Below are 113815 nucleotides of genomic sequence, written 5' to 3' on the forward strand. Positions count from 1 at the left end.
CACGCCGTACGCACGGCCCAGAGCCCCCACGGCCCCCACGCTCCCAACGGCCCCAACGGGGCGGGCGGCAAGCCGGGCGGCGGCACCCCGGGAGAGGAGGCGGGCACCACCTTGACCGCGCTGCTGTTCACCGGCGCGCGCCAGGCCCTCATCCACATCGGCGACACCCGTGCGCTCCTGCTGCGCGCCGGTGAGCTGTCCCAGCTCACCCACGACCACACGCTGGTCCAGTCCCTCGTCGACCAGGGCCGCCTCGACCCCGCCGAGGCGGCCACGCATCCTCAACGGGCCGTGCTGGAGCGGGCGTTGGGCGTAGGGGACGGAGTGCCCGACGTACGGCTGCACGACGCGGAGCCGGGCGACCGCTATCTGCTGTGCTCCGACGGGCTGTCCTCGGTCGTGCCCCAGGAGGAGATACGGCGCGTCCTGCTCACCGCCGCCGGCCCCGAGCGGACGGCCCTCGAACTGATCGCCCTCGCGAACCGGGCGGGCGGCCCCGACAATGTGAGCTGCGTGGTCGCCGACGTGCTTGCCGATTCGGACGACTGAACGAGTACGGCACCGCTACGGTGAGGCCCAAGGGGCCGGGGTGCACGCTGAAGTGCCCCCGGTCCGGGGGCACTTGGCCCCGGACGCCCCGTTCATGGCCGGGCCCGCGGAGCCGACAGGGCTGACGTGGCCGACGGGCAGCGAAGCAGAGGGAGAGGGCGTATGTCGCGCTATCGCGAGGCGAAGTTCCGGGCCATCACGGCCTTCCAGCGGCGGATCCTCAACCCCGTCACCGTACGGTCGCGGGGCCAGATCCTGCTGGAGACCACCGGCCGCGTCTCCGGGGAGCCCCGCCGCACCCCGGTCGGCGGGCTCCGCACCGGCGGGGAGTTCTGGCTGGTCTCCGAGCACGGCGACCAGTCGAACTACGTACGCAACATCAAGGCCGACCCCCGCGTGCGCGTCCGCCTCAAGGGCCAGTGGTACACGGGCACCGCGCACCCGCTCCCCGAGGACGACGCCCAGGCCCGGCTCAAGGCGCTCCCGCGCTCCAACAGCGCGGTGGTCCGCGCGGTGGGCACCAGCCTCCTGTCGATCCGCGTCGACCTCGACGACTGATCCGCCCGGACGGCCGATCCGCCGGAGGAGCCCTGGGGTCCGGGTCTCTTGGATCCCGGGGCCCAGGGATCCCAGGGGCCCCGGGCCCCGGAACCCGGGGCCTCCGGCCCCCTGGGAGGGTCACTCGCCCTGCCGAGCCATGTCCCTTTTGCTCCACATGGCGGACAATGTCGGTATGAGCCCTCACGTCGCGACCCCCGTGTCCCGCCGCGGCCCGGGCGGCGGGCGCCCGCTCGCGGTGCTGCTGACGCTGCTCGGCGCGATCGTCGCGCTGCTCTTCGCGGCCGTTCCCGCGCAGGCGGCCCCCGGCCCGCCCACTCCGGAGGAGATCGGGAAGGGGCTGCGCGCCCAGCCGGTCTATGTGGACAAGAGTGCCCGGGACAGGCTGAGCAGGTCCGATCAGAACGCGCTCGCGAAGCGGATCGACGCCGCGGGCGAGCCGGTCTTCGTCGTCGTCCTCCCCAAGGACCCCGCCTACAACAAGCGGACCATCCTCTCCGACATCCGGGAGGCGACGGGCCGCGCGGGCGTCTACGGCGTCCTGCTCGGCGACGATTTCGGCGCCGCCTCCGACCGTGCGCTGATGAACGCCGGCAAGGCGCGGGCGCTCGCCGCGCAGGCGCAAGGGGACGGCGCCGACGCCGCCGCGCTGAGCACCTTCGCGGGCGAGGCCGCCTCCGCCGTCGAGAACGGCTCGGGCCGGGCGCCCGCCGACGACAACGGCTCGCGCGGCGGCTCTGCCGGGGTGGGCGGGCTGGTCATCGGCGTGCTGCTGCTGGGCGGCCTGGCCACCGCGCTGTTCTTCGGCGTCCGCAGCGCCCGGCGCGTCCGCAAGGAGGCCGCCGCCGAACTGGCGCGGGTGAAGACCACCGTCGACGAGGACGTCACCTCCTACGGCGAGGAGCTCGACCGCCTCGAACTGGACCCGGCCGCACCGGGCGGCGCCTCGGAGGAGGAGAACGCGTCGATGGTCTCCGAGTACGGCGCCGCCCTGGACGCCTACGAGGAGGCCAAGTCCGCCATGGCCCGGGTGCGTGCCCCGCGCGATGTCCAGGCGGTGACGAGCGCGCTCGAACAGGGCCGGTTCGCCCTCGCCACGCTCCGTGCCCGCCGCGCCGGCGAGCCCCTGCCGGAACACCGCGCACCGTGCTTCTTCGACCCCCGGCACGGCCCCTCGGTCGAGGACCGCGAGTGGAGCCCGGAGGACGGAGCGCCCCGTTCCGTCCCCGTCTGCGCCGCCGACGCGGCCCGCCTCGACGACGGGGAGAGCCCCCTGGCCCGCGAGGTCGAGACCGCGACCGGCCGCCGCCCCTACTGGCAGGCCGGCCCCGCGTACGGCCCCTGGGCGGGCGGGTACTTCGGCGCCTACGGCACGACGATGATGTCCGGCATGCTCTTCGGCACCCTGCTCGGCTCGTCCATGGGCGCGGGCACGGCGTGGGGTGGAGACGGCAGCTTCGACGGCGGCTTCGACGGCGGCGGATTCGGCAGCAACGACTCGTTCGGCGGATCCGACGGCGGTTTCGGCGGCGGCGGTGGCTTCGACGGCGGAGGCGGGTTCTGACCCAGGGGTGCGAGGGCGACGGCCGCCGCAGGAATTCATCAGTAGCGCATGGCGGTGAAATCGATGGGCCTGGGCTGAAGCAGCTGGACGCGGGACGTCAGCTGCTTCATTCGTCCGGCCATCTCCCGGGCGGGGAGCCGCTTGCGGTCGCCGTGTCCGGGCAGCAGCCACTCGAAGTGCAGCCGGTCGGCGGTTCGCGCCAAGGAGGCAGCCAATTCCTCGATCGAGTACCAGGTGACGCTCTCGGCCACTTCCAGATCGGCCGTCGCGCGTGACCAGTACAGGCTGTCGCCGCTGAAGCAGTACCGCTCGTCGGCGGTGTAGAGCACGCTGCCCCGGGTGTGACCTGGGAGCGGGTGCGCAGTCACACCCTCACCGACCTCGACCGGATCCGTGCCGCGCATGACACGGTCGGCATCCGGCGCGGCGTCGAGATCACCCTCGTGAATCCACAGCCGGGCGCCGAAGCGGTCGGCGTAGCGGCGGCCGTGCGCGGCATGGTCCCGGTGGGTGAGCAGGACATCGGTGACAGGGCCCAGCTCCTCGTGCCGCGCGGCAAGCGTGCTGCTCCAGCGCGGCGTATCGATCATCATCATGGTGCCGGAAGGCCGGCGCAGCAGATAGGAGTTGGCCCCAGCCGTGCGAGGGGAGTTGTGTCCGCACAGGTGGACAGCGTCGTCCAGGGCCAGGGGGAAGGGATCCAGGGCGCCGTCGAGCCGCTGGTCGATGCGTCGGACCGACCGGGTGGGACAGGCGAACGCGGCAGCGTGCAGCTGCCGCGCCTCCGCCCTGTCGCGCGGCTGCCGGATCATCTCGGAGCGGCCGGTGGCCTCGCGTATCAGGTCAGGGGCAAGCTGACGCGCGACGTCGCAGTTGGTACACCGGGCGGCGATGTACCAACCGCCCTCCGCCTCGCCCGGCTTTTCCGCTCCGGTGGCTGCGTCCTGGTCTCCCGCCGGGGCGGGTGACAGCCCGTCGTTCATGGTGGCTCCGTCCTGGATCGCGCATGGTGCACGCCTTCCCAAGGGGTATCGCGCACCGATGGAAAAGAGGAAGGAGGTCCGGCGCTTGTGCTTCCCGGAGGCGTCCACTCTGTGAGCGGGCCCAAAAAGCCCAAAAAGCCACCATATGCTGCTGAAAATACCTTCTGGGGGCTTGATCGGGCTTCGTCGAGCTTCGTCGAGCCGCTGTGTGACGTCGGCATCGTGCGGAGACGGCCCGGTGGTATGCCGTATCCGGGACGGAAGACGCTGCCGAAGGCGAATTCCGTCGAGCAGCCGACCAGCGCCGTGAATTCTTCCGTGAACGCCGTCCGCGGCATTCGCGCGATCCGACCGGGCTGCTGAACGGTCCACGGCTTGTCCGCGCCGGTATGGATATCGCGCGGCCCGGCCGCGACAGGCTTCCGGGCCGCCTTGGCCAGTACCCGGCGAAGGCGGCTTGAGAAGTCCTCTGCTGGACCCTCGGGGACTACGGCCACCTCTCCATGGCCGTGACGATCTGCGCCAGTTGGGCCTCGAAGTCCGTCGTCTCGACCTCGCCCCGTCCGTACGCCTGCCACAGGCCGGCGAGTCGCTCTTCCCACTCGCCGAATTCAATGAGCCTGTCCGCCAGCGTGAACCCGTCCAGGGAAGGCTTTCCGGCCTCAAGCGCCCAACGACTCGCGGTCGCGTCCGCGGTGATGCCGCGGCCGGCCAACTCGACAACGGTGAACGACACCCGGGCATCCGCGGCGATCGCGATGAACACGCCCAGCGACACGGAGTTCCGCACGGCGAATCCCCGCCCGGAGGCATCAAGCTCGGTCACGTCGTCCTTCCCGCACGGGCCGCAGTGCTGGGCAGCCTACCGAGCACGCGGCTGAGCGGCCTACGACCCCGGTCATAGGACTCCCCTGTTCGTCCACTCGGAAGATTGGCGAGCCGTTGCGGAACAAGCGTGGGAGCGGAGCCGTTGCTGGAGCATGAACGCGAATATGAGGGCGGCTGCCCCGACCGAGGTCCTGCGCTACACCGCCTTCTCCGCCGATCCGGACGGCGGCAACCCCGCCGGGGTCGTGCTCGACGCGAGCGCGCTCGACGACGCGGCGCGGCTGGCTGTGGCCGCCGAAGTCGGCTATTCGGAGACGGCGTTCCTGACGCCCGCGCCGCAGGGGACCGAAGGGGCGCCCGAGGGGCGGGCGTTCACCACGCGGTACTTCAGCCCGCTGGCCGAGGTCGCCTTCTGCGGGCACGCCACGATCGCGACGGCCGTGGCGCTGGGCGAGCGCATAGGTCCCGGCGAGCTGCTGTTCCTCACCCCGGCCGGGCCGATCCCCGTCACCGTCGTGGGCGGTGACGGGGAGAGCGGGCCGCGGGCCACGCTCAGCAGCGTCGAGCCGCACAGCGAGCCCGTCGAGGACAAGGACCTCACCGAGGCGCTGGCCGCGCTGGGGTGGGCGCGGGGCGATCTGGACCCCGAGATTCCGCCCCGTATCGCTTTCGGCGGCAATGACCACCTGGTGCTCGCCGTCACCTCCCGCGAGCGGCTGGGCGCGCTGGACTACGACTTCGAGCGGCTGAAGGAGCTGATGCTGCGACTCGGCCTGACGACGCTTCAGCTGGTGTGGCGCGAGTCCGCCGGGGTCTTCCATGTGCGCGACCCCTTCCCCGTCGGAGGCGTCCGCGAGGACCCGGCCACCGGCGCTGCTGCTGCGGCTTTCGGGGGGTACGCGCGCGAGCTGGGCATCGTGCCGGAGGAGTCGCGGTTCACCCTGCACCAGGGCGAGGACATGGGGCGGCCCGGCGAGCTGACCGTCGACCTGCGCGCCGGGGACCCCCGCGTGCACGTCTCGGGCACGGCGGCCCGCATCGGCTGAGCCGCGACGGGACGGGCGCGCTGAGGCGGAGATCACCCCTGGCGCGCCGTCCCGGCTGTGGTCCGTGCGGCCGGTGCGGAGCAGACTGCGGGACGCGGCGCGGCGTACGTCCAGGCAGCCGCGCGACCGTATGCCGAAGGAGCCCACCGCCGTGACCGAGCCGCAGCAGCCGCCCGCCCCGCCCCCGGTGAACTTCGCGAATTACCAGAACGAGATCTATCTGCACGGGCTGGAAGGCCGCGTCCCGCCGTTCACCACGGAGGCGACCGCGCTCGGCGCCTCGGCCCGCGGTCACCTGGACGCCGGGGCCTTCGGCTACGTCGCGGGCTCGGCCGGATCCGGCGCCACCCACCGGGCCAACCGCGAGGCGTTCGACCGCTGCCGCCTCGTGCCGCGCATGCTCACCGACGCCACCCACCGCGACCTGCGTACGCGCGTCCTCGGCACCACCATGCCCGCGCCGGTGCTGCTCGCGCCCCTGGGCGTCCAGTCGATCGTGCACCCGGACGGCGAGCTGGCCACAGCCCGCGCCGCCGCCTCGCTGGGCTTGACGATGACGCTGTCGACCGCCTCCTCCTACACCGTCGAGCAGGTTGCCGAGGCGAGCGGCGCGGGACCGCGCTGGTTCCAGCTGTACTGGCCCAACGACGACGACGTGTGCGTCAGCATCCTGGAGAGGGCGCGGCGCGCGGGCTTCACCACTCTCGTCGTCACCCTCGACACCTGGACGCTGGCCTGGCGGCCCCACGACCTGGACCAGTCGTATCTGCCCTTCATCCGGGGCGTCGGCACCGCGATCCCGTTCTCCGACCCGGCCTTCCGCGCGGGCCTGGAGCGCTCCCCGGAGGAGGACCTGGAGGCGGCTGTGCTGCGCTGGGTGCCGATGTTCACCGGCACGGACAAGTCCTGGGACCGGCTGCCGTTCCTGCGCCGGCACTGGGACGGGCCCATCGTCCTCAAGGGCATCCAGCACTCCGACGACGCGCGCCGTGCGGCGGAGGCCGGGATGGAGGGGATCGTCGTCTCCAACCACGGCGGCCGGCAGCTCGACGGTGCGATGGCGTCCTTGGACGCGCTGCCCGGCATCGTGCGCGCCGTCGAGCGCACGGGCACGGACACCGAGGTCCTCTTCGACTCGGGCATCCGCACCGGCGCCGACGTCCTCAAGGCCCTGGCGCTGGGCGCACGCGCCGTGCTGGTCGGCCGCCCGTTCGCGTACGGGCTGGCCCACGGCGGCGAGGACGGCGTACGGCATGTGCTGCGCTCGTTGCTGGCCGACCTCGACCTCACCCTGGGACTGTCGGGCCACCGCACGCCGGCGGAGCTGACCCCGGACGATCTGTGGCACCGCCCCTGACGGCCCGGCGTGGTCGCCGGGCGGCCCTGCGGAGTCCACAGCCGTGCGCGGCGGGTGTTCCGCCGACGGTACGATGGAGGGCACGGCGGACGAGCCGGCCGGGCGGTCGCGTCGGGGGGTGCACTCGCACTCCTCGCCGAGGAAAGTCCGGGCTCCACAGGGCAGGATGGTGGGTAACGCCCACCCGGGGTGACCCGCGGGACAGTGCCACAGAAAACAGACCGCCGGGCCCGTCTTCGGACGGCGCCCGGTAAGGGTGAAACGGTGGTGTAAGAGACCACCAGCGCCCAGGGTGACCTGGGCGGCTTGGTAAACCCCATCCGGAGCAAGGTCAAGAGGGGCCGCGGCGACGTGGCCCTGCGCGGATGCTTGAGGGCGGCCCGTCCGAGTCCGCGGGTAGACCGCACGAGGCCGGTGGCAACACCGGTCCTAGATGGATGGCCGTCTCCCCGGCCACCGCGAGGTGCCCGGGAGACAGAACCCGGCTTAAAGGCCGACTCGTCCGCCCTTTCCGCCGTCCGGAGGCGCCTTCCCCGGCCGGGGGCCCCTTGCCCCCGGAGAGCCCCTGGCCCCCGGTGGCGTCTTTCCGCCGCCCGGAGGCCCAGGGGCCCGGGATCAGAAGGTGCCGTTGGAGAGGATCTCCCCGTCGGCGTCGTAGACCGTCACCAGGCCGTTGACCGAGGTCCTCCAGTCGGCGAACGCCGATGCCAGAAGCTTGCCGTCACCGGCGTGCGAACCCATCATCCCGCCGGTGTAGTCGGTGTGGACCTCGGCGTCGTCCATGATGTCGCTGTGGGTGTCGGCGCCCTGCACATTGATGATGTGCGCGGCGGCTGCCTTCTGCTGCGGCGTGCCCGACTTCGCGATGAATGCCTTGAACCGCGCCGCCTGGGATCCCGGCTGCGCGGCGGGCTTCGCCTTCTCCTTCTTCGCGTTCTCCTTCTTCGGCCTGTTGGCTTCCGGCTTGTCGGCCCTGGGCTTTTCCGCCTTCTCTTTGGGCTTGGCCGCGGGCTTCCCGGAGACCGCGCTGGACTCCTTGCCGGACTTCTTCGAGTCGTTCCCGTCGCCCTGGCTGACCGAGGCGATGACGCCGATGGCGACGAAGGCGCCCAGGACCCCGAGAGTGATCTTCAGGCCGAGACGGCGCTTCTTCGGCGGCGGTCCCGGCATTCCCGGCGGCCCCTCCGGTGGCGGTGCGAACGGCCCCTGCGGCTGCTGATACGTCATGGTCCCCCCCATGGCAGCTGAGGAAGCAGACGTTAGCGGGGAACAGGACGGATACGTCAGACCTGTGCATGAAGTGTCCGTATGTGGTGGTAATCGTCAGTTCATGGGGGTAGATCAGCCGTGGCAGGGTGGATTCAACCGCGGCCGATGTAGGGCATCTTCGTGGCCATCACGGTCGTGAACTGCACGTTGGCCTCCAGGGGGAGTAGACCGTCGCGGCCGGCACTTGGAGGACGGGCGAGGCGGCAGCGGGCCATTATTCGGGCGGGGGCGGCGGTGGAGTGGGCATCAGATAGCGGGTGAGGGTGTCGGTGTCATCGAGGGTGAGGGGGGCGGTGGTGTCGAGGCCGAGGCGGTCGGCAAGGTCGCGGGTGTGGAGGCGGGTGGAGGCTTCCAGGAGCAGGGCGTACGTGTCGGTGGACGTGCGGGTACGGGACTGCGCGGTGAGGGCGAGTGTCGTGGTGACGAGAACGGCGGGCCACCACCAGGCGGTGAGAGGAAGGTAGAGCAGGGACCAAGCAGCCAGGGTGGTGGCACGGGTGAGGGCTTGGCGGGCAGCAGTGATTTCGGCGCGGCTCTCTTCGGGGAGGATGAGCCACAGGTGAGGCCACGTGGTGGCCAGATCGATGCCGTGGTCGCGCTCGAGGCGGACGGCCGCCGCGTTGAGGCGGTCGCCACTCCAGGTGGGGCGGGTTGGCTCCTCGAGGGCGATGCGGGTCATGGCGCGTTCGGCGGCGAGTCGGGCAGCGGGATCGGCCCGGTGCCCGCGGGTCACGGCGCGGGCAGCTTCGTCGCGGTGCCGGTGCCAGATACGGGCGGCGGCGATCCAGATCCGGCGACGGCGGGCAGTGTTCCAGGCGGCGAGTTGACGGACGGGGGGCGGCCAGGCGGGCCAGTCGGCGGCCAGCCAGAGCCGTTCCAGCAGCGAACCGAGGGCCTGGGCGGCAAGTCCCGCCGCAGCGGCACCGACCAGCATCGCAACCAGCAATATGGCCTGCCCACCGCCTGTGCCTGTGGCGGGGTGGTTGGCCCAGGCCGTGAGCTGGTCGGCGAGGCGAGGCAGGTCGAAAGGGTGGGTGTGGCCGAGGGTGGGTGCAGTGGTGACGACGGCGAGGTAGAGGGCGCCGGGCAGGACCAGCAGGGACACCCACCTCTCGGCGAGTTTCCGGCCCAGCTCTGTCAGTAGCCCGCCCACCGGGTCAAAGCCGTTTCCGGCGCAGGACTGTACCGCTGATGTGGCAATGCGGCACCGGGGCGGTTGCCTGCTGCAGCCACCAATACCGCGTGCACCGGTCGGCCGGGCACACATACACGTGCTCACCCGGATTCGGCCGACTGATGCCGGCCGGCTGCAAGCCACGCGTGCCTGAGCCGTCGCCGGCGTAGCCGTTCAAGCCCCATGGGTCGCCGCCGACCTGCAGCACCGCGTGCAGCCCATCCAGTGAGTCGGCCGCATCAGCCCCGTTCCGCACGGCGGCCAGCACTTGTTCTACAGCGGTGTCGCCCCCGCCCGGCCCTGACCGCAGATCCCTGCGGATCTCGTCCAGGTACTCACACACCACAGCGAGTCGTTCCGCCGTGTCTCCGTGTTCGTCGGTCACGAATCACCCCCGTCTGATTTGTTCGCCCGTCAGCCCTCTGTCGGACGAACTACCCTGTCTGCATGCTGGGTTGCCGCACCGGCACCAAGAGCGTATGCCGGGCCCACCCCACGCAGCCAGGACGGGCATGGTGACGGAGCGCGGGGCGGGCAAGGGGGCGCGTGGGGTGCGTGAGGAGTTGTTGGCCGCGGTGTGGTCACGGCTGGAACGGGTCGATGACACCGGCGACTTCTCTTCGGTGAAGGAACCGCAGGCGCTCGTCGAAGCCCAGCGTCTCGCCGAACTCCTCCGCGCTGCGCCCGACGACGACGACCTCACGGCCTGGGGCATGCTCGGCTGGCTCCACTGGTTCCGGCACTCGGCGCTGCCCGAAGGCGATGACCGTGCGGACCTGGTCGCCGCGGTAGAAGCTTTCACTCCCTGCTTCCTCGCGGGTGACGATGGCCTGCCCGAGCCTCTACTGCCACTCCTCGCCGGGAACGCGGCACCACGCGCGGCGGCCTTGTTCCAGTACGCCTTGTCCTCGACCGACCCGGACGTGCTCACTGCTGTCGTGGACATGTGGAGGCGCATTGCGCCCGCCATTCCCGCCGACCACCCCGTGCGCCCCATGTATCTGTTCAACCTGGGGACCGCGCTGCAGGTCCGTTTCGGTCGGGCCGGGAACGAGGCGGATCTGGTAGAGGCCATCACTGTGGGGCGGGAGGCACTGAAGGCTCTGCCCGCCGACCATTCCGACCGGGCGAGATACCTGTCCACCCTGGGAAACGCGCTGCGGGTACGGTTCGAGCGTAGGGAGGACATGGCGGATCTGGATGAAGCTGTCGACCTCCTTCAGGCTGCGGTAGAGGCATCCCCCACGGACCACCCCGACCGGGCGACACTGGTGTCCAACCTCGGGATCGCGCTGCGGGCCCGATTCGACTGGACCGAGGACGAGACGGATTTGGTCGACGCCATCGGCCACCTCCGGGCCGCGGCGGCGGCTGCCCCCGCCGACCACCCCGAACGCCCCGTGTACCTGTCCAATTTGGGGGCCGTGCTGCGGGTCGGATCACAGCGGGACAGGAACGAGTCCGGCCTGGACGAGGCCATTGATGTGGGGCGGGAGGCGCTGAGGGCCCTTCCTGCCGACCACCCGGACAAGGCGAGGTATCTGTCCAACCTCGGGACCGCGTTGCTGTCGCGGTTCGAGGTGGCCGGGGGACGGAGGAATCTGGATGAGGCCATCGACCGTCTCCAGGCCGCAGTAGAGGTCGCCCCCGCCAACCATCCGGATCGCCCCCTCTACATGTCCAACCTGCGAGACGCACTGCAAACCAGATCCGAGTGGGCCAGTAACGAGACGAGCCCGGACGAGGCCGTCGGTACCGGTCGGGAGGCACTGCGGACTCTTCCCGCCAACCACCCCAACCAGGCGCGATACCGGTCGGGCCTCGGGATGGCGCTGCAGCACCGGTTTGGGCGGGCCGGGGACCGGGCCGATCTGGATGAGGCCATCGACCACCTCCGGACTGCGGTGGAGGCCACCCCCGTCGGCCACCCGGACCGGGCGGGGTACCTGTCCAACCTCGGCGCCGCGCTGGCGGACCGGTTCGGGCGGGCGGGGGATCGGGCGGATCTGGATGAGGCCATCGATCGCGGTCAGAGCGCGGTGGAGGCCACCTCCGCTGATCACGCAGACCGGGCGGTGTACCTGTCCAACCTCGGGGTCGCGCTACAAGCCCGCTTCGAGTGCGCCGGGGACGACACGGATCTGGACGAAGCCATCGCTGTAGGGAGGGAGGCGCTGGGGGCTCTTCCCCCTGGCAACCCCAACCGGTTGGTATGCCAGAACAACCTCGGGCACGCGCTACAAGCCCGCTTCGGGCGGGCCGGGGGACGGGCGGATCTGGATGAGGCCATCAACCACCTCCGCACCACGGTGGAGGCCACCCCCGCCGACCACCCGGACCGGGCGGTGTACCTGTCCAACCTCGGGGTCGCACTACGGGACAGATTCGAGCAGGCCGGGGATCGGACAGGTCTGGATGAATCCATCACCGTTGGGCGGAAGGCAGTAGAGGCCACTCCCGCCAATCACCCCGACCGGAAGACGCGCCTGTCCAACCTGGGAAACGCACTGCTGTCCCGGTTCGAGTGGGCCGGCGGCGATACCGACTTGGACGAGGCCATCGACCGGCTCCGGACCGCGGTGGAGGCCACCCCCGCCGACCACTCGGACCGGGCGAAAAGTTTGTCCAATCTCGGGGTCGCACTACGGGAGAGATCCGGGCGGGCCGGGGACGAGATGGATCTGGATGAAGCCATTGCTGTGGGGAGGGAGACGCTGAGGGCTCTTTCCCCTGGCAATCCCAACCGGGCGCGATACCTGTCCAACCTCGGGACCGCGCTGCGGGACAGATTCGGGCGGGCCGGGGATCGGGCGGATGTGGATGAGGCCATCAACCACCTCCGGACTGCGGTGGAGGCCACTCCCGCCGACCACCCCGAGCGGGCGAAGTATTTGTCCAACCTCGGGACGGCGCTGCGGGACAGATTCGGGCGGGCCGGGGATCAGGCAGATCTGGATGAGGCCATTACTGTTGCGCGGGACGCGGTACAGGCGACTCCCGTCGACCACGCGGCGCGGGCGAGACACTTGTCCAACCTCGGGACGGCGCTGGTAGACAGGTTCGGGCGGACCGGGGGCGAGACGGATCTGGTTGAGGCCATCGACCGGCTCCGGGCCGCGGTGGAGGCCACCCCCGCGGACCACTCGGACCGCGGCAGATACCTGTCCAATTTGGGCCGGGCATTGCTGTGGCGGTTCGAGGTGGCCGGGGATCGGGCGGATGTGGATGAGGCCGTCGACCGGCTCCGGGCCGCGGTGGAGGCCACCCCCGCCGACCACCCGGACCGGGCAACATACTTGACCAACCTCGGGTTCACGCTGGCGGCCAGGTTTGCGCGCACCCGGAGCGAGGCGGATCTGGATGGTGCTGTGTCCGCTTATACCGGAGTGTGCGAATCGGCTACGGCCCCTCCTTCGGTCCGCATCAATGCGGGAAGGGCTGTGGCTGGGCTGGTCGCGGGTTCGGACAAGGGGCGGGCAGCGGACGCGGCGGAGGCCGCGGTGCTGCTGCTGCCCGAAGTGGCCCCACGCCAGCTGGGACGAAGCGATCAGCAGCATGCACTCAGTCGGTTCGCCGGCCTGGTCGGAGACGCCGCCGCACTCGCCCTGGCCGATCCCCGCCAGGGCCGACTCGAACGGGCAACCCGAGCGCTACGGTTGCTCGAGGCAGGGCGGGCGGTCCTTTACAGCCAAGCGCTCGACACCCGTGACGACGTCGCCTCTCTCCACGACCGCCGCCCTGACCTGGCCTCGCGGTTCGTTCGTCTGCGCGACCAACTCGACCAGCCCGTCGGGGTCTCTCCCATCGGGACGATCACGAATACGGATACCCTCGCGTCACCGCAGGAGGGCACCGTCCACGACCGCCACCGGCTGGCCCGCGATTTCACCCAGACCCTGACCGAGATCCGCTCACTCAAGGGATTCGAGTCGTTCGCTCTGCCGCCCACCACCGAGGAACTCCTCACCGAGGCCGCCCAAGGGCCGGTCGTGGTATTCAACATCAGCGTCCACCGCAGCGACGCCCTGCTGCTCACCCGCGACGGCACCACGCACCTGGAACTTCCCCATCTCACCGCCGAAACCCTGGCCGAGCAGATCAACGCCTTCCACCAGGCGTTGGGTGCCGCCGCCACGGGCGAGAGCAAAGAGCAGCGGAGTCAATCGCAGGACGTCCTGACCGGAGTCCTGCAGTGGCTGTGGGACGCTGCGGCCGGACCGGTTCTCGACGCCTTGGGCCACCACCGCCAGCCATCGACGGAGAGCGACTGGCCGCGGGTGTGGTGGATACCTGGCGGCTTGCTGGGGCTGCTGCCCCTGCACGCCGCCGGCTACCACACCGACCCGGCCGGCGACTCCCGCCGTCGCACCGTCATGGACCGGGTGATCTCCTCCTACACGCCGACCATCCGCGCCCTGCGCCATGCCCGCCGCACCCTTGGAAGCCAGTCCCCGTCCTCGAACGCGCGCGGTCGAGGGCTGCTCGTCACCATGCCTACTACTCCCGGCCTGCCGGGCCACGGCCGCCTGCGCTACGTCGACGCCGAGGCGGAGGTGGTGCAGCGCCACCTGCCGCGGACCGTCCTGCTCCGTGAGTCCGACCGTGCCGACCGGGACGGGTCCGCTCCGGACACGCCCACCAAGGCCACCGTTCTGAACCACCTGCCAGATTGTTCGATCGCGCACTTCGCCTGCCACGGTGCCAGCCACCCCGCAGACCCCTCCCAAAGCCTGCTCCTGCTCCACGACTACGCAGCCGATCCGTTCACCGTCGCCAGCCTCGCCCCCGTCCGCCTCGACCACGCCCAGCTGGCCTACCTGTCCGCCTGCCACACCGCGGCCATCAACAGTGTCGAGCTGCTCGATGAGTCCATCCACCTGACGTCCGCCTTCCAGCTCGCCGGATTCCCCCACGTAGTGGGCACTCTGTGGGAGATCAGGGACCAGACCGCCGTCGCTGTCGCCGACGCCTTCTATACCCACCTGCGCACCCCCACGGGAGCCCTCGGCACCGGCCGGGCAGCCTGGGCCCTGCACCAGGCGGTGCGCGGCCTGCGGGACGGACACGACCTGCCGGGCACGCTCGACCGCACCAAGGTCCCTTTCCTATGGGCCTCCTACCTCCACGCAGGCGCCTGAACAGGCTGCGTAAAGCAGTGAACCGGGCATCTCGGTGTATAGCTGAGGTGTTGAGGGCCGAGCGGGTGTGTGGAGGCGTCCACCGGGCCGCGGGTGGAGCGGCCTGGCGGTCTTTTGGCGTCCGCGGGCGCCGTCCGGGGCCGCGGCGCCCGCCCGTCCTCCCGGCGGCCTGCCGGCGCCTCCTGCGCCCCGTCCGTATCCTGCCTCGTGCGCGCAGCGTACGCGGGCGGCGTGCGCGCACTGCCCTCGGACAACAAGCTCGTTCCGTAAGGGGGCGGGTGAGCGGGGCGGGGCGGAATCGGAGTCGCCGGAAGCACCTTGATCCGCAACGCTGTTGTTGTGACCGCTCCATCCACCACGAGTCCCACGGCGCCCGTTCCGCCGCCGAGTTCGGAGTTCCGGCAGTGCTTTTCGACGTCACCCGCAGCGAGCTCGTCGGCATCTTCGGCGAGGACCGGATCGCGACCGTGCCCGCCACCGCCTTCCCGCCCGCCGCCGCGGACACCGAGGGCGCCCGCCTCCTGCAGGCCGTCGGCGTCCCCACCGGGACGCTCCTGCTGCGTCAGCCCGACGAGGACGACGGCCTGCTGCCCCTCGTCCAGGACGTCGTCGACATCGAGGACTTCGAGGACGCCGCCGAGGGCGCGGGTGACTGGCCCGTCATCGGCTGGCTGCTCAACGCGCACCTCGCCCTCGACCCCGTATCCGGCAAGGTGTACGCCGTCGACTCCGAGGAGGAGACCGTGGTCGAACTCCACGCGGACGTCTCCTCCCTCGTCCAGGTCACCCTCCGGCTCCAGCGCCTGCTCGAGGAGTTCACCTTCAGCGGCCACGAGGACGACGAGGACGGCGAGAACGACGAGGAAGCCGGCTTCGAGCGCCTGGACGGCGAGGTCGATCGCATCCGTGAGGAGACGAGCAGCATCGACCCGCTCCCCTTCCATGGCGACGAGACCGTCTGGTCGGTAGTGGGCGATGAGATCGCCATGGGCCAGCGCTTCAAGGGCAACAGCCCGGGAGCCCGCTCGCTCTACGGGTGATCGCCGGCCGATAGCGTCGGCAGACCGTCGGCCGGCACCACCCGCCGGAACAGCACCCATGGTTTTTTGGACGGGCTGAGCGGGGGTGGGTCCGGTTGCCAGGAGCCGTGCTCGGCCGAGTGTTCCGAACGGTGTCCCGGAGCGGACGTCAGGACGGCGACCTCATTCGTCTCGCTCGCCGGTGAACCAGGGCTTCAGCCCGCCTGAACATCAGGCGAAGGGGAACAAATGTGTGGGCCGGGGCGGGAATCCCTGGGAGTATGTCCACGCCGCTGACAATCTCCTGGAGAGGTGCATGACCAACCCCGGCCCCCAGCAACCGGCCGCGACACCCGGCAAGAGCGCACACCCCGCAGCGGGGCCGCCCGCATCCCCGCACCCAGCGGTACCGGCATCCTCCCCGGGGAGGGAGCCCGGCCGGAGCACCGGGACCGGGACCGAGTCCGCCCACGTCACCCCGGCCGCCCCGCAGTTGACCGCGCGCGGCCGTACGGGGCTGCTGCTCACGCTCATACTCGGCGGGCTCACCGCGCTCCCGCCCCTCTCCATCGACATGTACCTCCCGGCCCTCCCGGCGGTCAGCGGCGCCCTGCACGTTCCCCCCGCAGGCGCGCAGCTCACGCTCACCGCCTGCCTGGTCGGGCTCGCCGTCGGCCAGCTCGTCGTCGGACCCATGAGCGACCGCTTCGGCCGCCGCAGGCCGCTGCTGATCGGTATGACCTGCTACGTGATCGCCTCGGTCACCTGCGCCCTGGCCCCCACCGCCGGTACGCTCACCGGCTTCCGGCTCGTCCAGGGCCTCTCCGGAGCCGCGGGCGTCGTGATCGCGCGGGCCGTCGTCCGCGACCTGTACGACGGCCTCGCCATGGCCCGCTTCTTCTCCACCCTGATGCTCATCTCCGGCGCGGCACCGATCCTCGCGCCCGTCCTCGGCGGCCAGGTGCTGCGCTTCACCGACTGGCGCGGCGTCTTCCTCATCCTCGCCGCCGTCGGACTGCTGCTCGTCCTGGTCGTCCTGCGCAAGCTGCCCGAGACCCTGCCGCCCGCCGCACGGCACAGCGGCGGGCTGGCCGACGCGCTGCGCACCATGCGCGGGCTCCTCGCCGACCGGGTCTTCGCCGGATATCTGGTCGCCTCCAGCTTCGCCGCCGCCGCGCTCTTCTCCTACGTCGCCGCCTCGCCCTTCGTCGTCCAGGAGATCTACGGGGCCTCGCCGCAGACCTTCAGCCTGCTGTTCATGGTCAACTCCATCGGCCTGGTCCTCTTCGGCCAGCTCAACGGCAAGGTCCTCGTCGGCAGGGTCTCCCTGGACCGGGTCCTGGGATCCGGGCTGTGCATGGTCGGGGCCGCCGCCGTCGCGCTGATGCTCATCACCACCGGGGCCTTCGGCACGGTGGGCCTCGCCCCGCTCGCCGTCGGACTGTGCACGCTGATGTCCGGCATGGGCCTGATCATGCCCAACGCCAACACCCAGGCCCTGATGCGCACTCCGCACGCGGCGGGCTCGGCCTCGGCGCTGCTGGGCACCTCCCAGTTCCTGGCCGGCGCCCTCGCCTCCCCGCTGGTCGGTGTCGCGGGCGAACGGACGGCCGTACCGATGGCACTTGTACAGCTCAGCGCGGTGCTGCTCGCGGCGCTGGCCTTCGTGGGACTCTGCCGCCCATGGCGCGCACGCGACTGAGGAGTGCGGCCTCCCTGGACGGCGCCGCCGCACGCCGCCGCTTCCAGGAGAAGGCCGGGCTCGATGGCGATCACCTGGCGGCACTCACCGACGAGACCGACGCGCTGCCCGGCAGCGGCTGGTGCGCGGGCGCCGTCGTGCTGGCCGGGCGCGGCCCCTTCGTCGCGGTGGAGCACGCCACCGGCTGGGCGCTGCGCTACGCCTCCTACGACCCCGACACCGGGCGCGGCGTCGAGCTGCCGGCGAGCGAGTGGCTGCCCATGCGCACCGACACCGTCTTCGACGTGGCCTCCCTCACCAAGCTGTTCACCGCCATCGCCGCGGTGCAGCAGGCCGAACGCGGCACTCTCGACCTGGACGCGCCAGCCGTCATCTACGCCGACCCGCGCGTCGGGCTGGTGACCGACCACGGCATCACCGTGCGCCACCTGCTCACCCACACCTCGGGGCTGCGCGCCGAGCTGCCCTTCTACGAGCACAACACCGCAGAGCACACCGCGCTGCTGTGGTCCGAGAAACCGCTGACCGAGCCGGGCAGCGCCTACCTGTACTCCGACCTCAACCCGCTGCTGCTGGAGCGGGTGCTGTGGCGCGTGACCGGGCAGCCGCTGAACACCCTCGTCCGCGAGGGCATCACCAAGCCGCTGGGCATGGACCGCACCCGCTTCAACCCGCCGCGCGGCTGGCGGGCGCGCATCGCCGCGACCGAGGACCAGCGCAGACCCTGGGCCAAGCTCAACCGGGGCCTGGTCCACGGGCGCGTCCACGACGAGAACGCCTACGCCATGGCCGGGGTCGCCGGGCACGCCGGGCTCTTCTCCACGGCCCGGGACCTGGCCGTACTGTGCCGCACCCTGCTCTCGGGCGGCGCCTACGGGCCCGCGCGCATCCTGGCGCCCTCGTCCGTGACGATGCTGCTCGCCCCGCCGGGACTGGGCTTCCAGACCGGCGCCGGGTGGTTCATGGGAGAGCTGGCGGGCCCGGCGGGGCGGGCCGCCGGGCACACCGGCTTCACCGGCACCAGCCTGGTGCTCGACCCGGTGACCGATACCTTCCTCATGCTGCTCGCCAACACCGTCCACCCCGTGCGGCACCCTGCCGGGAGCGTCCCCCGCGCGATGGCGGCGACCCGTTTGTCGCGCGCGGTGTTGTGAGCGGCCGTTGTGGTGAGCAGTCGTGCACGACGCGGTGGCCCGGCTCGGTGCTCCGAGAAGGGGACCGGGACCGGTCCCGTGCAGGGTGGGTAGGCTGCCGATCGTGGTAGCGCGGTCAATTCGCACCAAAAGGAGAGGCTATGCGCGGGCGAGCATTCTTGGTATTTCTGTCCCTGATATTGCTCACCGCCTGCTCCGGCGACCCGCAGCGCAATCCTCATGCCGCGACCTCTTCATCTGCAAAGCCGAAAGAGTCCAAAGGGCCAACCCGCAAGCAGCCAGTGATAACACCTCACGACAAAGCTTGCCGAGGCGGCGTGCCCTTTTATGCCGCGAGCCCCCCGTACGACGGCGCGGGCACGCACAAGATGATCGGTTTCGCGCTCTACGACACTGATGATCCGGAGGTCAGCGGGCCGGCGTACCCTCCGGGCCTCCCGTCGTCCTGGGCCTCCTCCACACACGACGAGTACGGCACCAAGCCTCGGGTGTTCGAGACCGCACCCATGGAGGCCGACTTCAAACAGGCACAACTGGCTGTCTGCATGTCCTGGCCGCGCCTGACAGGAAAGTCAGCCGTCGGAGAGTGCGGCCCCTATGAAGGCGTGACCAGGAAAGTGTTCCCGGCCGACTATACATTCCGAGTGTTCGAGGCCAGAACCGGCCGGCTCATAAAGTCCTTCACCCTCAGTGGGGCCGACGACGGCTGCCCGGCGCAAATCATCCTGGGCGACAGGAAGAAGATGCCCCAGGTCGTGGACGACGAAGCTCTCGCCGCTGAACTTCGCCCCCTTGTGAAAAGAGATTTCTGAACACCTACGGGCGGGCTGGGCGGAATCCGGGCGAGGTTCCTGCCCGGCTGGTCCTGGTGGGAAGAAGGCCGAGGCCGCCCTGCTGCGGACCCGTTCCGCCTGCGATGTCATGGCCTGGCGCGAGGCAGTCACCCGGAGCTTCCTGCGGTCCGCCCTGCGCGCTTCCCTCGCTGCCTCCGGCTCCAGCCTCATCCTCGCCCTCCCTCTCGTACGGGCCGATCCCTCTCGTGCGGGCCGATCGTCCGGCCGTCACTGCCCTGGCCGTCCTCAACGTCAGCTGTTCCCCCGTCGTCGCAGGTCATGGCCGTACGGCGGCGGGATGGCACGGACGGGGGACGAGGTGGGGAACGGGGCGGCGCGTGTGGGTGGGGAGGCTTTCTAAACTGTCATGGTGATCGAGCAAGAACTGCGCGGCGCCCTCGCCGCACTCGTCGAGGGCCTGCCCGCACGGCAGGCGGCAGCCGCCGTCGAGCGGCTGATCGCCAGCTACCGGGGCCGCACCCCCACCGAGGCCCCCGTGCTGCGGCACCGCGCCGACGTCGCGGCGTACGCCGCCTACCGCATGCCCGCCACCTTCGCCGCCGCGTCCGCCGCGCTGCGCGAGCTGGCCGACCGGATCCCCGACTGGACGCCGGGCAGTCACCTGGACGTCGGCGGCGGCACCGGCGCTGCCACCTGGGCGGCGGCCGAGGTGTGGCAGGCGCCGCGCACCACGCTCGTGCTCGACTGGGCCGAGCCCGCGCTCGACCTCGGGCGCGAGCTGGCAGCCCGCGCGCCGGCCGGACCGCTGCCCGAGGCGGAGTGGCGCCGCGGCTCGCTGCGCGGCGGCGCGGCCGAGCTGGCCCCCGCCGACCTGGTGACCGTCTCGTACGTGCTGGGCGAGCTGGCCGAGGACGACCGGCGCGCGGCTGTGGACGCCGCGGTGCGCGCGGCGCGGCACGCGGTCGTCCTCGTCGAGCCGGGGACGCCGGACGGATACGCGCGCGTCATCGAGGCCCGTAGCGCCCTGATCGCCGCCGGGCTGCGGGTCCTCGCGCCGTGCCCCCACGACGCGGCCTGCCCGATAGTTCCGGGCGAGGACTGGTGCCACTTCTCCGTCCGGGTCAGCCGCTCCTCGCTGCACCGCCGCGTCAAGGGCGGCGAACTGCCCTACGAGGACGAGAAGTTCAGCTACGTAGCGGCGGTTCGCGACCCCGAGGGCACCCCGGCGCCCGCCCGGATCATCCGCAAACCCCAGCTCCGCAAGGGCCAGGTCCTCCTGGAACTGTGCGAGGAGAAGGGCTCCCTCACCCGCCGCACCGTCACCAAACGCGAGGGCCCCCTCTACCGCGAGGCCCGCAAGACCGCCTGGGGCGACCCCTGGCCCATGGAATCCGGGGATGCCGAAGCAGAGTGAGAGTCCCGCAGGACCCGCCGCCCCACACGAGCGGGCCGCGGGTCCGGCGGACCGTCCGCGGCCCTCGGCCGACTGTCAGGCGCGCAGTTCAGCCGTCACGCACTTGACGCTGCCGCCGCCCTTGAGGAGTTCGGTCAGGTCGGTGGGGATCGGGTCGTAGCCGCGGGCGCGCAGGGGGGCGAGGAGCCCGGCGGCGGCCTGCGGGAGCAGGACGTGGTGGCCGTCGCTGACGGCGTTGAGGCCCAGCGCCGCCGCGTCCGGCTCTTCCGCCAGCAGCGCCCCGGGGAACAGCCGGGCGAGGACGGCCTGGCTGCCGGGGGAGAAGGCGGGCGGGTGGTACATGACGTCCTCCCGCTCGGGGTCGAGGACGCACAGCGCCGTATCCAGGTGGTAGTAGCGCGGGTCGACCAGGTCGAGGCCGATGACGGGACGGCCGAAGAACTCCTGGGCCTCCCCGTGCGAGAGCGGGCTGCTGCGGAAGCCGCGCCCCGCCAGCAGCCACTTCGCGGTGACGGCGAAGTCGCCCTCGCCTTCGTTGATGTGCGCGGGCTCGGTGACCTCGCCGAACCCGTGTGCGCGGTACCACGCGCGGTGCGCCGCCGCCTCGTCGGCGCGCTCGGGATGCGCGAACCGGGCGCCCAGGACCCGGCCCTGGACGACGGTGGCGCCGTTGGCGGCGTAGACCATGTCGGGCAGCCCCTGGACGGGGTCGAGGAGCTCGACGGTGTGCCCGAGTGCGCGGTAGCGGTCGCGCAGGTCCTCCCACTGCGCGAGCGCGAGCGGCAGATCCACCGGCTTGCCGGGATCCATCCACGGGTTGATGGAGTAGGTGACGCGGAAGTGAGCCGGGGGGCACATCAGATAGCGACGGGCTGCGTACAACGAAGGCTCCTCACGGGGTCGGTGCGCCTGGTGCGCCCATGGTCCTCCGTGAGGAGCCTTTTCGGGTGGATTGCGGTGACCTCCCCGATGGGAGGGCCGCTCACTCCCGGGACTCCCGCAGTTTGCGCAGGAGTTCGCGCTTCTGGGCGGCCGGATCGGCGGTGCCGCCGGGGCCGTAGCCGTTGTCCTGCTTGCCGCCGCGCAGTGCCTTGTGCGACTTCCGCGAGCGCGTGCCGCCCACGCCCAGCGTGTTTCCGTCGCGTCCCTTGCCCATGAGGGGCTCCTCTCCTCGTGCTCCCGGTCGCTGTGCGACGCGTATCGAGACGATTCGTCTCGCTCGTCGTACGGCCAGCATGCGCGAGGTCTCCCGTCCTGTCAAGACGATTCGTCTCGTCTCTCTCTCCTGTTAAGTTCGTGTCATGTCTTCCGCGTCCCAGGCCAAGCCCCCCAACGCCGCGCGCCGCAGCGCGCGCTCCCTCAAGGCGATCCTCGACGCCAGCATGGAGCTGGTCGGCGAGGTCGGGTACAACCGGCTGACCATCGAGGCCATCGCCGCCCGCGCCGGGGTGGGCAAGCAGACGATCTACCGCTGGTGGCCCTCCAAGGCCGCCGTGCTGCTCGACGCACTCACCGCGGTGGTCGACGACGACGCGTACGCCGCGGGCATCCCCGACACCGGAGACCTTGAGGCCGACCTGAAAGCGGTCCTGCGCGCCACCGTCGACGAGTTCACCGACGCCACCTTCGAGGCGCCCTACCGTGCGCTGGCCGTCGCCTCGGCCGCCGACGCCGAGCTGTCCGCGCAGTTCGTCGAGCGGCTCCAGGAGCCAGGGCTGGCGGTCTACGACGCACGGCTGCGGGCGGCCCGGCGGGCGGGCCAGGTCGACCCCGACCTCGATCTGGACCTGGCCGTCGAGATGCTGCTCGGCCCCTTCCAGCAGCGCTGGCTCACCCGTTCGGGCCCGCTGACCTACGAATTCACCGACCGGCTGGTCGAGATGTGCCTGCGCGCCTTCGTACCGCGAAGCACGCCCTGACCCCGGCGGCGCCTTTCGGCCTGCTCGCACCCCTCCCGGCCTGCTCGCACCGCTCACCCCCCCCGCCGCTCACCCGTGCCGGTGGCTCGCCAGCCTGCCGGGTACGTCCGTGACGATGCCGTCGAAGCCCAGTCGCAGCACCCGGTCGCGGGCCGCGCGGGTGTTGACCGTGTGTGACCACACGTACCGGATGCTCGACCGAACGGCCTTGCGGGCGTGCCGGGCCGGGGTGCGGTGATCGACGCTCAGCATGGTGACGTACCGCTTCCAGCGCTCCGGATGGTCGCCTTTCATCTGACGGGCCGAGCGCCACACCGCCGTCAGCAGCCCGAGCCGGTGCGCTCTGGCGGCCACGCGCAGCTTGTTGGTCTCCAAGAACACCGAACGGGTCAGCTTCCGCTTGCGCAGCATCCGGTGCAACCGCGTCAGCCCCGCCGGATCCTTCAGCTCCAGCAACAGCACGGTGCGCCCGCCGAAGCGCTTCAGGATCTTCTTGACGGTCGGCGGACGCTCGGCCCGCCAGTGGCCCGGCAGCCCGCGCGGGGGCCGCAGCCGCACCCGGTTCCAGCCCGCGCGATCCAGCGCCGCGACCCGTCCGCGCCGGTTGGTGGTGCGGTTGAGGGTCGCGTCGTGCATGGCCACGAGCGTGCCGTCCCGCAGCCTCCGAATGTCCACGTCCAATACCGACGTCCGGCGCCGGGCATAGGTGGCGGCCAGCCCCTCCATGCTGTTCTCGGGGACTTCGAGGGCGCCGCCGCGGTGTGCCGTGTAGATGATCCGGGGGAGCCGGTCGAGCAGCGAGCCGTTCGTGAAGACGGCGTGCGCGGGGGGCGCGGGGAGGGCGAGGGCCAGAGCGATCAGCGGGACGAGAATCGTCTTTGTGACCATGGCCACCAAGCTAGATGGCCATATGAGGATTTGCCGGGCAGAACGTCCGTACGAGTGGCACGGTGGAGTGACCCGAAGGACCCCGCGTACCGGATCACGCGGGAAGGAGCGCAGGATAGAGCAGAGACATCCGTGATCCGTGGATTCCGGCCTCAGCGCGCCTCATAGCTGCGTACCCTCGGTATTCACGGTTCCCTGTCGCGGAGTGAGGCGGTAGATGGAAAGCGAGAGCAGGATCGCCCAGTGGTTGCGCCGGAAGGCCGCGCGGCCTTCCACAGCCAAGGGCAAAGGGGCGCGCCGATGGGGCGCGCGCGGCGACCGGCCCGCCGCGCTCGCCGAGGCCGCGCGCGACCGCGAGTCCCTCCTGCTCACCGCGGCCGAGGCCGGGTTCCCGCTGGCCCCCGCGGCCCACCCGTCCGGATACGGCTGCTCCTGCGTCCGCATCGGCTGTCCCACCCCCGGCCGGCACCCCGTCTCCTTCGCCTGGCAGACCCAGGCCACCACCGACCGCGCCCAGATCGAGCGCTGGCTGCACACCGAGCCGCAGGCGAACTTCATCACCGCCACCGGCCGCTCCCACGACGTGCTCGACGTCCCCACCGAGGCCGGATACGCCGCGCTGGCCCGCCTCGAAGAGCTGGAGAAGACCGCCGAGCCCGGCGAGCCGGCCCTCGGCCCGGTCGCGCTCGTGGGGGACGACCGGATGCTGTTCTTCACCGCGACGCGCGGCACCCCGGACGACGAGGACGAGTGGTGGCCCTGCGAGCTGGACTGCCACCCCGAGACGATGGACGAGCACCCCGGGCTGCGCTGGCACTGCCGGGGCAGCTACGTGCTGCTGCCGCCCGCCCGGCTGCCCGACTACCCCGACGACGAAACCGGGGTGCGCTGGCTGCGTCCCCCCGAGCCCGGCGCGGTGCTGCCCGAGCCGCTGGTGCTCCTGGAGACGCTGACCGACGCCTGCGCGGAGTACGCCATCAGCGTCGAGGGCATGGAAGAGGTCGCGCCCTGGCCCGTGCGGTAGCGCTGCGCTGGCTTGGGCGCTCTATGTGCTGAGGCCCGCACTTGGCTGTCCCCCTTGCTGCGTTCCGGCATGCTGCCGGGCCCGCTTGAGCTGTGCCTGGTACCGCCGGTCCTCGTGCGGGGGTGCGCCTCCTCCCCCAGCCGTCGGCCGGGAGGTGCCCCCAGCGGCGGGAAAGAGATCCACTGTCGTGGCGGGAAGCCTGAACTGCGCTTGGCACCGCCGGGCTCCTTGTGGGGGTGCGCCTGTGTCGCGGCGGGGAAGACATCCGCCGTCGCGGCGGGAAAGAGGCGGGTGCCGACCTTAGCTGCCTCGGGCCGCCGTCAGGCCCTCGATGCGGCTCAGGAAGGTGATCTTGCCGTTGGACTTCTTCGGCGGGACCGTCACGGCCTGTTCGGAGACGCGCATGAAAGTCACCGACTGCTTCGGCGTGCCCGACATCAGCGCCTTGACCAGCGGGTCCTTGATCTTCGGGTGGTAGCCGCGCGGCAGCGTCTGCTTGTGGTGGTGGCGCGAGGTGAAGAAGGTCAGCGCCCCGCCGTCCTTCGTCCGCAGCCCGAACGGCGCGAACTGCGGGGCCTCGGCCGTCTGCTCGGCGAACTCGTTGCGCACGTCCGTGCGCTTGGTCAGCTTTACGCGGCGCTCCCGCAGCTGGTTGGTGTGCGTCCCGGAGGCGAAGTCGTCGCCCGCGCCCTCCTGGAGGTAGCGCGCGTAGGTCTTGCTCAGCTTGTCCGGTGACAGCGTCAGCCCGGAGGCGCCGCCGGTCGGTACGGCCTTCACATGGCCGTCCTTGTCCCGTGCGAACTCCGGCACCGCACCGGGGTCCACCACCGCGAGGTAGGACGCCTTCCACGGGCCGTTCGCGCGGTCGCGCTGGAAGACGAACAGCCAGCGGCCGTTCCCCTTGCGGTTGCTCCTGGAGTCGGTGACGAAGAACTTGGGCCAGCCCGCCTGCTTCGGGATCAGATAGCGGGTGTCGGTCAGCTCCAGCCGCTGGTAGTCCGGGTTGCCCTTGGGCCGCACTTCCTTGCGCGACTTGAGGCCCGCCTGGTCGATGGCGCCGAGGGCGCCGGTCTCGATCGAGGCGTTCAGCTTCGTGTCGTACGCCGTGTTGGCCCGGTTGTTCTTGACCGTGAAGGTCTTCAGGATCTTCGCCGCCTCGCTCTTGCTGACGGCCGGGACGACCGCGGCCTCGCCGTGCACGGTGACACAGCCGGTGAGCGAGGCGAGCAGCGCCCCGGTAGTCACCAGCGCGGCCAGCGGTATGCGCGGGGCCTTGCGGGCCCTCAACCCCTTCACCTGGAAACACCCTCCCCGTCAGTCGGCGAACGCACCCTACCCTGCGCGGTCTGGCGCGCCGCGCGGTGCCTGGCACAGTATGCGCGGCGGGTGGGACGAAGTCGGGCCCACGGGTACGAAGCGGCTGAGCGGCGATGGAGAAACCTCATGGGGCAGCGGAACGGATTCGGGACAGCACTGCGGGACTTACGTGCCGCGCAGAAGACGGCGAAGGGCGTCTCGCTCTACTCGCGCTACATCAACCGGCCCCTGGGCAGGGTGTTCGCGGCGGCGGCCCACCGCGCCGGGCTCGGCCCCAACCAGGTCACGCTCCTGAGTGCGGCGTTCAGCTTCGCGGGGGTCGCGGCCCTCGCGCTGGTGCGGCCCTCCTGGACGCTCGGGCTGTGCGTCTACGCCGCGCTCGTCGTCGGCTTCGCGCTCGACTCGGCCGACGGGCAGCTCGCGCGGCTGCGCGGCGGCGGCAGCCCGGCGGGGGAGTGGCTGGACCACGTCGTGGACTGCGCCAAGATCGTGGCCCTGCACTCCGCTGTGCTGATCTCCTTCCACCGCTTCGCCGCGCTCCCGGGCGAGGGCTGGCTGCTGCTGCCGCTCGGCTTCCAGCTCGTCGCGGTGCTGATCTTCTTCGGCGGGCTGCTCACCGACAAACTTCGCCCCCGGCCCGCCGTCCCGCCGCCCGGCACCGGCGCCGCGGGCCCCTCCGGGCTGCGGGCCCTCGCGCTGCTGCCCGTCGACTACGGCGTCTTCTGTGCCGTCTTCTTGCTGCTGGGCGGCCCGGAGCTGTTCCGGGCCGCCTATGCCGCGCTGTTCGTCTGCTACGCGCTCTTCGCCGTCGCGTTCGGCGTCAAATGGTTCCGGGAGCTGTCCCGCGGCTGACGGGCTCGGGCGCCGCGAGCGTGTCCAGCACGCGGCGCAGCTGAGTGCTGGAGGTATGCACGGTGTACGGGAAGTAGACGACTTCCACGCCCACCGTACGGAAGTCGGCCTCCAGCCGCTCGCCCTTGGGCGTACCCCGCCAGTCGTCGCCCTTGAAGAGGACGTCGAACCGGACCTGCTGCCATGTCTCCAGCTTGTCGGGCACCGTCTCCACGAACGCGCCGTCCACGAAGCGGATGCTGCGCACGATCTGTAGCCGCTCCACCAGCGGAATCACCGGCGGGCGGCCCTTGGCGCGCTCGGCCATCTCGTCCGAGACCACGCCCGCCACCAGGTAGTCGCAGCGCGCGCGGGCGTGCCGCAGCAGGTTCAGATGGCCGACGTGGAACAGGTCGTAGGCGCCGGGCGCGTAGCCGACGGTATGGGTCGTACGGGTCATACAGGTCCCCCCAGGGCATGAGCCGTGACTGTGCGAGGCGGCCCTCCCCAGGCCGCCGCGTCGCTGAATGCAATCACAACGAGGCGAAAACAGGGACATGTTGGGGAAATGATGTACGACAGGCGTTAGGCTGCCCGAGGGGAATCAAGGGGGACGTATGGGGGGATCCATGGGGAATCGCAGCGGCGTGCCCGCACGCCGTCTGGTGCTCGTGTCGACCAACTACGCTCCGGAGCGCGCCGGAATCGGCCCGTACGCCGCCCAGCTGGCCGAACACTGGGCGGCCAGGGACGACCTGGACGTCCATGTGCTGGCCGGTATGCCGCACTACCCCGCCTGGCGCACCGACCCGGCCTACCGGGGCAGCTGGCGGGTCACCGAGGACCGCGCCGGCGTGCGCGTACACCGCCGCCGGCACACCGTCCCCGCCCGGCAGAGCGCACTGCGCCGGGCGCTGTACGAGGCGTCCATCCTGGGCCACGGCCTGCTCGCGCCGCCGCGCACCGGCGGAGCGCCCGACATCGTCGTCGCCCAACTGCCCAGCCTCGCGGGCGGGGTGCTGGCCGCGCGCATGGCCCGCGCCGCGAGGGCGCCGTTCATCCCCGTCGTCCAGGACCTCATGGGCGCGGCGGCTGCGCAAAGCGGCATCCGGGGCGGCGACCGGGCAGCGGCCCTCGCCGCCTCGGTAGAGCGCCGGGTGCTCGCCTCCGCCACCCTGGTCGGCGTCATCCACGAGAGCTTCGTCGAGCGCGTCACCGCGCTGGGCGTGCCCCGCTCCCGCGTGCGCACCGTCCCCAACTGGTCCCACATAGCCGGGCCCACACGCCCGCGCGCCGAGACCCGCGCCCGCCTCGGCTGGGCCGAGGACGAGACCGTCGTGCTGCACTCCGGCAACATGGGCCTCAAGCAGGGCCTGGAGGTGCTGGTCGAGACGGCACGCCTCGAAACCACGCTGCGCGTCGTCCTCATGGGCGACGGCAACCAGCGCAGGCAGCTCGCGGCGCTGGCCGCCTCGCTGCCCAACGCCACACTGATGCCCCCCGCGCCCGAGGCCGAGTTCCCCGACGTGCTGGCAGCCGCCGACGTGCTGGCCGTCACCCAGCGCGCCTCCGTGCTCGACATGAGCGTCCCCTCCAAGCTCACCTCCTACTTCGCCGCGGGCCGCCCCGTGATCGCCTCGGTCGCCGAAGGCGGCGGCACGGCGGAGGAGTTACGCCGCGCCGGCGCCGCGCTGCTCGTCCCGCCCGAGGACCCGCGCGCGCTGGCCGACGGCGTCCGCGCCCTGGCCGCCGACCCCGCACACGCCACCGCGCTCGGCGAGACGGGACGCGCCTACGCCACCGAACGCCTCGGCAGCGCCGCCGGACTCGCCCGGCTCACCGCGCTGCTGGACGAGGCGCTGGACGAGGCGCCGACGCGGCCCACCGCCGCCCGCCGGAATGCCTCCGGCCCCCGGGGAGCCCGCGTATGAGCGTGAGCGCCGGAGCACCCCCGGACGCGGCCCGACCCGTCCACGCGCCCGTCCACGACGAACCCGACCTGCTGCGCGACCAGTTCCGCCAGCTGCTGCACTACCGCTGGCTGATCCTCATCGGTGTGCTCCTGGGCGTCCTGGGCGGCGGCTGGCTCGGCGTCGGCGGAGGCGACGCCTACACCGCGACCACCGAGACCACCGTGCGGCCCCTGTCGACCGACACCGCGGGCCCGGACGCGCCGCGCGGTGAGATCAGCATGGGATCCGAGCGGCGCACCGCGCTCAGCAGCGTCGTCGCCGAACGCGCGGCCGACGACCTGAAGACCAGCACGGGCACGTCCCCCAGCCTCCGGCCGGGAGGTGCCCCCACGCTCGCCGCCGGTCTCCAGGTGACCAACCCGCCCGAGACCCAGATGCTGCGCTTCGCCTACACCGCGGCGAACCCGAAGACGGCGGCACGCAACGCCAACGCCTTCGCCGAGGCGTACCTCGACAACCGCCAGGACGACGCAGCCGCCAGCATCGACCGCACGGTCCGCGCCTACGAGAAGCAGCGCAAACCCCTGGTCAAGGAGCGCGACCGGCTCGCCGACGAGATCGCCGGAGCCGGCGAACGAGGCGCTCTGGACGGCACCGTCTCCGCGCACGCCTCGGCCGTCACCAGCATCGCCGAGCTCAGCAGCAGCATCAGCACCCTGCGCGCCCAGGACACCACCCCCGGCCGGGTCGTCACCAAGGCCACCCCGCCCGCCGCGCCCGCCGGGCCCGGCCTCGCGCTGATGCTCGGTCTCGGCGCCGCCGTCGGTATCGGCCTCGGGCTGCTCGCCGCCTGGGTACGCCTCGTCTTCGACCCGGTGGTGCGCACCCCCGGCGACGTCGTACGCGCCCTCCACGCGCCCGTGCTGGGCACGCTGCCGCGCCCGCGCCGCTTCGAGCGATTCTCGCGCAAGGGGCGCGCTGGCGGGGGCCGTGACGGGGGCCGTGGCCGGGGACAGGGCCGGGGGCGCGGCGGCCGTGGCTCGCTGCTCGTGGACGGGCGGCTGGCCGAGGAGTACCGCTCGGTCGCCTTCCGGCTCGCCTACGACGAGACGTTCGCGCGCCGCCGCCGGATCCTCGTCGTCTCGCCGCGCGGCAGCATCGCCTCGGCGCTCGCCACCTCCGTCAACCTCTCCGCCTCCTTCGCCGAGATGGGCAAGGACGTGCTCCTCGTCGAGGCCGACCTGCGCACGCCCTCGCTCACCGAGCGGCTCCAGCAGGCCGACGGCGTCCAGCCGGGCTGGGCCCGCGCGCCCGGCCACGGCACCATCGGCTGGCCCGCCGGGCTGCGCGTGCCGATCGACGCCGGGGAGTCCGGCGTCTTCGACCTCGTGCCCGGACACCGCGTCAGCAAGGTGCCGCGCGCGCTCACCTCTTCCGCCGCCACCCAGCTCATCGCGCACGCCGACCAGGGCGACTCGGTCCTCGTCGTCCTGGCCCCCGCGGTGTTGTCGTACGCCGACGCCATCGCGCTGATCGACCGGGTCGACTGTGTGCTGATCGTGTGCGATCCGCGGGAGGTTCGGCGGGATGAGCTGGTGCGGGCACGGGAGTTGGTGGTCGGCGCCGGGGGTGTGGTGCTGGGCGCCCTTTTGCACTCCCACGGGGGCGGGAGCGAGCCCAAGGGTGGGCCCTCGCCGTTGGAGCCGCCGTCGTCGCCCTCGCGGGCTCGGCCCTCGCGGGGCGCGGAGCCCGTTCACGAGACGGTCGGTCTCCGTGTGATGGACCGGTGACCGATGGGCTTGCCCCTGCCCCTCCCCTTCCCGAAACTCCTCAATCGCCGAAGAGGCTCGTCCTCGAACTCCCCCAGCCTTCGGCCGGGAGGTGCCCCCAGACGGGCTGAATTCAGCCCGCGGGGGCAACAATGACGGCTACCGACACATGGCTGGCCAGGACAGCGCCGCGTGCGGTGTTGTCGCGGGCGCTGACCGTGCCGTTGGTCATCGGCCTGGTGGCCGTGCTGCCCGGGGCGGTCGCCACCGCGCCGGGCCCGGGGCCGCACGACACCGCCTACTGGCTCCAGCTGGCCACGTGCGCCTACGCCGGCACCCGCCTGGCGGCGATGGTGCTGACGGCGCGTCGCCGTCTGATCCAGAGCGCGTTCTGGCTGTTCGTCTACATCGCCATGGGCGTCGCCCCGCTCGCCCAGACCGTGCTGGACGCCACCCCCACCCCCGTGGTGGGCCCCCGCGCCGACACCGTGCTGGCGACGGCGCTGGTGCTGGCGGGGATCGTCGCGTTCGACGTGGGTGCCCTGCTGGCGCGCCACCGGCCGCCGCTGCGCAGCAGGCTGCACGAGCGGCACCGCACGCCCGCGACCGTGCACAGGCCGCGCCTGTACGTCCTCGTGGCCGTGGCGCTCGTGGGCAGCGGGCTGCTGGTCGTGCAGCTGGGCGGGCCCGCCGTCTTCTTCAGCAACCGGCAGGAGATCAGCGAGAGCGTCGAGGGCGCGACGGCGGGCGCGGGCGCCGAGGCCGCCTCCGAGGCGGGCTCCGCGTTCCTGCGCGGGTTCGGCACCGTGCCCGCGCTGCTGGCGCTGCTGTTCCTCACGCGCTGGCTGGTCACCTCGCGCGCCGCGCGCCGCAGTCCGCTGGTGTGGCTGCTGTGGCTGGCGATGTTCGGGCTGAACGCCATCGTCAACAACCCGGTGTCCAACCCGCGTTACTGGTTCCTGACCGTGTTGTTCTCGCTGCTGTTCACGGCCTTTCCGCGCAGCCCGGTGATGTACCGGGCCTCGCTCGCGCTGGGGGTGGCGATCGCGCTGGTGGTCTTTCCGTTCGCGGACAAGTTCCGCTACGAGGAGGGCGCCGACCGGCCCGAGCCCAGCGGCTCGCTGCTGGAGCCGCTGACGATGAAGGACTACGACCAGACGGGCATGCTGGCCAACACCATCACCTTCGTCGGCTCGGGCGAGGGCCACAGCTACGGGAGGCAGCTCACCGGGACCGTGGGGTTCTTCGTGCCGAGGTCGGTGTGGACGGGCAAGCCGCACGATCCGGGGACGCGGGTGGGGGAGTGGATGGGCATGCCCTATCCCAACCTGTCCTCCCCGCTGTGGGCCGAACTGTGGCTGGATTTCGGCCCGTTGGGCATGGCGCTGGGCTTCGCCGGGGTGGGCTACGCCGCCTCCCGCGTGGACCGCCGCTACGCGCGGCGCACGGAGGAGGAAGCTCCCCGAGACGCCGCGCAGGACGCGAGGGGTTCCGGGGGTTCCGGGGGCTCAGGGGGCCTCGGCGGGTCGGAGGGGCCCGGCAGCGTGCTGGCCGTCGTGGTGCCGCTCGTGGCCGGGTACAGCTTCATCCTGTTGCGCGGCTCCCTGCTCCAGGGGATGGGCAGGGTGGGCATCGCGGTGGTGTGCGTGCTGCTCGTCACGACGTTTCGCGGGGGCCGGGACGCGCAGCCGCGCTGACCCCGCCGCCCCCTTCGCTCCCGCCGATCCCTTCGCCCCCTTCGCTCCCGTCGGCCGCTTCGCCGTCCTGCTCCCGTTCGCCGTCCTGTTCTCGCGGCGTACGCAGCACCCGCGCGGCCCGCAGCCAGCTCGCCGTGCACTTGGCGGCCGAGCCCAGGCACAGGCCCCACGCGGCGCCCAGGACCCCGCCGAGCGCGTAGCCGCCCAGCATGCAGCCCACCGACAGCAGCGAGAAGACCAGCTGGATCGGCAAGGTGGTGCGGGGCCGCAGCACCCGCAGTGTCAGCAGCCCGCAGGTGCCCAGCGCCATCGCCGCGTACTGGCTGCCGGTGGCGGGCAGCAGGTGCGAGGCCGGGCCCCAGGTCTCGCCCAGCAGGGCCCGGCCGTAGCGGTCCGGCAGCAGCACCAGCACCGTCGTCCACCCGGCGGCGACCCCGGCGAGCACGCCGCCCGCCGTGAACGCGGCCCGCGCGGCCCGGCGTTGGTCCCGGAGACGGTTCAAGAGCGGGGGGCCGAAGCCGGTCGCGGCGTTGAACAGCACGTTCATGGGGCCGTAGAGCGTGGTGGCGCCGCGCAGCGCGCCCACGGCGAGCGGGTTGGCGATCAGCCCGAGGCCGACGACGGCGAGCTGGGTACCCGCGTTGCCGACCCCGAACTCCACGGCGAACCTGCGCCCCAGATGCCCCCGCCGCAGATAGCGGCTCGCGCCTGGCCCTGCCGCGTCTCCGGTGTCGCCCGCCTCCCTGGTGCGACTGCGCAGCAGCCACAGGGCCAGCGCCAGCGCGGGCAGCGCCGACAGGCCCCACACGGCGATCAGCCGCGCCGCGCCCGCGCCGTGCGGCTGCGCCGCGAGCGCCGGGATGACGGCCGCCATCCGCAACAGGTCGGCGGCGAGCGCGTGGTGGGGCAGCCGGAGGGTCGAGAAGGCGTAGCGGGTGGTGTCCTGGGTGAGCACGACCGGCAGGACCAGACCGAGGGCCGCCAGGCCCGTCGTGGTCTCCCCGCCCACCGCCCACAGCACGGTCGCCGCCGGCAGTCCCACGGCGGTGGCGGCCGTCGCGGTGAAGGCCACCGCCGAGCGGCACGCCCGCGCCACGGTGGCGCGGGCGCCGTTCTCCAGCACGAGGGCCTGGCCGACGTAGGCGACCGTCAGGCCGAGCAGGACCGTGAAGACTGTGTAGACGAGGGAGAAGGTGGCGAAGGCCGCCGCGGTGGACTGCCGGGCGGCGACGATGAGTACGGCGATGTTGGTGGCCGCCGCGATGCCTTGGTCGGCGATGGCGCTGAGTACGGCCGCCTTGCGCCCCTGCCCTCCCCGGGGCTTCCGCGGGCCGCTCACGTGCGCGGACCTCTCCGCGTCATCGTCCCCCGGGACGGAGAAGCAACGGGGTCGAATTTCGTGATATCAGCTACTGTTTCCCCCACGCGCCCGGGCAGGGCGCACTTGTGAGGGGGGCTCACTATGAGGGCGCTGCACATCGTCACGCTGCATACGCCGACGCACGACTTCGGGGGGCCCACCAGGGTCGCCCTCAATCTGTGCGGGGGGTTACGCGCTGCCGGGGAGCAGGCCGCGCTGGTCGCGTTGGGGGACGGGTTCCCCGAAGGGCCGCTGCCGCGCGAGGTGGACGGCGTTCCGGCGCGGCTCTTCCAGGCGCGGCACGTGCTGCCGCGCTTCGAGGTGAGCGGCATCACCTCCCCGGCGATGCTGGCGGGCGCCCCCGCGCTGCTGCGCTCGGCGGACGTCGTCCATGTGCATCTGATGCGGGACCTGGTCACGCTCCCGATGGCGTTGCTGGCCGCGCGGCTGGGCCGTCCGCTGGTGCTCCAGACGCACGGCATGATCGACCCGACCCGGAACCGGGTCGCGCGCGCCGTGGATGTGCTGGGGCTGCGGTGGGTGCTGAAGCGGGCCGACGCGGTGCTGCATCTGACCGACACCGAGCGGGAGTTGACCCGCGCGGTGGTGGCGCCGGAGCCGATGGCACCGGCGTACCGCCTCGTCAACGGCGTCGAGCCGCAGCCCGCGCGGCAGCCGGCGCCGCCCGGACGGCCGCCGACCGTGCTGTACTGCGCGCGGGTCCAGGAGGGCAAGCGCCCACAGGACTTCGTCGGGGCGATGCCGACGGTGCTGGAGAAGCATCCGCACGCCCGCTTCGTCATGGCGGGCCCGGACACCGGCGCGCTGGCCGACGACATGCTGGCGCTGGCCCGTTCGCTGGGCGTGGGGCACGCGCTGGAGTACGTCGGGGCGCTGGACCACGCGGGGGTGCTGGAGCGGCTGCGCTCCAGTGACGTGTACGTACTGCCCTCCGTCAAGGACGCCTTCTCCGTCTCGGTGCTGGAATCGCTGTCGGTCGGTCTGCCCGTGGTGGTCACCCGCACCAGCGGCCTTGCCCCCGACATCGCGGCCTCCGGCGCCGGCCGGCTGGTGGACAGCGCGCCGGACGATCCGGCGAACGGGGTACGGGTGGGCCGGGCCGTACTGGAGCTGCTGGAACCGGCCGCCTCGGCCGCCGCCTCCGAGGCGGCCTGGCGGCTGGCCCAGGACAGCTTCACCCTCGACGCGGTCGTGGACACGCTGCGCGGGGTGTACGAGCGGGTCAGCGGCCCTCGCCCCCCTCGGGCGACAGCGCGGGTGCGGGCGCGGGCTCTTGCGGGACACCGCCTGACGAGGGGGAGCGCAGCTCGCGCGTCTTGAGGCCGATCTGCCAGCGGTAGAAGCTCATCGCCAGCGCGTAGTCCAGCCCGGCGCGGCCGTCCAGGAAGCCCCGCTTGTAGACGTAGGCGTAGCCGAAGGACACCAGCGGCTTCAGCGGGGCACGGTGGAAGAGGCGGCCCTGCCGGGTCTTGGCCTGCCGGATCTGCTCCCGTACGGCGGGGTGGTGCTCCAGCCACGCCTCCCAGTCCGAGTAGCGGTTGTGCCGCTCGAACCAGGTGCGCACCGGGTCCAGGTCCTGGTGCTCGATGGGCGCCTCCAGCCGCACCACCGGGTCGGCCAGCGGCTGGTAGTGGCCCTCCTGCTCGCCCATGCCGGGGGCCGCCAGGTCGTCGGGCTCGGGGAAGCGGCAGCGCGTACGGTCCAGCAGGGCGCGCTTGACGATGGTGTAGCCGTGCCGCAGCCTGCGCCCCGCGAACCAGTATCCGAGCGGGATGTCGAAGGCGGCGGGGCGCACCTTCCGCCCGGGTGCCGGGGTGAAGATCCGGCGTATCTCCACGAGGAGTTCGGGGCTGGGCGTCTCGTCCCCGTCGAGGAAGAGCAGCCAGTCGGTGTCCGGGTACACATGATCCAGGCACCACTGCTTCTTCTTCGGGTAGGCGCCGTCCCAGGTGTACGGCACCACTTCGGCGCCCTCCGCCTTGGCGAGCGCGCGGGTGTCGTCCGTGCTGTCCGAGTCGACCACGACCACGTGCGCGAAGTGGTCGATGACGGACCGGACGGTCGTCACGATGTTCTCGGCCTCGTTCTTGGTCGGGATCGCGACGACCACCGGCAGTTTTTCCACGCTGGGCCTCTCCGTCCTTGTGGGTGTTCGTGCGGGTGTCCTGACAGGTGTCCTCGGGCGCTCTGTGCCTGTCAGTCCTTGCCCGCGGCCTTGAGCAGCGGGGCGAACTTCGGGCACAGGTGCTTCACGGCGGGCACCGCGTTGTCGATCTCGCCCGTCCTCAGCGCGCTGATGGCGTTCTTCTTGCTGGCCTTGGCCGTCGTGCGGATCCGGGCGCACGCGGTCTCGCCCGCCTCCAGGACCGCCGCGGGATCCATACCTTGGGAGACCCGCTTGACCAGGTAGTCCTTCTCCTTCCCGGTGAAGGAGCCGGTGGCCGGGGTCAGCCGGGCACGGGGCAGCTTGGGCGTGCCCTTGTCCCCGGCCGCCCGGTCGCTGTTCTTCTTGCCCTCCTTGCTCTCCTTGCCGTCCTTGCTGTCCTCGTCGCCCTTGCCGTCGCCCTTGCCGTCGTCGCCGGGGGAGGCCGACGTGGCGGCGCTGGGCGGGGCGCTGTGGCCGCCCTTGGTGCCCTTGCCCGCCTTGTCGTCCCCGCCGCCTCCGCCGCCGCATCCGGAGGTGAGCACCACGGCGGCCGTCAGGACGACGGCCGCCACGGCGCTCACGGGGCCGCGCGTGCTCACGGCTTCCCGAAGGTCAGGATGAGCCGGGGACCGGTGCCCCCGTTCTCCCGCGCCCACAGCCACAGGCTGTCGGTGCCGGGGCTCGTCAGCGCGACGTCGAGCGTGCTGCCCACCGAGCCGCCCACGCCGCTGGTGCTCAGCGGGATGTCATAGCCGGTGTTGCCGTCCGAGGCGCCGGAGAGCGAGCCGAGCGTGCCGGAGCCGAGCGCGGGCCGGTTGGCGAAGGTGACCGCCGATTCCGACCAGTCGCCGGTGACCGGTACGACGTTGACGGTGTCGGCCGTCGCCGCGTTCGGGTCGCTGCTGGTGGTGACGGTGAGCTTGGCGGCCTTGAGGACCATCCCGCTGGGTGCGGACGGCACGCTGAAGCGCAGGTAGCTCAGATACGCCGAGGAGCCGCGCACCGCCAGCTGCTGGTGGGTGCCGTAGTTGCTGCCGGTCGCCGCGCCGTTGACGTACGCGTCGGCGCTCGCCGCGCGCTCCACGGTCGTCTCCGTCGGGGTGCCGGGCCGCGTCACCGACACGGCCTCGGAGCGGGCGCTGGTGTTGGCGTCGTCCGCGTCACTGGCCGTGACCCGGTACGAGTACGTCGTGCCGGCGCGCACGTCGGTGTCCGTGAAGCTGACCGTCGGCCTGCTCCAGAAGACGGAGTTCGCCGTGGTGGTGTACACCGGCTCGGAGGAGCCGTTGCGGTAGACGCGGTAGGTGAGCTTGCTGTCGTCCAGGTCGGTGCTGGCCGGCCAGCTCACCCGCACCGAGTTGGTGAGGTTGGACGCCGTCACCGACTCGGGCACGGTCGGCGCCCGGGTGTCGGGCCCGGTGGTGAAGCGCATCAGGCCCTGCTGGGCCTTGTTGCCACTGCTCTGGATACGGGAGAACGCACCGCCCACCCACATGTAGTCGGCGCCGCCGCGCGAGGAGACGGCCATGACGCGGGGCCCGACCTGCTCGACGCCCGAGGGGCCGTCGTCCGTGTCCGGGAACCACGCCAGCAGTGGCGTCGGGTTGCTCACCGACTCCGCCAGCAGGTGCTGGCGTTCGTTCAGCTCGCCGAACTGGCCCATGCTGCGGCAGTTGTGCGCGTGCGAGCTGCTGTAGAGCACGCTCTTGTAGACGGTCAGATCCTGGGTGGCGCCCAGACAGGTGTCCCGCCAGCGCTGCCCGAAGTCGCTGAGGTTCAGCGCCAGCCGTCCGTCGAAGACGCCGCCGCCCGTGCCTTCGTGGGCGGTGTAGATGCCGGTCTCGTCGACGTAGATGCCCTTGATCACCGAGCCACGGGGCACGAAGTACCGCGGGTAGCTGCGCTTGATCGCGCCGGAGGACGCGTCGACCACGGCCAGCGCGTGCGAGTCGGCGCCCCGTACGCGGTCGAAGTCGCCGCCGAGCACGACGTTCTGCCCGTCCGGCGTCACCTCCACGGCCCGGCCCGTCAGGTCCGCGTCCGCCTCCCACGGCTTGAGGTCCCCGCCGGTGGTGACCGCCGCGAACTTGCCGCGGTCCTGCCCCTCGACGGAGGTGAAGTCCCCGCCCATGTAGACGGTGTCGCCCGTGACGGCGAGCGCGTGCACGGTCGAGGACACCGACAGGCTGAAGCCCGGCTTGACCGTGCAGGACTCGATGTCGATCGCGGCGACCCTGCTGACGCTGGTGCCGTTGACGGCGGCGAAGTTGCCGCCCGCGTACAGGGTGTCGCCGTCCGGGGAGACGGCCAGCGCCCGCACCGAGGCCGAGCCGCTGCCCACCGTGAAGTTGAGACGGCAGTCGGTCGGCTCGCCCGTCGCCGCGTTGAACGCGGCGAAGTTGACGGCCTGGCGCTCGTCGTCCCCCGGCGCCGAGCCGGGCGGGCGGATCGCGGAGAACGTGCCGCCCGCGAAGACGACGCCCTCGGACTGGGCCATGGCCCATACGACGCCGTTCGTCTGCCATGTCGACAGGTCGTCCGCCGTCATCGCCACGGGCGGCGTGAGCGCCTCGGCCTTGTGGGCTCCGCGCTCGGTGAGGGCTGGGCCGCCCCAGGTGGCGGCGGCCATGGCCAGCACCGCCGCGAGCCCTGCGACCTTGCGCAGGGTGCTTTTTCTTTTCACTTTCTCCCCCAATTTGTGGTGTAGTGCGATCTCCTCAAGCGCCGGAGGGGCTGAATTTCAGCCCGTCCGGCGATGAGGAAGAGCGCATTAGTGCGATTCTTTGACGGGGCGGGGCTGGGGAAAGATCAACGGCGGTCGACCCGTACGGTCGACCCCGCAAGTTCCGCGTCCAGCGCGGAAATGTCCGCCTCGACCATGATCCGAGCAAGCTCGGGCCACATCACGCGCGGTTTCCAGCCGAGCCGCGACTCGGCCTTCGCCGCGTCGCCGATGAGCGCGTCCACCTCACTGGGCCGCTCATATTTCGCGTCGAACCGCACATGGTCCGCCCAGTCGAGGTCCGCCGAGGAAAAGGAGGCGGCGAGGAATTCGCGTACTGTCGCCGCGGTTCCGGTCGCCACGACATAGTCGTCGGGGATTTCGTGCTGAAGCATGAGCCACATCGCTTCGACGTATTCGGGGGCGTATCCCCAGTCCCGTACCGCGTCCAGGTTTCCCAAGTACAGGTGTTTCTGGAGCCCGGCCCGGATGCGGGCGACGGCCCGGGTGATCTTGCGGGTCACGAAGGTCTCGCCGCGGCGGGGGGATTCGTGGTTGAAGAGGATGCCGTTGACGGCGAACAGGCCGTACGCCTCGCGGTAGTTGACTGTCGACCAGTAGCTGAAGACCTTCGCGCAGCCGTAGGGGCTGCGCGGGTGGAAGCCGGTGGCCTCGTTCTGCGGCGGCGGTGCCGCGCCGAACATCTCGGAGGAGGACGCCTGGTAGATGCGGGTGTCGATGCCGCTGGCCCGGATCGCCTCCAGCAGGCGGACCGTGCCCATTCCGGTCACGTCCCCGGTGTAGAGGGGGGAGTCGAAGGAGACCCGTACATGGGACTGGGCACCCAGGTTGTAGACCTCGTCGGGGCGCAGGTCGCGCAGCAGGTTGACGAGCGCGACGCCGTCGGCGAGGTCGGCGTGGTGCAGCACCAGGGAGCGTTCCAGCTGGTGCGGCTCCTCGTACAGGTGGTCTATGCGCGCCGTGTTGAAGGACGAGGAGCGGCGCACCAGGCCGTGCACCGTGTAGCCCTTCTCCAGCAGCAGTTCGGTCAGGTACGAGCCGTCCTGGCCGGTGATGCCGGTGATCAGTGCGCTCTTGGTCACGAGCCGTCCCCGTTCGATGAGTGTGAGTGTGCCGCCGGATAGGGATGGAGAGCCGTTACGTTCCGTTTGTCGGCAACCTCCGCGAACAGGGGTGCGTACTGGCACAATCCGGAGACATGACGCCTCCTCAGAACGTGCCTGCTCCGCACGCCCCTACGACCTCGACCGAGCCGGGTGCGGCGCTCCTGCTGCCGTCCGGTGCCCGGGTCTTCGTCGCCGGTCACCGGGGCCTCGTCGGCTCCGCCGTCGCCCGCAGGCTGACCGCTGAGGGCTACGAGGTGCTCACCCGCGACCGCACGGATCTCGACCTGCGCGACGCGGCCGGCACCGAGCACTGGCTGCGCGCCGAGCGGCCCGACGCCGTGGTCCTCGCGGCGGCGAAGGTCGGCGGGATCATGGCCAACAAGACCTTCCCCGTGCCCTTCTTGGAGGACAACCTCCGCATCCAGCTCAGCGTCGTCGCGGGCGCGCACGCCGCCGGGGTCGGCAGGCTGCTGTTCCTGGGGTCCTCGTGCATCTACCCCAAGCACGCCCCGCAGCCGATATCCGAGGACGCCCTGCTCACGGGCCCGCTGGAGGCGACCAACGAGCCGTACGCGCTGGCGAAGATCGCGGGCATCACGCAGGTGCGGGCCTATCGCGAGCAGTACGGCCGCTCCTACATCTCCGCCATGCCCACCAACCTCTACGGGCCCGGCGACAACTTCGACCTGGAGACCTCCCACGTTCTGCCCGCCCTCGTCCGCCGCTTCCACGAGGCGAAGCGCGACGGGAGCGCGGACGTCACGCTGTGGGGGAGCGGAACGCCCCGGCGGGAGTTCCTGCACGTGGACGACCTGGCGCGGGCGTGCCTCCTGCTGCTGCGGGAGTACGACGAGGCAGCCCCGGTCAACGTCGGGTGCGGCGAGGACCTGACGATCGCGGCGCTCGCCGGAACGGTGCGCGAGGTCGTCGGCTTCGGCGGCGGCATCGTCTGGGACACCAGCCGCCCGGACGGCACCCCGCGCAAACTCCTGGACGTCTCCCGCCTGTTCAAGCTGGGCTTCCGCCCGGAGATCCCGCTGCGGGAGGGCATCGCGCGCACCTACGACTGGTGGCGGGGCCAGGCGTAGCGCGCCGGCCGGGCGGGCGCGGCGTGTCCGAAGCGCGGACATCAGTACGCCCCCCGCCCGTCCACCACGGCCCGGAACGTACGGGCCAGCAGGTCGAGGTCGGTCGTCAGCGACCAGTTGTCCGCGTAGCGCAGGTCCAGGGCCAGGCTCTCGTCCCAGGACAGGTCGGACCGGCCGCCGACCTGCCAGGGCCCGGTGAGCCCCGGCTTGACCAGCAGCCGCCGCAGCGCGGGTCCCTCGTAGGCGTCGACCTCGTCCGGCAGCGGCGGCCGGGGCCCCACCAGGGACATCTCCCCGCGTAGCACGTTCACGAGCTGCGGCAGCTCATCGAGCGAGGTACGCCGCAGCAGCCGGCCGAGGCGGGTCACGCGCGGGTCGGCGCGCATCTTGAACAGCGGCCCGTCCACGTCGTTCGACGGGGTGAGATGGGTGCGCAGCCGGTCGGCGTCGACGGCCATGGAGCGGAACTTCCACATGGTGAAGGGCCGGCCCCGGTGCCCCACCCGGGTCTGGCGGTAGAGCGCGGGCCCGTCCGAGTCCATCCGCACCGCCAGCGCGAGCAGCGCGAACAGCGGGGCGAGCAGGGCGAGTCCGAGCGCCGCGCCGGCGCGGTCGAGCGCCGCCTTGAGCACGAGCTGCGGGCCGCGCCGCACCGGCGGGTCCACGTGCAGCAGGTGCAGCCCGGCGGCCGTCGAGGGCCGCACCCTGCGCAGGGCGACATCGGCCAGCCCCGAGGCGATGACCAGCGGCAATCCGGCGTCGTGCACCGTCCACGACAGGGCGCGCAGCCGCTCGCCGTACAGCAGCGAGCCGGGCGCGACGAGCACGGTCTCCGCGCTGTGGCGCCGAGCGGCGGCCAGCACGGCCTGTCCGTCGTCCCCGCGGTCGGACCCGGCGAGCTGCCCCGCCTCCGGGATGCCGCTGCGCGGCACGGACTCGCCGACGGGCACGGCGCCGATGACGACGTACGGGTGGTCCGTACGGCTGGCGAGCTGTTCCACCACCCGGTCGACGGCGCGCGCCTCCCCGACGACCAGCGCCCGGTGCACGGCGCGCGCCTGACGGCGCTGCGCGGTGAGGTGGCGGTGCGTCAGCGAGCGGCACAGGGCCGTCAGTACGGGCGCCGGTGTCACCGCGAGCAGCGCGACGGCGGGCGGTGAGCTCTCGCTGGTCAGCACGCGGACCACGGCGAGCAGGCCGACCAGCGTGAGCCAGTCGTGCAGCGTGGTGAGCAGCCCCCGGGACTCACCCAGGAAGCGGAGCCCGTAGCGCTGGTGTGCGGTCAGCACGCATAACCACGCCACACAGACCGCGATGGTGGCCGCCAGGGCGTGCGGCCGGCCCGCCTGCTGGAAGAGGAGCGCGACGGGCACTGTGGCCCCCACCGTGTCCGCCGCGAGTGCGACGGGCCGGTACCAGACGGACTTCTCCCTGCTGGCGCGGCTGACGCGCCGTGCGGACGCACTTGTACCCCTCAGCTCCGCTCTCTCGGGTCTTTCTGATCTCCCCGCATCGGACACGAACGCAGAGTCGCGCCGCATGAACCCCCCCAGGTACGCGGATCCCCCCACGGCGCACAGCTTCCCGCCCCCACGGGAGGTGCGCCGACATTGCCCTGACCTTAAGACAGTTGAGCGGGTCTCGTCGCCATTCGTTCACTTTCCGGCCGGAAGTGCGGAGAGTGTGGTGAGGGTTGTATGTCAGCGCGCGTATATTCCGGGCGATTCAACGAGGAAGATCCCCTTCCTGTGCTTTCTTCGTCCCCCCTGCTTCCGGCCAAGTTTCGCCGTGCGGCTCCATGATCACGCTTGATGCCGAACGACCGGCGGCCCGGCGCCCCCATCCTGAGCAGCCCGGACTCTTGCCGTGCCGTTCCTCGCCCTGCCCCGGCCGCCAACCGGCAGGGCTGATTCCCCTCTCCTGCGGCAGGTGTGGACGCCCGGCGTACGGCGATGGCCGGAAACGTGCCGTCCGAAAAGGAGCCTGTCCCAGCGCGGCTCAGCCGCCGTGGCCGCGCGGTGCGCCCGGCCTGGCCGGGAGGATCAGCGGGGCGCCCGTACGGGGGTGGTCGAGGACCTCCACCGGGTGGCGGTAGACCTCGGTGAGGCGGTCGGGGGTGAGGGTTTCGGCCGGTGGGCCGTGAGCGGTGAGACGGCCGTCGGCGAGGACGGCGACCCGGTCCGCGTAGGCGGCGGCCAGCCCCAGGTCGTGCAGGACGACCGCCACCGCGTCCCCCGCGGCGGCCCGCTCCCGGCACAGGGCGAGGACCAGTTCCTGGTGGCGCAGGTCCAGCGCCGCCGTCGGCTCGTCCAGCAGCAGCAACGGGGCGCGCTGCGCCAGCACGCGGGCCAGCGCGACGCGGGCGCGCTCGCCGCCGGAGAGCGCGGAGAAGGGGCGCCCGGCGAACCCGGTGACCTCCGTCGCGGCCATCGCCTCGGCGACTGCCGCCTCGTCCTCGTCCTCGCGCGGGGTGCCGGTCCAGGGCGCGCGGCCCATGCGGACGACCTCCTCCACGGTGAACGGGAAGGCCAGGGCGGCGGCCTGGGGGAGCACGGCGCGGCGCGTCGCCAGTTCGCGGGGCGTCCACGTGTGCGCCGCGCGCCCCGCGATGTCGATCTCTCCCCCGGAGAGGGGCAGATCGGCGGCGAGGGCGGCCAGCAGCGTGGACTTGCCCGCCCCGTTCGGCCCGACCAGGGCCAGCACTTCCCCGGCCGCGACGGAGAGCTCCACCCCGTCCACCACCGTCCGGCCGGCCAGCCGTACGGACGCGCCGCGCGCCGCGGCGGCCGGTGCGCCCGGGGCGAGGGGCTCGGCGGGAAGCGTGCGCTGTCTGCGGAAGCCCGGAAGTCCTGGCATGTGAGAGTCCCTTGGATGTCGGGGGCGAGGGCTGGGGCGGGTGCGAGTGCGAGTGCGGGGGTGTGGGCGTGGGCTACGCCCAGCCGCCCTGCTTGCGCCGCGTCCTGCGCAGCAGCCAGAAGAAGAACGGGCTGCCCAGCAGCGCCGTCAGCACGCCCAGCGGAAGCTCGGCGGGCTGGGCGACCGTGCGCGCCGCGAGGTCGGCGGCGACCAGCACCACGGCTCCGCCCAGCGCGCTGCCCGGTACCAGGAACCGGTGTCCGGGCCCGGCCGCCATCCGCAGCAGATGCGGGACGAGCAGCCCGACGAAGGTGATGACGCCGGCGACCGCGACTGCGGCGGCCGTCAGCAGCGCGACGACGAGCACCAGCGCGATCCGCAGCCGCTCCACGTCGACGCCCAGGTGCCGTGCGGGCCGCTCGCCCAGCGCCAGCAGGTCGAGCTTGCGGGCGTAGAACGGCGCGGCCAGCAGCCCGGCGAGCGCGCAGGGCAGCACAGCAAGCACCTTGGGCCAGGTCGCCTGCGCCAGCGAACCGAGCTGCCAGAAGGTGATCTGGGTGACCTGCGCGCTGTCCGCGAAGAAGACGAACAGGCCGATGAGCGCACCGGCGAACGCGTTGACGGCGATGCCGGTCAGGATGAGCGTCACGACCTCCGTGCGCCCGCCCGAGCGCGACAGCGCGTACACCAGCAGCACGGTGCCCAGCCCCGCCACGAACGCGCAGGCGGTCACCGTCCAGTTGCCGAAGAAGCTCAGCCCGAGCGAGATCGCGGCGACGGCGCCCACCGCGGCCCCGGCGGAGATGCCGATGACCCCCGGCTCCGCCAGCGGGTTCCCGAACACGCCCTGCATCAGCGCCCCCGCGCACCCGAGCGAGGCCCCGACGAGCAGCGCCAGCACGACCCGCGGCAGCCGCACGTTCCACAGCACGCTCTCCGCCACCCGGTCGAGCGGCGCCCCACCCACCCCGGCCCGGTGCGCGAGCGACCCGAGAACATCCACCACGGGAATCTCGTAGGCGCCGATCCCGGCCGAGACGAGTGCCAGCACGCCCAGCGCGCCCGCCAGCGCGACGGTGAGCACCGCGGCGACACCGCGCCGCGCACGAGGCCGACGCCCTGAGCCCGTGCTCCCGGGTGGTGGTGATATGGCGTCACCGTCTGAAGTGGTGACGACCGGAGAGGGGGTGGACTCCGCGCCGGGGCCGGTCTTCGCGCCGGACGCCCCGTCCGGGCCGGACGTGGCGTCCGCGCCGGACGTGGCGTCCGCGCCGGACGTGGCGTCCGGGTGGGTCGGGGCGCTCATGAGGTGCCGGCCTTGTGGAGTTGCCCGGTCAGGTCCGTCAGGACCTTGTCCGTGCGGGGGCCGTAGCTGAGGAGGATGCCGTCGTCGATGGAGGCGATGCGACGCTGCTGGCCGGCCGGGGTCTCCGCGACGCCGGGGATCTTGAGCAGGCCGTCGACGCCGTCGACCGACTCAAGGCCCTTGGCCATCACGAGGATCACGTCGGGCGCCGCCTTGGCGAGGGCCTCGCTCGTGATCGGGGTGAAGTCCTTCTTCAGGCCCGACTCCTTGCCCGCGTCCACGCCGCCCGCCGCCTCGATGAGGGAGGAGGCGCCGGAGCGGGCGCCGCCCAGCAGATGGACGGAGGCCGAGCCGCGCAGATAGAGGAAGGCGACGCGGGGGCGCTTGCCCCCGGCGGGGCGGTTCTCACGTACGGCGTCGATGCGTTTGTCCGTGCGGGCGCGCAGCCGCTCGCCCGCCTCGCGCACGCCGAGCGCCGCGGCCACCGCGTCGATCCGGGTGCCGGCATCCACCAGCTTCTGGGCCGGCTTGAGCACGACGACGGGGATGCCCGCGGCGCGGATCTGGCCGATCGCCTCGGCGGGTCCCGTGGTGGTCTCGGCGAGGACGAGCGTCGGTTTGAGGGACAACACGCTCTCGGCGGACACATCGTGGGCGCGCGTGACGACCGGCAGCTTCTTGGCCTGCGCGAACGTGGTGGTGATGTCGCGGGCCACGACCCGCTTCCCGAGCCCGAGGCTGTAGACGATCTCCGAGAGCGAGCCGGTCAGCGGCACGATCCGCGCGGCGCTGCGCACCTCCACCCGGTGCCCGTCGGCCGACTTCACCCGCGTGGGCAGTGCGGGCGCCGGGGCCGGGCCCGAAAGGGGCTCGGCGCGGTCGGCCGAGGAGTGCGCGGCGCCCTTGCCGCCGTCCGTCCCCGAGCGCGCCGCACCGGTGCCGGCGGAGCCGCCGCAGCCGGACAGGGCGAGCGCCAGGGCGAGCGTGGCGGCGAACGCCCCCAGCACACGGGGTCGTTGATGCACGTCTGTGCCTTTCGGATGGGGATGCCGGGGCCGGAGGGGTTCCGGCGCAATCCGGAATAGCTTAGGTTAGCCTTACCTGAACCGCTAGCCCCGGTGGTGTCCAGCTGTCCGGCTGCCCGGCTGTCCCCTGGAGAAGCTCCGATGCCGTATCCACGCGCCAACGCAGGCCGCAGCGCGCGGCGTCGACGCGCCCCGCACGCGGCCGTCGCCCTGGCCGCCCTCGTGGCCGTCCTCCCGGCGCTGCCGGGACCACCCGCGTACGCGGCCGAAGGGGGCGTACGGGCAGCGCAGTCCGTACGGACAACCCAGGCCATGCGGGCAGCGCGGGCCGAACGGACCGTCTCCGGCGGCCGGCTGGACTGGGGCATCAAGGCGTCGTTCCAGACCTACGTCACCGGCCCGATCGCCAAGGGCCGCTACACGCTGGCGAACGGCGCGGCCACGGCGGGCGAGAGCCAGTTCCGCTTCCACTCGGCGCACGGCGACTACGACCCCGATTCCGGCGCGTTCAACGCCTCGTTCTGGGGCGGCGTCCACTTCACCGGCCACCGCGAACCGAACGGCACCAACGAGCTGGACCTGACCGTCAGCAACCCCGGCGTCCGTATCTCCGGCGGCTCCGGCACTCTCTACGCCGACATCCGCAGCAAGGCCAAGGGCACCGGCACCGTCAGCGAGCGCGCCCGGGTGCCGTTCGCCTCGCTCAGCCTGAAGGGCGTGAACATGCGTGGCGGAAAGGGACCCGTCGCGCTCTCCCACGTCCCCGCCCGGCTCACCGCCGAGGGCGCCAAGTCCTTCGCGGGCTACTACAAGGCGGGCACCCCGCTCGACCCGGTCAGTCTCTCCGCCGACCTCAAGGCACCCTCCGGCGGCTCCGGCCAGGGGAAGGGCGAAGGGAAGAAGAAGGGGAAGGGCGGCAAGGGCTCCGGCGACGGCAAGAGCGCGAGCAAGGGCCGGATCGAGGACGCCGCCGTCGACTGGGGTGTACGCCGGACCTTCCGCGAGTACGTCACCGGCCCGATCGCCAAGGGCGAGTGGAAGCTGACCGGCGGCGCGCAGGACGGCGGAGCCCTCTTCCGCTTCCCGCGCGGCAAGGGGAAGTACGACGAGAAGAAGGGCACTCTCGACGTGGAGTTCAGCGGCGCCGTCCACTTCACCGGCAAGGCGCTCGACCTCTCCCTCCGCGAGGTCACCGTCCGCGTCGAGGACGGCAAAGGCACCCTCGCCGCCGAGGTGCGGCAAGGCGGCAAGACGGCCAAGACGGGCAAGACGGCCGAGGCGCGGGACCTGATCACCTTCCGCGCGAAGAAGCGGGCCCTTGAGCCCCAGGACGACCTGGTCAAGGTCACCGAGGCACCCGCGAAGCTGACCGCACAGGGCGCCAGGGCGTTCAACGGGATGTACGGCAAGGGCACCACGATGGACCCGGTCTCACTCGCCGTCGCCCTCGACGACAAGGCCGAACTGCCCGCGCTGCCCGACCTGGGCAGCGGCGCCCCGTCCTCCGGCGCGAAGGCGGAACGGCCGAAGAAGGCACGGCAGGCCGCCGCACGGTCCGACGCCTCCTCGGCCTCGTCCTCGACACCGCTGATCGCCACCGGTGCGGGGGTCGCCGTACTCCTCGCGGCGGCTGCGGCGTTCGTGGCCGTACGCAAGAGGCGGGCCCACGGCCGCACTTCCGGCTGATCGCTGATCGGTTCGGCCGACCGACCGACCCCCAGACCTCACGATCCACACCCCTCTCATCCTCCCCACGTTTCCCTTATTCAGGAGAGAATCCGGACCATGACCGTCAATTCACGTACTGAACGCACCCGTTCGAGAGGCGGCGCCATCGCGCTGGCCGCGGCGACGGCGACGGTGCTCGGCGCCACCGCCTTCGCGCTGCCCGCCTCGGCGCTGTCCGACGCCGGCTCCGGCGCTGCGGCCTCGGACGCGAAGGCCGCGGCCGGAATTCCGCTCAAGAACGGCACCCTGGACTGGGGCATCAAGAAGTCCTTCCGCGACTACCTCACCGGGCCGATAGCCAACGGCGAGATCACCGTCGCGGACGGCGCGAAGACCAATGAGGACGGCAGCTTCCGCTTCACCGACGGCACCGGCTCCTACGACACGGGCACGCACGCCGTCACCACCGCCTTCAAGGGCAGCGTCCACCTCTACGGCCACGAGGGGAAGCTGGACCTCAAGCTGTCCGACCTCAAGGTCGTCACCGAGGGCAAGAGCGGCTCCCTGTCGGCCGACGTCGACAAGGGCACCGGCAAGGACGGCAGCGGCAAGCCGGAGGAGAGCAAGGACGACGTCGAGCTCGCCACCCTCGACCTCACGGACGTCAAGCCGGGCACCGGCGAGGGCGGCGAGATGACCTTCGCCGGGATCCCCGCGTCGCTCACCGAAGCGGGCTCCGAGGCGTTCGACAAGTACTACCCGGGGGGCGAGAAGCTCGACCCGGCCTCCCTCGCCGTCACCCCGGCGAGCAGCGGCGGCGCCAACGGCTCGAACACCGCGGGCGGCTCCGCCAACGGTGGCAACGCGGGCTCGGGCAACGGCGGTTCGACCTCCACGGGCTCGACGTCCGGCGGCTCCGGCGACGGGGGCACCACCGACGGAAGCAGCGGCGGCTCGGCCGGGCCGGGGGACGAGAAGCCCGCCTCCGGCGAGATCGCCGACGGCAACCTCGACTGGGGCGTCAAGGCTTCCTTCCGCAAGTACGTCAAGGGCCCCATCGCCAAGGGCAAGATCGAGATGTCCGACGGCGCCAAGACCACCAAGAGCGGCTACCGCTTCCCCAAGGGCAGCGGCGACTACCAGCCCGACGACCTGAACGCCGCCTTCAAGGGCGGCGTCCGCTTCCTCGGCCACAAGGAGAGCGGCTCCTACACCCTCGACCTGACCCTCTCCCACTTCCGGGTCGAGGCCGCCGGCACCAAGGGCAACCTCGTGGCCGATGTCCGCAGCAAGGACCGCGAGTCCGGCAAGGTCTCCACCTACGACGGCCTCAGCGTCGCGAGCCTCAAGCTCAAGAGCGGAGCCCTGGACCCCGAGAAGGACGTCGTCTCCCTCAAGGACGTCCCCGCCACGCTCACCGAGGACGGCGCCAAGGCGTTCGCCGGCTTCTACGAGGAGGGCGAGAAGCTCGACCCGGTCACCGCCGCCGTCTCGCTCGACGAGAACGCCGAGCTGCCCGGCGCCGGCGATGGCGGCTCGGATTCCGGTTCCGGTTCGGGCGGCGCCGAGCCCGCCTCCGTGGGCGGCGCCGGAACGGTCGGCGGCTCGGGCGACTCCGGAGCGCTCGCCTCCACCGGCACAGGGCTGCCCTCGGCCTCCGTCATGGGCGGCGCCCTGACGCTGGCCGCGCTGGGCGGCGCCGCCGTCTACGCCGCCCGCCGCCGCACGGGAGGCGCGGCCACCCCGAACGAGAGCTGATGGTCCGGCTCTCCCCGAACGAGAGCTGACGGTCCGGCTCTCCCACGCCGTGCCCGCCGCACCCCGCCCACCCGGGGGACGGCGGGCACGGCCATGTTCGCCTGGCCGTGCCCTTCGCCTTGCCCTTCGCCTTGACCTTGACGTTGGCGGCAAGGTCCAACGATGGGCGCATGAACGCCACCACCGCGCCGCAGAGCGCCACCACCCCGGACAGCACATCGCCCGCACCGCCCATACAGCCCGCACCGCCCACCCGCCCCAGGACCGTCGTCGTCACCGGCGCCGGTACGGGCATCGGACGGGCCACCGCGCGGGCCTTCGCCGCCGAAGGGGCGCACGTGATCGCCGTCGGGCGCCGCGAGAGCCCCCTCGCGGAGGCCGCCACGGAGCCCGGCGCGGGCACCATCACCCCGCTCGCGGCCGACATCACCCACGAGGACGCCCCGGCCCGCATCACCGCCGCCGCGCTGGAGGCCACCGGACGCCTCGACGTACTGGTCAACAACGCGGCCGTCGTGGGCTCCGGCGACCTGGCGCACTGCACCCGCGCGGAGATCGACAGCCAGTTCGCCACCAACCTCACAGCGCCCGTGCTGCTCGCCCAGGCGGCGCTGCCCGCGCTCAAGGCCGCGCCCGGCGGCGGGGTGATCGTCAACGTCAGCACGTCCGTGGGCCAGCGGGCCTGGCCCGGCAACTCCGTCTACGCCGCGACCAAAGCGGCCCTGGAACTGCTCACCCGCAGCTGGGCCGTCGACCTGGCCCCGCACGGCGTACGCGTCGCCGCCGTCGCGCCCGGCGCCATCGAGACGCCGATCGGCGCGCACCGCGGCCTCACCCCCGAGCAGAGCGAGGCCATCCGCGCCTGGCAGATCGCTCACACCCCGCTGGGCCGACGGGGCACGCCGCAGGAGGTGGCCTGGGCCGTTCGGCAGCTGGCGGCGCCGGAGGCGTCGTTCGTCACCGGCGTTATCCTGCCGGTCGACGGGGGCGCCGTGGTGGCGTAGCCCGTGAGGGCGTGAGAGGGCCGAGGGCCGGAGGTGGCGGGGCGGGTGCGCATCGGAGAGCTGGCACAGCAGACGGGGACCACGGCGCGGGCCCTGCGCCACTACGAGCAGGCGGGCCTGCTCACTTCGCGCCGGGCGCACAACGGCTACCGCGTCTACGACGAGGCCGCCGAGGTCCGCGTACGCAACATCCGCTACCTGCTGGAGGCCGGACTGACCCTGGAGGACGCCGGGTTCTTCACGGCATGCCTGGACGGCGACATGGCCACCGCGCCCCCTTCCCAAGAGGGCCTGCGCATCGCCTACGAGCGGCTGGCCGTGCTGGAGGCACGCATCGCGGCCCAGGCCGCGGCACGCGACCGCCTACGCGCCGCGCTGCGCGACGCCGCCCGCCCCGCCGCAGGGGCCGCCGACCCTGACGACGACGCTGCCGTGCACGTGGCGGCGGCCTGAGAGGGATGCCCGGAGGGAGACGCTCCGGAAGGAGACGCCCCGGCAGCCAACTGCCGGCTGCTCCCGCACCTCTTGGCTGATGCCTGTGCGTCCCTCCGCTCGTCAGGGCCGGGACAGGTCCGCGGGGACAGGTCTGTCATTCTGAGCGCATGTCGATCTTAGCCACCGTCGTGGTGTTGGCCATCGCTGTCCTGCACGTTTACATCCTCGTCGTGGAGATGTTCCTGTGGACCGGCCCGCGGGCCCGGGCCACGTTCGGGACGACCAGTGAGTTCGCCACCGCCACGAAATCCCTCGCCGCCAACCAGGGGCTGTACAACGGCTTCCTGGCCGCCGGTCTTGTGTGGGGTGCGGTGGCGGCCGACCCTGTGGGGTTCCAGGCGAAGGTGTTCTTCCTTGCCTGCGTGGCCGTGGCCGGTGTGTACGGGGCAGCCACCTCCGCCCGCAAGATCCTCTTCGTACAGACCGTGCCCGCGCTCATCGGCCTGGCGCTGGTGCTCGCAGCCCACTGACCGGCTGACGCGCGAGGGAGACAGCGGACGGGACCTACGGGGCGGGCGCGGCCCAAGGTGCGTCGCACCCCGGTGAGCGGCCCGCCGCCGTACCGCCGCCCCGGATCACCCCTTGACGCAGACGACCTGCTTCAGCTTCGCGACGACCTCCACCAGGTCCCGCTGCTGGTCGATCACGCGCTCGATCGGCTTGTAGGCGCCGGGAATCTCGTCCACCACCCCGGAGTCCTTACGGCACTCCACGCCCTGCGTCTGCTCGGCCAGGTCGCGCTCCGAGAAGCGCTTCTTGGCCGCGTTCCGGCTCATGCGCCGGCCGGCGCCGTGCGAGGCGGAGTTGAAGGAGGCCGCGTTGCCCAGGCCCTTGACGATGTACGAGCCGGTGCCCATCGAGCCCGGGATGATCCCGAACTCGCCGCCGCCGGCCCGGATCGCGCCCTTCCGGGTGACCAGCAGGTCCATGCCGTCGTAGCGCTCCTCGGCGACATAGTTGTGGTGGCAGGAGATGGTGTCCTCGAAGACGGGCTTCGCCTTCTTGAACTCCTTGCGCACTACGTTCTTGAGCAGGCCCATCATCAGCGCCCGGTTGTGCTTGGCGTACTCCTGCGCCCAGAACAGGTCGTGGCGGTAGGCCGCCATCTGCGGGGTGTCCGCGACGAAGACGGCCAGGTCGCGGTCGACGAGGCCCTGGTTGTGCGGCAGGTCTCGGGCGACGCCGATGTGGAAGTCCGCCAGCTCCTTGCCGATGTTCCGCGAGCCCGAGTGCAGCATCAGCCACACGGCGTCCGTGGTGTCCACGCACACCTCGATGAAGTGGTTGCCCCCGCCGAGCGACGCCATCTGCTTGAGGGCCCGCTCCCGCCGGAAGCGCACCGACTCGGCCACCCCGTCGAAGCGCGACCAGAAGTCGTCCCAGCCGGAGGTCCGCAGCCCGTGCACCTCGCCCGGCTCCACCGGCTCGTCGTGCATGCCCCGCCCGACGGGAATGGCCTGCTCGATCTTGGACCGGAGCCGCGAGAGGTCACCGGGCAGGTCGTTCGCGGTGAGCGAGGTCCGCACGGCGGACATGCCGCAGCCGATGTCGACGCCCACGGCGGCCGGACAGACCGCCCCGTGCATCGCGATGACGGAGCCGACCGTCGCACCCTTGCCGTAGTGCACGTCCGGCATCACCGCGAGCCCCTTGATCCAGGGAAGCGTCGCCACGTTCCGCAGCTGCTGGAGCGCACCCTCCTCCACCGTGGACGGGTCCGCCCACATCCGGATAGGTACCCGGGCTCCGGGCATCTCGGTATGAGACATGACGAGTCAACTCCCCCGCAAACAAGCAAACAATGACCGGACCCCGCAATTCTCGCGGCGTCCCGACCCTCATTGTGCGCTGCGACGCACCCGCGAAGACAAAGGGTTTTTGCGTGGTGAGAGTGCGCGGACGAAGGGGAGATCACGGACTTCGGTTGTCAAGGACCGGTCGCCCTCCCTAGGTTGACGGCGATGTTCATCCACCCGCCTCTGTGCGCCTGCTCATGTGTCCGCCCGTACGGCGGAGATCCACCGGAGTCCTGGGACGAAGGAGAGCGGGCGGAGGGGAAGACGACCGCCGCCACCGCGCCCATCGCCGCCGATGGGGGCGGCGGAGGGGCGCGCGGGTGGTGGTGGAGCGGATTTGTCGTGGTCGCCCCCGGCGACGACTCCACCGGCGGTCCCGGTCTCGTCGTGCGGGACGACGAGTTGGGGCGCCTGGGGAACATGGCCCAGGACCTGCGACGGCAGCTCGCCACCGCCGGCCGGGATGCCAGGTCCTCGATTTCGGAGGCGGCGGCCGACCTGTCCGCCGGGGGGCTGGGCCTGGGCGGCGCGCTCTCCGAGCTGGACGACGCGTGGGAGACGAAGCTCAACGCCTTCCGGGACGCCTACGGCAAGGTCTCCGACCACCTGGACCACACCCGCGCGGAGCACGCCAGGGACGAGGCGAGGTTCCAGGACACGATGTCGTCCCTCGCGACACTCGACCAGCGGCTCACGTAGGAGGACGGAACATGTCCAAGCCCGGCACACCGACCGTCCAGGAGTTGCGGCACCTGCGCCTGGCCGGGCTGGACGCGGCGATCACCGACTGGAGGGCGCTGCACCGCAGGCTCGGTGAGCTGACCGAAGGGGGCGGCGGGGGCAAGGGCACGCCGGACGCCTCGGCCGCCGCGTACGCCTCCGCGATACGGGACGCCGCCTGGTCCGGGGAGAACGCCACGGCCGTCCGGGGCTTCGTCACCAGGACATCCGCCCGCCTTCCGGACCTGGTGGAGGAGGCGGCGGATGTCCTGCGCCTCCTCCAGTCCGTCCACCGGGCGTTCACCGGCCACAAGTCCGACCTGGAAAGAGCGCTCGACGGCCTGGCGGAGGACGGCATCCGCCTCGACGACAACGGCAGGGCGTCGAGCGCGACGTCTTCTCCGGTGCCCCGTTCGCAGCTGGACGCCGCCGAGCGGCGGGTCGCGAGGGTCCTGTCGGCCGCGGCCGAGACCGACCGGACCCTCACCCGTGAACTCCGGGCCCTCGCCCGGCGCGGGTACCACCCCGGCGCGACGGCCCCCGGCGGCGTTCAGCCCGCCGGGGGCGCGATGTGAGGGCCGGGCTCAGGCGCTCAGCCGGAACTGGGCCCCCAGGTCGCGGAAGACAGCGATGTTCAGGTCGAAGGCGCGCCTGCACTCCTCGATGACGCGCTGCTTCTCCAGGTCGTCGCACGGGAGCGCGTCCAGCAGCGCGCGGTATTCGCGCTTGAAGGCGGCGGGGTTGGAGATCGCGTCGAAGACGTAGAAGCGGACGCCGTCGCCCTTGCGGTCGAAGCCCCAGGTCTTCTCCGCCGTGCCGCGGACGATCTGGCCGCCGGAGAGGTCGCCGAGGTAGCGGGTGTAGTGGTGGGCGACATAGCCGGCGGGCCAGTCGCGGGCCACCACGGCGATCCGGTCCGCGTACGCGGAGGTGGTGGGAAGGGGAGTGAGCGCCTCACGCCAGGCGCCGTCGCCGTGGAGGTGGGTGAGGTCCCGCTCCAGCGCCGGCAGCCGGAAGAGCTCACCGCGGACGAAGGGACCCGCGACCGGGTCGTCCTCCAGGGTGGCGGCGGCCTCCTCCAGCGCGCGGTAGATGAACCAGAGCTGCTCGGTGTAGCGCGTGTAGGCGTCCAGGCCGAGCTTGCCGCCGAGCAGTTCGCTCATGAAGGCCGAGTCATGGGCCTCGGCGTGCTGCTCGCGGGAGGCGGTGCGGATGAGTGCGGAGAAGGCCGTGTCCGACACTGACGAGGTCACATCTGGCTCCCGGGGGTGCGGAGGCGGGTACACGCGATCCGGCAGGGCGGCGCGATAGCCTTGATCCTGCTACTTAGGTTTACCTAAGTCAAGGGTTTGCCGACGCCCTGTCGGGAAACGTGTACCCGGCGAGCCCGCTACGGAAGCGTCAGGATCTCCACGCCCGTCTCGGTCACCACCAGCGTGTGCTCGAACTGCGCCGTCCGCTTCCTGTCCTTCGTGACGACCGTCCAGCCGTCCTCCCACATGTCCCACTCGTGGGTACCGAGGGTCAGCATCGGCTCGATGGTGAAGGTCATCCCGGGGCGCATCACGGTCGTCGCCCTGGGGTCGTCGTAGTGCGGGACGATCAGGCCCGAGTGGAAGGACCTGTTGATTCCGTGGCCGGTGAAGTCGCGGACGACGCCGTAGCCGAAGCGCTTGGCGTACGACTCGATCACCCGGCCGATGATGTTGATCTGCCGTCCCGGCTTGACCGCCTTGATGGCACGGGTGAGGGACTCCCGCGTGCGCTCCACCAGCAGCCGCGACTCCTCGTCGACCTCGCCGCACAGGTAGGTGGCGTTGTTGTCGCCGTGCACGCCGTCGAGGTACGCGGTCACATCCAGGTTCACGATGTCGCCGTCGCGCAGCACCGTCGAGTCGGGGATGCCGTGGCAGATGACCTCGTTGACCGAGGTGCACAGCGACTTGGGGAACTCGCGGTAGCCCAGCGTCGAGGGGTAGGCCCCGTGCTCGACCATGTACGCGTGCGCCACCTCGTCCAGCTTGTCGGTGGTGACGCCGGGCGCGATGTGCTTCGCGGCCTCCTCCATCGCGCGCGCCGCCACCCGGCCCGCGATCCGCATCTTCTCCACCGTCTCGGCGTCCTGCACCTCGGGCCCGTCGTAGGGGGTGGGCGCGGGCTTGCCGACGTACTCGGGACGCGGGATGGAGGCGGGCACCGACCGGGGCGGGGAGAGGGTGCCGGGGGCAAGAAGAGACTGGCCAGACATGGCGGCGAGTCTAGTCCGGCCTTCGGCGGGCCGCTGCGGGGTGCCGACGGGTGCTGTGGGGTGCTGCGCACTCGCGCGGGGTGCGCGACCATGGGCCCATGGCTCTGTTCAAGCGCAAGACGGTCGGCAGGCCCGGCGAGTGGTTCTTCAACGTCGAGGACGGCCAGGTCGAGGAGGGCCCGCAGTCGCCGGGCAAGGACCGCATGGGCCCCTACGCCAGTCGCGAGGAGGCCGAGCACGCGCTGGAGACCGCGCGGGAGCGCACCTCCCAGTGGGAGAGCGACCCCCGCTGGCGCGATGGCCCCTCGCGGGGCGGCCAGGAGGACGGACCCGCTCAGGGCTGAGACTTCGTACGCGCCTCCCGTACGGCGCGTGCGTCCTCGCTCGTGCGGGCGTCGTACGCCAGCAGCTTCGGCAGTACCGCGGCCAGCAGGCCGACGGCGGCCACGCACGCCAGGCCGCCCGACCACACGGAGATCCGTACCGAAGTGAGCGAGGCGACCCCGCCGGAGCGGACCTGGCCCAGTTGCGGGCCCGCCGAGAAGGACAGCAGCTCGATCCCGGCGAGCCGGCCGCGCAGCTCGTCGGGGATGGTCTGGTTCCACATGGTGGTGCGGAACAGCCCGCTGACCATGTCGAAGGCGCCCGACAGCGTCAGGAACAGCAGCACCAGCCAGACGTTCCGCACAAGCCCGGCCGCCGTCATCGCGGCGCCCCACCCCAGCGCCGCCAGCACCACCGCCAGCCCGTGCCGGTGCACCCGCGAGGACCAGCCGCTGGTGGCGCTCACCAGCATCGAGCCGAACGGCAGCGCCGCGTACATCAGCCCCAGCGCCCACGGGGCGTCCAACTGGTCGGCCAGGAACGGGAAGAGCGCGATCGGGAACGCGAACAGCATCGCGGCCACATCCACCGCGTACGTCCCCAGCAGCTCCTTGCGGCCCCACGCGTAGCGCGCGCCCTCCCAGATCCCGCTCAGTGAGGGCTTCGTCGCGTCGTGTCCCGGCGGTGAGGGTGCCACCCCGCGGCCGAGCAGTACGGACAACGCGAAGGTGCCCAGGTCGATGGCGTACGCCGTCTCCATGCCCGCGTACGCCAGCAGCAGGCCCGCCAGCGCGGGGCCCGCGACGCCGCCGACCTGCCAGCGCAGCGCGTTGAGCGCGGCGGCGGCGCTGAGCCGGTCGTGCGCGACGATGCGCGGCACGATGGCGTCCAGCGCCGGGCGCTGGACGCCGGTCAGCGCGCTGGTGAGGGCCGCGGCGGCGTACAGCGGCCACAGCATCGGGTGCGGCAGCAGCGTGTTGAGCAGCAGGCCGGCGGCCACGGCCCCGAGCGCGGCCTCGCTCCACAGGATCAGCTTGCGCCGGTCCACGGCGTCGGCGAGGGCGCCCCCGTACAGCCCGAAGACGATCAGCGGCACCAGCTCCACGGCGCCGAGCGCGCCCACCGCCGCCGCCGAGCCGGTCAGCTCTTTGAGCTGGAGGGGGAGGGCGACGAACGTGAGGAAGCTGCCGAAGACGGTGACCAGCCCTGCCGTCCACAGCAGCCGGAAGTCGCGCGACTCCCGCCACGGGGAGAGGTCAGGAAGCACGAGGAGCCATCCTTCCCAGCCGGACCGGGAGCGGCAACCGTATTACGAAAAACGCCCACAGTCGGACAAGCCCCTCATTGGACTCTATAGTCGCGCAATGCCCGAATAGGGGTGAGTTGGCGGCCTCTTCGGTCTTCCTGTGGCCGGAAACACATCGGCGCGCCCCGAGGGGCAGTGTGCTGCGTCACCGCATCGCCAAAGTGCCTATTTCTACGGGCTCTTCAAAAGAGCCGCATTATTCCTCTCTCACGCTCAGAAAATGATCCACAGCATAGCGTGGATAAATTCAATGATCATTTCTGCGGGGTGCCAATGATCAAAATCCCGCGCCTTGCTCTGGTAAATCCATTGTGTTTCTGTGTCCTCGCTCCCGGCCCTATGCGCGGCGGGAGTTCCTCTGCCGGGGCGCCGAATCCTGCTGCCCGGTGAGGGAAATACACACGAGAGAATGTGGCAGGAGCGGGGGAACCAGGTAAGCGCCGAGTCGCACAGTGCGGCCGGCTAGGGGTGAAGCCATGCCCTTTGCGCCCTCGTGCGCCGGGATATGGCCGGGCCACTCCAGCCCGAATCCGACAGCTCACCTCGCAGGCGCTAGGAGAGGATCCCCCATGTCTCGTGGCCGCCATCGCAGCCTGCGTCACCCCTTCAATTTCCGTCGCGTTTCCCGTATTTCCGTCGTACTCGCAGCCGGTGGTGCGGGAATCGCCGCCCCGCTGCTCACCGCGGGCAGCGCGAACGCCGCTTCCGCCCCTGCCGCGGCCAAGGTCCAGGCGCACTCCAGCGCCGCGCAGACCCAGGCCGCGTCCAAGGCCGCCCAGCAGTCGAAGGCTGAGGGGTCCGACGCGTCGGGCTCGTACGTCGTCGTCGGCGGCGACAGCCTGTACCGCATCGCCACCGACCGCGACGTCAAGGGCGGCTGGAAGGCCGTCTACGACGCCAACCGGAAGACCGTCGGTGATGACCCGGGCCTGATCCGCCCCGGTCAGAAGCTCACCCTTCCCTCCTCCTCCGCCGGCGCCGAGAAGCGGGGCGCGCCGGAGCGGGCCGACCGCTCCGCCGAGCGGTCCAGCACGACGCAGACCCAGACTCCGAAGACGAAGTCGACCAACCTGGACGGCTGGATCAAGGAGGCCCTGGGTGTCATGAAGCAGCACGGCATCCCCGGCACCTACGAGGGCATCCACCGCAACATCATGCGGGAGTCCGGCGGCAACCCCGACATTTCGAACAATTGGGACATCAACGCCCAGAACGGTACGCCGTCGATCGGCCTGCTGCAGGTCATCAAGCCGACCTTCGACACGTACCACGTCGAAGGCACCGCCAACGACCAGCGCGACCCCGTCGCGAACATCGTCGCCGCGTGCAACTACGCCGCCAAGACGTACGGTTCGATCGACAACGTGAACGGCCCGTACTGAGCAACACGCGCCTGAGCGGCGCGTGACTGGGTGGTCGAGCGGTCGCCCAGCTCAGCGGTGCCTCCCCGGCTGCCCGTCACCTTCCGGTGGCGGGCAGCCGCCGTGTTCGGCGGCGCCCCGGGGCCCCGGCCCGCAGCCCCGCCCCCGTGTCACCTTGGCCCGACGCGCCCGACGGTGAGCGGGTCGAAGGCGAGCCGTACGCCGCCTCCCGCCCAGCTGATGTCGAGCGAGCCGTCCGCCACCCGTACGACCGGACGCGCCGCCTCCGCCCCGCCCCGAGGCCCCGCCTCCCCGGCCTCGCCCAGCCAGGCGAGCGCCGCGCACACGGCGCCGGCTCCGGGTCCGCGCACCTCGCCCTCCAGTACGGGGACCCGGACCCAGCGGGTGAACGCCGTGCCGTGCGGCGCCCGCATCGCCTCGGCCGCGGCCAGCCCGTACAGCGGCTCCAGCCCGGTAGATCCGATAAGCCCGGTAGATCCGGTGGCGGTGTCCGGGGCCGTGGCCCAGCCCGTGAGCCGCACCCGTGTGCCCTCCGGTGCCCCCACCACGCGGTGCACCCGCACCTCCCACCTCCCGCGCACCACCGTCACGCTCTCCACCCACAGCGACGGGGCCGGCGGCCCGCCCGGCGGGAAGACCGGCCGGTGCCGGGAGGCCGCCCAGCCCCAGGCGCCGTCCGGCGCCGAGGCGGCGCCCAGCGGCTCGATACGCCGCCGCACGCTCCACTCGCCGGGGCGGGCGGGCAGCTGGAGCGCGAGATGGTTGTCGGGGACGTTGTCCCGCGCGGTGGGGCCCGTCCTCGTCGAGTACGCGAAGCGCGCGTAGAGCGGATCCTCGTCCTCGTGCGCCTCGCCCTGCCCGGGGCGCACATGGTCGCTGCCGTGGTTGTGCAGCCGGACGAGGCCGTCGGCGCCGGTGCTCTGGAGCAGCAGACCGGGCCCCGCCACCGCCAGTGCCCGGTCGGGGCCCTCGCTCGGCGCGGGCTCCTCGGGCGCCGTCCACAGCGGGTCGTCCGGCGGGACGAGCAGCGCGGCGAAGCCCTTGGACGCCCAGTACGGCGAGGCCGGGCCCGAGTACTCCTGGAGCGAGGCGTCGTGCGGGCCGTGCCAGCCCAGAGTCAGGAGCCCGCGGCCGTCCAGCGCGTCCCGGTCCAGGAAGTAGCGCAGCGCCCCGCTCAGCAGCCGCCGCGAGACGCCGGGCGCCAGCGGCGTGTGACCGGTCAGCGCGCCGAGCGCGACGGCGGCCCCGGCGGCGAAGCGGTAGGTCAGCGAGCGCCCGAAATACAGCGGCGCCCCATCGGCCCCGAACATCAGCCCGAAGCTGGTCAGATGCTCCCGCAGCCGGGGCCCGTAGCGTGCCAACAGGGCCGCGTCGCCCGCCAGCTGGGCGTGCAGCACGGGATACAGATGCAGCGCCCAGCCGTTGTAGTGGTCGAAGGCCCGCCCGTCCCCGTCCGCGTACCAGCCCTCGCCCCGCCACCAGCCCTCCAGGAGCGTCAGCCCCCGCTCGATCGCGGCTGCGGTCTCCGTGTCCCCGCGCCCCACCGACTCCAGGAACCCGGCCACCGTCAGCGGGAAGAGGTACCAGTTGTTGGGCGCGGGCGTGTGCCGCAGGGCGCCGCGCAGCCACGCCTCCGCCCGCTCCCGCACCCCCTCGTCCAGCCGGTCCCACAGCCACGGCCTCGTCAGCCGCAGCCCGAGCGCCACCGACGCCGACTCCACCATGGGCTGGCCCCTGCCCGGGTGGTCGAGAATCAGCGGCCACGACTCGGCGTCCTCGCGGCCCGGCGAACGGGTGCCCGCCGCCAGCCCCGCCGCGTAGCGCTCCAGCAGCCCGCCCGGATCGGCCCCGGAAGCGCCCGCGACCCGGAACCCGGCCGCCAGGAAAGTGCGCGCGTAGCCCTCCAGGCCGTCCGAGCGCACCCCCGAGACCGAGGCCCGGCCCGGCAGGTCCAGCAGCGCGCCGCGCGGGGTCGCCCAGCGCCAGGCAGCCCGCAGCATGCCGTCGGCCGCCGCCTCCCAGTGGGCGCGGGTGTACCCGGTGTGCGGGCTCAACTCCCGGTCGTACGGCGGCAGTCGCAGCCCTCGCGGCTGTGCGGCGGTCATGCGAGCAGCTCCCGCCGGTCGCCGCGCACCGCGTACGCGAACCCCTCGCCCGCCGCCCAGCGGCGCACCTCGGAGACCGCCAGGTCGGCCAGCCGGTCCAGCTCGTTGCCCTGCGAGCCCGCCAGGTGCGGGGTGAGCAGCACGTTCTCGCACTCCCACAGGGGATGGCCGCGCGGCAGCACCTCCGGCTCCGTCACATCCAGCACCGCCCGGATCCGGCCGCTCACCAGCGCGTCGGTCAGCGCCGCCTGGTCGACGACGGCGCCGCGCGCGGTGTTGATGAGTGTGGCCCCCTCCCGCATCGCGGCCAGCGGCCCGGCCCCGACGAGGCCCCGGGTGGCGGGCAGCAGCGGGGTGTGGACGCTCACCACGTCGGCGGCGGCGAACAGCTCGGGGAGCGCCGCCTTGGTCACGCCCAGCGCCGCCGCCTCCGCGTCGTCCACGTACGGGTCGTACAGCAGTACCTCCAGATCGTGCGGGCGCAGCAGTTCGATGACGCGGCGGCCGACGAGGGAGGCGCTCAGGATGCCCACCGTGCGGCGGTAGTTGCCCAGCGTCGGATCGGGCAGGAGCCAGTGCTCGCGGGTGCGGGTGCGGGAGTACGCGCGGGCCGACTCCAGCACCTGCTTGCCCGCGAGCAGGATCATGGCGAGCGTGTACTCCGCGACCGGCGCCGCGTTGGCGGCTGCCGCCGAGGAGACCTCGATGCCTCGGGCCCAGCACGCCTCGGTGAGATGGCCACGGGTGCTGCCCGCCGTGTGGGCGACGGCACGCAGGCGCGGGGCGCGCTCCAGCGCCGCCGCGTCCAGGAGTGGGCAGCCCCAGCCGGTGATGAGCAGTTCGGCTTCCGCCAGGGTCTGCCGGGCGGCCTCCGTGGTGAAGTCGTCGAGGATGTCCGGGGCGAGGCCGACGACCTCGCCGAGCCGGCGCCTGGCGGCGGGCTTCAGGACCGCGTCCGCGGCGATTTTGTCCATGGCGATGGCTGCGCGTACGTAAGAGGGCATCTCGCTCCTGGTGGTTGCGGTCCATGTTTTGGCCCCTGCCCCTCCCCCAGCCTCCGGCCGGGGGGACCCCGCCTTCCCGTTCTTTCGGGGGGCGCTGCCCCCCGAACCCCCCGCTCCTCAAGCCCCGGAGGGGCTGCAAGTAGCCCCTCCGGCGCTTGAGGAGGAGCCATTCCGGCGACTGAGGAATTTCGGGAAGGGGCGGGGGGAAGGGGCGGGGCAGGGACAACAGTTCACTTGACGCTTCCCGCCGTCAGCCCCGACTTCCAATAGCGCTGGAGCATCACGAACGCGGCGATCAAGGGGAGAACGGCCAGGAGGGAGCCCATGATGACGGCGGGGTAGTAATCGGGGGTCACCACCGCCGAGCTGTTCCAGATGTAAAGCCCCAGACTGACCGGAAACAGCGACTGGTCGGAAAGCATCACCATGGGCAGGAAGAAGTTGTTCCAGATCGCGGTGAGCTGGAACAGGAAGACGGTCACCAGGCCGGGCCCCAGCATCCGCAGGGCCACACGGAAGTAGGAGGTCAGTTCTCCGGCGCCGTCCACGCGGGCGGCTTCCAGAACTTCGTCGGGCACATAGCCCTGGCTGAAGACGCGGCCCAGATACACCCCGAAGGGATTGAAGAGGACGGGGATGAACACCGACCAGAAGGTGTTCACCAGCCCCGTTTTCGAGGCCATCAGATACAGCGGGAGGGCCAGCACGGTGGGCGGCACCATGACCCCGGCGAGCACCAGCCCGAAGAGCTTTTCCTTGTGGCGGAAGCGGTATTTGTCGAAGGCGTACCCGCACGCGACGCTCACCATCGCGCCGAGAGCCGCGCCCACCACGGCGTAGAGCAGACTGTTGACGTACCAGCGGCCGTAGATGCCGTCCTCCATGGCGAACAGCGCCGAGACATTGCCGGTGAAGGAGAAGTCCCCGGCCGACAGCAGGTCGCTGCGGAAGAGCGCGTCGCGGGTCTTCGACGAAGCGGCCAGCAGCCACAGCACCGGCAGCAGCGTGTAGAGGACGGACAGTCCGACGAGCGCGTTCACCGCGCCCCTCCCGAGCACCCCGGGCCGCAGCGCCCGCGCCCCGGAGCGCGAGGAGGGCGCTGACGACGAAGCAGCGGAACGGCGGCGGGTCGGCGGCGACGCGCTCATCGGGTGGCCTCCTCGGGCACGTTCGCCGTACGGGCCGACCGGTTGCTCCAGCGGCTGAGCCCGTAGGACAGGGTGATGGTCACCACGAGGAGGACCACCGAAGCGGCGGCGGCCAGGCCGTAGTTGTTGCGGGTGAAGGCCGCGTCGTAGATGTACATGCTCGGCGTGTAGCGGCTGCCCACCACCGGCGTGGCCTGGCTCAGCAGCATCGGTTCGGTGAACAGCTGGAGCGACCAGATCAGGGTGAACATCGTGACCATCGCGCCCGAGCCCCGCACCAGCGGGACCTTCACCTGGAGCGCGGTGCGCACCGGGCCCGCGCCGTCCATGACGGCCGCCTCGGTCACCTCGCGCGGCACCGCCTGGAGCGCCGCGTAGAAGATGACGACGTTGTAGCCGAGGTTGCTCCACATCGCGATGTTGACGATGGACGGCAGGACGGTGTGCACGCCGAGGAAGTCGACGCTGATGTCGGCCTTGCCGAGCAGGTCGACGACCGGGCTCAGGCCCGGCGTGTAGAGGTAGAGCCAGATGACGGCGGCGATGATGCCGGGCACCGCGTGCGGCAGGAACAGCGACAGCTGCGCGGTCCGGCGCAGCCGCACGGCGCCCGAGTCCAGCAGCAGCGCCAGTGCCAGCGCGCACAGCACCATCAGCGGGATGTAGCACAGGCAGTAGAGCGCCGCCGTGCCCAGCCCGGCCAGGAAGGTGGGGTCCGAGAGCACCGCCTCGTAGCTGCGCAGCCCGGCGAAGACGGTGCGCTCGGGCCCGAAGCCGAGGCCCGGCTGGTCGTCGCTGAAGAAGCTCAGCCACACCGCACCGCCCACCGGCACCAGGAAGACGGCGACCAGCAGCACGAAGAACGGTGCCATCAGCGCGGCGCACGCCCCCAGCTCCCGCCGCCGCGCCCTGCGCCGCGTACGGTCCCCGGCGCCGGCCGGGGACGCGGCGCGGTCGCCGGGCCTGGTGCCGGATCCGGTGCCGATGCCGGTGCCGGGGTGGGCCGGGGTGGCGGGCGTGGGGAGCGGGGAGGGCGAAGGCGAGGGGGAGGGAGTCGCGGTCATTCGGATCCCTCCCGCGCGTTCAGCCCGAGGGAGGTGAGGTCGGGCATCGTGGAGCGCTGGCCCTCGCGCAGCGCGCCGAGGACCGTGCCCTCACCGTCCCCGGCGCGGGCCAGCCCGTCCTGGACGGTCTTGAGCGTCGCCGTCATCCGCGGGCCCCAGGTCCAGCGCCGCGAGATGTGCGCCGCCTCGCGCCGGAAGAGGGCGTAGATGTCCTGACCGCCGAAGTAGCTGGTGTCCATGGCCTCGCGCGCCACCGGCACCAGCTCGGAGACGGCCGGGTACTGACTGCTTGTGCCGCTGGAGAGCCGGGCGCGCCACGCCTGCGGGCTGGAGACCTGCCACTCGATGAAGTCCATGGCTTCCTTCGGGTGCCGGCTGTCCTTGGTGATGGCGAAGGTCGAGCCGCCGTGCGTGCCCACCCGGGGCCTGGAGAGGTCCCACTGGGGCAGCGGGGCCACGCCCCACTTGCCCTTCTGGCCCGGCTGGGCCGCCATCATCCCGCCCGCGTCCCAGGCGCCGGTCAGCTTGCCGAAGACCGCGCCCCGGCCGACCTGCGCCGAACCGGCCTGGGTGTCCACGGGGTTGAGGAAGACCAGGCCCTTGTCGATCAGCCGCTGCCAGCAGACCGTGACCTTGCGGGTGGGCCGGTCCGTCATGGAAACGGTCCAGGTGCCGCCCTTGGTGTCGAACCAGCGCGCCCCCGCCTGCCAGGCGAAGCCCGCCAGATGGTGGCCGCCGTCGGTGGGGAAGGTGGCGATACGGGAGCCGGGCGCGGCCCGCTCGACGGCGCGAGCCGCCCGCTCGAACTCCGCCCAGGTGCGCGGCACCCGGATGTGGTGCTTGGCGAACAGGTCGCGCCGGTAGAGGAAGACCATCGGCTCGACGTCCTGCGGGACGCTGAAGACGCGGCCCTCGAACGTGGTGAGGGCGAGGGCCTGCGGCAGCAGCTTGCCGCGCAGCCGGTCGCTGATCAGCGGCGTGAGGTCCCGCGCCACGCCGTCCATGGCGAAGCCGGGCACCTGCGGGTACTCGATGGTGCCGACGTCGGGCGCGTTGCCCGCGCGGGCCGCGTTGCTCAGCTTGGCGTACCCGCCCTGCTGGCCCGAGGGCACCTGCTCGAAGTCGACATGGACGCGCTGTTGGCTCTTGTTGTACGCGTCCACCACCTCCTGGCTGCCGCGCAGCGACGACCAGAAGGTGATGTGGACGGGCCCGCCGGGCCCGCCGCCGTCGTCCCGTACACCCGGACCGCCGCCGGAGCAGGCCGCGGTGAGGAGGAGGGGGAGGACGGCAAGTGCGGTACGTACGGCCAGTGCGGTGCGGGTGCGACGACCGTGCACGGTGGAGTGCCTCCTTGGGGTGGAGGGAACACCGGCATCCTGATCGTCCCCCGGAAAAGGGTCAATGGAGCGATCAGAAGAAACTCAAACGGTCAAACGATCGTATGAGGCGGGGAGTTGACCCCGCGCGGGGGATGGGGCTGCCGGTGCCGAGGGGGAGTGGTCAGGAGAGCAACGAGCCTGGCGAGGGGGAAGGGGCCAGGAGGGGAAGGGGTCAGCTGGTGGGGCGGGCCGCCGCCGGGACAAGCTCGACGGCGGAGCCGCGTATCTTCAGCCGCGGCAGCAGCTCGACCCTGCGCACCGCCTCGGGCGCCGCGCCTCTCGGGTGCTCCAGGCGGCGCAGCAGCAGCTCGGCCGCCGCCCGGCCGATCTCCTCCGTCGGCGGCGAGACCGCCGTCAGCGGCGGGCTGCCCAGCGCCGCCACCACGTCGTCGTACGCCACCACCGAGCAGTCCTCCGGCACCCGTACGCCGCCGGCGCGCAGCTGCTGGACCAGCATCAGCGCGTCCACGTCCGCGTGCAGGACGGCGGCGGTCGCACCGTGCTCCCGCAGTACGGCGCACAGATCCACCAACGGCGCGGCCTGTGGGGCTCCGGTCGGGTCGGGCGCGGACGCGGCGGCGGCGCCCGAACTGAGCACCACCGCCCACTCCTCCACTTCCGGCCGCTCCCGCGCGATCTGCGCGAACGCGGCACGCAGCGTACGCGCCGTCGGACTGTCGTCGCGCGCCGCCAGCACGATGCGGCGGTGCCCCAGCGAGATGAGGTGGTCCAGCGCGAGATGCGCGCCGTACCAGTGGTCGCTCGCGACCGCGTCCGCCGCGTGCAGCGGGCTGCCCGCGGCCGGGCGGCGCTCCATGAGGACGGCGGGAACGGTCAGCTCCGCCAGCCACTCCTCGTCCAGCGCGGGGGAGTCGGGGGTGCGCCAGCGCGGCGCGATCAGCAGGCCGCTCGCGCCCTGGGCCAGCGCCTGACGGGCCATCGCGTGTTCGGCGCCCGGCACGTGCTGGACGATGTGCATCGCCATCCGCACGCCCGCCGCCTCCAGCGCGGCGCGGGCACCGCTGACGGCCCCGAAGAGGTACGAGTGGTGCTCGGGCACGATGAGGCCGACCGTCGTGCCTTCCCCGGCTCTTGGCAGGGAGGTACCCCCAACCGCCGTGGCGTGGGGGGCGCGCTGGGAGGGGACGGGCTCGGTCGAGGCGGGGGAGAGCGAACGGGCCACGCCGTGCCCCCGCTTCAGCTGGCCCTTGCGGGCCAGGTCCTCGACGTCCCGGCGCAGGGTGACGACCGAGACCTCCAGCTCGGCGGCCAGTTCGGCGATGCGGACCTCGCCGCGCGTGCGGACGGCGTCCAGCACCCGCTCCCGCCGAACCCCCGAATGCTCCCGCACACGCCCGCCTTCCACCGGTCCGCCCCACCTTACCGAGCCCGCCCGCCCCCGACGTTCAGCTGTCCGGCTGGCTGAAGCCCCAAAAGGACCGCCAGCTGAGGGTGGCTCCACCTTCCGCCGTGGGGTAGTCGAACCGGACGTGGTTACCGCTCGACGAGAAGCGCACATGATCGAAGCCGTCGATGAACTTGACGACCTTGACGTCCCAGCCGTCGAGGTCGTCCGTGGTGGCGACGGCGGCGATCGAATAGTCCGGGGGGCCGCCCGCCCCGCAGTCGTACCCGTAGTCGGCGGCAGCGGCGACGGTGTCCCCGTGGGTGGCGAGAGTGAGGGACTCGCAGTCGAGCTCCTTGGTGCGGTAGAGCAGCCGGGGCTTGGACCACGGACCGTCCCTGGCACTCTGGTGACGCTCGACAAGGCCCCGTTCGCCGTAGCTCAGCGAGACGCGACGGCCGTCGCCAAGGGTGAGGCGTGCGCTGCCGTCCCCGTGCTTCACCCGGCCCTCCCCGCCGGTGCGTTCAACGTAGAGGAGACACCCCCATGCCAGTGCCACGGCGAGGACGACCCCCGCGCTGACCAGCAGGGCCCGCTGCATGCGCATGCCGACTCTCCGCCTTTCCCCGAAAACCCGTCCGCCTGAGACGCCCCGCTCCCGGACAGCGGTTCCGAAGCCCCGCCTCCCTGGCCGCCGCGACGGCCGGTCGGCGCCGTCGGGGGGCTTGGCGTCGCCGGTCAGGTCGTGGGTGGGTGCGCGCCGTCGCGGCGGAGAGAGCGACGGAGAGAGCGGCGGAATGACCTGGGCGGCACGAGGGGGCTCACCATGTGGGGGGCGGGGGTGCCGTCAGGAGGTCGGCCAGGCGGGAGAGGCGGTCGCGGAAGCGACCCCCCGCTCGGCGAGGGGTGTACGTCTCGCCCGCCGCCGCACTCACCAGGTGCTGGACCACCTCAAGGTCCAGCCCCTCCCCGGCGTCGGCGGTGAGGCTCTCATGGGCGAGCTGGTCCAACTCGGGGCCCGCGCCCGCGGAGGCGAGGGCGAAGACCGTGGCGCCCGCGCGCCGCGCGTCATGGAGGCGGGTCAGCAACGCGCCTCCGGTGCCCCGCGCCCCGCTGACGACCAGCAGCGTCTCCCCGCGCCTCGCCGCCTCGATCCTCCCGAGCCCCACCGACAGGTGCGCCGGCGCCGAGCGCGGCACCGCGTGCCGCACCAGCGTGGGCGCCAGCTCGGGCATGCCCGACCAGGCGGCCTCGTCGTCCAGATGCGCGGCGAGGTGCCACGGCTCGTACGTCGCGGTGCCGACGACGAGCAGCCCGCCGCCGGCCTTCGGCCGGGAGGTGCCCCCACCGTGCGCGCCCACGCTGGAGCGCAGCGCACCGCCGAACCGCCGGGTGTCCCGCAGCCATTCACTCCCCGCCAGCGCTTCTCGAAGCGCCGCGACCTGTACGGCATCCATGTTCACGGATTGTCGTCCCGGCGTCAGCTCCGGGCCCCGGTTCACGGGTGCGGGTCCCCCGAAAGGGGCACCCGGAAGGGCTGACCCCCGGGCCGATCCCGGCGTCGAACCCGGGCCGACCCCGGGCCGCGCCCGACGTCGATCCCGGGCCGAGCCCGAGGCCGATCCGGGTTGGTGTCTCATCCAGGCGCCCCCGTTCGTGGCGCGGGGTTCATGTCCCCGTTCCTTGACGCTCAGCCGCCCCCTTCTTACCGTGCGTGACAGGACAAGGGACGTGCTACCTCTGGCAGTTGGGGCCGCTCGATGCCGTATGAGAACTCCGTACCGTTCCGTGCCGGAAGCGAGGGCTATGCCAGCTTCCGGATTCCCGCCTGTGTCCGCGCTCCGGACGGCGCCGTGGTGGCGTTCGCCGAGGGGCGCGTGGACTCCTCCGGGGACAGCGGGAACATCGACATCGTCTGCAAACGCTCCGGGGACGGCGGCCTGACCTGGGGTGCGCTCACCGTCGTCGCCGAGTACGGGAACGGCACGGCGGGCAACCCCTCGCCCGTCGCGCTGGCCGACGGGCGCCTGCTGCTGGTCTTCGTGCGCAGCGCGGCCGGCGCCACCGAGGACCGCATCCGGCGCGGTGAGGTGAGCGCGGAAGACGGCCGCCGGGTGTGGCTGCGGTTCAGCGACGACGCGGGGCTGACCTGGAGCGAGCCGCAGGAGATCACCTCGGCCGCGAAGGCCCCCGACTGGCGCTGGTACGCCACCACCCCCGGGCACGCCCTCCAGCTCTCCTCGGGCCGCGTCGTCGTCCCGGCCAACCACTCCCTGCCGCCCACCGAGCCGGGTGACGACGGCACCGAGGGCCGCTACAACGGGGGCCACGACCTGCTCAGTGACGACGGCGGCGTCACCTGGTGCCTCGGCTATCTGGACGACACCCCCGACGGCCGGGTGAACGTCAACGAGACGACCGCCGCCGAACTCCCGGACGGCACCGTCTACTTCAACACCCGCAACGACTCCGACGTCCCCGCGCACCGCGCCGACGCGCGCTCGGCCGACGGCGGCCAGACCCTGGCCGCGCCCTTCGAGCCGCGGCCCGACCTGGTGGCCCCGGTCGTCCAGGGCAGCGTCCTCCAGCTGCGCGACCCCGACGTGCTGTTGTTCTCCGCACCGTCCCATCCCACCACCCGGCACCGGATGGCGGTACGGGCCAGCGACGACGGCGGCGTCACCTGGCGCACGGCACACACCGTGGACGAGCGGCGCGCCGCCTACTCCGACCTCGTGCGCGTCGACGAGTACACCGTCGGACTGCTGTACGAGACGGGCACGGACAGCGCGTACGAGACGGTCACCTTCCGGCGGATCCCGGTGGAGGAGTTCCGCGGGGTCGCGTGACGGGGGCTGAGGGCGGTGCGGCGGCCTGATGCCCGCGAGGGGGCGCGCCCGACGGCGGATACCCTCACCCCGTGCGCACCGTCCAGATCACCACCCGCAACGCCAGGTTCCAGCAGTGGCAGGCCCTTCTCACCAACCGCAACAAGCGGCAGCGAGCGGGAGAGTTCCTGGTCCAGGGCGTACGCCCGGTCACTCTCGCCCTCGAACACGGCTGGCACACCACCGCGCTGCTGTACGCCTCGGGCCGCCGCCTGTCGGACTGGGCCCGCGACCTGCTGGCCTCCGGCGCGCCAGGAGAGCGCATCGCCATGGCGCCCGAGCTGCTGGCCGAGCTGAGCGAACGGGAGGACGCCGACGCCGAGCTGATCGCGGTGGTGAGCATGCCGCCGGACGACCTGTCCCGCATCCCGGTCGGCCCCGACTTCCTCGGCGTCCTGTTCGACCGCCCCACCAGCCCCGGCAACATCGGCTCGCTGCTGCGCTCCGCCGACGCCTTCGGCGCCGACGGCCTCATCGTCACAGGCCACGCGGCCGACGTGTACGACCCCAAGTCGGTCCGGGCCGGCACCGGTTCGCTCTTCGCCCTGCCCACGGTCCGCGTCCCCTCGCCCCACGCGGTCACCGACTGGCTGTCCCGAGCCGCCTCGAAGGGCCACGACGTCACCGTGATCGGCACCGACGAACACGGCGACACCCCCCTCTTCGACGCCGACCTGACCGGCCCCGTCCTCCTCCTGATCGGCAACGAGACCACCGGCCTGAGCGCCGCCTGGCGCACCGCCTGCGACCGCACGGTCAGCATCCCCATGCACGGCACCGCCAGCTCCCTCAACGCCGCCAACGCGGGAACAGCGGTCTTGTACGAGGCGGCGCGGCAGCGGCACTGACCGGAGCGCCACATGCCCCTTTTCCCCGGCCTGTTGCGTGGTTGACCCCGGTACGACAGGCGAAGGTAGAGTTCCCGCTCGGTAACTTTCTGCAAGCACGCCTGCACGGACCGGGGGCGCATGTCCGAGGGGTGCTGGATGACAGGGGAGCACGGCGGTGACGTACGAGGACCAGGCAGCGCGATCCAGCGCGCCGGTACGAATGAACCTTAACGAGGCATCCGGTTCGGGGGAAAAGGGCGAACGTGGCACGGACCTCGTCGTCACCCCGGCCGACAAGCGTGCCGCCGCGAGTTACATCGAAGAGGACTTGGGCCCGGCCGCGGTGAAGAAGGGGGGCCAGGCGGTGACAGCTTCGACCGACGTGTTCGGCAGCAGCAACACGACGCCGGGCGTACTGCGAGGCTGGGACACCAGGAAAGGGCTGGACTTCTGTCTGGAGCGGTGGGAAGAGGCATGGCAGAACATCGGACACCACCTGCGGCGTGAACTCGCGGCGCTGCACGGTACGAAGGCCGTTTTCCAGGGAGTGGAGGGGGACAGGATCCACGACTTCAGTCGTATCTCCCCGGGTGGTGGAAGCCGACTCAACGATCTGTGAGGAAGCTCCCATGGAACTGACTTACCACGAGATCATGAAGGCCGACCTGTCCGCACTGACCGCCACGGCCAAGGAATGGCGCTCGATGAGCAAGGGCTGCGGAAAGCTGCGCGACAACTACCGCGACCACGTTCGTGCCAAGCTCAAAGGCTGGGCAGGCGAATCTGCGGGGGCCTTCTGGATCTCCTCCGACACCACGCTTCATGAGTTCTCCGCAGCCAAGAAGCAGGCTCAGAAGATTGCGGAGCTTCTTGACGATGCCCACGACAGGTTGGCTGCGGCCAGGGAACACCTGAAGAGCGTGCGTCACGAAGCCACCCACAAAGGTGGCATGAAAGTCGACGATTACGGCAAGTGTACGATTGACACCGAGGGAATGCCGGAAGAGGAAGTGCAGAGCCTCTTGCGTAATCCCGGTCGAATGGATGCGGAAGCGACCTGGAACCGCCGCATCGAGGTGGCGGTCAAGCACGTCGACGACGTGGACTACGAGAACCTGTTGGCGCTCAAGGCTGCGGCTACGGACACCGACGGCAAGGGCGATGCCGACGGCTTCAACAGCAAGGCCGTAGGCGATGTGGAGAAATACGCCGCCAACCGTACAGCGGACCTCGTTTCTCGTCTTGACCGCACGAAGGACGGGGCTGGCCTGACCGCCAAGGAACGCCACGATGTTCAGGTGATGATGCGGGCGAACGCTGACGACAAGGGTTTCAACCGCACTCTCCTCAACTCTATCGGCCCCGATGGCCTGATCAAAGCAGAGAACGAGCTGCACGCACTGGCGTACAGCACGGACAAGGGTAACCGCTCCCAGTACCTAGGTATGGAAAAATCCTTGGCGACATCTTTGGTGACGGCTACCAGGATGCCGACGTTCCGCGATGGCAAGAAGGAGATTCCCGTCGGTTCGGCGGAGTACGCCAAGAAGTACCGTGCTTGGCTGCGTAGCGAAGACGGATCCTTCTACGAGAACTGGCGTAAGGACATGCGGAAGGCTGGAGCCGCAGAGTGGACGTTCGACTCCAGGGAGGCGGGCGGTATCGGGGGTTCGTCCTACAGCGGGCGCGGCTATCAGAGTCTGGTCACACTGATGGAGCACGGTGACGGGTACTCACCGCAGATGCTGCACGACCTCGGTGACGACATCCGTGGGGTGGAGGAGAAAGACCCGAATATCTGGGACCGGCGGGAGGAGGGCGTCGCTGGGGGGCCTTTCGAGAACGACCCGTACGACGGTGTTCTGGGCATCATGGCGAAAGATCCGGACGTTGCCGCCAGCTATCTGGACCCCTCCTCCGACCCGAACCCCGCAGACGGGAAGGACGGACGGAACGATCGTCTCGAATACCTCGTCAAGGACCGGGACTGGAAGGTTGTGGACACGGTGGGTGCCGACAATGCGTCCCGCGACGAGTTTGACAAGGTCGACAAGAACGCACGGGAGGGATTCGAGGCCGCGCTCAAGGCGGGCGCCACCGGTCGGCTCCCTGATTCAGTAGCCGGCTCCACGCCTCCGGACCATTCTGCGGCCAACGCCCATGTGATGACGGAGGCGGTACGGGTTTTCGGTGGCCCGCCAGGTGACGGTGAGGTTTCGCCGATCGCCAAGGACGGGGACTTCGTTGGTTTCCGGCGCGCGCTCGGGGAGATGATCGCGGATTACCCGGGCGATGTGCAGCGTTCGGTTACCGGGGACGATGAGTTTTCTGTGTACGGCAAGGCCGCTCGCTTCGATAATCCTGCACTTCATGAGTACCTAAACCAGGTCGGGCGAGATCCCTACGCACACGGAGTTGTCAAGGCTTCGCAGCAGATGTATACCGTCGAGCACTTGCGGGACGTGATCGGCAACCTTCCGTCGGGGACCGATGCGAGTGATGTCCGGGATTATGCGGGCGATGCGGTTTCCGGGGGTGCCTACGTGTCAGGAGTCATGAGCGAGGCTAAGGCGGATGCCTTGTACGAAGACAAGGTGGACGAGGCTGGGGACTTCAACAAGAAAGCCGATGAGGCCAGCAAGTGGGTAAATCGATTCGTGGGTTTGGGAACGGCGAACTCCGGAGGCGGACCGCAAGGTCCGGGTGCGGTGCTGTCCACGCCTGTTGGGTGGGCGCAAGAAGATATCAACACTGCTGTTATGGAGCATATCAAGAAGGATGTACCCGAGGAGGGGGAAAAGGCGGACGCCGCAGGTAGGTATGCCTTCGCGCAGACGCAACAGAACACGCGTGACTTCTACCGCGATTATGCTGAAAGTATCGGGAAGGCGGCTGGCCTTGACGAACCTCTTCTCAGGAGCGCGCAGGACGGCGCCAGAGTGCAGGCCGAAGCCAAATTCCAGGAAGGAGCCGGAACGGTACGCTCACGTGGGGGTTCGGGTGGCGGTGGATAGATTTGAGCGCCCCGCGAGGTGGCCCTGTTCCGGATGGGTGCGGGCTGTCTTCCTCGTCTTCTGGATCGTCGCGTCAACGGTGCTCGTTTCCTGCGACAGTTCTCCCCCCCCGCGCGAATACTCAATTCCCGATAATCTCTGTGGGCTCTCACTGCCGCAGCGTAGTTACTCTACGCTTTTTGGGTCTGGCGGTAAAATTAGGCGTGATGACAACCTCGAAAAACTGGGGAGTCCTGAAGTGAGATTGCAGGGGTGCCGGTACTTCGTGGACGATAAGCCCACTGTTTCCGTTTCGGGTGACTGGGTCAAGAAGAACGATCAGGTCGAGCCCTCGACCCCGCGCGCGGTGGTCCGGGAGCGGGCGGGGGCCAAGCCGAGGAAGTATGCCGGGCGTTACGACGTGGCTACCTGGCGGGCCGGCGCCGTTGCGGCGCTGGACTGTCCACGCCCTTCCGAGGACGAGGACAGGTCGTTCAGTAGACTTCTGCTCGACATCCATGCCAACGACACCCAGCTGAGCGACGACCCCGACCGCGCCCACAAGGTCTTCGGCAAGCTGGCGCAGGACGCCATGGGTGAGGTCATGAAGAAGCTCGACTGCAAAAGGAAGCCGAAGACGGCGTGATTCACCTTCACTGCGCCCGCCCCGCGCGGGTCGCGGGGCGGGGTGGCAGGATGCGGCGTATGACTTCTCCTGCTTCTTCCGCCCCCGAAGGCGGTGCCGCCAAGGCCGCCGCGCCCAAGAAGGACCCCTGGGAGCTGCCCGATGTCTCCGGGCTGACCGTCGGCGTGCTCGGTGGTACCGGGGACCAGGGGCGCGGGCTCGCCTACCGGCTCGCGCGGGCCGGGCAGCAGGTGATCATCGGCTCGCGGGCCGCCGAGCGGGCCCAGCAGGCGGCCGACGAGCTCGGCCACGGTGTGCGGGGCGCGGAGAACGCCGCGTGCGCCCGGGACTCCGACATCGTGATCATCGCGGTGCCGTGGGAGGGCCACTACAAGACCGTCGAGTCGCTCCGCGAGGAGCTGCGGGGCAAGCTCGTCGTCGACTGCGTCAATCCGCTCGGCTTCGACAAGAAGGGCGCCTACGCGCTGGTGCCCGAGGAGGGGAGCGCGGCCGAGCAGGCCGCCGCGCTGCTGCCCGAGTCGCGGGTGACCGCCGCCTTCCACCACCTGTCGGCGGTGTTGCTCTCCGACCCCGAGGTGAGCGAGATCGAGACCGATGTGATGGTGCTCGGCGAGGTGCGGTCCGACTGCGAGATCGTGCAGGCGCTGGCGGGGCGCATCCCCGGGATGCGCGGGGTCTTCGCCGGACGGCTGCGCAACGCGCACCAGGTGGAGTCGCTGGTCGCCAACCTCATCTCCGTCAACCGCCGTTACAAGGCGCACGCGGGCGTCCGCCTCACCGACATCTGAGGGCACGGGCGCGGTGGGGGAGCAGCGGAAGTACAAGGGGTACGTGGTGGCGGCCGTCATCGCGGGGGTGCTGGCGAGCTGTACCGGCTCCCATTCCGGCGCGGGCTCCGGCACCGGGTCAGGCTCCGGCACCGCTTCTGGCCCGGGCTCGCGCTCCGACGACGGCTCGCACGCGCCCCTGAGCGTCGGCAGGGTCAAGGAGATGGCGGCCGACCCCGGCGAGACCTGTCCGGTGCCGTTCGACATGGCCGCCGCCGCGAAGTCCGCCCGGATCGGGGAGCGGATCCGGGCGGGCACCGTCAGCGGTGAGACCGCGGACAAGAGCGATCCGAGCGCGCCGCTGACCCTGTTCAAGGGTGCGCTGGTGAGCTGCGGTTACGGCATCGGCAAGGAGAAGGCGCACGTGTTCACCGTCGGCGTCGGCAAGGGGACGGCCGTCGGCGTGCTGCTCCCGCAGGTCCAGCACGACGCGGGCATGGCAATGACGGAGCTGAAGGCCTACGCCGCGGAGGCGTCCAAGGCACCCGCCGGCAAGCCCGTGCTCACCCCCAGCGGGAACGTCGCCTCCGTACGGCTCTCCGCCGACGGCAAGGGCGACCTCGCGCTGGTCGTCTCCCTCGGCGAGGACAGGACCGCGCTCACCAAGACGCAGGTCACGGACCTGACCGGGAAGCTGGCGGACCAGGCACACGGCTGACGGCACCACAGCGCCGTACGGGGCGGCGCGCCGCGCTCGGCTGACGGCGCCCCGCATGCGCGCCGCGCCGTGCCCGCCCATCATGGGACAGCGGCGTCCGGCCAGAGCGGCGGGGCCGCCAGGAGGCGCGGAATGGGAACGGAGCCGGGGTCCGCCGCCGCACGGGCAGGGGCGTCCGGGAAGTACGTCCCCGACCCCCGGCGCTGGAAGGCCCTCACGGTCTGTCTGATCGTCGGCTTCATGGCGCTGCTCGACGTCTCGATCGTGAACGTGGCGCTGCCCGCCATCGAGAAGGGCCTGGGCGCCTCCGAGTCCGCCCTCTCGTGGGTGGTCTCCGGCTACGCGCTCACCTTCGGCCTCGTACTCGTGCCCTCCGGCCGGCTGGGCGACGCGCTCGGGCGGCGTACGGCCTTCTTCGCGGGCCTCGTGCTGTTCACCGTCGCCTCCGTGGTCTGCGGCCTGGCGCAGGACCCGAGCTGGCTGGTGATCGCGCGGCTCGTCCAGGGCATCGGCGGCGGGCTGTTGATGCCGCAGATCTCCGGCATGATCCAGCAGCTCTTCCGGGGCGCCGAGCGGGGCAAGGCGTTCGGCCTGCTCGGCTCCACCATCGGCATCTCCACCGCGGTCGGACCGCTGCTGGGCGGGCTGCTCATCCAAGCGTTCGGGGCCGCTGAGGGCTGGCGCTGGGTGTTCTTCGTCAACCTGCCCATCGGCGTGCTGGCCTTCTGTCTCGGACTGCGCCTGGTGCCCGCCGCCTGCGCGGAGCGCGACAGCTCGCGGCGGGAGTCCTTCGACCCGTTCGGGGTGCTGCTGCTGGGCGCCGGGGTCATCGCGATCATGCTGCCGCTGGTGGAGGAGCGCCAGTGGCAGGGGCCGGGAAAGTGGCTGCTGGAGCCGGTGGGGGTGCTGCTGATCTTCGCGTTCCTGCGGTGGGAGCGGTCCTATCTGCGCGCGGGGCGCGAGCCCCTGGTGGACCTGCGGCTGTTCGCCGACCGCTCGTACTCGCTGGGCGCGCTGCTGGGGCTGCTCTACTTCGCGGGGTTCACTACGATCTTCTTCGTCTTCACCCTCTTCCTCCAGAACGGGATGCGCTACAGCGCCCTCCAGGCGGGCCTCTCGCTGACGCCGTTCGCGGTCGGCTCGGCGGTCTCGGCGGCCGTCGGCGGGCGCTTCGTCATCCGGGTCGGGCGGCCACTGATCGCCGCCGGGCTGGTGCTGGTGGCGATCGGGCTCGGCGGTGCGGGGCTGGCCGTGCACGAGGTGCAGAACCACTCGGTGGGCTGGGCGATGGCCCCGCCGATGCTGGTGGCCGGGCTCGGCTCCGGGCTGGTGATCTCCCCGAACCAGACCCTGGCGCTCCAGTCCGTACCGATCGCCCAGGGCGGCGCGGCGGGCGGGGTGCTCCAGACCGGGCAGCGCATCGGGTCGGCGGCGGGGGTCGCGGCCGTCGGCGCGGTCTTCTTCGCCTGGCTGGCCAGCAGCCACGACTGGGCGACGGCGCTGGACTACGGCCTGTTGGCGGCGCTGTGCTTCGTCGTCGCCGCGCTGGTCGTCGCACTCTTCGACGTGATGTACGGGAGGCGGGAGGCACGCCGGGAGGGGCAGGAACGGGGGGAGGGGGCACGCGGGGCGGAGACGCGCCCGGAGGGGCAGGAACAGGGGAAGGGGGCGGACGGGGCGAGCGCCGCCGGTCCGGCAGGGTGAGGGAGAATGGCCCTCGCACACCGCACCCGCACACCGTGCAGCCAGCGCGCCCACCGGCGCACCGACCATCCCGTGGAGAGCCCGACCATGCCAGCCCGCGTCCCGAGGGGCCTCACCCTCTACGCCACCGTCATCTGCCTGCTCGCCGTCGTCGCGGCGGTGGTCTCCTTCGCGTACGGCAGCTGGCTCGGCGTGGTCTGGATCCTCCTGGCGGGCCTCACCTCGAACATGGCCTGGTACTACCACCGGCGGAGGACCGCGCGGCAGTAGTCACGCGCGCACCTCACGGCACCCCCGCGCGCACCCCACGACGCTCACGCGCGCACCTCACGGCGCCACGGGACGAAGACGCCCGCGGTTACCGGCACGAAGACGCCCCCGGCTACGGCACGAAGACGTTCTGCGGCTCGCCCTGCCAGAAGCGGAAGTATTCGAGGCCGAGGAAGGTCTCCAGCTCGGAGACGCCCAGGACGCGGAGCAGGGAGTCGATGGCGGTCCAGAAGGCGCCGTTGATCTCCGGGATCCACAGGCAGCCGAAGACGATCAGGATCCCGAAGTTGGAGAACGGCTCTGCCTGGCGCCGCACCTTCTCCGACAGCCAAGGCTCGATGATGCCGAACCCGTCCAGCCCCGGCACGGGCAGCAGGTTCAGCAGCGCCGCCGTCACCTGGAGCAGCGCGAGGAAGGCCAGCGCGCAGCGGAAGGCGACCGGCACGTCCCCCATGGCGTCGAGCAGGAACGGCGCGGTCAGCAGCGCGGCGAACAGCGCGTTGGTCAGCGGGCCCGAGGCCGAGATGAGGCTGTGCTTCAACTTGCCCGAGATCCGGCCCCGCTCGATATAGACCGCGCCGCCCGGCAGCCCGATCCCGCCCATGATGACGAAGATCACTGGCAGCACGATGCTGAGCAGCGCGTGGGTGTACCGCAGCGGGTTGAGCGTCAGGTAGCCCTTCGCGCCGACCGACAGGTCCCCGGCCCGCAGCGCGGTGCGCGCGTGCGCGTACTCGTGCAGGCAGAGCGAGACGATCCAGCTGGAGACGACGAAGAAGAAGACGGACACGCCCGTCACCTCCGCCCAGCCGGACCACACGGCCCAGCCGGAGATGGCCATGATCGCGACGAGCCCGAGGAAGACCGGGCTGATGCGGTGGTGCTCCGGGTGGGTGGATGCGCTGGTCATGGGGCCAGACCGTACCGGCCCGAGGGCATGCCCCGCGAACTGCCCACGCGGTACGGGTGTTTGCGAGACGGCGCGCCCGTGCCCGGCCGACGGCTGGGCAAGCCCGCCCCGGGGCGGGGCCCGCGACGGCACTCGCGTGGCCTGCGACGGCACTCGTGCGGCGTGCGATGGCGCTTACGGGGCCCGCGACGGCACTTGCGTGGGGTCCGCGACGGCACTCGCGCGGCGCGCGGCGCGAGTTCGGCTGAACGTCAGCGCCTTTCTTTCCGTATTCAACTTTCAGACGGAGTCCGCCTGAGGCAAATGGAGCCCGCATGAGCCGGATCGCGCGTTCAGAGCACGTCACAGCACGGCAGACAACGAGCGATTCTCCGGCGACGGAATCCCCGCCCGGGCCCGCTCAGGCCGGCCACCCATTCCCGCGATCCACCCGCGCCTTCGCCTGGCCGGTGGCCCTCCGGACAGGGGAGGCGCGGACATGGGCGTGATGACGATCCGCGTCTCCCGGGACGCCGGCCGGTCGTGGGGCAGACAGCGCAGGTTCCGGGCCGGGACCCCGCTGGTGACCACGACCTGGCCGCCGTGCCGATGTCCGGGCTGTTCCGCCGCCGCGGCGAGTAGCGCGAGCGCGACGCGAGCGGAAAGAGCGGTCGCCGCCATCACACAGGCGGCCCGAGCGGAGGCCACCCGGTGTCCGCACTGTCGACAAGAGCGGCGCGTCTTCGGCAGCGAGGTGGCGCAGGGCAGCTACCGGCCGGTCGTGGTCACCGGTACTTGTGCCTGCTCCGATGCTGCCGGCGGCGGCCACCCGGCGTGAGGTGGGGCTCCCATGGTGATGCCTGAACGCGGCGATGCCGTCGAGCGGTTGGTGCGGCCCGGCCACTGCGTGCGCTGTGGCCGGCGTGTGCGGGAGGCCATGACGGTGGCGATGGTGCAGGGCAGTTCCGGGCCCGGCCGCACCGTCGATGCCTGCCTCCCGCACGCCCGTGAGTACGCCGCCTACGCGCTGGCCCCGCAGTGGCTCCGCGACGACCTCGCCGCCCTCGATGCCGCGCGCCTCCCCGCACGCCGCGCCTTTCCGCACACGGCGCGCCCCCCTCGTGCTCCGTGTGAGGAACACCGCGCGTGAGGAGCGCCCCGCGCAGGACCGCAACGCCCCGTGCGGGAACGCCCCGCGTGGGAACGCCCGGAGCTGCGGGGCGTCGAACGTCGAACGTCGAGTGTCGGGCGTCAGGCGTCGAACGTCGGGTGAATCGTCGCTCCGAGGCGCGAGATGCGTCGGCCGGGGTCAGCTCCGGCCGCCGGCCGGGGTGGGGGCGTCGGCGGGAGTGGCCATCGGCGCTGCCTGTTGAGGGCCGCGTGCCACCTCCCGGGAGGGTCCGCGTCCCGCCAGCGAGACGACGGTGACGCCGCCGATCAGCAGCGCCGCCGCGACCCCGTCCAGCAGCGTGATCCCCTCCCCGAGGAGCAGCGCCGCCGATGTCATTCCGAAGACCGGCACCAGCAGGGAGAAGGGCGCGACCGTCGAGGCGTCGTACTGCCGCAGCAGCATGCCCCATACGCCGAAGCCGAACAACGTGGTGACCCAGCCGACGTACAAGAGGGTGCCCAGGCCGCTCAGGTCGAGCGAGCGCAGCGCGGCGAGGTCGGCGGAGGGCCCCTCGAACAGCAGGGAGAGCGCGAACAGCGGCAGCGGCGGCACCAGGCTGACCCACACCATCCACGAGAGCGCGTCGGGGGGTGCGGCCTTACGGGTCAGCACGTTGGACAGTCCCCAGAACGCCGCCGCCGCGATGACCAGTGCGAAGGCGCCCAGCGGCCCCGCCGTACCCTGACCGACGGCCGCCACGGCTATCCCCGTCAGGGCGAGGACCATCCCGGACAGCCGGGTGCGGCCCAGCCGTTCGCGCAGCAGCACGGCGGCCAGCACCGCCGTGAAGACCGCTTGCACCTGGAGCACCAGCGAGGACAGCCCGGCGGGCATCCCCTGCTGCATCCCGATGAACAACAGCCCGAACTTCGCGACCCCCAGCACCGCGCCGACGGCCACGATCCAGCGCAGGGCCACCCGGGGGCGGCGGACGAAGAAGACGGCGGGCAGCGCGGCGACCAGGAAGCGCAGGGCGGAGAAGAGCAGCGGCGGGAAGTGCCGCAACCCGATCTCGATCACGACGAAGTTGGCGCCCCACAGGGCGGCGACCAGCACGGCCAGGGACAGATGGAGGGGACGCATTCGCATGCGTCCGATCCTGGCGGGCCCCACTGTTCAGCACCAGCGATGCTTTCTGCATAGTTGGATTCAGCAACGCTGAAGAGTGCGGCGGGGCGGCACCGGGTGAGACGACGCTGCGACGACGCCGAGGCGGGGCGATGCCGAGACGGGACGGCGCTGGGCGAGACCGCGCCGAAGTGCGCGCTGGGAGAGGACGGGGTCGGCGATGCTCGATCTGGGGAGGTTGCGTGCCCTGCACGCGGTCCACACGCACGGCTCGGTCGCGGGCGCCGCGCAGGCGCTCGGCTACACCCCTTCGGCGATCTCCCAGCAGGTGGCCAAGCTGGAGCGGGAGACCGGCGCCACCTTGCTGGAGCGCCAGGGCCGGGGCATCGCGCTGACCGACGACGCGCTGGTGCTGGTGCGCACGGCGGGCGAGATGCTGGGCCTCGCCGAGCGGGCCGAGGTCGCGCTGGAGGAGCGCAGGGGCCGGCCCGCCGGGCGGCTGCGGCTGGCCGCCTTCCCCAGCGCGGCACGCGGCCTGATGCCCGGGGTGCTGGCCCGGCTCTCCGCCGAACACCCGGATCTCGGCCTGAGCATGAGCGAGGTCGACCCGCATCTGTCCGTCGGCCTCGCGGCCAGGGGCGAGGTGGACCTCGCCCTCGCGCACGACTGGGACATCGCGCCCATGCCCGCGCCCGAGGGGGTGTGCAGGGAGCCGGTGGGGGAGGACCGGTGCGAGGTGCTGGTGCCCTCGGGGCATCCGCTGGCGGCCCGCGCCTCGCTCGTACTGGAGGATCTGGCGGGCTTCCGCTGGGTGTGCCAGCCGCCCGGCACCGTCTGCCACGACTGGCTGTACAGCACGCTGCGCGCGGTGGGGCAGGAGCCGGAAGTGGGCTACCACATCGCCGAGTACGCCACCCAGGTCGAGCTGGTGGCGGCCGGTTTGGGCATCGCGCTGCTGCCCCGCATGGGGAGGGGCCCGCTGCCGGACGGCGTGGAGCTGCGCCCGCTGGAACCGACCCCGACGCGGCGGCTGTTCGCCGTCTGGCGCGCGGGCGTCTCGCGCCGTCCCGCCGTCGCCGCGGCGGTACGGGCCCTGCGGGAGGCCGCGCCGCCTGCCGGGTGAGCGGCTGCTGGCAGTATGTGAGGGTGCGCTACCTGTTTCGCGTTCTGGGGACCACGCAGGTGTTCCGCGAGGACGGCACCCCGGTGCCGGTCGGCGGGGCGCGGCTGCGTGCCCTGCTGACCGCGCTCGCGCTCGCCGGGGGCCGCGCCGTCCGCACGGACGCGCTGGCAGCCGCCGTGTGGGCCGAGGACGAGGAGCCGCCGGCGGACGAGACGGCCGCGCTCCAGGCGCTGGTCGGCAGGCTGCGCAGGTCGCTGGGCCGGGAGGCCGTCGGCTCCGTCGAAGGCGGCGGCTACCGCCTGGCGGCCGGGCGGGACGACATCGACCTCTTCCGCTTCGAACGGCTGGCGGGGGAGGGGGCCGCCGCGCTCGCCGAGGGCGACGCGGACAAGGCCGCGGCTCTGCTGGACGACGCGCTGGGGCTGTGGCGCGGCCCCGCGCTGGTCGACCTGCCCGACGGGGGCGGCGCGGCGGGCGTGCGGGCCACCGACCGCCGGCTGACGGCACGCAGGGACAGGGCGGAGGCGGACCTGGCGCTGGGCCGGGCCGAGGCGGTGCTGCCCGTGGTGCGGCAGCTCGCCTCCGGCCACCCGCTGGACGAGCCGCTCCAGGCCCTCTTGCTGCGGGCGCTGCGCGACGCGGGCCGGGCCGCCGAGGCGCTGGACGCGTACGAGGGCATCAGAGTGCGGCTGGCCGACCGCCTCGGTATCGACCCCGGTCCCGAACTGCGCGCCCTGCACACCGAGTTGCTGACCCAGCCGCAGACACCCGAGCCGCCGAGACCCGGGCCCCTGCGACCCGGGCCGCAAAGACCTGAGCCGCCAAGACCCGGGCCCCTGCGCCCCGAGCCGCAGGGAGGCGGACCGCGGGCGCCCGAGCCGGGTGGGCCGGGCTCCGTACGCCAGGCACCCGGCAACCTGCGTGCCGGGCTGACCTCCTTCGTCGGCAGGGCCGAGGAGATCAGGGGCATCGGCGGCGAGCTGAGCACCACGCGCCTGGTCACCCTCACCGGCCCGGGTGGTGCCGGCAAGACGCGGCTGTCCCTGGAGGCGGCGGCCGACGCCCGCAGCCGCTCCGGCACCGACTGGGAGGACGGCGTGTGGGTGGCCGAACTGGCGCCCGTGCGCGACCCGCACCACTACCAGGAGACCGCCGAGGCCGTACTGACCGCGCTGGGCGGACGCGAGACGGTGCTGCGCGGGTCCACCGCCGAGGGCCTGCGCGCCGCCACCGACCCCACGGCCGCCGACCCCCTGGCCCAGCTGGCCGAGCGGTGTGCCAACCGCCGCATGCTGCTGGTGCTGGACAACTGCGAGCACGTCATCGACGCGGCGGCCAAGGTCGTGGAGACCCTGCTCGTGGAGTGCCCCGGGGTGACGGTGCTCGCCACCAGCCGGGAGCCGCTGGGCGTGCCCGGCGAGTCCGTACGGCCTGTCGAGCCACTGCCCGACCCCGTCGCGCTCCAGCTGCTGGCCGACCGGGGCGCCTCGGCGCGGCCCGGCTTCCGGACCGGCGAGGACCCCGAGGCGTGTGCCGAGATCTGCCGCCGCCTGGACGGGCTGCCGCTGGCCATCGAGCTGGCGGCGGCCCGGCTGCGCTCGCTCACCCCCGCTCAGCTCGCCCGCCGCCTCGATGACCGCTTCCGGCTGCTGACCAGCGGGAGCCGCACCGTATTGCCCCGGCAGCAGACGCTGCGCGCCGTCGTGGACTGGTCCTGGGAGCTGCTGAGCGAGGCCGAACGGGCGGTGTTGCGGCGGCTGTCGGTCTTCGCGGGCGGCTGCCGTCTGGAGCAGGCCGAGGAGGTCTGCGCCGACCTTCCCGGGGGCGACGACGGCGAGACCGCGGCGCTCCTCGGCTCGCTCGTCGACAAGTCGCTGGTGGTGGCCGTCCCCGACTCCCGTGGAGACGGGATGCGCTACCGGCTCCTGGAGACGGTCGGCGAGTACGCGGCGCGCAAGCTGGACGCCGTGCCCGGTGAGCGGGAGCGCGCCGAGCGCCGCCACCTGGTGGCCTACCGCGAACTGGCCCGCACGGCCGACCCGCTGCTGCGCGGCCCCCAGCAGGCGGTGTGGCTCGACCGGCTGGAGAGCGAGCACGACAACATCCGCTCCGCGCTGCGCCGCGCGGTCGCCGCGCACGAGGAGCACGAGGCGCTGTGCCTGGTCCTGTCCATGGGCTGGTTCTGGTCGCTGCGCGACCACCGCAGCGACGCCCGCACCTGGACCCGTGCCGCCGCCGAGCTGGGTCCCGATCCCTTCGCCTCCCCGGTGCGGCCCGCGCCGGCGCTGCACGAGCGGTGCACGGACACGCCGCCGCCCATGAGCGAGGAGATGCTGTGGGAGGCCCGGCGCGGGGCGCGGCTGATGGTGCTGGCCGACTCGGAGGACGGGGTCGTCGATATGGCGGCGCCCGAGCATCAAGAGCGGCTGCGCAACATCTCGCGGACCTACACCCTCGGGATGCCGCAGACCTGCCGTGTTCCCGGCTGTATGTGGATCTTCGCCTGGATCATGAACGGCAACTTCGCGGGACTGAGCGAGGTGGCGGACCGGACCGTCCAGAGCTGCCGCGAGCTGGGCTACGAGTGGGAGCTGGCGTTCGTCCTCCAGCTGCGCGCCAAACTCACCAGCGACTGCTCCGCGACCTGGGAGCGGGCGGGCCAGGACGCGGCCGAGAGCCTGGAGATCTTCCGTAAGGCAGGCGACGCCTGGGGCGAGGCCGAGGCGCTGTCGGGCCGGGGCGAATCGCTCACCGCGCGCGGCGAGTTCGCGTCCGCCGCGGCCGACTACCGGCTCGCCATCGAGCGCGCCGAGCAGCTCGGCGCCCACAGCCAGGTCCCGCAGCTCAAGTCCCGGCTGGGGGCGGTGCTGGTGGAGCTTGGCGACCCCGAGCGGGCCGAGGAGGGCGACCGGCTGCTGTGGGAGGCGACGGAGCAGGCCGAGCGCCTCGGCGGTGACGGGCCCAACCTCGCCGCTGTCCAGCTCGCCGTGCGGCTGGCGCGCACCGGGGAGACCCAGCAGGCCAGGGAGAGACTGAAGCCCCTGGAGGCACAGTTCGCGGACCGCTCCCCTCAGATGTTCCACGGGATGGTGCAGGGGATGCTGGGGTGGACGTACGCGCTGGAGGGCAGGCCGCACGAGGCCATGGCCACGGTCCGGGAGGCCATCGGCAAGACCCGCGACCCGATAGCGCAGGCCATCGCCCCGCATCTGACGCTCACTCAACTGGTGACCGCGTCGCGGGCGCTGGCCTCCCTGGGCGAGCCCGCGTCGGCCGCACGGCTGTTGGGCGCCTACGACACCCTCTCCGCGCTGCCCGAGGGGCACTTCCCGCATCCCGTCGAGCGCGAGTCGCGGGAGGCCGCCGAAGCGGCGGTGCGGGAAGTGTTGTCCGAGGAGGCGTACGCCCATGCCTACGCCTCGGGCGGCGGCCTCTCCCTCGACGAGGCCGTCGCCCTGGTGGAAGACGCCTGACCCGGCGGCTCGCGTCTCTCTCCGGTGCTCGCCGTGACAGCGGGAGAGGGCGACGGGAGACGGGCCGGCGGAAAACCGGCGACCCGCACCACTCCCGTCGCCCGACAGGCCGTCAGGTCTTCTTGCGGAACTTGGAGATGGCCAGCGGCGCGGTGAGCAGCGTCAGTCCGACCGACCAGATCACCGTCCACATCACCGGGTTCGCCACAGGGCCCTCGCCCAGCATCAGGCCGCGCGCCGAGTTGGCCACATGGGTCAGCGGATTGACGTCGGTGAACGCCTTGAGCCAGCCGGGCATGGTGCCGGTCGGCACGAACACCGAGGAGCCGAACTGCATCGGCATCAGCACCAGGAAGGAGACCCCCTGCACGGCCTGCGCCGTGCTCATGGTCAGCCCCAGAAGGATGAAGATCCACAGCAGCGAGGCGCCGAACAGCGCGGTCAGACCGATGGCGCCCAGCATGCCGAGCCAGTGCCCGTGCACGTCGAAGCCGACCAGCAGGCCGACGCTCAGCAGCACCACGATCGCCACCAGCATCCGGCCGACCTCGACGACCGACTTGGCGATCAGCACCGAGGAGCGGGCTATCGGCATGGACCGGAAGCGGTCCATCACGCCCTTGCGGAAGTCCTCGTTGATGCCCGTGCCCACCGCCATCGCGATGGACATGCCCATCATGCCCATCATGCCGGGGATCAGATACTGCACATACTGCTCCCGGCCGCCGCCCCCGCCGCCGATGGCGCCGCCGAAGACGTAGACGAACAGCAGCGTGAAGATGATGGGCATCAACAGCGCGTCCATCATCGACTCGGGGTCCTGCTTGATCTGCAAGGCGTTGCGGCGTACGAGTGCGCCGATGTGCCGCAGGTTGGCCCGCAGCCCGATCCGGCCCTCGTCCGTACCGGGCGGCACGGGCTTCGAGCCCGTGTCCTGCCCGGAGGATCCCCCGGTGGACCGGGGCGCTTTGACGGTGGCGGTGCTCACGCCGCGACCTCCTCAAGCTCGTTCTCGTCGTCCTTGTGGGTGGCCTTCTGGCCGGTCAGAGCCAGGAAGACCTCATCCAGGCTGGGCAGATGGGTGGCGATGTCGGCGATCGCGAAGCCGCGCTCGCCCAACAGCCCCACCACGGCGGTCAGCTGCTCGTCGCTGACGATCGGCACGCTCACGACGCCCGCCTTTTCGTCGGCCGTGGCGCCCCCGATCCCGTCGAGGCCCGCCTGGGCGAGGGCGCCGACCATCCGGCTCAGCTCCCCCGGATCGGCGGGGCGGATCTCCAGCGTGCGACCGCCGACCTTCGCCTTCAGCTCGGGCACCCGGCCCTCGGCGATGATCTTGCCCCGGTCGATGACCGTCAGCTCCTTGGCCAGCTGCTCGGCCTCCTCCATGTACTGCGTCGTGAGCAGCACGGTGTTGCCGTCCGCCACGATGTTGTGCACCTCGGCCCACACCTCGTTGCGGGTGCGGGGGTCCAGGCCTGTCGTCGGCTCGTCCAGAAACAGCACCCTGGGGCGGCCGATCATGGAGGCTGCCAGGTCGAGCCTGCGGCGCATTCCGCCGCTGTACTTGCTGGCCGGCCGCTTGGCGGCCTCGGTCAGGGAGAACCGCTCCAGCAGCTCGTCGGCGCGCTTGCGCGCCTCGGCGCGGGGCAGATCGAGCAGCCGCCCGATCATGTAGAGGTTCTCCCTGCCCGAAAGCTTCTCGTCCACCGAGGCGTACTGCCCGGTGAGACCTATGGTGCGCCGCAGCTGGCGGGGCTGGCGCACCACGTCGTACCCGGCGACCTTCGCCGAGCCCCCGTCGGGCCGCAGCAGGGTGGAGAGCATCCTGACGAGGGTCGTCTTGCCCGCCCCGTTGGGCCCCAGCACACCCATGACGGTGCCTTCGCGTACATCCAGGTCGATGCCGTCGACGGCCTTCGTCTCCCCGAAGTGCTTTATCAGTCCACGGACCTCGACCGCGTTCGTCGTCTTCTCTCGCGTCATGAGAACAATGTGTCAGTCCCCACCGACAAAAGACCGACAGCTCACCTACACGCAAGAGCCCCCTGGCGGCACCTCCGGGCGAGAACTGGGGAAAGGGGGGCACCCCCGGGGGCTCTTACGGGCGGTCGCTCTACGCCCTCAAGGGGCACTCGGGGCAGGCGCCCTCACTGGAAAGAGTGCTCCTCCTGCGGGAACCCCCCGGAGGCGACGTCCTCGGCGAAGGCGCGCGCGGCGTCGCCGAGGGCACCCCGCAACTCGGCGTACCGCTTCACGAAGCGCGGCAGCTTTCCCGGGGTGAGCCCGGCCATGTCCGTCCAGACCAGGACCTGCGCGTCGCACTCGGCCCCGGCTCCGATGCCGACGGTCGGCACGTGCAGCGAGCGGGTGACCTCCGCGGCGGCCGGCGCGGGCACCATTTCCATGACCACGGCGAAGGCTCCCGCGTCCTGCACGGCCTTCGCGTCCCGCAGCAGCTGCGCCGCGGCCTCCTCGCCGCGCCCCTGTACGCGGTAGCCCATCGCGTGCACGGACTGCGGGGTCAGCCCGATGTGTGCCATGACGGGGATGCCGGAGCGCACCAGAAGCTGGATCTGGTCGGCGGAGCGCTCGCCGCCCTCCAGCTTCACCGCTCCGGCCCCGGCCTCCTTGACGAGCCGGGTGGCGTTGCGCAGAGCCTGGATCGTGCCTTCCTGGTACGCGCCGAACGGCAGGTCGGCGACGACCAGGGCGTGGCTGGTGCCCCGTACGACGGCGGCCGTCAGCATGGCGATCTGGTCCATGGTGACGGGCACGGTGGTCTCGTACCCGAGGTGGCAGTTGCCCATCGAGTCTCCGACGAGGAGCACGGGGATGCCGGACTCGTCGAAGACGGAGGCGGTCATGGCGTCGTAGGCGGTGAGCATGGGCCACTTCTCGCCCCGCTCCTTGGCGAGTGCGAGGTCCCGCACGCTCACGCGGCGATTGCGCTTGCCTCCGTACAGGGCGCTCACGGTGGGCGCCTCGTCCTGTTTCCGGGCAGGCTGCGTCGACTGCTGCATGGGTGTACTCCTGTGTTGTCGTCTCGAAGCGCCCCTACGGCGTCTCCGGATCCACACATCCATGCTGGCACGCGCGCCCCGTCGCCGGTAGTGCGCTCGGGGGGCCGTCCCGGCCGTCCGCGCTCCGGCACCGGCCGAACCCAAGCTGTCGGCTCCCGCCGGTCTGATCGCCGGCCCGATGTACCGGTATCGTCCTGCGCGTCTGGGAGGATCTTCCCGAGGGACTGCCCCGGCAGTTTGCCGACGGCGCCTTGAACGGCGTCTGCGGTCAAGGGCCGAAGGGCAGGTGGGGCGGGGTGCCGCGCGTGCCGCGTCCCGATGTACGTGTTGTGTCACAGGCGGTAAGGGTGTGGAACCCGCCGCGCTGCCGTACACGTCCCTCAGCTCAGGGCGAAAGCCACAGTTGGACCGAAGGGTTTAACTGCATAAGAACCGGTATCCCCTAACGTTCATCGGACACCGGATCAGACAGCAACGGTCACCAGTACAGGCGAGTGAGGACGGCGATGGCGCGCGCGCATACGGCGGAGGCCACACACACCGTGGACGACGGCGGCAAGCCGGGATTTCTGTCACGGTACGCGGGCCGCACCCGACGCCCGGGCGGCTCCCGCTGGGGCGGCCGGGAGATGTGGCGCCGTGGCTGGGTGCTCGCCGTCCTCGCCCTCCTGCTCGGGCTGGCTTTCATCCTGCACTCCGAGGTCCCCAACTCCATCGGGAACGTCGGCTCGCTGTGGGAGACGTTCCTGCCCTGGGGCGGGCTGCTGATCATCGGCCTCCTGGGTCTCGCCCTGCTGCGCCGCGCCCCCGTGGCGCTGCTCGCGCTGCTGCTGCCGGCACTGGTGTGGGTGAACCTGTTCGGCGGGTCGATCAACGACAAGTCGGGCTCCGGCGGTGACATCACCGTCCTCACCCACAACGTCAACGCGGACAACCCGGACCCCACGGGCACCGCGCGCTCCCTCGCGCACTCGGGCGCCGGCATCATCGCGCTGGAGGAGGTCACCGGGCAGCAGGCCGGGACCTACCGCAAGGGGCTGGCCTCCTCGCACCCGCACCACAAGCTGCTCGGCACGGTCGGGCTGTGGAGCAAGTACCCGATGAAGGACATCCGCCCCGTCGACATCAAGATGGGCTGGCCGCGCGCCATGCGGGCCACCGTCGAGACCCCCAAGGGCGAGATCGCCGTCTACGCGGCACATCTGCCCTCCGTCCGGGTCCAGTTCAGGGCGGGCTTCACCGCCGGGCAGCGGGACGGCAGCGCGCAGGCGCTCGGCGATGCCATAGAGAAGGACAAGGCCGACAGGGCGGTCCTGCTCGGCGACCTCAACGGCACCATGAACGACCGCGCCCTCGCCCCCATCACCTCCCAGATGCGCTCGGCGCAGGGTGCCGCGGGCAGTGGCTTCGGCTTCAGCTGGCCCGCCTCGTTCCCGATGGCCCGCATCGACCAGATCATGGTCAAGGGCGCCACCCCCGTCTCCGCCTGGACCCTGCCCTCCACGGGCAGCGACCACCTGCCGGTCGCCGCGCAGGTGAACCTCACGGACTGAGCGCGGCCGACGCGGGTGCGCGCGCGTTGTGAGGGCCCGTACACACCGTGTCGGTGACGCGCCCCGGGCCCCGGCGGGCCTCGACGGACCCCGGAGAGCCCGCGGGCCTGGGCGGACCCCGGCGGGTCGTGCCGGAGCTCAGCGGATCTCTCCGGGGGTTCGCTGACCGGTAACGCCTCGTTTTGCGCCCTGGAACATCTGGCTGCGAGACTTTGTTCTACGGCAAAACATACGGGCAGTGTCGCCCTCCACCCCTTCTCAGTCCTCGCAGCCCTGCCCCGCGCTGAGCGCGGGCGCGCTCGCGCCTGCCGTTCCGCCCGTTCAGTACCGCATTTCGTTTCAGCACCGCACTCCGTCATGCTTCCGCACGCGTCCGAAAGGTCTCTCCGCATGCCTCTGGCTCTGCTCGCACTCGCCGTGGGCGCCTTCGGTATCGGCACCACTGAGTTCGTGATGATGGGCCTGCTGCCGAACGTCGCCGACGATCTCGGCACGTCCGTCCCGACCGCCGGATACCTCGTCTCCGCGTACGCCCTCGGTGTCGTCCTCGGCGCTCCGCTGCTCACCGCGTTCGGCGCCCGCATTCCGCGCAAGACGATGCTGCTGCTGTTGATGGGCGTCTTCACCGTCGGCAACCTTGCCTCGGCCCTCGCGCCCGGGTTCGGCACACTGCTCGCCGGACGCGTGCTGGCGGGGCTGCCGCACGGCGCGTTCTTCGGGGTCGGCGCGGTGGTCGCCGCCCGGCTCGTACGGGAGGGCCGCTCGGCCCGCGCTGTGGCGACGATGTTCCTGGGGCTGACCGTCGCCAACATCGTCGGTGTCCCCGGCGGCACCGCGCTGGGCCAGCAGCTCGGCTGGCGCGCCACCTTCGTGGTCGTCTCCCTCATCGGCCTGGTCGCCATGACCGCGCTCGCCCTGCTGGTGCCCCGCCTCCCGCTGGAGCACCAGGGCGGCGTCCGTCACGAGCTGCGCGCCCTGGGCAACCGCCAGGTGGTCCTCGGGCTGCTGACCGCCGTCTTCGGCTTCGGCGGTGTCTTCGCCGTCTACAGCTACCTCGCGTCGATGATGACGGAGGTCACCGGACTCGCCGAGACCTCCGTGACCTGGGTTCTCGCCCTCTTCGGTATCGGCATGACGCTGGGCACGCTGGTCGCGGGCCCGCTGACCGACCGCGCCCCGCGGCGGACGCTGTACGCGGCGCTGGGCGGGATGGCCGTGCTCATGGTCGTCTTCCACTTCGCCGCACCCGTGAAGTGGGCGGCGCTGGTGCTGGTGGGGCTGCTGGGAGCCGTCGGCTTCCTGATCACCACACCGGTCCAGATGCTGGTGATGCGCGCGGCCTCCAAGGCGCCGACGCTCGCCTCGGCTTCCAACCACTCCGCGTTCAACCTCGCCAACGCGGGCGGCGCGTGGCTCGGCGGCGTCGTGATCGCCGCCGGCTGGGGCTGGATGTCCCCCACGCTGGTCGGCGCGGTGCTGGCCCTGGCGGGCCTGGGCATCGCGGTGACCGCCGGTGCCATGGCCCGGGGGGAGTCCCGGGTGGTGGCCCGAGGCGCCGAAGCCCCCGCAGAGGTCCACTCGGGCGCCTGACCCGACCGGGTCCCGCCCCTCGTGCGGCGCCCCGCCCCGGCCGCGACAGCGGTCAGGGCGGGGCGCTCGCGTATGTGGCTGGTGCCCCTCCCGGCAAGCTTTTCCCCGTCGCGCCGCCCGGCACGGCCTCCCCCAAGCTCTCCGAGCAGGGGGTGCCCCCAGCGGCGTTGGCCAAAAGCCCTGGTGGCTCCTTCCCCAAGCTCTCAGCTTCTCCCCCGGCCCTTCGGTCGGGAGGTGCCCCCAGAGCAGGGGAGACGCCGATCAAGGGCTTCCGGCCGCCTTGCGATCGCACGTACCGGACGACGCTCCTTGACGGGCAAACATTGCCGGTCACGGCACTAGCCGGCCGCTCCGGCCGGGACCGGTGCCGGAAGGGGGAGCTTCCTGGGGTTGATGTTGCTCGTGGTCACGGTCCCCGCCGCATCGACGAGGCCGAACACCGGATAGCCCTCCACCTGGAACGCCGCCCGGGTGGGGCCCTCGTCCGGGTCCTCCACCACCACGTGGGTCACCTCCCGCAGGGGCTCGGCCATCGCACGCGCCTCGGCCGCGTCCCCGTGGACGAAGGTGACGACCGTCCTGCCGAGCGCCCGGTGCTGCTCGGCGATCTTCAGGTAATGGGGGAGCTGCTCCTTGCAGGCCGGGCAGGTGGTGGAGAGGAACGCGATCAGCCCGTTGTGCAGGGTCTCGCCGGTGACCGTCTCGCCGTCGAGGCTCTCCGCCGTGAAGTCCGGCAGCGTGGAGCCGTTCGGCAGCATGAGCCCCGGGTCGTCTCCGGTGAGCGGGTCAGCGCGCATGGTCCGGAGCTTGCGGACGACGCCGAAGGTGAGCAGCAGGTTCAGCAGGCACAGCGCCGCCAGAATCACGACGGCGGCGATCAGAAACGGCATCGGGGCTCCTGGTGGCTCTGGGGGTTGCGGGGGCTCTGGTGGCGGATGGCGCGGGGTCCGCGAACAGCGCTGCGAGCTCGTCGGTGCCGACGACCAGCAACACGCCGATCAGCGCCGCGAAGGCGGCGAGCGCGAGCCCGCCCGGGTGCGTGGGCAGCGCGGGCCCGGCCACGGAGAGGCCCGCGCCCAGCGCCGCCACGGCCAGCAGCGCCCCGTTGCGTACCAGGTGGCGCGGGCCGATCGGGGCCGACGACGAGCCGAAGCAGGCGCACGCGGTCGCGACGTTCCGCCGCAGTGCCCGCACGAGTGCCGCGCTGAGTACGGCGAGCAGACCGGCCGCGAGGATGAAACCGGACAGACCGCCGGGCGGTGCGAGGAGCCCGAGGGGCACCAGCACCTCGGCGGCGACCACGGCCAGCGCCGCCGGACGGGGGGAGCCGGCGGGTGCGCCCAGCTCTCTGGCCGCCCGCTCGAACTCCCGGAAGGCGGCCCGCGACCGCAGCTTGCTCACGGCGGAGACCGCGAACACGCCGCCGGTCAACAGGCGGCAGGCCAGCAGGACATAGCCCACGGCATCCCCCATGTGTGTTCGATGTCGATCGGCAATCTAACCCCACGAGGGCACTTCAGGGAACAAGAAAAAATCTTGTAACTTTCAACCTCAATTCCCCCTAGCGCAACAGAGATCGATCGTCGTAACGTTCCGCTGCCTTGAGATCCAAGGCGACAGGGAAAGGGGAACTCCCATGATCGCTAAGCTCAGCGACAAGCTGCTCGGCATGGTGCTGCGCGAGGAGCGTGCGGGCGCTTGCGTGCCGGAACACGGCAACTACTGCGGCTGCAAGAGCGGGTACAAGTACGCTCTCGACTGCAACGGCCACTGCACGGACAAGACCATCAACCGCTGCTGACGCTCCGTCAGTCCAGTTGATCTGAACGGCTCTCGGGCGCACCGCGGCGCCCGAGAGCCCGTTCCTTTCCCCCCGCGCGCTCCCCGCGAGCGGGTCTCACGAGCGTGCGAGGAAGACCACAGCCGTGTCGAAGGTGCCCGAGCAGCCACCACCCGAGCCGGAACAGCCGCCACCCGAGCATGAGCAGCCACCGCCCGAGCCCGAGCTGCCCGAAGCGTCGTCAGGGCTGCCCGGGACGTCGTCCGGCGCGCCCCCGCGCTCCCGGCTGCGGCTCCGTGCCGCCCTCACCTGCCTGGCGCTCCAGTTCCAGGCCACCCGGGTGGGCGCCGCCGCGATGTTCGGGACGGCCGCGGTCACCGGGCTGCTGCCCGCGCTCGCCGCCTGGTTCGGGAAGCTCCTCTTCGACGAGATCGGCCACGGCGGCGACGCCGACACAGGCCGGGCCACCGCTCTCGCGCTCGCCGTCGCCGGGGTCGGCGCGGTCACCGCCGTACTGACGCAACTGGCCGGATACCTCGACGAGGTGGTCCGGCAGCGCCTCGTCGTCACCGTCGAGGACCGGCTCTTCGCCCGCGTCAACGAGTTCCGCGGGCTGCGGCACTTCGAGAGTCCCGCGTTCCACGACCGGCTGCGACTCGCGCAGGAGGCGTCGCAGGACGCGCCGCACAACATCACCATGTTCAGCCAGAGCGCGGTCCGGGCCGTCGCCACCGTGACCGGCTTCACCGGTGTGCTCTTCGCCGTCTGGCCGCCCATGGTCGGACTGCTCTTCCTGGTCGGGGGCGCCGCGTTCGTCGCCCGGCTGCACCAGGCCCGCCGCCAGGCGGAGGTCTCGGAGATCGTCTCCGGCAAGTACCGGCGCCGGCTCTTCTACCGCGGCCTGCTCACCGACCCGCGCGCCGCCAAGGAGATCCGGCTGTTCGGGCTCGGCGGCTTCCTGCACACCCGCCTGGTCACCGCCCTCGGCGACGCGACCTCCGCCGAACTCCGCGTCGCCCGCCGAGGCGTGCTCGTCCAGTCCGGCTTCGCGCTGCTCAACACCGCCGTGACGGGACTCGGGACCGTGGTCGTCGCGATCGGCGCCGCGCACGGGCGGTTCACCGTCGGCGACGTCACCCTCTTCATCGCCGCGGCTGCCGGGATCCAGGCGACCTTCGGCGGGATCGTGACGCAGGCCGGTATGGCGGTCGAGGGCATTCGCCTCTTCGGCCACTACACCGACCTGATGGAGACCCCGGACGACCTCGGCTCCGGGAGCGACCTCGGCTCCGGGGGCGAGCCCGTCCCCGCGCTGCGCCACACCATCGAGCTGCGCGACGTGTGGTTCCGCTACGACCCCTCCGGCCCCTGGGTGCTGCGCGGGGTGAACCTGACCCTGACAGCCGGTACGGCGGTCGGCCTGGTGGGGCGGAACGGAGCGGGCAAGAGCACGCTCGTCAAGCTGCTGTGCCGGTTCTACGACCCCGTGCGCGGGACGATCCTGTGGGACGGCGCGGACATCCGCACCCTGGACGTCGCGAGGCTGCGCCGCCGCATCGGCGTGACCTTCCAGGACTACATGGCGTACGACCTCACGGCGCAGGAGAACATCGGCGTCGGTGACCTCGACCGCCTCCACGACCGGGACGCCGTACGGACCGTGGCGCGCGCGGCGGGCATCGACGAGAAGCTGAGCTCCCTTCCCGACGGGTACGGCACGCTGCTGAGCCGGGTGCAGGTGGACGACTACGACGCGTCGCCCGGCGTCACCCTCTCCGGCGGCCAGTGGCAGCGGGTCGCGCTGGCCCGCTCGCTGCTGCGCACGGACGCCGACCTGCTGATCCTCGACGAGCCAAGTTCGGCCCTCGACGCCCAGGCGGAGCACGAGATCAACGCGGCCCTGCGCCGGCACCGGGAGGGCAGGACGAGCCTGCTGATCTCGCACCGGCTCAGCGCCCTGCGGGACGCGGACGTGATCGTCGTCATGACGGACGGAGCGGTCGCCGAGGCGGGCACACACGACGAGCTGATGGGCGCCGAAGGCCAGTACGCGTCGTTGTTCACCCTCCAGGCGGCGGGCTACCAGGACACCCGGGTGGGGTGAGGAGACGGGATGCGCAGTTCCACGACGGCGCTCGCCTCAGCGCTGCTTCTGACGGCGACGGCGACGGCCGGAGCGCTGCTTCGCCGCAAGCTGCTGCTGATCCGCGTCACCGGCTCCAGCATGGCCCCGACCTTCGCCGACGGCTCCCGGCTGCTGCTGAGGAAGACGGCCCGCCTGCGCACCGGTGACGTGATCGTCTTCCGCAATCCGAACGGGACGGGCGGCGCCGAGGACCTGCGCTGGCTGGTCAAGCGGGTGACAGCGCTGCCGGGCGACCCCGTGCCCGCCGAGGTCCGCGACCGGGTCGCGGCACGCCCCGGCGACCGGGTGCCCGCCGGCAGCGTCGTCGTCCGGGGCGATGCCGAACGCACCGTGGACTCACGGCACTTCGGCTACGTCCCGGCTGCCGGGGTCCTCGGCGTGGTGCTCAGCCCTCGCGCCACGCGTCAGCCCGCGTCGTACGTCAGCCCTCGCGCCACACGTTCGTGATCGGCAGGCGGCGGTCCTTGCCGAAGCCCTTCGGGGAGATCTTCGTGCCCGGCGGGTACTGGCGGCGCTTGTACTCGGCGCGGTCGGTCATCCGCAGGATCCGGTGCACCGTCTCCGCCTCGAAGCCGGCCTCGATGATCTCGGCGGCGCCCTGGTCGCCGTCCACATAGAGCTTCAGGACGCGGTCCAGCACGTCGTAGTCGGGCAGCGAGTCCGTGTCCACCTGACCCGGGCGCAGCTCCGCGCTGGGGGGCTTGGTGATGGACGCCTCCGGGATCGGCGGGGTGTGGCCCCGCTCCTCGGCAGCGCGGTTGCGCCACCTGGCGAGGCGGAAGATGTTCGTCTTGTAGACGTCCTTGATCGGGCCGTACGCGCCCACCGAGTCGCCGTAGAGGGTGGAGTACCCCACAGCCAGCTCCGACTTGTTGCCCGGGGCCAGCACGATGTGGCCCTCCTGGTTGGACACCGACATCAGCAGCGTGCCGCGCAGCCGCGACTGGAGGTTCTCCTCGGCCACGCCCGTGAGCCCCAGCGCGTCCATGTACGCGGCGAACATCGGCTCGATCGCGACCGTGCGGAGGTTGAGGCCGGTGCGCTCGGCCAGCTCGGCGGCGTCGCCCTTGGAGTGGTCCGAGGAGTAGCGCGAGGGCATCGAGATGCCGTACACGTTCTGCGCGCCCACCGCGTCGCAGGCGATGGCGGCCGTCAGCGCCGAGTCGATCCCGCCGGACAGGCCGATCAGTACCGAGCGGAAGCCGTTCTTGGCGGCGTAGGCGCGCAGGCCCACCACCAGCGCGGTGTAGATCTCCTCGTCGTTCTCCAGGCGCGGTGCCTCGCTGCCGGTGACCTCCGGCTCGTAGGCGGGCAGCGGCTCGGCGGAGACGACGAAGTGGTCGATGCGCAGCCCGTCGTCCACCACGCCCGAGGGCGGGGCCGCGGGTGCCTCGGGCAGCTCCAGGTCGAGGACGACGCACCCCTGCTCGAACTGCGGCGCGCGGGCCACGACCCGGCCGTCCGCGTCGACGACGATCGAGTCGCCGTCGAAGACCAGCTCGTCCTGGCCGCCGATCATCGCGAGATACGCGGTGGTGCAGCCCGCCTCCTGCGCCCGCTTGCGCACCAGCTCCAGGCGGGTGTCGTGCTTGTCCCGCTCGTAGGGCGAAGCGTTGATCGACAGCAGCAGCCCCGCGCCCGCGCTGCGCGCCGCCGGCACCCGGCCGCCGTCCTGCCACAGGTCCTCGCAGATGGCCAGTGCCACATCGACGCCGCGCACCCGCACGACGGGCATGCTGTCGCCGGGGACGAAGTAGCGGAACTCGTCGAACACGCCGTAGTTGGGCAGGTGGTGCTTGGCGAAGGTCAGCACGACCTCGCCGCCGTGCAGCACCGCAGCCGCGTTCTGCGGGGCGCCCGCCGGCTGGCCGTAGCGGGGCTGGGCCTGCTCGCAGCGGTCGAGATAGCCGACGACGACGGGTACGTCGCCGAAGCCCTCCTCGGCCAGCCGCCCGGCCAGCTCCCGCAGCGCCGCCCGGCTCGCCTTGACGAACGAGCGGCGCAGCGCCAGATCCTCGACCGGATAGCCGGTCAGCATCATTTCCGGGAACGCGACCAGGTGCGCGCCTTGCTCCACGGAGTGCCGGGTCCACTGGAGCACCGAGGCGGCGTTGCCTTCCAGGTCGCCGACGGTGGAGTCGATCTGATTCAGGGCGAGACGTAGTTGAGCCACACCGCCCGAGTGTAATCGTCGCCCTGACGTTATGAGAGGCGCCGGGCCCTCCACCGGTATCTCCGTACGCCGTACGGCTCCGCTGGTGGCCAGCTCAGGGGCACCTTGTCGGGTAGTGGGGGATTACGGAGGGTTCCTTGATATTTGGCCTGGCGCTGGCGGCGATCGGTCATTGACGCGAACTCGCCACCGTGCACAGGATGCCCAGCATGTTGGATGCCCTGGATCTTGACCCTGTCCAGCAGCAGATCTACGAGGCGCTGGTCGACGGCGCCGTCACCGTCACCGAGCTGCGCTCCGCCGTGGATCTGAGCGCCGCGCGGGTCCGTGCGGCGCTCTCCTCCCTGGAGAACCTCAGCCTCGTCGGCCGGTTCGCCGCCGACCGGGGCGGCGAGGAGCGCTACCTGCCGGTGGCGCCGGAAATCGCCTTCGAATCGCTCCTCCTCGCCCGCGAGGAGGAGATCCACCGCACGCGCCGCCACATCCAGCTGCTGGCCGCCCGGTTCCGGGTGAACGCGGTGGGCCGCGACCCCCTCGACCTGGTGGAGATCGTCACGGGGCGCGCCGCGGTCATCCGCCAGGTCGACCAGCTCCAACGCAGCGCACGGCAGGAGATACGGGGCATCGACCGGCCCCCGTATGCCAACAGCGACCCGGACCGGCTGGATCCCAAGACCGGCATGATGCCGGTGCAGGCGCAGATGATGCAGCGCGGGGTCGGCTACCGCGTCATCTACGACACCGACGGGCTGGCCACCTTCCACCGGCTCGACACCGACATCGGGGCCGCCGCCGAACTGGGTGAGGACGCCCGGGTCATGGTGGACACCCCGACGAAGATGCTGATCGCGGACGACCGCATCGCTTTGATACCCCTGCGTGCGGCGCCGAACGAGCTGGCCAGTAGCGTCGTCGTCCACCCCTCCGGGCTGCTGGAGGTGCTGTGCGAGTTCTTCGAGGTGCTGTGGAGCCGGGCGCTGCCGATCTCCGAGTATCTGTCGGGCCACCGCGACGGCGCCCCGGACGGGCCAGGGCCCGACGAGGCCAAGCTGCTGGCGCTGCTGACGACGGGCATGACCGACCAGGTGATGGCCCGTCAGCTCGGCATCAGCTACCGCACGTTCCAGCGGCGGCTGCACGGGCTGATGGAGCGCCTGGGGGCGACCACGCGCTTCCAGTTGGGGATGCGCGCCGCGAGCCTCGGCTGGGTCACCCCAACTCCCCACTCCCGCACGCCCGAAGGGTCGCCCGAACCGCCGTGAATGTTGCCTGATAGGCCGAATGCCCCGTCTGTGCCCGGCACTTGGATCTCTTGTCTCGGCCGCGTCAATGCGCGTAGCGTTTCGAATGCGCACCCCACAGGCGCACCCCCCACACGAGGAGAACCCTCCCCATGGCAGTTACGCGCAAGAAGGTCGCTCTCGGCATATCGGCGGCAGTGGCCGCCGCGGCCATCGGCTCGGTATCGGCGCTTCCCGCGACAGCGGCGCCCCCCGAGGCCAAGGTCGTCGGAGCCGACTCGGCGAAGGCCGTCAAGGGCAGCTACATCGTCACGATGAAGAAGTCCGCCCTGAGCACCAAGTCGGACTCGGCGAAGGGCAAGTCCGTCATCGCCGAGCACGGCGGCAAGGTGAAGCGGACCTTCACCGCGGCGCTCAACGGATACTCGGCGAAGATGTCCGAGGACGAGGCCAAGAAGCTGGCCGCCGACCCGGCGGTCGACAAGGTCTTCGCGAACCAGAAGCACAAGGCCACCGGCGAGCAGGCCGACCCCCCCTCCTGGGGCCTGGACCGCATCGACACCCCCGAGCTGAAGCTCGACAAGAAGTACACCTACCCCGACAGCGCGGGTGAGGGTGTCAACGCCTACATCATCGACACCGGCGTCCGCACCACGCACAAGGACTTCGGCGACCGCGCCAAGAGCGGCTTCGACGCGGTCGACGGTGACGACGACGCCACGGACGGCAACGGCCACGGCACCCACGTCGCCAGCACCGTGGCGGGCGAGGCGCACGGCGTGGCCAAGAAGGCCAACATCGTCGCCGTCCGCGTCCTGGACGACCAGGGCTCGGGCACCACCGAGGGTGTCGTCGCGGGCATCGACTGGGTCACCAAGAACGCCAAGGCGCCCTCGGTGGCCAACATGTCCCTCGGCGGCGGAGCGGATGAGGCGCTGGACACTGCCGTCCAGAACTCCATCAAGGCCGGAGTCTCCTTCGCGGTGGCGGCCGGCAACGAGTCCTCGGACGCCGGGGAGAGCTCACCCGCGCGGGTTCCCGAGGCCATCACCGTCGGCGCGACGGACAACAAGGACGCGCAGGCGGAGTTCTCCAACTACGGCAAGGTCGTCGACCTCTACGCCCCTGGCGTGGACATCACCGGCGCGTGGAACACCGGCGACGACGCCACCGACACCATCTCCGGCACCTCGATGGCCTCCCCGCACGTCGCGGGCGCCGCCGCGGTCTACCTGGCGGGGCACAAGGACGCCAAGCCGGACGCGGTCTCCAAGGCCCTGACCGACGGCGCCTCCAAGGACGTCGTCGGCAGCCCCGGCGAGGGTTCCCCGAACCTGCTGCTGAACGTCGTCAAGTAAGCACGATCGACTGAGTTGATCCGCTGACCCAGCCGCGGCCCGGTGCCCCACACACCGGGCCGCGGTTGCGTTGTGAGCTCGCGTTCGCGTCAGTCCGTGTCTTCAGCCCGCGCATTCAGCGCGGATCCAGCCCGCGTGTTCAGCCCTCGCTTCGGGGGCCGGTGTCGCCGCCCGCCTCCAGCCGGCGGATCGAGCGCTCCAACTCGGCGACGCGGGCGGAGAGTTCGGGGCTGTCTGAGGTGTCGCGGTCGCGCAGCATCGTCTCGATCCGGAGGAGCTGCTCGGTGATGTGGGCGAGCTGCTCGGTGCCGGGCTGGGCGGCGAGCTGACGCTTCTTGCGGTCCAGATCGAGGAAGACGTTGACCTTCGTGCGCAGCACCCAGGGGTCGATGGGCTTGGCGAGGAAGTCGGCGGCCCCCAGGGCGTAGCCGCGGTAGGCGTAGTCCGGGTCCAGGTCGGTGCCGGTCAGCAGGATGATGGGGACATCCTTGGTCTGGTCGAGACGCTTGATGTTGCCCGCCGTCTCGAACCCGTCCATTCCGGGCATCAGGACATCGAGCAGTACGAGCGCGAAGTCCTGACGGAGCATCGCCTTCAGGGCCTCCTCGCCCGAGCGCGCGGTCACCAGATGCTGGTCCAGAGGCCCCAGCACGGCTTGCAGGGCGACGAGGTTCTCCTGCATGTCGTCGACGATCAGAATGCTCGACCTGTCCGACGCCGGCGCGGTCATGGTGCCCCGCTCTCGCCGTTGCTGTTGTCGTCGGTGCCGCTGCCGTCATCGCCGCCGTCGGCACCCGTGCTGAGCAGGTCGTACATGGCCTGCAACAGTTCATCGAGGTTCACCGGCTTGGAGATGTACGCGTCCGCGCCGCTCTCCAGCGCCTTCTCGCTGTCGCCGGACATCGCCTTGGCGGTGAGCGCGATGACGGGCAGTTCCGCCAGCCGAGGCGTGTTCCGGATGCTCTGAATCGCCTCGTAGCCGTTCATCTCGGGCATCATGATGTCCATCAGGACCAGCGCGACCTCGGGTGAACGGTCCAGGACCTCAAGACCTTCGCGGCCGTTCTCGGCGTATTTCACGGTGATCCCGACGCGGCTCAGCACGTGCGTCAGGGCGAAGACGTTGCGGATGTCGTCGTCCACGATGAGCACGTTGCTGCCCGCCAGGACCTCACCCCGCGGTCCGCCGAGCCACTGCTTGAGCTGCGTCGTCTCGGGCCAGGCGCGCTCGTGTCCCTCGATCCGCTGGGGCGGCTCGGCAAGTGATGGCCTCTCGGGTGCGACCGTCTCGACCCGGGGGGCGGGGGAAGGCGGAGCCGCGGTGGGTTCGGTGGGCTCCGGCCCTTCGCCCTCCGGCAGCGCGGCGGGCGCAACCGGTTCGGGGGTGACGCCGGCCCCGCGCTCGTGGAGGTTCACGTCCGGCGTCGCCGTCGCGGGCACCGGCGTGGGGGAGGGGGCACTGCCGGGGTAGACCGACGGAATGAAGAGCGTGAACCGCGAGCCCACGCCCTCCGTGCTCTCGACGTCGATACGGCCGCCGAGCAGTCCGGCGATCTCGCGGCTGATGGACAGCCCGAGGCCGGTGCCACCGTATCTGCGGCTGGTGGTGCCGTCGGACTGCTGGAACGCTTCGAAGATCGCCGAGAGCTTGTCCGGCGGGATACCGCTTCCGGTGTCCTTCACGGAGAAGGCGAGAACGGCTTCGGCCTCGCGCAGCGTCGGCTCGCGGAAGTCCGCGCCGGAGGCGCGCTCCACGCGCAGTTCCACACCGCCGGATTCGGTGAACTTCACGGCGTTGGACAGCAGGTTGCGCAGCACCTGCTGGATGCGCTGCTCGTCCGAGTGCAGCTCGCGCGGCACGTTCTCGCCCACCACGATCTCGAAGGTCAGCCCGCGGTCGGTGGTCATCGGCTCGAACGTCGCGTGGACGTAGTCCAGCAGCTTCGTCAGCGGCAGTTTCTTGGCCCGTACGTCCATCCTCCCGGCTTCGACCTTCGACAGGTCGAGGATGTCGTTGATGAGCTGAAGCAGGTCCGAACCGGAGCGGTAGATGGTGCTCGCGAAATCCACCTCCTGCTCGGAGAGCCGCCCGTCGGGGTTGTCCGCGAGCAGTCGCGCGAGTATCAGCAGCGAGTTCAGCGGGGTGCGCAACTCGTGCGACATGTTCGCCAGGAACTCCGACTTGTACCGCGACGACGTGGCCAGCAGCGCGGCCTTCTCCTCGAGTTCGGCGTTGGTCCGCTGTAGTTCGTCGGAGCGCTGGCGCAGTTCGGAGGTGAGCCGCTGGGACTCCGAGAGCAGCTCCTCCGTGCGGGCGTTGGCCAGGATCGTGTTGATCGAGACGCCGATGGTGTGTACGAACTGGTCGATGAACGTCAGATAGATCTCGTTGAACTTGCTGAACGAGGCGACCTCGATCACGCCGAGTGCCCGGTTCTCGAAGAGGATCGGCAGGATGAGGATGTGGGCCGCGGGCGCGGAGCCCAGTCCGGACTCCACCCTGACGTAGTCGGGCGGGGCGTCGTCGATGAGGATGGACTTCTTCTCCGTGACCGCCTGGCGTATCAGCCCGCGCAGCGGGGAGTCGGGTCCGCCGGGGTCCTCGCGCCCGCTGGTGCCGTAGCCGGCGATGTACTCCAGCTCCTCGCCCGGCCCCTCTCCGGTGCCGACCAGGAAGAACGCCCCGGCCTGCGCGTTCACCAGCGGCGTCAGCTCCCGCAGGATCAAATCGGCGACCTCCACCAGATCGCGCTGGCCCTGCATCAGCCCGGCGATGCGGGTCAGGTTGGACTCCAGCCAGTCCTTGGTGCGGGTGGTCTCGCGCAGGTTGGCCACCATCACGTTGACGTTGTCCTTCAGCTCGGCGACCTCGCCGCGCGCGTCCACCTGGATCGAGCGGGACATGTCGCCCTGGGTGACGGCGCTGGCGACCTCGGCGATCGCCCGGACCTGCGTGGTGAGGTTCAGGGCGAGCTGATTGACGCTGGTTGTCAGCCCTTTCCAGGTGCCGAAGACGCCCTCGACGCGGGCCTGTCCGCCGAGCTGCCCCTCGCTGCCGACCTCACGCGCGACGCGGGTGACCTCCGAGGAGAAGGAGGAGAGGGTGTCGACCATGGTGTTGAGGGTGGTCTTCAGCTCCAGGAATTCGCCGCGTGCGTCGACGTCGATCTTCTTGGAGAGGTCTCCGTTGGCCACGGCGGTGGCGACCTGGGCGATGTTGCGGACCTGCGAAGTGAGGTTCGACGTCATGAAGTTCACGTTGTCGGTGAGGTCCTTCCACAGGCCGGACACCCCGTGGACCTCGGCCCGGCCGCCGAGGTTGCCCTCGGTGCCGACCTCGCGGGCGACGCGGGTGACCTCGGCGGAGAAGGCGCGCAGCTGGCGGACCATGGTGTTGACGGTGTCCTTCAGTTCGAGGATCTCGCCGCGTGCGTCGACGTCGATCTTCTTGGAGAGGTCTCCGTTGGCCACGGCCGTGGTCACATGGGCGATGCTGCGGACCTGCGATGTCAGGTTCAGCGCCATGGAGTTGACGCTGTCGGTGAGGTCCTTCCACACCCCCGACACGTCCCGGACCTGTGCCTGTCCGCCGAGGTTGCCCTCGGTGCCGACCTCGCGGGCGACGCGGGTGACCTCGTCGGCGAAGCCCGAGAGCTGGTCCACCATCGTGTTGAGGGTCGTCTTCAGCTGGAGGATCTCGCCTTTCGCGTCGACGGTGATCTTCTGGCTGAGGTCGCCCCCGGCGACCGCGGTGGCGACCTGGGCGATGCTGCGGACCTGTGACGTCAGGTTGGAGGCCATGAGGTTGACGTTGTCGGTCAGGTCCCGCCAGACGCCGGACACGCCTCGCACCTGTGCTTGTCCGCCGAGGTTGCCTTCGGTGCCGACCTCGCGGGCGACGCGGGTGACCTCGTCGGCGAACGCGGAGAGCTGGTCCACCGTCGTGTTGACCGTGCTCATCAGCTGGAGGATCTCGCCTTTCGCGTCGACGGTGATCTTCTGGCTGAGATCGCCCTGGGCGACGGCCGTGGAGACCTGGGCGATGTTGCGGACCTGCGAGGTCAGGTTGGAGGCCATGAGGTTGACGTTGTCGGTCAGGTCCCGCCACACGCCCGACAGCCCTCGCACTTCGGCCTGTCCGCCGAGGTTGCCCTCGGTGCCGACCTCCTGGGTGACGCGGGTGACCTCGTCGGCGAACGCGGAGAGCTGGTCGACCATCGTGTTCACGGTGAGCTTCAGCTCGAGCAGCTCACCGGAGGTCTCCACCATGACCTTCTGGGTCAGGTCTCCGTTGGCGACCGCGGTCGTCACCCCCGCGATGTCACGCACCTGAGCGGTGAGCCGCTCCGCCATGGTGTTGATGGCTTCGGTCACCCGCTGCCAGTCGCCGGACAGCTCCCCCACGTCCGCTCGTCCGCCGAGGTTGCCCTCGGTGCCGACCTCCCGGGCGACGCGCGTGACCTCTCCGGTGAACATGGAGAGCTGGCCCACGAGACGGCTCAGTCCCCTGTCCAGGCGTCCGAGGTCGCCTTGGGGCCGCTGCTGGGGCCCGGCTCCCTCCACGTGCTGGGTCAAGTCCCCGTCGGCAACCGATTCCAGCACGTGGGTCGCCCTGGTCACCGGGGTCGCGAGAGCCTCGATCAGCTGGTTCGTCTCATCGACGCTGGTGGACCAGGTGCCCTGGCCCGGGCTGGCCGAGACCCGCTCGTCCAGCCGCCCGTTCTTGGCCACCTCGCGGCGGACCCGCTTCAGCTCGGCGGCCAGATGTTCGTTACGGGCGGCTATCTGGTTGAACATTCCAGCGATCTCACCGAGTACGCCCGGGCTCTCGGCCCCCGCGCGCGCCGAGAAATCCCCGTCGCTCAGCGACCGCATCGCTCCGAGCAGCGGACGGAGATCCCGCTCGCGCACAGACTCGCCCTGAGCATCCATGGCATCCCATCCTCGGCATCCTGGATGTACACATTTATCCTAATATAAAAGGTGTAGCGCTGGTCATTCGAATCAGGAGCGGCTTGTGCGACTGCCGTCCGTCGGCCTGAGCGATCCCGTGTCGCGGAGGGCCCTCCCCCCGAGCCAGCTCGCGCCCTCCGCGGCGCGTGCCCTCCTACGCACGGAGATCGAGAAGCACGGCCGCTCCAGCACGACGCCGGGGCGGCTGATCCAGCGCCTGAGCGAGGACGCGGTGCTCCTCGTCAGCGAACTGGTCACCAACGCGCTCGTGCACGCCGGAACCCGGATCGAGGTCGCCTGCGACGTGGAGACGACGCAGCCGAGACCCCCGCGGGGCGCTGCCTCACGCGACGGTGGGGCAACGCGGGACGGCGGGGCGACGCGGGACGGCGGGGTGACCGAGGGTGAGGTGGCTGAGGGCGGTGCGGCCGGGGAGGGGGTGGCCGAAGGCGGCCCGGTGGAGATCGTCGCCGTCCTGGTCGAGGTGGCCGACGCGCAGCCCACCGGCCGGGTGAGCGGCGACTCGTCCGGCCGCCGCCCCGGCGGGCGGGGTCTCGGCCTCCAGCTGGTCGGATCGCTGGCCGAGTCCTGGGGCGTGACCTACCGGCGTACCGAGAAGGTCGTCTGGTTCCGCATCGCCGTCTCCGAGATGGTGCCCAGGCCCTCGGGCTCGCTCACCGAGAGCATGCACCGCGAGCTGGACGCCGCGGAGATCCACCCCGCCTCCGGGCAGGCGGCCCGGCGCCGCACGGCCGAGTGGACCGACCACGGCGGCGCCTTCCTGGCCGAGGCCAGCGAGCTGCTCGCCGGGCAGCTGGATGAGGACATGGTCGCGGCGCTCGCCGGCCAGCTGCTGGTGCCGCGGCTGGCCGACTGGTGCGCGGTCTGGCTGACCACGGAGCTCGGCGGGATGCGACTGTCCCGCGTCTGGCACTCCGACGAGCGGGAGGTCGACGCGCTGCGCTCGGCCCTCGAACCGGATCCGCCGCCCGCGGGCCTGCGCACCGTCGGCATCCCCTGGCCCTGGCCCTGGCCCGGGAACGCCGAAGAGCCCCAGGGAGGCGGTTCGGCGCTGGCCTTCTCCCTGGTCGCGGGCGGCACCTGTCTGGGCTCGCTGGTGATCGGCAGATCCGGCCCGACGGAGATGACGGGCTCCGTCGCCCGGACGGCGGAGGACGTCGCGCGCCGGGTGGCTCAGGCGATCGTCACGGCCCGCCAGTACACCCGTCAGACCAGCATCAGCAGCGCGCTCCAGCGCAAGCAGCTGCCGCTCTCGCTCGCCAACCTTCCGGGCGTGGAGACGGCGATCGTCTACGAGCCGCACGCCATGGGCCAGACCGTCGGCGGCGACTTCTACGACCTCTTCCCCCTGGGCCACGGCCGCTGGTCCTTCCTGCTCGGTGACGTCCAGGGCAAGGACCCCGAGGCGATGTCCGTCACGGGGCTCACCCGCCACCTGGTGCGGCTGCTCGCCCGGGAGGGCCACGGTGTCGAATCCGTGCTCGGCAAGCTGAACGCCGCCATGGCCGAGGAGGCCGCCGAGGCCGTGGCCGTGGGCGGCGAGAGCGCCCAGCCGCGCTTCTTGACCCTTGTCTATGGAGAGCTGGAGCCCGAGGAGCGCTCGGGCGGAGCGCATTGCACCGTTGCCAGCGCCGGACATCCGCCTCCGCTGAAGCTGTCCACCACCGGCGCGGTGGCGCCGGTGGTGGAGCCGCAGATGCTGCTCGGCATCGACGAGGCCACCGAATTCGCGGCCTACACCTTCGATCTGGAGCCGGGCCAGTCGCTGCTGACGGTGACCGACGGGGTGACCGAACGCCGCAACGGAGACAGGCTGTTGGACGACGACGACGGCCTGGCGGAGATCCTCGCCGGCTGCGTCGGCATGGGCGCCACGGCAGTCGCGGAACGGGTACGCCAGGCCACGCACGACTTCGGCCCGGAGCCGACCGAGGACGACCTGGCGATTCTCGTACTGCACGCGGTGGCCGGCTGATCAGGCTTCCGTTTCACCGGGTGCGTCATCCGGCCTGTCCGCGCTCAGCGGATCGCTCCAGCTGCGCATGTGCCGGTCGACGCTTTCCCGCACTCGCTGTCGCAGCTGCTCATGCTCAGGCAGGCCAGGGTCCATCCCTTCCGCCTCGAAGACGGCATCGGTGAAGCTGTCCGCGTCGGCGGGCGGTGCCTCCCGCAGGCGGCGTTGCTCCTGCGGCGGGAGACAAAAACCGAGGTCGACGCAGAGTTCGTAGAGGAGCCGCTGAACGTCGGCTTCCGGGTCGCGGTGGGCCATGAACACAGCATGGCCCACCGCACGCCCGGCCGGTTCGTCACCGACTCGGCGAATGGTTGTGCAGAGGTTCAGCAGCGACGTCAGAGTGCGTGGCGCCTGCCGTATTCATGACCCGGCGTCCGGGAATATCGACGGCCCTTGGCGGAAGCGCTGACTCTTTCTTCCTCGTCTCGTGCAAGCCCTTGATTCTCATGCTCCGTGCGGCGCATCGCAGCCGCGTAGGACATCGCGGTGCCGCTGGCCGGGGCAAGGGGATTCCGAAGGCCGTGGTGCGGCGATTCGGGTGTGGGCCGCGGAGCCTTTTGGTCTGGCGCCGCCTCGGGGAAGTTGACCTGCCGTCGGTGTGTGGGCAGAGGGGGGTAATAGGTGCCGGCGCCTATGGGAGTGAACTTCGTCGCGTAATGGGAAACGCCTCGCACCACTGCGCCTGCTCCGGCCGGGGTGGACCTGAGTGCGCCGGCCCTGGACGCCGGGAAGCAGTGGACCTTCAGATAGCGCTGGACCTCGTAGACAACCCTCTTCATTCCTACGGTCCCGTTCGTCCCCGCCCCGGACTCGTAGACCTTGAGATACTTCGTGACGGTACCGGCCCGTTGCAGGACGAGCCCGAATCCCTCGAAGCCGGCTGCCGTCATGTGTCGTCTGTAGGAGACGTAGTGCGTCATTTTTCCCTCGGTTGACCTGCATGCTTCCGATGCGTTGCGCACCTTGGTAGACGGGAGGAGACAGCTCCTGGCTCAAGCGCTGACGCGTTCCATACGGCGAGGCAGCCGTTCTTGACGCGTCTCGAACGGGGTCACCCGTTGTTGTTGTCGTCGTCGTCGTCGTCGTCGCCGCCGCCGCCGCCGCCGACGACGACGACGACGGCGGCGGCGGCACGCGCCGCAGTTGGTCGGCGTAGCGGTAGATCATGATCGGGGGTTCGGCGCCCCCGCTCAGCACGATCCGGTAGATGAAGGGTGCGGGTCCGGTCACCTGGACGACCACGCCGGTCTTCCCGGTCTTCCTGTCCTGGGCGCACTCGCCCACGGTCCACATGTCACACGCTCCGGAAGCCGCGCGCGCTCGGTGCGGCCGGCGCGTGCTTGTGGCGCACATGTGCGCCGAAGAGCGCTTCGAGGTCGGCGCGTGGTTTCGGGTCACCCGCCGCGCGGTTGATCTGCGCGTGGTACCAGTCGCAGGCCTCGCAGGCCTCGCAGGCCTCGCAGTCCTCGCAGGCCGCCCGCCGCGCGGGGCCCGGCTCCTCCCTGTCGGGGACGTCCAGTCGTCGCTCCATCGTTCCCGCCTGTCGCTGTCGCCAGTTACTTGTGACTCACTGTGGTCAGAACAACACGGACGGCGCTACAAGGACGCGCTATGCGCGGAATTGCTCATGGGTGCGTCAGCAAGTTGCGCGCGAGCGGGGCTAGTTAGGGCAGGTCAGCGTGGTGGAAAAGCGCAAGCAGCCAGCAGGAATGAGTATCCCGCCGAGCCTCGGTGAGGACGTCCGGCGAGTGAGACAGGCCCGCCGCATCTCCCAGACGGCGTTCGCCTCCGCCACCGGCTACACGCAGAGCTATGTGAGCCGTGTGGAGTCGGGGGAGTGCCGCGGGCATCTGTGGTCCTGCACGAGGCATGCCTACGGGTGCAAGTCGGCTCGGCCCCGGTGATGGTGGGACAACTCGCCCACATTGTCCGGGAGATGAGGCGACACCCGCGGCTAACGGTCCAAGTGCTTCCCTACAGCGAAGCGGAGGTGGCGATCAGTACCCCTTTTGCCATCTCGGAGATTCCGGATAGCGCACCGCGTGTGTATGTGGAGGGTCCGCAGGCCGGGCAGACGTACGACACGCAGGACGCCGTTGCTGATGCTGTGGAGATCTTTGATCGCTTGCGCGCCTGTGCGCTGAGCCCAGATAATTCCGTCGCATGCATCGAAAGCGTGAAGGAAGATCATGAACGAAGCGCAGTGGGTCAAGTCCAGCTACAGCGACGGGCAAGGCGGCAACTGCGTCGAGTGGGCCCCGGATCTCATGCGCGAAAGCGGGGCCGTTCCGGTGCGGGACAGTAAGGACATCGGCCGGGCGCCGGTCGTGTTCTCGCGGGCCGCGTGGGCGGCCTTCGTGGGCGGCGTGAAGAGCGCCGCTTGCTGATCCGGGTGGCCCCGCCTGCCGCTGGTCATCAGGCGGGCGGCTGAGGACCAGCACCTGTGGCCCGGTGCGGAGCACCGGGCCACGAGTGTGAGGGTCAGGAGCCGTCAGGCTCAGACCAGGCGGAACTTCTGGTTGGCGCCGCCGTTCCAGTGGTACTGGATGACCCGCGCCCGGTCGGCGTGGCTGGCGCCTTCCACGTCGAAGTACTTGTTCGCGAAGGTCTTGATGGCTACCTGGCCGTGGCCCACGCCCACGATGCGGAACTTCTGGTTGGCGCCGTTGTGGCAGCGGTACTGGATGATCCGTGCGTGGTCGGAGTGGCTGGCGCCCTCCACGTCCAGGCACTTGCCTGCGAAGGTCCGGATCTCGTACGTGCCGCCGCCGGAGTGCCGCAGCTCGAACCGCTGGTTGCGGCCCCCGGTGCAGTGGTACTGAATGATCCGCGCCCGGTCGGCGTGGCTGGCGCCCTCTACGTCAAGACACTTGTTGGCGAAGGTCTTGATCTGCACCACCCTGTTGTGCGCGGCGGTGGGCGCCTTGGCTGCCGGTGCTTCGGCGGCCTGCGCTCCGGCGGACACCCCGCCCGCGACGGCTGCAGCGGTGACGGCGGCGACGGAGAGACAACGCAGAGCTGTTGAACGAACCCGCATGTGGACCCCTCTTGTATGGAGCACCTTGGTGAGTGCTGCCTGCGAGAGAGAGAATGGCTCACCGATGGTCACCAGAAACACCGATATGCCCGCATTCACCCGTCAGGGTGCCTGATGGCCGATAAACGTGTGACTCTTCAGAGGCTCTGCTGACGTAACCGCACAATTCGGAAGGCCAGTTCGTGAGCCCTTGGGCGCGTCCGCTCGCCCGCCGACAGGGCTTGACTTAACGTCCGGTTTAAGTTCGATGCTCTGCCGCATGAATACAACGGTCCTCGACGGACAAGAGCAGGATGCCGAGATTGAGGCGATCAAGCAGGTGGTTGTCACGCTTGAGCACTCCCAGCGGCACGAGCTGCCCGAGGAATTCATCGGGCTGTTCCGGGCCGACGCGGTCTGGACGACCGGGCATGGCAAGCGCCTCACCGGTCGGGACGAGATCGCGGCCTTCACGCGGCAGGTGCTCCCCGGGGCGATGACGGACGCGACCGTCACATACGAGGTGGTGGACGTGCTGTTCATCCGGTCTGATGTCGCCGCCGTCCGGGCGCACGCGCAGTACTGGACGTCCGACGGCCGGCCGGACGGGAACCCGGGCAGCCCGCTCTATGTCATGGCGAAGGACGAGGGGCGGTGGCGCTTGACCGCCTGCCAGAACACGGAGATTCTCAGCGCGTAGCAGCGGCGGTGCTCGCAGGTCGGCCTCGCCGGCTGCCGGTGACTTCCGGTGGCCGGCGAGGCCAACCCGTGAGCGTGCCGCTACGGCCTCTCCACCCGCAGCGCGGACAACTGCTGCTCGAACGGCAGCACTTCGAGGCTGTCGGAGGGCGCGGCCCGGGTGTCCGCACGGGGCGCGACCAGCCCCGCCAGCTCCCCGCCCGCGCGGGCGACCCGGCGGGGGAGGGACGGGGTGAGCCCGTCATCGGGCGCCGCCCAGTCGTCGGTCGCCGCGTAGACCGCCGTGGGCACCGTCACCGCGCGCAGGTAGGTGAACAGCGGGCGCATCGCGTGCTCCAGTACCAGCGAGTGGCGCGGGGAGCCGCCGGTCGCGCCGAGCAGGGTCGGCTTGCCGGTCAACGCGTCGTTGTCCGTCATCCCCACGACATCGAAGAAGGACTTGAACAGGCCGCTGTAGGAGGCGGAGAAGACCGGTGTGACGGCTATCAGCCCGTCAGCCTCCGTCACCTTCCCCACCCCCCTCCGCAACTCGTCACCGGTCAGGCCGGTGACGAAAGCATTGGCTATCTCCCTTGCCACGTCCCGCAGTTCGACGACCTCTACCTCGACGCCGTCGGCCCCGGTGGCCTCGTCGGCCCCGGTGGCTCCGGCCTCGGTGTCCCGGTCCGCCAGCGCGACCCGTGTCGCCTCCGTCAGGCGGTCGGCCAGCAGCCGGGTGGACGACGGCTCGCTCAGTCCGGCCGAGACGACGGCCAGACGTGCGGGACGTACGGGCTTCACGGACGTCATACGGCAGCTCCCTCCTGCTCGGCGTCGGCCTCGGCGTCGCGCGCGGCGACCCGCGCCGCGTGCGTGGGCGCGTCCGCCGTCCCGGCGGGACGCCCGGCGGCCATCTCCTTCCGCAGTACCGGCACGACCTCCTCGCCCAGCATGTCCAGCTGTTCCAGGACGGTCTTGAGGGGGAGGCCCGCGTGGTCCATGAGGAAGAGCTGGCGCTGGTAGTCGCCGAAGGACTCGCGGAAGGTCAGGGTCTTCTCGATGACCTCCTGGGGGCTGCCGACGGTCAGCGGCGTCTGGTCGGTGAACTCCTCCAGGCTGGGGCCGTGCCCGTAGACCGGCGCGTTGTCGAAGTACGGCCGGAACTCGCGTACGGCGTCCTGGGAGTTGGGCCGCATGAACACCTGGCCGCCGAGCCCGACGAAGGCCTGCTCGCGGGTGCCGTGGCCGTAGTGCTCGAAGCGGTCGCGGTAGAGGTTGATCAGCCGCTGGAAGTGGCCGGTGGGCCAGAAGATGTGGTTGGCGAAGAAGCCGTCGCCGTAGTAGGCGGCCTGCTCGGCGATCTCCGGGCTGCGGATCGAGCCGTGCCAGACGAACGGCGGGACGCCCTCCAGCGGGCGCGGGGTGGCGGTGAAGCCCTGGAGGGGCGTGCGGAAGCGGCCCTCCCAGTCCACCACGTCCTCGGTCCAGAGCTTGTGGAGCAGGGCGTAGTTCTCGATCGCCAGCGGGATGCCCTGCCGGATGTCCTGGCCGAACCAGGGATAGACCGGGCCGGTGTTCCCGCGGCCCATCATCAGGTCGACGCGGCCGTCCGCGATGTGCTGGAGCATCGCGAAGTCCTCGGCGATCTTGACCGGGTCGTTGGTGGTGATCAACGTGGTCGCGGTCGACAGGAGCAGCCGCTCGGTGCGGGCTGCCAGGTAGCCGAGCATCGTCGTGGGGGAGGAGGGCACGAACGGCGGGTTGTGGTGCTCGCCGGTGGCGAAGACGTCGAGCCCGACCTCCTCGGCCTTGCGGGCGATGGTCAGCATCGCCTTGATCCGCTCGTGCTCCGTCGGGGTCCGCCCCGTCGTGGGGTCGGCCGTGACGTCACCGACGCTGAAGATCCCGAACTGGATGGGGGTGGCCGTCATGGTGCTCGCCGTCCTCCTGCGGATGGGGTCGAAAGATTGGTTGACTGTTGAACTACATTCCCGTGAATGCTTCCGGAGCCCCAGGAATTCCCGGTCGCCGCCGGCCCCCGTCCCCGCACCGGTACCCGCCACCCGGGGGCGGGACGCCCCGGCGTGCCGGGGACGCCTGTGAAACGATCAGTTCGGACCGGCAATCTCCCGGAAACCCTGTGGTGGAATGCTGATATGGCCCCGTAGTGCCGGGCGACCTGAGCGAACCTCTCTGACCTGCAAGGATAGGCCCATGGACAAGCAGCAGGAATTCGTCCTCCGGACGCTGGAGGAGCGCGACATCCGGTTCGTCCGACTCTGGTTCACCGATGTCCTCGGGTTCCTGAAGTCGGTCGCTGTCGCGCCCGCCGAACTTGAGCAGGCGTTCGACGAGGGCATGGGCTTCGACGGCTCCGCCATCGAGGGCTTCGCCCGCGTCTACGAGTCCGACATGATCGCCAAGCCCGACCCCGGCACCTTCCAGATACTGCCCTGGCGGGCCGAGGCCCCCGGAACCGCCCGCATGTTCTGCGACATCCTCATGCCGGACGGCTCGCCCTCCTACGCCGACCCGCGCTACGTCCTCAAGCGGATCCTGGCCAAGACCTCGGACCTCGGGTTCACCTTCTACATCCACCCGGAGATCGAGTTCTTCCTGCTCAAGGACAAGCCGGTGGACGGCTCCCGCCCCGTCCCCGCCGACTCCTCCGGCTACTTCGACCACACCCCGCAGAACGTCGGCATGGACTTCCGCCGCCAGGCCATCACCATGCTGGAGTCCATGGGTATCTCCGTGGAGTTCTCCCACCACGAGGGGGCGCCCGGCCAGCAGGAGATCGACCTGCGCTACGCGGACGCGCTGTCGACGGCCGACAACATCATGACGTTCCGCCTGGTCATGAAGCAGGTCGCACTGGAGCAGGGGGTGCAGGCCACCTTCATGCCCAAGCCGTTCTCCGAATACCCCGGCTCCGGCATGCACACCCACCTCTCGCTCTTCGAGGGCGACCGCAACGCGTTCTACGAGTCCGGCGCCGAATACCAGCTCTCCAAGGTCGGCCGCTCCTTCATCGCCGGACTGCTCCAGCACGCCGGGGAGATCTCCGCCGTCACCAACCAGTGGGTCAACTCCTACAAGCGCATCTGGGGCGGCGCGAACCGCACGGCGGGCGAGGGCGGCGAGTCGCCCTCCTACATCTGCTGGGGCCACAACAACCGCTCCGCGCTGGTCCGCGTGCCCATGTACAAGCCCGGCAAGACCGGCTCCACCCGCATCGAGATGCGCTCCCTCGACGCCGGCGCCAACCCCTACCTCGCCTACGCGGTCCTCCTGGCCGCCGGCCTCAAGGGCATCGAGGAGGGCTACGAGCTTCCTCCCGGTGCCGACGACGATGTCTGGGCGCTCTCCGACGCGGAGCGGCGCGCGATGGGCATCGAGCCGCTCCCGCAGAACCTCGGCGA

Annotated in this window: 98 protein-coding genes, 1 other RNA gene, 2 pseudogenes and 1 riboswitch (2 of these 102 cut by a window edge); of the genes and pseudogenes, 55 read left to right on the forward strand and 46 right to left on the reverse strand. The window is 71.5% G+C overall.

Annotated features, from left to right (window positions below):
• The 3 genes from OHB04_RS29670 to OHB04_RS29680 form a co-directional block, all read left to right on the forward strand.
• A protein-coding gene (locus OHB04_RS29670; protein WP_326809551.1) for a MerR family transcriptional regulator crosses the window boundary here: on the forward strand, positions 1–549 show its end. It extends 708 nt beyond the left edge of the window; the window shows 549 of its 1257 coding nt (coding positions 709–1257); its start codon lies off the left edge, out of view; it ends in the stop codon at positions 547–549.
• A gap of 162 nt (positions 550–711) precedes the next feature.
• Entirely contained in the window at positions 712–1107 is a 396-nt protein-coding gene (locus tag OHB04_RS29675) for a nitroreductase/quinone reductase family protein (protein WP_326690695.1), read from the forward strand.
• 175 nt (positions 1108–1282) lie between these two features.
• Positions 1283–2671: a hypothetical protein gene (locus OHB04_RS29680; RefSeq protein WP_326690696.1), complete on the forward strand. Its 1389-nt coding sequence runs from the start codon at positions 1283–1285 to the stop codon at positions 2669–2671.
• 38 nt (positions 2672–2709) lie between these two features.
• Here the strand turns inward: OHB04_RS29680 and OHB04_RS29685 are convergent, their stop codons facing one another.
• A complete protein-coding gene (locus OHB04_RS29685; RefSeq protein WP_326690697.1) occupies positions 2710–3654 on the reverse strand; it encodes an MBL fold metallo-hydrolase in 945 nt (314 codons plus the stop codon).
• A 111-nt stretch (positions 3655–3765) separates the two neighbouring features.
• On the opposite strand from OHB04_RS29685, the gene OHB04_RS29690 reads away from it, so the two are divergent.
• Entirely contained in the window at positions 3766–4017 is a 252-nt protein-coding gene (locus OHB04_RS29690; protein WP_326808652.1) for a hypothetical protein, read from the forward strand.
• Between the two features lie 124 nt (positions 4018–4141).
• On the opposite strand, the gene OHB04_RS29695 is transcribed toward OHB04_RS29690, so the two are convergent.
• The gene (locus OHB04_RS29695) at positions 4142–4480 is read right to left on the reverse strand and encodes a hypothetical protein (protein WP_326690700.1); all 339 of its coding nucleotides are present in this window, start codon (positions 4478–4480) and stop codon (positions 4142–4144) included.
• A 154-nt stretch (positions 4481–4634) separates the two neighbouring features.
• Here OHB04_RS29695 and OHB04_RS29700 point away from each other — a divergent pair, with 154 nt between their 5' ends.
• From OHB04_RS29700 to rnpB, 3 genes are all read left to right on the forward strand, one after another.
• On the forward strand, positions 4635–5528 hold the full coding sequence (locus OHB04_RS29700) for a PhzF family phenazine biosynthesis protein (protein ID WP_442814979.1): 894 nt from the start codon (positions 4635–4637) through the stop codon (positions 5526–5528).
• 130 nt (positions 5529–5658) lie between these two features.
• Entirely contained in the window at positions 5659–6885 is a 1227-nt protein-coding gene (locus OHB04_RS29705; RefSeq protein WP_442814981.1) for a lactate 2-monooxygenase, read from the forward strand.
• A gap of 90 nt (positions 6886–6975) precedes the next feature.
• Positions 6976–7390: RNase P RNA component class A (gene rnpB / locus OHB04_RS29710), an RNA gene on the forward strand.
• 110 nt (positions 7391–7500) lie between these two features.
• On the opposite strand, the gene OHB04_RS29715 is transcribed toward rnpB, so the two are convergent.
• The 3 genes from OHB04_RS29715 to OHB04_RS29725 form a co-directional block, all read right to left on the reverse strand.
• Positions 7501–8112, reverse strand: a complete 612-nt coding sequence (locus OHB04_RS29715; protein WP_326808654.1) for a hypothetical protein — start codon at positions 8110–8112, stop codon at positions 7501–7503.
• Positions 8113–8368: 256 nt separating this feature from the next.
• Positions 8369–9307 carry a hypothetical protein gene (locus tag OHB04_RS29720; RefSeq protein ID WP_326808655.1) on the reverse strand — a complete coding sequence of 313 codons (939 nt, stop codon included), beginning with the start codon at positions 9305–9307 and terminating at the stop codon, positions 8369–8371.
• A 4-nt stretch (positions 9308–9311) separates the two neighbouring features.
• The gene (locus OHB04_RS29725; protein ID WP_326808656.1) at positions 9312–9713 is read right to left on the reverse strand and encodes a hypothetical protein; all 402 of its coding nucleotides are present in this window, start codon (positions 9711–9713) and stop codon (positions 9312–9314) included.
• A 94-nt stretch (positions 9714–9807) separates the two neighbouring features.
• Here OHB04_RS29725 and OHB04_RS29730 point away from each other — a divergent pair, with 94 nt between their 5' ends.
• From OHB04_RS29730 to OHB04_RS29755, 6 genes are all read left to right on the forward strand, one after another.
• Complete coding sequence (locus OHB04_RS29730; protein WP_326808657.1) at positions 9808–14466, forward strand: tetratricopeptide repeat protein; 4659 nt, start codon at positions 9808–9810, stop codon at positions 14464–14466.
• A gap of 404 nt (positions 14467–14870) precedes the next feature.
• The gene (locus tag OHB04_RS29735) at positions 14871–15506 is read left to right on the forward strand and encodes an SUKH-4 family immunity protein (RefSeq protein ID WP_326808658.1); all 636 of its coding nucleotides are present in this window, start codon (positions 14871–14873) and stop codon (positions 15504–15506) included.
• A gap of 295 nt (positions 15507–15801) precedes the next feature.
• Positions 15802–17187, forward strand: a complete 1386-nt coding sequence (locus tag OHB04_RS29740) for a multidrug effflux MFS transporter (RefSeq protein ID WP_326808659.1) — start codon at positions 15802–15804, stop codon at positions 17185–17187.
• Positions 17169–18341 (forward strand): serine hydrolase domain-containing protein, encoded by a 1173-nt coding sequence (locus tag OHB04_RS29745; protein ID WP_326690708.1) that lies wholly within the window; start codon positions 17169–17171, stop codon positions 18339–18341. The genes OHB04_RS29740 and OHB04_RS29745 overlap by 19 nt, the downstream gene beginning before the upstream one ends.
• 140 nt (positions 18342–18481) lie before the next feature.
• Positions 18482–19153 carry a hypothetical protein gene (locus tag OHB04_RS29750; RefSeq protein ID WP_326808660.1) on the forward strand — a complete coding sequence of 224 codons (672 nt, stop codon included), beginning with the start codon at positions 18482–18484 and terminating at the stop codon, positions 19151–19153.
• Between the two features lie 388 nt (positions 19154–19541).
• The gene (locus OHB04_RS29755) at positions 19542–20549 is read left to right on the forward strand and encodes a small ribosomal subunit Rsm22 family protein (RefSeq protein WP_326808661.1); all 1008 of its coding nucleotides are present in this window, start codon (positions 19542–19544) and stop codon (positions 20547–20549) included.
• 75 nt (positions 20550–20624) lie between these two features.
• Here OHB04_RS29755 and ddaH read toward each other — a convergent pair whose 3' ends face one another.
• A complete protein-coding gene (ddaH, locus tag OHB04_RS29760) occupies positions 20625–21431 on the reverse strand; it encodes a dimethylargininase (protein ID WP_405803304.1) in 807 nt (268 codons plus the stop codon).
• A gap of 100 nt (positions 21432–21531) precedes the next feature.
• A complete protein-coding gene (locus OHB04_RS29765; protein WP_326808662.1) occupies positions 21532–21705 on the reverse strand; it encodes a DUF6243 family protein in 174 nt (57 codons plus the stop codon).
• A gap of 145 nt (positions 21706–21850) precedes the next feature.
• Between OHB04_RS29765 and OHB04_RS29770 the strand changes: the two genes are divergently transcribed.
• Complete coding sequence (locus OHB04_RS29770) at positions 21851–22468, forward strand: TetR/AcrR family transcriptional regulator (protein ID WP_326808663.1); 618 nt, start codon at positions 21851–21853, stop codon at positions 22466–22468.
• A 69-nt stretch (positions 22469–22537) separates the two neighbouring features.
• Here OHB04_RS29770 and OHB04_RS29775 read toward each other — a convergent pair whose 3' ends face one another.
• Positions 22538–23356, reverse strand: a complete 819-nt coding sequence (locus tag OHB04_RS29775; protein ID WP_326808664.1) for a glycerophosphodiester phosphodiesterase — start codon at positions 23354–23356, stop codon at positions 22538–22540.
• A 217-nt stretch (positions 23357–23573) separates the two neighbouring features.
• On the opposite strand from OHB04_RS29775, the gene OHB04_RS29780 reads away from it, so the two are divergent.
• Positions 23574–24380 (forward strand): bifunctional DNA primase/polymerase, encoded by an 807-nt coding sequence (locus tag OHB04_RS29780; protein WP_326690713.1) that lies wholly within the window; start codon positions 23574–23576, stop codon positions 24378–24380.
• A gap of 300 nt (positions 24381–24680) precedes the next feature.
• Here OHB04_RS29780 and OHB04_RS29785 read toward each other — a convergent pair whose 3' ends face one another.
• On the reverse strand, positions 24681–25676 hold the full coding sequence (locus OHB04_RS29785) for a hypothetical protein (protein WP_326808665.1): 996 nt from the start codon (positions 25674–25676) through the stop codon (positions 24681–24683).
• Positions 25677–25823: 147 nt separating this feature from the next.
• On the opposite strand from OHB04_RS29785, the gene OHB04_RS29790 reads away from it, so the two are divergent.
• Positions 25824–26549, forward strand: coding sequence for a CDP-alcohol phosphatidyltransferase family protein (locus OHB04_RS29790; RefSeq protein WP_326690715.1), 726 nt, complete (start codon positions 25824–25826; stop codon positions 26547–26549).
• On the opposite strand, the gene OHB04_RS29795 is transcribed toward OHB04_RS29790, so the two are convergent.
• A complete protein-coding gene (locus tag OHB04_RS29795) occupies positions 26518–26988 on the reverse strand; it encodes an adenylyltransferase/cytidyltransferase family protein (RefSeq protein WP_326690716.1) in 471 nt (156 codons plus the stop codon). The genes OHB04_RS29790 and OHB04_RS29795 overlap by 32 nt on opposite strands.
• Positions 26989–27145: 157 nt before the next feature.
• Between OHB04_RS29795 and OHB04_RS29800 the strand changes: the two genes are divergently transcribed.
• The 3 genes from OHB04_RS29800 (at position 27146) to OHB04_RS29810 (ending at position 31907) form a co-directional block, all read left to right on the forward strand.
• Positions 27146–28459 carry a glycosyltransferase family 4 protein gene (locus tag OHB04_RS29800; RefSeq protein WP_326808666.1) on the forward strand — a complete coding sequence of 438 codons (1314 nt, stop codon included), beginning with the start codon at positions 27146–27148 and terminating at the stop codon, positions 28457–28459.
• The gene (locus OHB04_RS29805; RefSeq protein WP_326808667.1) at positions 28456–30231 is read left to right on the forward strand and encodes a lipopolysaccharide biosynthesis protein; all 1776 of its coding nucleotides are present in this window, start codon (positions 28456–28458) and stop codon (positions 30229–30231) included. Before OHB04_RS29800 ends, OHB04_RS29805 begins: the two co-directional genes overlap by 4 nt.
• Positions 30232–30362: 131 nt before the next feature.
• Positions 30363–31907, forward strand: coding sequence for an O-antigen polymerase (locus OHB04_RS29810; RefSeq protein WP_326690719.1), 1545 nt, complete (start codon positions 30363–30365; stop codon positions 31905–31907).
• Here the strand turns inward: OHB04_RS29810 and OHB04_RS29815 are convergent.
• A complete protein-coding gene (locus OHB04_RS29815; protein WP_326808668.1) occupies positions 31867–33246 on the reverse strand; it encodes a hypothetical protein in 1380 nt (459 codons plus the stop codon). The genes OHB04_RS29810 and OHB04_RS29815 overlap by 41 nt on opposite strands.
• A gap of 123 nt (positions 33247–33369) precedes the next feature.
• On the opposite strand from OHB04_RS29815, the gene OHB04_RS29820 reads away from it, so the two are divergent.
• On the forward strand, positions 33370–34608 hold the full coding sequence (locus OHB04_RS29820; RefSeq protein WP_326690721.1) for a glycosyltransferase: 1239 nt from the start codon (positions 33370–33372) through the stop codon (positions 34606–34608).
• Here the strand turns inward: OHB04_RS29820 and OHB04_RS29825 are convergent.
• The 4 genes from OHB04_RS29825 to gmd all read right to left on the reverse strand — a co-directional run bounded on the left by OHB04_RS29825 (position 34511) and on the right by gmd (position 39259).
• A complete protein-coding gene (locus tag OHB04_RS29825) occupies positions 34511–35413 on the reverse strand; it encodes a glycosyltransferase family 2 protein (protein ID WP_326690722.1) in 903 nt (300 codons plus the stop codon). The two genes, OHB04_RS29820 and OHB04_RS29825, sit on opposite strands and share 98 nt — an antisense overlap.
• A gap of 71 nt (positions 35414–35484) precedes the next feature.
• The gene (locus OHB04_RS29830; RefSeq protein ID WP_326808669.1) at positions 35485–36015 is read right to left on the reverse strand and encodes a hypothetical protein; all 531 of its coding nucleotides are present in this window, start codon (positions 36013–36015) and stop codon (positions 35485–35487) included.
• 14 nt (positions 36016–36029) lie between these two features.
• On the reverse strand, positions 36030–38063 hold the full coding sequence (locus OHB04_RS29835) for a CBM96 family carbohydrate-binding protein (RefSeq protein ID WP_326809553.1): 2034 nt from the start codon (positions 38061–38063) through the stop codon (positions 36030–36032).
• Positions 38064–38242: 179 nt separating this feature from the next.
• Positions 38243–39259, reverse strand: a complete 1017-nt coding sequence (gene gmd / locus OHB04_RS29840; RefSeq protein ID WP_326690724.1) for a GDP-mannose 4,6-dehydratase — start codon at positions 39257–39259, stop codon at positions 38243–38245.
• A gap of 116 nt (positions 39260–39375) precedes the next feature.
• Here gmd and OHB04_RS29845 point away from each other — a divergent pair, with 116 nt between their 5' ends.
• Positions 39376–40371, forward strand: a complete 996-nt coding sequence (locus OHB04_RS29845) for a GDP-L-fucose synthase family protein (protein WP_326690725.1) — start codon at positions 39376–39378, stop codon at positions 40369–40371.
• A 41-nt stretch (positions 40372–40412) separates the two neighbouring features.
• Here OHB04_RS29845 and OHB04_RS29850 read toward each other — a convergent pair whose 3' ends face one another.
• The 4 genes from OHB04_RS29850 to OHB04_RS29865 all read right to left on the reverse strand — a co-directional run bounded on the left by OHB04_RS29850 (position 40413) and on the right by OHB04_RS29865 (position 45558).
• Complete coding sequence (locus OHB04_RS29850; protein ID WP_326690726.1) at positions 40413–41744, reverse strand: sugar transferase; 1332 nt, start codon at positions 41742–41744, stop codon at positions 40413–40415.
• Between the two features lie 625 nt (positions 41745–42369).
• Entirely contained in the window at positions 42370–43227 is an 858-nt protein-coding gene (locus OHB04_RS29855; RefSeq protein WP_326690727.1) for a heme ABC transporter ATP-binding protein, read from the reverse strand.
• Positions 43228–43300: 73 nt separating this feature from the next.
• On the reverse strand, positions 43301–44533 hold the full coding sequence (locus tag OHB04_RS29860) for a FecCD family ABC transporter permease (protein WP_326808670.1): 1233 nt from the start codon (positions 44531–44533) through the stop codon (positions 43301–43303).
• Entirely contained in the window at positions 44530–45558 is a 1029-nt protein-coding gene (locus OHB04_RS29865; protein WP_326808671.1) for a heme/hemin ABC transporter substrate-binding protein, read from the reverse strand. The genes OHB04_RS29860 and OHB04_RS29865 overlap by 4 nt, the downstream gene beginning before the upstream one ends.
• Positions 45559–45699: 141 nt before the next feature.
• On the opposite strand from OHB04_RS29865, the gene OHB04_RS29870 reads away from it, so the two are divergent.
• The 5 genes from OHB04_RS29870 (at position 45700) to OHB04_RS29890 (ending at position 50953) form a co-directional block, all read left to right on the forward strand.
• Positions 45700–47244, forward strand: coding sequence for an HtaA domain-containing protein (locus OHB04_RS29870; protein WP_442814982.1), 1545 nt, complete (start codon positions 45700–45702; stop codon positions 47242–47244).
• A gap of 99 nt (positions 47245–47343) precedes the next feature.
• A complete protein-coding gene (locus tag OHB04_RS29875) occupies positions 47344–48984 on the forward strand; it encodes an HtaA domain-containing protein (RefSeq protein ID WP_326808672.1) in 1641 nt (546 codons plus the stop codon).
• Between the two features lie 170 nt (positions 48985–49154).
• The gene (locus OHB04_RS29880) at positions 49155–49988 is read left to right on the forward strand and encodes an SDR family NAD(P)-dependent oxidoreductase (RefSeq protein ID WP_326690731.1); all 834 of its coding nucleotides are present in this window, start codon (positions 49155–49157) and stop codon (positions 49986–49988) included.
• Positions 49989–50033: 45 nt separating this feature from the next.
• Positions 50034–50441, forward strand: coding sequence for a MerR family transcriptional regulator (locus OHB04_RS29885; protein ID WP_326690732.1), 408 nt, complete (start codon positions 50034–50036; stop codon positions 50439–50441).
• A gap of 149 nt (positions 50442–50590) precedes the next feature.
• Positions 50591–50953 (forward strand): DUF1304 domain-containing protein, encoded by a 363-nt coding sequence (locus OHB04_RS29890; RefSeq protein WP_326690733.1) that lies wholly within the window; start codon positions 50591–50593, stop codon positions 50951–50953.
• A 105-nt stretch (positions 50954–51058) separates the two neighbouring features.
• Here the strand turns inward: OHB04_RS29890 and OHB04_RS29895 are convergent, their stop codons facing one another.
• Positions 51059–52252, reverse strand: coding sequence for an RtcB family protein (locus tag OHB04_RS29895; RefSeq protein ID WP_326808673.1), 1194 nt, complete (start codon positions 52250–52252; stop codon positions 51059–51061).
• A 192-nt stretch (positions 52253–52444) separates the two neighbouring features.
• Here OHB04_RS29895 and OHB04_RS29900 point away from each other — a divergent pair, with 192 nt between their 5' ends.
• Both OHB04_RS29900 and OHB04_RS29905 read left to right on the forward strand, forming a co-directional pair.
• Positions 52445–52978: a hypothetical protein gene (locus tag OHB04_RS29900; RefSeq protein ID WP_326808674.1), complete on the forward strand. Its 534-nt coding sequence runs from the start codon at positions 52445–52447 to the stop codon at positions 52976–52978.
• 11 nt (positions 52979–52989) lie between these two features.
• Positions 52990–53574, forward strand: coding sequence for a hypothetical protein (locus tag OHB04_RS29905; RefSeq protein ID WP_326808675.1), 585 nt, complete (start codon positions 52990–52992; stop codon positions 53572–53574).
• A gap of 9 nt (positions 53575–53583) precedes the next feature.
• Here the strand turns inward: OHB04_RS29905 and OHB04_RS29910 are convergent, their stop codons facing one another.
• Together OHB04_RS29910 and map are read right to left on the reverse strand one after the other, a co-directional pair.
• A complete protein-coding gene (locus OHB04_RS29910) occupies positions 53584–54252 on the reverse strand; it encodes a biliverdin-producing heme oxygenase (protein WP_326690737.1) in 669 nt (222 codons plus the stop codon).
• Positions 54253–54389: 137 nt separating this feature from the next.
• Entirely contained in the window at positions 54390–55247 is an 858-nt protein-coding gene (map, locus tag OHB04_RS29915) for a type I methionyl aminopeptidase (protein WP_326690738.1), read from the reverse strand.
• 98 nt (positions 55248–55345) lie between these two features.
• Here map and OHB04_RS29920 point away from each other — a divergent pair, with 98 nt between their 5' ends.
• Positions 55346–55591: a hypothetical protein gene (locus OHB04_RS29920; protein ID WP_326690739.1), complete on the forward strand. Its 246-nt coding sequence runs from the start codon at positions 55346–55348 to the stop codon at positions 55589–55591.
• Here OHB04_RS29920 and OHB04_RS29925 read toward each other — a convergent pair.
• A complete protein-coding gene (locus tag OHB04_RS29925; protein WP_326690740.1) occupies positions 55582–56838 on the reverse strand; it encodes an MFS transporter in 1257 nt (418 codons plus the stop codon). The genes OHB04_RS29920 and OHB04_RS29925 overlap by 10 nt on opposite strands.
• A gap of 431 nt (positions 56839–57269) precedes the next feature.
• Positions 57270–57443: riboswitch (cyclic di-AMP (ydaO/yuaA leader) on the forward strand.
• Positions 57444–57446: 3 nt separating this feature from the next.
• Between OHB04_RS29925 and OHB04_RS29930 the strand changes: the two genes are divergently transcribed.
• Entirely contained in the window at positions 57447–58259 is an 813-nt protein-coding gene (locus OHB04_RS29930) for a transglycosylase SLT domain-containing protein (RefSeq protein WP_326690741.1), read from the forward strand.
• A gap of 149 nt (positions 58260–58408) precedes the next feature.
• Here OHB04_RS29930 and OHB04_RS29935 read toward each other — a convergent pair whose 3' ends face one another.
• The 8 genes from OHB04_RS29935 to OHB04_RS29970 all read right to left on the reverse strand — a co-directional run bounded on the left by OHB04_RS29935 (position 58409) and on the right by OHB04_RS29970 (position 67764).
• Complete coding sequence (locus tag OHB04_RS29935; protein ID WP_326808676.1) at positions 58409–60364, reverse strand: DUF2264 domain-containing protein; 1956 nt, start codon at positions 60362–60364, stop codon at positions 58409–58411.
• The gene (locus OHB04_RS29940) at positions 60361–61368 is read right to left on the reverse strand and encodes a hydroxyacid dehydrogenase (protein ID WP_326690743.1); all 1008 of its coding nucleotides are present in this window, start codon (positions 61366–61368) and stop codon (positions 60361–60363) included. The genes OHB04_RS29935 and OHB04_RS29940 overlap by 4 nt, the downstream gene beginning before the upstream one ends.
• A 230-nt stretch (positions 61369–61598) precedes the next feature.
• Entirely contained in the window at positions 61599–62516 is a 918-nt protein-coding gene (locus tag OHB04_RS29945; protein WP_326808677.1) for a carbohydrate ABC transporter permease, read from the reverse strand.
• Positions 62513–63580 (reverse strand): carbohydrate ABC transporter permease, encoded by a 1068-nt coding sequence (locus OHB04_RS29950; RefSeq protein WP_326690745.1) that lies wholly within the window; start codon positions 63578–63580, stop codon positions 62513–62515. The genes OHB04_RS29945 and OHB04_RS29950 overlap by 4 nt, the downstream gene beginning before the upstream one ends.
• Positions 63577–64920 (reverse strand): ABC transporter substrate-binding protein, encoded by a 1344-nt coding sequence (locus tag OHB04_RS29955; RefSeq protein ID WP_326808678.1) that lies wholly within the window; start codon positions 64918–64920, stop codon positions 63577–63579. The genes OHB04_RS29950 and OHB04_RS29955 overlap by 4 nt, the downstream gene beginning before the upstream one ends.
• Before the next feature lie 214 nt (positions 64921–65134).
• Entirely contained in the window at positions 65135–66313 is a 1179-nt protein-coding gene (locus tag OHB04_RS29960) for a substrate-binding domain-containing protein (protein WP_326690747.1), read from the reverse strand.
• A 55-nt stretch (positions 66314–66368) separates the two neighbouring features.
• Positions 66369–66914, reverse strand: coding sequence for a hypothetical protein (locus OHB04_RS29965; RefSeq protein WP_326808679.1), 546 nt, complete (start codon positions 66912–66914; stop codon positions 66369–66371).
• A 214-nt stretch (positions 66915–67128) separates the two neighbouring features.
• On the reverse strand, positions 67129–67764 hold the full coding sequence (locus tag OHB04_RS29970; protein WP_326690750.1) for a hypothetical protein: 636 nt from the start codon (positions 67762–67764) through the stop codon (positions 67129–67131).
• 303 nt (positions 67765–68067) lie between these two features.
• Between OHB04_RS29970 and OHB04_RS29975 the strand changes: the two genes are divergently transcribed.
• From OHB04_RS29975 to OHB04_RS30015, 9 genes are all read left to right on the forward strand, one after another.
• Entirely contained in the window at positions 68068–69156 is a 1089-nt protein-coding gene (locus tag OHB04_RS29975) for a sialidase family protein (RefSeq protein WP_326690751.1), read from the forward strand.
• A 71-nt stretch (positions 69157–69227) separates the two neighbouring features.
• Positions 69228–70043: an RNA methyltransferase gene (locus OHB04_RS29980; protein ID WP_326690752.1), complete on the forward strand. Its 816-nt coding sequence runs from the start codon at positions 69228–69230 to the stop codon at positions 70041–70043.
• 202 nt (positions 70044–70245) lie between these two features.
• Positions 70246–70644 carry a hypothetical protein gene (locus OHB04_RS29985; RefSeq protein ID WP_326808680.1) on the forward strand — a complete coding sequence of 133 codons (399 nt, stop codon included), beginning with the start codon at positions 70246–70248 and terminating at the stop codon, positions 70642–70644.
• A 10-nt stretch (positions 70645–70654) separates the two neighbouring features.
• Positions 70655–73039, forward strand: coding sequence for a DUF6571 family protein (locus OHB04_RS29990; protein WP_326808681.1), 2385 nt, complete (start codon positions 70655–70657; stop codon positions 73037–73039).
• Between the two features lie 265 nt (positions 73040–73304).
• Positions 73305–73664 (forward strand): hypothetical protein, encoded by a 360-nt coding sequence (locus OHB04_RS29995; RefSeq protein WP_326690755.1) that lies wholly within the window; start codon positions 73305–73307, stop codon positions 73662–73664.
• A 59-nt stretch (positions 73665–73723) separates the two neighbouring features.
• Positions 73724–74452 carry an NADPH-dependent F420 reductase gene (npdG, locus tag OHB04_RS30000; protein ID WP_326690756.1) on the forward strand — a complete coding sequence of 243 codons (729 nt, stop codon included), beginning with the start codon at positions 73724–73726 and terminating at the stop codon, positions 74450–74452.
• Positions 74453–74465: 13 nt separating this feature from the next.
• The gene (locus tag OHB04_RS30005; protein ID WP_326690757.1) at positions 74466–75149 is read left to right on the forward strand and encodes a hypothetical protein; all 684 of its coding nucleotides are present in this window, start codon (positions 74466–74468) and stop codon (positions 75147–75149) included.
• Between the two features lie 132 nt (positions 75150–75281).
• Positions 75282–76853 (forward strand): MFS transporter, encoded by a 1572-nt coding sequence (locus tag OHB04_RS30010; RefSeq protein WP_326808682.1) that lies wholly within the window; start codon positions 75282–75284, stop codon positions 76851–76853.
• Positions 76854–76940: 87 nt separating this feature from the next.
• Positions 76941–77123, forward strand: a complete 183-nt coding sequence (locus OHB04_RS30015) for a hypothetical protein (protein WP_326692983.1) — start codon at positions 76941–76943, stop codon at positions 77121–77123.
• A 112-nt stretch (positions 77124–77235) separates the two neighbouring features.
• Here OHB04_RS30015 and OHB04_RS30020 read toward each other — a convergent pair whose 3' ends face one another.
• Entirely contained in the window at positions 77236–78033 is a 798-nt protein-coding gene (locus OHB04_RS30020) for a site-2 protease family protein (protein WP_326690759.1), read from the reverse strand.
• A gap of 829 nt (positions 78034–78862) precedes the next feature.
• Here OHB04_RS30020 and OHB04_RS30025 point away from each other — a divergent pair.
• Complete coding sequence (locus tag OHB04_RS30025) at positions 78863–79162, forward strand: hypothetical protein (RefSeq protein ID WP_326690760.1); 300 nt, start codon at positions 78863–78865, stop codon at positions 79160–79162.
• A 159-nt stretch (positions 79163–79321) separates the two neighbouring features.
• On the opposite strand, the gene OHB04_RS30030 is transcribed toward OHB04_RS30025, so the two are convergent.
• On the reverse strand, positions 79322–80266 hold the full coding sequence (locus tag OHB04_RS30030) for an EamA family transporter (RefSeq protein WP_326809555.1): 945 nt from the start codon (positions 80264–80266) through the stop codon (positions 79322–79324).
• 205 nt (positions 80267–80471) lie between these two features.
• Between OHB04_RS30030 and OHB04_RS30035 the strand changes: the two genes are divergently transcribed.
• Together OHB04_RS30035 and OHB04_RS30040 are read left to right on the forward strand one after the other, a co-directional pair.
• Positions 80472–81374, forward strand: coding sequence for a LysR family transcriptional regulator (locus OHB04_RS30035; RefSeq protein WP_326690761.1), 903 nt, complete (start codon positions 80472–80474; stop codon positions 81372–81374).
• A 17-nt stretch (positions 81375–81391) separates the two neighbouring features.
• The gene (locus tag OHB04_RS30040) at positions 81392–84847 is read left to right on the forward strand and encodes an AfsR/SARP family transcriptional regulator (RefSeq protein WP_442814985.1); all 3456 of its coding nucleotides are present in this window, start codon (positions 81392–81394) and stop codon (positions 84845–84847) included.
• A gap of 112 nt (positions 84848–84959) precedes the next feature.
• Here the strand turns inward: OHB04_RS30040 and OHB04_RS30045 are convergent, their stop codons facing one another.
• From OHB04_RS30045 to panB, 3 genes are all read right to left on the reverse strand, one after another.
• Entirely contained in the window at positions 84960–85835 is an 876-nt protein-coding gene (locus OHB04_RS30045; RefSeq protein WP_405803290.1) for an ABC transporter permease, read from the reverse strand.
• On the reverse strand, positions 85832–86833 hold the full coding sequence (locus OHB04_RS30050) for an ATP-binding cassette domain-containing protein (RefSeq protein WP_326690763.1): 1002 nt from the start codon (positions 86831–86833) through the stop codon (positions 85832–85834). Before OHB04_RS30050 ends, OHB04_RS30045 begins: the two co-directional genes overlap by 4 nt.
• Positions 86834–86997: 164 nt before the next feature.
• Complete coding sequence (panB, locus tag OHB04_RS30055) at positions 86998–87870, reverse strand: 3-methyl-2-oxobutanoate hydroxymethyltransferase (RefSeq protein ID WP_326808684.1); 873 nt, start codon at positions 87868–87870, stop codon at positions 86998–87000.
• Positions 87871–88499: 629 nt separating this feature from the next.
• Between panB and OHB04_RS30060 the strand changes: the two genes are divergently transcribed.
• On the forward strand, positions 88500–89423 hold the full coding sequence (locus OHB04_RS30060) for an endonuclease/exonuclease/phosphatase family protein (RefSeq protein ID WP_405807313.1): 924 nt from the start codon (positions 88500–88502) through the stop codon (positions 89421–89423).
• Between the two features lie 390 nt (positions 89424–89813).
• Positions 89814–91013 carry an MFS transporter gene (locus OHB04_RS30065; RefSeq protein WP_326808685.1) on the forward strand — a complete coding sequence of 400 codons (1200 nt, stop codon included), beginning with the start codon at positions 89814–89816 and terminating at the stop codon, positions 91011–91013.
• 338 nt (positions 91014–91351) lie between these two features.
• Here OHB04_RS30065 and OHB04_RS30070 read toward each other — a convergent pair whose 3' ends face one another.
• Together OHB04_RS30070 and OHB04_RS30075 are read right to left on the reverse strand one after the other, a co-directional pair.
• Entirely contained in the window at positions 91352–91810 is a 459-nt protein-coding gene (locus tag OHB04_RS30070) for a TlpA family protein disulfide reductase (RefSeq protein ID WP_326690767.1), read from the reverse strand.
• Positions 91800–92486: a MauE/DoxX family redox-associated membrane protein gene (locus OHB04_RS30075; protein ID WP_326690768.1), complete on the reverse strand. Its 687-nt coding sequence runs from the start codon at positions 92484–92486 to the stop codon at positions 91800–91802. Before OHB04_RS30075 ends, OHB04_RS30070 begins: the two co-directional genes overlap by 11 nt.
• A 163-nt stretch (positions 92487–92649) precedes the next feature.
• Between OHB04_RS30075 and OHB04_RS30080 the strand changes: the two genes are divergently transcribed.
• From OHB04_RS30080 to OHB04_RS30090, 3 genes are all read left to right on the forward strand, one after another.
• Positions 92650–92814, forward strand: a complete 165-nt coding sequence (locus OHB04_RS30080) for a hypothetical protein (RefSeq protein WP_326690769.1) — start codon at positions 92650–92652, stop codon at positions 92812–92814.
• 124 nt (positions 92815–92938) lie between these two features.
• Positions 92939–94897 (forward strand): ABC transporter ATP-binding protein, encoded by a 1959-nt coding sequence (locus OHB04_RS30085; RefSeq protein ID WP_326808686.1) that lies wholly within the window; start codon positions 92939–92941, stop codon positions 94895–94897.
• Positions 94898–94906: 9 nt separating this feature from the next.
• Positions 94907–95386, forward strand: coding sequence for a S26 family signal peptidase (locus OHB04_RS30090; protein ID WP_326690771.1), 480 nt, complete (start codon positions 94907–94909; stop codon positions 95384–95386).
• Here the strand turns inward: OHB04_RS30090 and OHB04_RS30095 are convergent.
• A complete protein-coding gene (locus OHB04_RS30095) occupies positions 95361–97112 on the reverse strand; it encodes an NAD+ synthase (RefSeq protein WP_326808687.1) in 1752 nt (583 codons plus the stop codon). The genes OHB04_RS30090 and OHB04_RS30095 overlap by 26 nt on opposite strands.
• Before the next feature lie 200 nt (positions 97113–97312).
• Here OHB04_RS30095 and OHB04_RS30100 point away from each other — a divergent pair, with 200 nt between their 5' ends.
• Together OHB04_RS30100 and OHB04_RS30105 are read left to right on the forward strand one after the other, a co-directional pair.
• Entirely contained in the window at positions 97313–98374 is a 1062-nt protein-coding gene (locus OHB04_RS30100) for a helix-turn-helix transcriptional regulator (protein WP_326690773.1), read from the forward strand.
• 131 nt (positions 98375–98505) lie between these two features.
• Positions 98506–99711 (forward strand): S8 family peptidase, encoded by a 1206-nt coding sequence (locus OHB04_RS30105; protein WP_326690774.1) that lies wholly within the window; start codon positions 98506–98508, stop codon positions 99709–99711.
• 139 nt (positions 99712–99850) lie between these two features.
• Here OHB04_RS30105 and OHB04_RS30110 read toward each other — a convergent pair whose 3' ends face one another.
• Positions 99851–100441 carry a response regulator gene (locus OHB04_RS30110; RefSeq protein WP_326690775.1) on the reverse strand — a complete coding sequence of 197 codons (591 nt, stop codon included), beginning with the start codon at positions 100439–100441 and terminating at the stop codon, positions 99851–99853.
• Positions 100438–104643, reverse strand: coding sequence for a HAMP domain-containing protein (locus OHB04_RS30115; protein WP_326808688.1), 4206 nt, complete (start codon positions 104641–104643; stop codon positions 100438–100440). Before OHB04_RS30115 ends, OHB04_RS30110 begins: the two co-directional genes overlap by 4 nt.
• Before the next feature lie 85 nt (positions 104644–104728).
• Between OHB04_RS30115 and OHB04_RS30120 the strand changes: the two genes are divergently transcribed.
• The gene (locus OHB04_RS30120) at positions 104729–106660 is read left to right on the forward strand and encodes a SpoIIE family protein phosphatase (RefSeq protein WP_326808689.1); all 1932 of its coding nucleotides are present in this window, start codon (positions 104729–104731) and stop codon (positions 106658–106660) included.
• On the opposite strand, the gene OHB04_RS30125 is transcribed toward OHB04_RS30120, so the two are convergent.
• Positions 106661–106954, reverse strand: coding sequence for a hypothetical protein (locus OHB04_RS30125; protein ID WP_326690778.1), 294 nt, complete (start codon positions 106952–106954; stop codon positions 106661–106663). It abuts the gene before it with no gap.
• Positions 106955–107993: 1039 nt separating this feature from the next.
• Entirely contained in the window at positions 107994–108230 is a 237-nt protein-coding gene (locus tag OHB04_RS30130) for a hypothetical protein (protein WP_326808690.1), read from the reverse strand.
• 178 nt (positions 108231–108408) lie between these two features.
• Between OHB04_RS30130 and OHB04_RS41970 the strand changes: the two are divergent.
• From OHB04_RS41970 to OHB04_RS30145, 3 genes and pseudogenes are all read left to right on the forward strand, one after another.
• Positions 108409–108525: pseudogene (locus tag OHB04_RS41970) on the forward strand (helix-turn-helix domain-containing protein); the annotation flags it as partial.
• Positions 108492–108860: pseudogene (locus OHB04_RS30140) on the forward strand (Scr1 family TA system antitoxin-like transcriptional regulator); the annotation flags it as partial. The pseudogenes OHB04_RS41970 and OHB04_RS30140, both read left to right, overlap by 34 nt.
• A gap of 28 nt (positions 108861–108888) precedes the next feature.
• On the forward strand, positions 108889–109086 hold the full coding sequence (locus tag OHB04_RS30145; protein ID WP_326808692.1) for a DUF397 domain-containing protein: 198 nt from the start codon (positions 108889–108891) through the stop codon (positions 109084–109086).
• Positions 109087–109196: 110 nt separating this feature from the next.
• Here OHB04_RS30145 and OHB04_RS30150 read toward each other — a convergent pair whose 3' ends face one another.
• Positions 109197–109736 (reverse strand): RICIN domain-containing protein, encoded by a 540-nt coding sequence (locus OHB04_RS30150; RefSeq protein WP_326690783.1) that lies wholly within the window; start codon positions 109734–109736, stop codon positions 109197–109199.
• Between the two features lie 259 nt (positions 109737–109995).
• On the opposite strand from OHB04_RS30150, the gene OHB04_RS30155 reads away from it, so the two are divergent.
• Positions 109996–110415, forward strand: a complete 420-nt coding sequence (locus tag OHB04_RS30155; RefSeq protein WP_326690784.1) for an SgcJ/EcaC family oxidoreductase — start codon at positions 109996–109998, stop codon at positions 110413–110415.
• An 80-nt stretch (positions 110416–110495) separates the two neighbouring features.
• Here OHB04_RS30155 and OHB04_RS30160 read toward each other — a convergent pair whose 3' ends face one another.
• A complete protein-coding gene (locus OHB04_RS30160; RefSeq protein ID WP_326690785.1) occupies positions 110496–111203 on the reverse strand; it encodes an FMN reductase in 708 nt (235 codons plus the stop codon).
• Positions 111200–112309 (reverse strand): LLM class flavin-dependent oxidoreductase, encoded by a 1110-nt coding sequence (locus OHB04_RS30165; RefSeq protein WP_326692986.1) that lies wholly within the window; start codon positions 112307–112309, stop codon positions 111200–111202. Before OHB04_RS30165 ends, OHB04_RS30160 begins: the two co-directional genes overlap by 4 nt.
• Before the next feature lie 298 nt (positions 112310–112607).
• On the opposite strand from OHB04_RS30165, the gene glnA reads away from it, so the two are divergent.
• Positions 112608–113815, forward strand: the 5' portion of a protein-coding gene (gene glnA, locus OHB04_RS30170) for a type I glutamate--ammonia ligase (protein ID WP_326690786.1). 154 nt of this gene lie beyond the right edge of the window; 1208 of the gene's 1362 nt are visible here — the first part of the coding sequence; its start codon is at positions 112608–112610; its stop codon lies beyond the right edge, outside the window.

The sequence above is a fragment of the Streptomyces sp. NBC_01775 genome (assembly GCF_035917675.1).
Lineage (GTDB): Bacteria > Actinomycetota > Actinomycetes > Streptomycetales > Streptomycetaceae > Streptomyces.

Excerpts from the sequence above, each read along its gene's own strand:
- OHB04_RS29675 (WP_326690695.1), top strand. The coding sequence starts at position 712 with ATGTCGCGCTATCGCGAGGCGAAGTTCCGGGCCATCACGGCCTTCCAG.
- OHB04_RS29680 (WP_326690696.1), top strand. The coding sequence starts at position 1,283 with ATGAGCCCTCACGTCGCGACCCCCGTGTCCCGCCGCGGCCCGGGCGGC.
- OHB04_RS29685 (WP_326690697.1), bottom strand. The coding sequence starts at position 3,654 with ATGAACGACGGGCTGTCACCCGCCCCGGCGGGAGACCAGGACGCAGCC.
- OHB04_RS29700 (WP_442814979.1), top strand. The coding sequence starts at position 4,635 with ATGAACGCGAATATGAGGGCGGCTGCCCCGACCGAGGTCCTGCGCTAC.
- OHB04_RS29705 (WP_442814981.1), top strand. The coding sequence starts at position 5,659 with ATGCCGAAGGAGCCCACCGCCGTGACCGAGCCGCAGCAGCCGCCCGCC.
- OHB04_RS29715 (WP_326808654.1), bottom strand. The coding sequence starts at position 8,112 with ATGACGTATCAGCAGCCGCAGGGGCCGTTCGCACCGCCACCGGAGGGG.
- OHB04_RS29730 (WP_326808657.1), top strand. The coding sequence starts at position 9,808 with ATGCCGGGCCCACCCCACGCAGCCAGGACGGGCATGGTGACGGAGCGC.
- OHB04_RS29740 (WP_326808659.1), top strand. The coding sequence starts at position 15,802 with ATGACCAACCCCGGCCCCCAGCAACCGGCCGCGACACCCGGCAAGAGC.
- OHB04_RS29745 (WP_326690708.1), top strand. The coding sequence starts at position 17,169 with ATGGCGCGCACGCGACTGAGGAGTGCGGCCTCCCTGGACGGCGCCGCC.
- OHB04_RS29750 (WP_326808660.1), top strand. The coding sequence starts at position 18,482 with ATGCGCGGGCGAGCATTCTTGGTATTTCTGTCCCTGATATTGCTCACC.
- OHB04_RS29755 (WP_326808661.1), top strand. The coding sequence starts at position 19,542 with ATGGTGATCGAGCAAGAACTGCGCGGCGCCCTCGCCGCACTCGTCGAG.
- OHB04_RS29765 (WP_326808662.1), bottom strand. The coding sequence starts at position 21,705 with ATGGGCAAGGGACGCGACGGAAACACGCTGGGCGTGGGCGGCACGCGC.
- OHB04_RS29770 (WP_326808663.1), top strand. The coding sequence starts at position 21,851 with ATGTCTTCCGCGTCCCAGGCCAAGCCCCCCAACGCCGCGCGCCGCAGC.
- OHB04_RS29775 (WP_326808664.1), bottom strand. The coding sequence starts at position 23,356 with ATGGTCACAAAGACGATTCTCGTCCCGCTGATCGCTCTGGCCCTCGCC.
- OHB04_RS29780 (WP_326690713.1), top strand. The coding sequence starts at position 23,574 with ATGGAAAGCGAGAGCAGGATCGCCCAGTGGTTGCGCCGGAAGGCCGCG.
- OHB04_RS29790 (WP_326690715.1), top strand. The coding sequence starts at position 25,824 with ATGGGGCAGCGGAACGGATTCGGGACAGCACTGCGGGACTTACGTGCC.
- OHB04_RS29795 (WP_326690716.1), bottom strand. The coding sequence starts at position 26,988 with ATGACCCGTACGACCCATACCGTCGGCTACGCGCCCGGCGCCTACGAC.
- OHB04_RS29800 (WP_326808666.1), top strand. The coding sequence starts at position 27,146 with ATGGGGGGATCCATGGGGAATCGCAGCGGCGTGCCCGCACGCCGTCTG.
- OHB04_RS29805 (WP_326808667.1), top strand. The coding sequence starts at position 28,456 with ATGAGCGTGAGCGCCGGAGCACCCCCGGACGCGGCCCGACCCGTCCAC.
- OHB04_RS29810 (WP_326690719.1), top strand. The coding sequence starts at position 30,363 with ATGACGGCTACCGACACATGGCTGGCCAGGACAGCGCCGCGTGCGGTG.
- OHB04_RS29820 (WP_326690721.1), top strand. The coding sequence starts at position 33,370 with ATGAGGGCGCTGCACATCGTCACGCTGCATACGCCGACGCACGACTTC.
- OHB04_RS29835 (WP_326809553.1), bottom strand. The coding sequence starts at position 38,063 with ATGGCCGCCGCCACCTGGGGCGGCCCAGCCCTCACCGAGCGCGGAGCC.
- OHB04_RS29845 (WP_326690725.1), top strand. The coding sequence starts at position 39,376 with ATGACGCCTCCTCAGAACGTGCCTGCTCCGCACGCCCCTACGACCTCG.
- OHB04_RS29855 (WP_326690727.1), bottom strand. The coding sequence starts at position 43,227 with ATGCCAGGACTTCCGGGCTTCCGCAGACAGCGCACGCTTCCCGCCGAG.
- OHB04_RS29860 (WP_326808670.1), bottom strand. The coding sequence starts at position 44,533 with ATGAGCGCCCCGACCCACCCGGACGCCACGTCCGGCGCGGACGCCACG.
- OHB04_RS29870 (WP_442814982.1), top strand. The coding sequence starts at position 45,700 with ATGCCGTATCCACGCGCCAACGCAGGCCGCAGCGCGCGGCGTCGACGC.
- OHB04_RS29875 (WP_326808672.1), top strand. The coding sequence starts at position 47,344 with ATGACCGTCAATTCACGTACTGAACGCACCCGTTCGAGAGGCGGCGCC.
- OHB04_RS29880 (WP_326690731.1), top strand. The coding sequence starts at position 49,155 with ATGAACGCCACCACCGCGCCGCAGAGCGCCACCACCCCGGACAGCACA.
- OHB04_RS29890 (WP_326690733.1), top strand. The coding sequence starts at position 50,591 with ATGTCGATCTTAGCCACCGTCGTGGTGTTGGCCATCGCTGTCCTGCAC.
- OHB04_RS29895 (WP_326808673.1), bottom strand. The coding sequence starts at position 52,252 with ATGTCTCATACCGAGATGCCCGGAGCCCGGGTACCTATCCGGATGTGG.
- OHB04_RS29900 (WP_326808674.1), top strand. The coding sequence starts at position 52,445 with ATGTTCATCCACCCGCCTCTGTGCGCCTGCTCATGTGTCCGCCCGTAC.
- OHB04_RS29905 (WP_326808675.1), top strand. The coding sequence starts at position 52,990 with ATGTCCAAGCCCGGCACACCGACCGTCCAGGAGTTGCGGCACCTGCGC.
- map (WP_326690738.1), bottom strand. The coding sequence starts at position 55,247 with ATGTCTGGCCAGTCTCTTCTTGCCCCCGGCACCCTCTCCCCGCCCCGG.
- OHB04_RS29920 (WP_326690739.1), top strand. The coding sequence starts at position 55,346 with ATGGCTCTGTTCAAGCGCAAGACGGTCGGCAGGCCCGGCGAGTGGTTC.
- OHB04_RS29930 (WP_326690741.1), top strand. The coding sequence starts at position 57,447 with ATGTCTCGTGGCCGCCATCGCAGCCTGCGTCACCCCTTCAATTTCCGT.
- OHB04_RS29935 (WP_326808676.1), bottom strand. The coding sequence starts at position 60,364 with ATGACCGCCGCACAGCCGCGAGGGCTGCGACTGCCGCCGTACGACCGG.
- OHB04_RS29940 (WP_326690743.1), bottom strand. The coding sequence starts at position 61,368 with ATGCCCTCTTACGTACGCGCAGCCATCGCCATGGACAAAATCGCCGCG.
- OHB04_RS29945 (WP_326808677.1), bottom strand. The coding sequence starts at position 62,516 with ATGAGCGCGTCGCCGCCGACCCGCCGCCGTTCCGCTGCTTCGTCGTCA.
- OHB04_RS29950 (WP_326690745.1), bottom strand. The coding sequence starts at position 63,580 with ATGACCGCGACTCCCTCCCCCTCGCCTTCGCCCTCCCCGCTCCCCACG.
- OHB04_RS29965 (WP_326808679.1), bottom strand. The coding sequence starts at position 66,914 with ATGCGCATGCAGCGGGCCCTGCTGGTCAGCGCGGGGGTCGTCCTCGCC.
- OHB04_RS29970 (WP_326690750.1), bottom strand. The coding sequence starts at position 67,764 with ATGGATGCCGTACAGGTCGCGGCGCTTCGAGAAGCGCTGGCGGGGAGT.
- OHB04_RS29975 (WP_326690751.1), top strand. The coding sequence starts at position 68,068 with ATGCCGTATGAGAACTCCGTACCGTTCCGTGCCGGAAGCGAGGGCTAT.
- OHB04_RS29985 (WP_326808680.1), top strand. The coding sequence starts at position 70,246 with ATGAACCTTAACGAGGCATCCGGTTCGGGGGAAAAGGGCGAACGTGGC.
- OHB04_RS29990 (WP_326808681.1), top strand. The coding sequence starts at position 70,655 with ATGGAACTGACTTACCACGAGATCATGAAGGCCGACCTGTCCGCACTG.
- npdG (WP_326690756.1), top strand. The coding sequence starts at position 73,724 with ATGACTTCTCCTGCTTCTTCCGCCCCCGAAGGCGGTGCCGCCAAGGCC.
- OHB04_RS30010 (WP_326808682.1), top strand. The coding sequence starts at position 75,282 with ATGGGAACGGAGCCGGGGTCCGCCGCCGCACGGGCAGGGGCGTCCGGG.
- OHB04_RS30015 (WP_326692983.1), top strand. The coding sequence starts at position 76,941 with ATGCCAGCCCGCGTCCCGAGGGGCCTCACCCTCTACGCCACCGTCATC.
- OHB04_RS30020 (WP_326690759.1), bottom strand. The coding sequence starts at position 78,033 with ATGACCAGCGCATCCACCCACCCGGAGCACCACCGCATCAGCCCGGTC.
- OHB04_RS30025 (WP_326690760.1), top strand. The coding sequence starts at position 78,863 with ATGGTGATGCCTGAACGCGGCGATGCCGTCGAGCGGTTGGTGCGGCCC.
- OHB04_RS30030 (WP_326809555.1), bottom strand. The coding sequence starts at position 80,266 with ATGCGTCCCCTCCATCTGTCCCTGGCCGTGCTGGTCGCCGCCCTGTGG.
- OHB04_RS30035 (WP_326690761.1), top strand. The coding sequence starts at position 80,472 with ATGCTCGATCTGGGGAGGTTGCGTGCCCTGCACGCGGTCCACACGCAC.
- OHB04_RS30050 (WP_326690763.1), bottom strand. The coding sequence starts at position 86,833 with ATGACGCGAGAGAAGACGACGAACGCGGTCGAGGTCCGTGGACTGATA.
- panB (WP_326808684.1), bottom strand. The coding sequence starts at position 87,870 with ATGCAGCAGTCGACGCAGCCTGCCCGGAAACAGGACGAGGCGCCCACC.
- OHB04_RS30060 (WP_405807313.1), top strand. The coding sequence starts at position 88,500 with ATGTGGCGCCGTGGCTGGGTGCTCGCCGTCCTCGCCCTCCTGCTCGGG.
- OHB04_RS30065 (WP_326808685.1), top strand. The coding sequence starts at position 89,814 with ATGCCTCTGGCTCTGCTCGCACTCGCCGTGGGCGCCTTCGGTATCGGC.
- OHB04_RS30070 (WP_326690767.1), bottom strand. The coding sequence starts at position 91,810 with ATGCGCGCTGACCCGCTCACCGGAGACGACCCGGGGCTCATGCTGCCG.
- OHB04_RS30075 (WP_326690768.1), bottom strand. The coding sequence starts at position 92,486 with ATGGGGGATGCCGTGGGCTATGTCCTGCTGGCCTGCCGCCTGTTGACC.
- OHB04_RS30080 (WP_326690769.1), top strand. The coding sequence starts at position 92,650 with ATGATCGCTAAGCTCAGCGACAAGCTGCTCGGCATGGTGCTGCGCGAG.
- OHB04_RS30090 (WP_326690771.1), top strand. The coding sequence starts at position 94,907 with ATGCGCAGTTCCACGACGGCGCTCGCCTCAGCGCTGCTTCTGACGGCG.
- OHB04_RS30100 (WP_326690773.1), top strand. The coding sequence starts at position 97,313 with ATGCCCAGCATGTTGGATGCCCTGGATCTTGACCCTGTCCAGCAGCAG.
- OHB04_RS30105 (WP_326690774.1), top strand. The coding sequence starts at position 98,506 with ATGGCAGTTACGCGCAAGAAGGTCGCTCTCGGCATATCGGCGGCAGTG.
- OHB04_RS30110 (WP_326690775.1), bottom strand. The coding sequence starts at position 100,441 with ATGACCGCGCCGGCGTCGGACAGGTCGAGCATTCTGATCGTCGACGAC.
- OHB04_RS30115 (WP_326808688.1), bottom strand. The coding sequence starts at position 104,643 with ATGGATGCTCAGGGCGAGTCTGTGCGCGAGCGGGATCTCCGTCCGCTG.
- OHB04_RS30125 (WP_326690778.1), bottom strand. The coding sequence starts at position 106,954 with ATGGCCCACCGCGACCCGGAAGCCGACGTTCAGCGGCTCCTCTACGAA.
- OHB04_RS30130 (WP_326808690.1), bottom strand. The coding sequence starts at position 108,230 with ATGGAGCGACGACTGGACGTCCCCGACAGGGAGGAGCCGGGCCCCGCG.
- OHB04_RS30145 (WP_326808692.1), top strand. The coding sequence starts at position 108,889 with ATGAACGAAGCGCAGTGGGTCAAGTCCAGCTACAGCGACGGGCAAGGC.
- OHB04_RS30150 (WP_326690783.1), bottom strand. The coding sequence starts at position 109,736 with ATGCGGGTTCGTTCAACAGCTCTGCGTTGTCTCTCCGTCGCCGCCGTC.
- OHB04_RS30155 (WP_326690784.1), top strand. The coding sequence starts at position 109,996 with ATGAATACAACGGTCCTCGACGGACAAGAGCAGGATGCCGAGATTGAG.
- OHB04_RS30160 (WP_326690785.1), bottom strand. The coding sequence starts at position 111,203 with ATGACGTCCGTGAAGCCCGTACGTCCCGCACGTCTGGCCGTCGTCTCG.